We start from the raw sequence: 115,343 nt of genomic DNA, 5'->3' as shown, positions 1-115,343 counted from the left end.
GCCCGCGTCGGCGGGGCTCGCTAGCGTGGGGCGGGTGAGCCCTGCGCGCAAAGAGGAGATCCTCGAGATCGACGGGCACGACGTGCGGGTCTCGAGCCCCGACAAGGTCGTGTTCCCCGACCCGGGGCTCACCAAGCTCGACGTCGTGAGGTACTACCTCGCCGTCGCCGAAGGAGCGCTGCGCGGCGCCGGCGGCAGGCCGATGGTGCTCAAGCGCTTCGTGAAGGGCATCGACCAGGAGGCGTTCTTCCAGAAGCGCGTGCCCGAGAACCACCCGGACTTCATCGACACCGCGGTCCTGCAGTACGCCCGGGGCACGTCGGCCGAGGAGGCGGTGATCCGGGATGCCGCGGGCCTCGCGTGGGTCGTCAACCTCGGGTGTCTCGACCTCAACCCCCATCCGATCCGCGCCGAAGACCTCGACCACCCCGACGAGCTGCGGATCGACCTCGACCCGATGCCCGGCGTCGACTGGTCGCAGCTCGTCGACGTCGCGATGGTCGCGCGCGAGGTGCTCGACGACGTCGGGCTCGTCGGCTGGCCGAAGACGAGCGGATCGCGGGGCCTCCACATCCTCGTCCGCATCGCGCCGTCGTGGGACTACAAGCAGCTCCGGCTGGCCGCCGAGACGCTGGCCCGAGAGGTCGAGAACCGGGCACCCGGTCTCGCGACGGCTCGCTGGTGGAAGGAGGAGCGCGGAGAGAGCGTGTTCGTCGACTTCAACCAGAACGCGAAGGACCGGACCGTGGCATCCGCCTATTCGATCCGTCCGCTGCCCGACGCGCGGGTGTCGACCCCGATGGACTGGGACGAGGTCGCCGTGCGACGCCCCGAGGAGTTCACCGTGACGACGGTGCTCGAGCGCTTCGCCGCGATCGGCGATCCCCACCGGGGGATCGACGACGCCGTCGGTTCGCTCGAGGGACTCCTCGCCCTGGCGACCGAGCTCGGCCCGGCAGAGAAGCCGCCGCGGGCAGGAGGCGCCGACGGCCGACGTCAGTCGACGATGCCCCTCATCGAGATCGCCCGGACCAAGACCAAGCCCGAGGCGCTCGAAGCGCTCGAGGAGTGGAAGGCGAAGCATCCCGCCGTCGTTTCTCAGCTCCACCCCGCCGACGTGCTCGTCGACGGGATGCGCGGTTCGAGCTCGCTGTGGTACCGCGTGCGGGTGAACCTGCAGCACGTGGCCGACGGCGAGCGCCCGCCGCAGGAGGAGCTCATCGCCGACTACGACCCCTGGGCCGGAAAGGTGTGGCCCGGCGCCGCCCCCGGCTGATCGTCAGCGCCCCGGACTCGCCAGTGCGACCTCGAGGCGCTCGAGGCCGTACTCGAACGCCTCGTCGACGTCGCCCCCGAGCTGGAACGCGCCGGCGAGCTCCATGTTGACGAAGCCGGTCGCCCATGCCGTCAGCAAGCGTGCGGCGTCGAGCGCGTGCTCCGCGCCGACCGCGTCGCGTGCGGCGGTCAGCACCGGTTCGCTCGCCCGCCGGAGGGCATCGGCGCTCCCCGACATCGCGTACATCAGCCGGAAGCCCTCGGGGTGATCATGGGCGAACGACCGGTAGCCGCGGGCGAGCCCGACGAGCGAGCCATCGGATGCCGCGAGCCGGGCGCCGAGGTCGTCGACGGTCGCCTCGACCACGAGCTGCAGGAGAGCGTCGCGGTCGCGCACACGCTTGTAGAGCGAGGGGGCGCGCACCCCGACCCGATCGGCGACGGCCTGCATCGTGACCTTGGCCGCGCCGCCGAGTTCGAGCACATCGCGCCCGGCGTCGACGATGGCGGCGAGCGACGTGCGGTCGGGTGTCGGCATGACGTCCTCCTGCGATGGCTATTGACATAAGCTATCATAGCTACGTACCATAGCCAGCACAACCACTCTCTCCTCGGAGGCACCTATGCGACTCGGACCGAACCTGCACCGCATCGGCAACGACATCGTCGCCGCGTATCTGGTCGTGACGCCCGACGGCATCACGGTCGTCGACGCCGGCCTCCCCGGGCACTGGAACGACCTCACCGAGGAGCTCACGTCGATCGATCGATCGGTCGACGACATCCGCGGCGTCGTGCTCACGCACGGAGACAGCGACCACGTCGGCTTCGCGGAGCGGCTGCGACGCGACCACGGCGTGCCGGTCTATGTGCACGCCGCCGACGCCGACCGGGCGAAGGGCGGCGACAAGCCGAAGACGCCGATGGGCCCGATGCGCCTCGGCGCCACCCTTGGCTTCTTCACCTACGCGCTCCGCAAGAAGGGCTTCCGCACGGAGTACCTCACCGAGGTGGTCGAGGTCGCCGACGGCGATGTGCTCGATCTGCCCGGCGCACCGCGCGTCATCGGCCTTCCGGGCCACTCCCCCGGCAGCATCGCCGTCCACGTCCCGCTCGCCGAGGCGGTGTTCGTCGGCGACGCCCTCACGACGCGCCACGTGTTGACCGGTCACGCCGGCATGCAGCCGGCGCCGTTCACCGACGAGCCCGACCTCGCGCTCCAGTCGCTCGACCGGCTCGCCGCCGTCGACGCACTGTGGGTGCTGCCCGGCCACGGGACGCCGTGGCAGGGTTCGCCCGCCGACGTCGCGGCGGCCGTCCGCGCCGGCGCCCGAACCTGACCCCGCCGCGCGCGAGCGTGCCACAACTCCTCCCAACTCGGTGCGCCCCGCTGCGTGCGTGCACCTCGCGCCGCACGTGAGCGTGCACCTCGCCGCGCGTGAGCGTGCCACAACTCCCCCCTGCGTGCGTCCCCTCGCGCTTGCGCGCGCGCCTCGCCGCACGTGAGCGTGCCAGAACTCCTCTCCTCGGGTGCACTGTGCTCGCTGATCCCCGGATTCACGACGACGACCTCGCCCTCAGGCCCGAGCCGGGAGGAGTTGTGGCCGGGCCGGGCCGAGCCAGCCGGGAGGAGTTGTGGCCCGCCGGGCGGGGCCGGGCCGGGAGGAGTTGTGGCCCGCCGGGCCGGGCCGGGAGGAGTTGTGCACGGCCGCCAGGGCCAGGAGGATTTGTGGCCCGCCGAGCCGGCCCGGGCTGGGCTGGGCAGAGCCGGGCTGGGCAGGGCGGGGCTGGGCGGGGCTGGGCCGGGCCGGGCATCCCGCTCAGCGCTCGGCGAGCACCCGGTCCGCCAGGCCGTAGGCCACGGCATCCGATGCGGTGAACACACGATCGCGATCGGTGTCGGCTCGCAGCTGTGAGGCATCCTTCCCGGTGTGGCGGGCCAGGATCGCCTCGACGTCCCCGCGCACGCGCACGAGCTCATCGGCCTGCAGGATCAGGTCGGGGATCGCGCCTCTCCCCTGCCCGGCGGGCTGATGCAGCACGACGCGGGCGTGGGGCAGCACGGCGCGCTTGCCCGCGGCGCCGGCTGCCAGCATCACCGCGCCGACGCCGATGGCCTGCCCGACGACGGTGGTGGCGACATCCGGCCGCACGTGCTGCATCGTGTCGTAGACCGCCAGCATCGCCGCGGGGTCTCCGCCCTCGCAGTTGATGTAGAGCTGGATGTCGCGATCGGGGTTGTCGGCATCGAGGTGCAGCAGCTGCGCGATGAGCGCGTTCGCGACCCCGGCGTCGATGCCCGTCCCGAGGTAGACGACGCGTTCGGTGAGCAGGTGCGAGTAGACGTCCATCACGCGGTCGCCGCGCGGATGCTGCGCCACGACGTTCGGGATCGTGTACGAGGTCACGCCGCCACCGCCCCGGACCCGACGGGCGCACCCGGACCGAGACCGGCCGGCCGCCGTCGTCGCGGCACGACCTGCGCGAAGTCGTCGACGATGCCGTCGATGAATCCGTAGTCGAGCGCCTCGGCCGCGGTGTACCAGCGGTCGTGGAGCGAGTCCTCGAAGATCCGGTCGAGCGGCTGACCCGTGTCGGATGCGATGATCCCGAGCACGGTGTCGCGCATGTGCCGGAGATCGCCGGCCTGCACCTCGACCTCGACCGTCGAGCCGCCGATTCCCGCCGAGCCCTGGTGCATGAGGATCCGGGCATGCGGAAGCGCGCGGCGTTTGCCGGGCGTGCCTGCCGACAGGAGGAACTGGCCCGCGCTGCATGCGAGGCCGAGCGCCACCGTGGCGATGTCGTTGGGGATGAGGCGCATCACGTCGCGGATCGCGAGCATCGACGGCACCGAGCCGCCGGGCGAGTGGATCCAGAGGGAGATGTCGGATGCCTCGTCCTCCGCCGCGAGCGCGAGCAGCTGCGTCGCGAGGAGGGTGCCGTTGTCGTCGTCGAGCGGACCGTCGAGCACGAGCACGCGCTGATGGAACAGCTCGCGTCGGGCGTCAGCGCCGAACATCGGGATCTTGCCTTCTTCTGCCATGCCCTCAGCCTGCGCGCCTCGGAGGGCGGGGGCACCCGGATCCGCCGTCGGCGGCTCCGCCCACGGCAGAGCGGATCCGGGTGAAAGCGGCGGGATGGATCGCGGAGATCGGGGCCCGGCACGCGCCGACACGGCGATACGTCCCCGCCGCTTCACGCCGGGCCACGCCGGCCACGTCGCGCCGCGCCGCGCCGGGCCAGGCCGGCCACGCCGGGCCGAGCCACGCCGGGCAGGGCCACGCCGGTCCACGCCGACCGCGCCGCGCCGGTCCACGCCTGGCCTGCCACGCCGGGCCGGGCCACGCCTGGCCGGGCACGCCGGGCCGAGCCACGCCGGTCCACGCCGACCGCGCCACGCCTGGCCGGGCACGCCGGGCCGAGCCACGCCGGTCCACGCCGACCGCGCCGCGCCGCGCCGCGCCGCGCCGGCACCGGGCTATCCCGCGCGGCGGGAGGGGGTGTCGACCGCGGCGCGCAGTGCGGCGACGAGAGCGGGGAGCACAGCATCGGGCGCGAACGCCGCCGCCGCAGCCCGAGCGGCGACCGACAGGCGCTCGCGCCGCTCCTCGTCGAGGAGCAGTCCGATCACGGCGTCGGCAAGACCGTCGACGTCGCCCGGCGCGACGAGCACGCCGGCGTCGCCGATCGCCTCGCGCGGGCCGTAGCGGGCGTCGAACGACACCACCGGAAGTCCGCGCGCGAGGGCCTCGGCGATCGCCAGACCCTGCCCCTCGAACGCCGTGGACACAAGGAACATCGCCGCACGGTCGAACACCGCATCGCGCTCGTCGGTCGTGCCGCGCAGCCGCACCGCATGCGCAAGGCCCAGCTCCTCGATCAGGGCTCCGAGCTCGTCGCGCAGCGGCCCGTCGCCGTACACGTCGAGGCACGCGTCGGGCACGGCCGCCACGACGAGGGCCCAGGCGCGGATCGCGAGATCGACGCGTTTCTGAGGCGCGAGGCGGTTCACCATGACGACGGTGCGCGGGTCGCGGGATGCCGCAGCCGGCGGCTCTTCGCCGAGATCGATGGTGCTCGGCACGACGTGGAACGTGCCGGGGTCGCCGAAGCGCGCGGCGACGTCGTCGCGCTGCGCGCGCGTGGGCCACAGGATCGCGTCGTAGCGGTCGAGCGTCTCGAGCCAGCGCCGCCACATGCCTTCGACGGGGGCGTCGGGATCGTCGTGCGGCGCCGGCAGATGCGAGTTGTGCACCGTGTGCACGAGCCGGACCCGAGGATCGGCCCAGCCGACCAGGGTCTCGCCGACCTGCCGAGATTCGACGATCACGACGAGCAGGCGGCCGGGATCGCCGGATGCCGTGCGGCGCTCGTCGGCGATGTGCGTCAGCCAGGCGACGTACAGCCCACGGAATCCGCGCAGCCACCGATCGCCGTCGGGCCCGTGGACGATGATGGGAGCGTCCGTCAGGTGCCACTCGGGGTTGTCACGGAAGACCGGAAGAGACAGGAGCGGGCGGCCCGCGGCATCCGTCACCTCTCGCCGCTCTCCGGGGGGCGCCTCCGCACCCGCGGGCTCGGCCGCGGCCCAGAGCCAGGACGGGTCGGCGACGACGTCGTCGAAGAGGTTGCGCGCCGAAGTCGTCCGTTCGAGAAGTCCGGCGTCGACGAACTCCTGTCGCTGCGCCGCGTGCACGTCGGGCGGAGCGCCGTCGACGCTCAGCTGCAGAGGCTCGACGGCGCCTGCCGCAGCCAGGAGCTGCAGCCGGCGCGGCACGGCGACGGCGAAGCCGCCGTCGAGCCCGAGCGCGACCCGACTGCCGAGCAGGACGTAGTCCGCGTCGGGCAGTGTCGTGTCGGCGTCGCCGATCACTCCCACTCGATGGTCCCCGGCGGCTTCGACGTGACGTCGAGCACGACGCGGTTGACCTCGCGCACCTCATTGGTGATGCGGTTCGAGATGCGGGCGAGCACGTCGTACGGCAGCCGCGTCCAGTCGGCGGTCATCGCGTCTTCGCTCGAGACGGGGCGCAGCACGATCGGGTGGCCGTAGGTGCGGCCGTCGCCCTGCACGCCCACCGAGCGCACGTCGGCGAGCAGCACCACCGGGCACTGCCAGATCTCGCCGTCGAGACCGGCCTTCGTCAGCTCTTCCCGCGCGATGGCGTCGGCGTCACGCAGAATCTCGAGGCGGTCAGCGGTGACCTCACCGACGATCCGGATGCCGAGGCCGGGGCCCGGAAAGGGCTGGCGCGCGACGATCGCCTCGGGGAGGCCCAGTTCGCGGCCGATGGCGCGCACCTCGTCCTTGAAGAGCGTGCGCAGCGGCTCGACGAGCTCGAACTGCAGGTCTTCGGGGAGGCCGCCGACGTTGTGGTGCGACTTGATGTTCGCGGTGCCGGTGCCGCCGCCGGACTCGACGACGTCGGGGTAGAGCGTGCCCTGCACGAGGAAGCGGATCGGCTCGCCATCGGCCGCGGCCTCGGCGACGAGCTCGCGCTCGGCGGCCTCGAACGAGCGGATGAACTCGCGGCCGATGATCTTGCGCTTCTGCTCGGGGTCGCTGACGCCCTCGAGCGCGGTGAGGAACTGCTCGCGGGCGTCGATCGTGATGAGGCGCACGCCGGTCGATGCGACGTAGTCGTTCTCGACCTGCTCGCGCTCGCCCTTCCGCAGCAGCCCGTGGTCGACGAAGATCGCGGTCAGCTGGTCGCCGACGGCTTTGTGCACGAGCGCCGTCGACACGGCGGAGTCGACGCCGCCGGAGAGGGCGGAGATCACGCGACCGGAGCCGATCTGCGCCTGGATGCGCTCGACCTGCTCGGCGATGACATTGCCGCTGTTCCAGTCGGCCGGGAGCCCCGCGGCCTTGTGGAGGAAGTTCTCGATGACCTGCTGGCCGTGGTCGGAGTGCTTGACCTCGGGATGCCACTGCACACCGTAGAAGCGCTTCTCGTCGCTGCCGAACGCCGCCACGGGGGTCGCCGATGTCGACGCGAGCACGTCGAAGCCCTCGGGAGCGCGCGACACCTGGTCGCCGTGGCTCATCCACACGTTCTGGTCGACCGGCTGGCCGCCCAGCAGCACGCCGCCGTCACCGGTGACCGCGGCATCCGTCGCCCCGTACTCGCGCAGGCCGGTGTTGGCGACCTCTCCGCCGAGGGCCTGCGCCATCACCTGGAAGCCGTAGCAGATGCCGAGCGTCGGAACCCCGAGGTCGAACACGCCGGTGTCGAGGGCGGGGGCGCCCGGCTCGTAGACCGACGACGGACCGCCCGAGAGGATGATGCCGACCGGGTTCTTCTCCGCGATCTCGGCGGCCGATGCGGTGTGCGGCACGATCTCGCTGTACACGCCCGCCTCGCGCACGCGCCGGGCGATCAGCTGCGCGTACTGCGCACCGAAGTCGACGACCAGGACGGGACGCTGGGAGGTTTCGGTCTGCTCGGTCAACGCTTGTTCTCCGTGGGGATCGCGTGGGTGAGGGAGGAGTGCTCGGCGCGCGAGTGCAGCTCGGCGTCCTCGCGCTCCGTGAGGTACTGCTTGACCTCGCGGCCGACGCGCGCCTCCATGAAGAAGGACAGCAGCGGCACGATGCCGCCTGCGGCGAGCATGCCCAGGCGCAGCAGGTTCCAGCGCATGAGGCTCCACACGCGGAAGCACGAGACGAGGTAGACGACGTAGAACCAGCCGTGGGCGACGAGGATGCCGAGCGACAGGTTGAACCCGTCACCGGTCGACTCCGCGCCGTCGGGGCCTTCGACAACGGGAGCCCACCACAGGAAGCCGCCGGAACCGCCGAGGAAGAGCTCGAGGTGGAACGCGTACTTCATCACCATCTCGCCGACCAGCAGCAGCAGCATCGTGCCGGTGATGATCGAGCAGATCTGGTAGAACTTCAGGGCTCCGCGGATCGCCGGGAAGGAAGCGAGCTTCGGGGCGCGGGGCATGGCCCCCAGTCTACCCGCGGGATTCCGCGGCGCCGTCCGGCCCCGTTGCCTCGGCATCCTCGAAGTCCTCGAGCTCCTTCTCCCAGGCGTCGCGCGCGAGGCGGTACCAGAGGTAGAACGCGAAGCCGGCGAAGACCGCCCACTCGGCAGCGTAGAAGATGTTGAGCCAGTTGACGCCCGCCCCCTCCTCCGGCGCCGGCGAGGCGATGTCGGCGAGCGGCGGAGACGCCGCCTCCGAGGCCAGATACGGCCGGTACACCTCCAGCCCGTCGACGTCCTGCCAGCGCCCGAGCAGGGCGGCCGGCGACATGCGGGTCAGAGTCTGCGGGTCGGCGCCATCCGGCGGTGGAACGGGACCCTCGTCGGAGATGAGCCGGCCGGTCACGGTCGCAGGGGACTTCACCGGGGCCGATGCCCGGCGATCCAGCTGCTCGGCCGCGGCCTGGGCTTCGTCGAGAGTCGGCGCCCATCCGATCGCCACCGCGATCGACGTCGGCGCGTCGGTTCCCGACAGCCGCAGCTGGCCGGTCACCCAATAGCCCTCGACGTCGTCGTTGTACCTCGACTCGACGATCACGAAGTCACCGGGCATCCAGAAGCCTTCGGTGGTCACCCGCTGTCCGACGAGCGGCTCCGGCAGGTACTCCCCCGGTCCGGCGACATCCTCGAGCGGACGAACCTCCTCGGTCGCCCCGGCCGGCGGCGGATCGGTGTCGATCGCGCGCCCGAGCTGCCACTGGCCGAGCCAGGCGAACACGCCCGCGACGACGAGGCAGAGCAGCAGCATCCCGATCCACTGCGGGCGCAGCATGACCTCGCGCAGCGTCGGCGGGAAGACCTCGGGGTCGGCGGGGGTCGCTCCGCCCGGGGCGGGATCGGTCACGGCAGAGGTCATCCCGCGCTGTAGGGCGCCACGACGACCTCGACCCGCTGGAACTCCTTGAGGTCGGAGTACCCGGTCGTCGCCATCGACTTGCGCAGCGCACCGATCAGGTTGGCCGTGCCGTCTGCGACGGGCGCGGGGCCGTAGAGCACCTCTTCGAGCGAGGCGACCTGGTCGACCTTCACGCGGCGGCCGCGGGGAAGCTTGGAGTGGTGGGCCTCGGGGCCCCAGTGGAAGCCCTGCCCCGGGGCATCCGTCGCGCGCGCCAGCGCCACCCCGAGCATGACCGCGTCGGCGCCCATCGCGAGCGCCTTGACGATGTCGCCCGAGGTGCCCACGCCGCCGTCGGCGATGACGTGGACGTAGCGTCCGCCCGACTCGTCGAGGTAGTCGCGGCGGGCGCCGGCGACGTCGGCGACGGCGGTCGCCATCGGCGCGTGCAGGCCGAGGGTCGCGCGGGTGGTGGATGCCGCGCCCCCGCCGAAGCCGACGAGAACGCCCGCCGCACCGGTGCGCATCAGGTGCAGCGCCGCGGTGTAGGTGGCGGCGCCGCCGACGATGACGGGGACGTCGAGGTCGTAGATGAACTTCTTGAGGTTCAGCGGCTGATCGACCGACGACACGTGCTCGGCCGAGACGGTCGTGCCGCGGATGACGAAGAGGTCGACGCCGGCAGCCACGACGGTCTCGTACAGCTCCTGCGTGCGCTGCGGGGTGAGCGCGCCGGCGACGGTGACACCCGCCGCGCGGATCTCGGCAAGTCGTTCGCGCACGAGCTCGGGCTTGATCGGCTCGGAGTAGACCTCCTGCATGCGACGGGTCGCCGCGGCCTTCTCGAGGCCGGCGATCTCGGCGAGGAGCGGCGTCGGGTCGTCGTACCGCGTCCACAGGCCCTCGAGGTCGAGCACGCCGAGGCCGCCCAGCTGACCCAGCATGATCGCCGTCTGCGGGCTGACCACCGAGTCCATCGGCGCGCCGAGCACCGGGATGTCGAACTGGAACGCGTCGATCGTCCAGGCCGTGGAGACATCTTCGGGGTTGCGCGTGCGCCGCGAGGGCACGACCGCGATGTCGTCGAACGTGTACGCGCGGCGTGCGCGCTTGGCGCGACCGAGTTCGATGTCCATGCTCACTCCTCCAGCCTACCCGGGCGGCTCTGCACCACCCCATCCGGTCGTCTCGGCGGCTCAGCGCTCGCGCGCCACCCTCGTCTCGTCCCACACCGGGGCATCGGACTCGACCACCCGGCCGTCGGCGCCGAAGACGAGGAACCGGTCGAAGGAGCGCGCGAGCCAGCGATCGTGCGTCACGGCGAGCACGGTCCCCTCGAACCGCGCGAGCGCATCCTGCAGGGCTTCGGCCGAGACCAGGTCGAGGTTGTCGGTCGGCTCGTCGAGCAGCAGCAGGGTCGCGCCGGACAGCTCGAGCAGCAGGATCTGGAGCCGCGCCTGCTGCCCTCCAGACAGGCTGTCGAACGTCTGCTCCGCCTGCCCGACGAGCCCGTAGCGGTCCAGTGCCGAGCTCGCGGCATCCCGCGGCAGCCCCACGCGTGCGTCTTCACCGCGATGGAGGATGTCGAGGAGCGTCCGCCCGTCGAACTCCGGATGACGGTGGGTCTGCGCGAACCACCCCGGCACGATGCGCGCACCGAGGACGGCGCGTCCGGTGTGGCCCACGGGGTCGAGGCCGGCGCCGGTCGTCGTGACGTGCCCGAGCCGGCCGTCGGGGTCGGTGCCGCCCCGCGCCAGGAGACGCAGGAAGTGCGACTTGCCCGATCCGTTGGACCCGAGCACGGCGACGCGGTCGCCGAACCACACCTCCAGGTCGAACGGCTTCATGAGCCCGGTGAGCTCGAGCTGCTCGGCGACGACGGCGCGCTTGCCGGTGCGAGCTCCGCGCAGGCGCAGTGCGAGATCCTGCTCGGGCGGGCGCTCCTGTGGCGGACCGGCCTCCTCGAACTTGCGCAGGCGGGTCTGCGCCGCTCGGTAGCGCGAGGTGAAGCTGTCGTTCGCGGTGGCCTTCACCTTGAGGGTCGCCACGAGCTGCTTGAGCTTGGCGTGCTGCTCGTCCCATCGCCGGCGCAGTTCGTCGAGGCGCGACATCCGCTCGTCTCGCGCGCGGTGATAGGTGCGGAACCCGCCGCCGTGCACCCAGGCGGTGCTGCCCGCGCCGCCGGCTTCCAGGGTGACGATGCGGTCGGCGGCCCTGGCCAGCAGCTCACGGTCGTGCGAGACGAGCAGGACGGTCTTCGACGTCTCTCGCAGACGTTCCTCGAGCCATCGCTTGCCGGGCACGTCGAGGTAGTTGTCGGGCTCGTCGAGGAGCAGCACCTGGTCGGGCCCGCGCAGCAGCGCCTCGAGCGCGAGCCGCTTCTGCTCGCCGCCCGAGAGCGTCGTCAGCTCGCGGAACCGGGCGCGAGAGAACGGGATGCCGAGCGCCGCGGTCGTGCATGTGTCCCACACCGTCTCGTACTCGTAGCCACCCGCCTCGGCATAGTCGGCGAGCGCGCCGGCGTACCGCATCTGCGTGTCGAGGTCGTCGTGCTCGATGATCGCCGCCTCGGCGTCCTCGAGCTCGCGCGCCGCGCGGCGCACCCGGTCGGGGGCGACCGCGATCAGAAGGTCGTGCACCGTCTGCCCGGGTTCGCCGTGGCCGACGAACTGGTCCATGACGCCCAGCCCGCCCTCGATGGAGACGACGCCGGACAGCGCGGGCGTCTCACCTCGCACGATCCGCAGCAGGGTCGTCTTGCCTGCGCCGTTCTGGCCGATCAGGGCGGTGGTCGACCCCTCGCCCACCCGGAACGAGACCTCGTCGAGGAGCGGTCGCCCGTCCGGCAGCGCGTACGAGACGGCGGCGATGTCGATGTACCCCACGGTGTTCCCTGTCTGCTCCGAGCGGCATCGTTCGCCGTGAGGGGAGCCGACCAGACTATCCGGTGCGGCAGTCCGGCGCAGCATCGCGGAGGTTCGCGACGTTCGCGGAGGTTCGCGGCGAAGGACGCCGCGGTTCGCGCGAGTCTCCGCGACGAGGGATGCCCGCGTTCGCAGCCGCGCGTCACGCGGCCGCGTACCGCCCGGACTTGATCGCGCGGGCGCGGGCCTTCTCGGCCTCTTCCTCGCGGTTCTTCGGCGGCACGGTCGCGACGAGGTCGTCGAGCAGGTGCTGCGTGAGGTGCGCGATCTCGTGCACGGCGCGGTCGAAGGCCTCCTGGTTCGCCTTGGAGGGCTTCGTGGTTCCGGCGATCTTGCGCACGTACTGCAGAGCGGCGGCGTGGACCTCTTCGGACGAGGCTGCGGGCTCGAAGTTGTGGAGCGTGTGGATGTTCCGGCACATGCCGACGACGATACGCCGGGGGTCCGGCATCCGTCATCCCTCGCGGGGAGCGCTCACCACGGCTCGGCGCCGCGGGGCACCAGGTCGAGGATGTGCGGCAGCTCCGTCGGGAAGCACGAGCGGAACAGCTCGGTGATCTGCGGGTCGGAGCCGTAGTCGTCGACGAGGCGCAGGCCGATCATCGTGCTGATGAGCATGCCCTCGGCCATGAAGGCGCGGGCCTCGTCGGCTTCCAGCCCGAGCTCGTCGCGGAAGAATCGCCAGACGGCGGCGAACCCGCGGCGCGCGGCCGGGCCGATCACGGGGTGACTGCCCATGAGGTAGGCGTTCGCGAGGGTCTGGTGCAGCCCGCGGATCTCGAGCAGATCGACGTACGCCTGTCCGATGCGCTTGCCGGCGGGCAGTTCGGCGTCGTCTGCGGCGAGCGCCGCCCGGAAGCCCGCCAGCATGCGGGAGAGGGCGTCTTCGATCGTCGCGAGGAAGAGGTTCTCCTTCGATCCGAAGAGGCGCACGACGTACGGCTGGCTCACTCCGGCCGCACGCGCGACCTCATCGGTCGTCGCACCCTCGTATCCGCGGGCGCCGAACACGGCGAGCGCGGCGACCAGGATCTGACGCCGCCGCTCGTCCGACGACAGTCGCTTGACGGGATCGGCGACGGCCATGTCGGCGCGGGGAGTGGTCATGGTCGAAAGGTTATCAGCGAATGACTTGACTTTGTAATCAGTCGATTACTACATTGCCCTCGTAAGTAATCATCCAATTACTACCGGAGACCTCATGACCACCGAACCCCTCGCCTCGTCGGCATCCGTCGACGACATCGCCCCCGGGCGCTCGCCCCGGCGGACCCGGCCCTTCGCGCTCGTCGTGGCTGCGGCATCCCTCCCCATGTTCATGGCCACACTCGACAACCTCGTCATGACCAACGCACTCCCCGTGCTGCACGCGCAGATGGGCGCCTCGGTCGAGGAGCTGCAGTGGTTCGTCAACGCCTACACGCTGTCGTTCGCCGGAGCGATCCTCATCGCCTCTGCCCTCGGCGACCGGTTCGGGCGCCGCACGGTGTTCGCGATCGGCATCGCCGTGTTCGGCATCGGCTCGGTGCTCGCCGCCCTGAGCACCGACCCCGGCCAGCTCATCGCCGCCCGCGCCCTGCAGGGACTCGGCGGCGCCGGGGTGCTGCCGCTGTCACTCGCGCTGCTCAGCGGGGCCGTGACGCCGCAGCGGCGACCCCTCGCGATCGGAATCTGGGGCGGCATCTCCGGCCTCGGCGTCGCGGTCGGGCCGCTCATCGGCGGCGCGATCATGGAGGGCTGGGACTGGCAGGCGATCTTCTGGATCAACGTGCCGGTCGCGATCATCGCGATCCCGCTGGCGCTCGTCGTGCTGAGCAACGACTTCGGCGCCCGCGTGCGCATCGACGTGCCGGGCGCGATCCTCGCCGCAGCCGGCGTGCTCGCACTGGTCCACGCGATCGTGCGCGGCAACGACGACGGCTGGGACTCGCTCGGCGTGATCACCGAGATCGCGCTCGGCGCCGTGCTCCTCACGGCGTTCTTCTGGTGGCAGACGCGTACGAAGGCTCCGCTCGTGCCGCTGCGGCTCTTCCGCGACCGCTCGTTCTCGGTGACCAACATCATCGGCTTCGCGTTCAGCTTCGGCACGTTCGGCGCCGTGTTCATCCTCATCCAGTACCTGCAGGTGGTGCAGGGCTCGACGCCGTTCGAGGCGGCCGTGCAGACCACGCCGTGGACCCTCGCGCCGATGTTCGTCGCCCCGATCGCCGGCATGCTCGCCCCGCGCATCGGCACCCGCGTGCTCATGGTCGTCGGCCTCGCGCTCCAGGCCGCGGCCCTCACCTGGATCGCCGCGATCATGTCGCCCGACCTGGACTATCCCGCCCTGATCGTGCCGTTCGTGATGGCCGGCGTCGGCATGGCCCTCGTGTTCGCACCATCCGCCACCGCGCTCCTGGCGACCCTCGGCCTGATCGATCACGCGAAGGCGTCCGGCGTGAACTCGACGGTCCGCGAGCTCGGCGTCGCCCTCGGCACCGCCGTCATGACGGCGATCTTCGTCAGCGCCGGCGGCGCACTCACGCCCGACCTCTACGTCGACGCCGCCCGCCCTGCGGTGTTCACCGGAGCGGCCGTGCTCCTCGCGGCGACCGTCGCCGCGTTCTGGCTCCCCGCCGGCCGGTCGTCGCGGACAGCGGATGCCTCGGCCCCGGCAGCGGCCGACGACACGGCCGAGCTGCAGCCGATCGGCTGAGCACGGCGCGAGGGCGGCGGGCGCGGCATCCGGTCGCGTCAGCCGCCCTCTCCGCGCAGTGCGCGGGTCAGCAGCCCGTCGAAGAGGAACAGCAGGAACGCGGCCGACCCGATGAGCGGCGACAGCACCACGACGACAGCCGCGATGAGCAGGGCGCTGAGAGCGCCCCGGCCGTACGAGCGGGCCTGCGCGTCGGTGAGGCCGGGGAGCATCACCTCCCGCCGCCGCACCGCCCATCGCCATTGCAGCCAGCTGAACAGGATGGCGAAGAAGAACGCGACGGGCATGGCCACGCGGCCGGCGACGAAGTCCGAGTACTCGGTGGTGAGCCCGGTCGCGAACGGCACCAGCACGATGAACAGCAGCCGCAGGTTGTTGAGCCACACCATCGGACCGTCGACGCGGGCGACGAATTCGAACTGCTGCACGTGGGTCATCCACAGCAGACACAGCAGCAGGAAGCTGAGCGCGAAGTTGAGGAACAGCGGCCACATCCCGGCCAGCGCGTCCCACAGCGCCGCATCGGAGTCGACCTCGCCGAGGGAGTGCATCGTCAGGTCGAGCACGAGCAGCGTCGCGGCGATCGCGAACACGCCGTCGGTGAACGCCTCGAGCCGCACGGTCGCCATGGTCGCCGCGGGATGCCGTCTCTGCCGGATCATGGCCACAGCGTAACGACGGGCGGCGCGCGAGCGCTCCCCTGAGAGGATGTCGGGATGAGCCCCCGATCCCTGCACGTCGTCGTCGGAGCCGGTGCGATGGGGCTCGCGACGACCTGGCAGCTGGCCCGTGCAGGCAAAGACGTCATCGCCCTCGAGCGGTTCGAACGCGGCCACGTGCGGGGCGCCTCGCACGGCGCGACCCGCAATTTCAACAACGCCTATACCGAGGATCACTACCTCGACCTGCTCATCGCCGCCCGCGCGGACTGGGACGAGCTCACCCGGACCACGGGCGAGCCGCTCCTGCGGCTCCACGGGCTCGTGACCCACGGCGACGACGCCCGGGTCACGGCCACGCGTGACGCGCTGACGGCACGCGGCGAGCGTGCCGAGGTTCTGGAGCCCGCCGAAGCGTCGCGCCGCTGGAGGGGGATGCGGTTCGAGGACGACGTCCTGTTCACACCCGACGCGGGCGTGGTCCGTGCGGCGGCGGCGCTCGCGGCGCTGGAGCAGGGGGCCCGGGCTCTCGGCGCGGACGTGCGGTTCGGGCACCGCGTGGTCGGGATCGAGGAGACCCCGCACGGTGTGACCGTGTCGGTCGACGCCGACGGCACGCGGTATGACCTCGACGCCGAGACGGTGGTCGTCACCGCCGGTGCCTGGACCACGTCGGTGCTCCCCGCGGGGTTCGCCCTCCCGCGGCTCACGGTGACCGAGGAGAGCCCGGCGCACTTCACCCCCCGCGACGCGGCGGCGATCTGGCCGTCGTTCAACCACTTCGCGGGCGGTCGCGAGCACCACACCGGCAACATCTACGGCATGCCCGCTCCCGGCGAGGGCGTCAAGGTCGGTCTGCACCTCGTCGGTCCGGTCGTCGACCCGGACGCCCGGACCTTCGAGCCGGTCCCCGAACGGGCCGCGGAGCTGCGCGCCTACGTGCGCGACTGGTTCCCGGGCCTCGACCCCGACACCGCGGCGCCCGTCAGCTGCACCTACACGTCCACCGACACGGAGGACTTCGTGCTCGACCGTCGCGGACGCATCGTCGTCGGAGCGGGCTTCTCAGGGCACGGATTCAAGTTCACGCCCGCCGTCGGCGCCGTTCTCGCCGCGCTCGCGACGGACGATGCGGCGAGGGCCGCCGCGCCGTTCCGCCTCGACGATCAGCGCTTGTAGTTGGGCGCCTCGACGACGATCTGCACGTCGTGCGGGTGGGACTCCTTGAGCCCGGCCGCCGTGATCCGCACGAACTTGCCCTTGCCCTTGAGCTCGTCGATCGTGCGTGCGCCGACGTAGAACATCGACTGACGGAGGCCTCCGACGAGCTGGTACGCCACGGCCGAGACCGGCCCGCGGTATGCGACCTGGCCCTCGATGCCCTCGGGGATCAGCTTGTCGTCGCTGGGGACGTCGGCCTGGAAGTAGCGGTCCTTCGAGTACGACGTCTTCTTGCCTCGGGTCTGCAGCGCGCCGAGAGAGCCCATGCCCCGGTACTGCTTGAACTGCTTGCCGCCGACGAAGACGACCTCACCCGGGCTCTCGTCGGTGCCGGCGAACAGCGAGCCGATCATGACGCTGTCGGCCCCGGCGACGAGCGCCTTCGCGATGTCGCCCGAGTACTGCAGGCCGCCGTCGGCGATCACGGGGATCCCCGCTTCGCGGGCGGCGAGGGATGCCTCGTACACGGCCGTCACCTGCGGCACGCCGACCCCGGCGACGACGCGGGTCGTGCAGATGGAGCCGGGCCCGACGCCGACCTTGACGGCGTCGACACCTGCGTCGATGAGCGCCTGCGCGCCTTCGCGCGTGGCGACGTTGCCGCCGATGACGTCGATGTGCTCGAAGCTCGCGTCGGCCTTGATGCGGCGGACGATGTCGATGACGCCGGCCGACTGGCCGTTCGCCGTGTCGACGACGAGGACGTCGACACCGGCGTCGCGCAGCGCCTCGGCGCGCTGCCAGGCGTCGCCGAAGAAGCCGATCGCGGCGCCCACGCGGAGGCGGCCCTGCTCGTCCTTCGTCGCGAGCGGATACTTCTCGCTCTTGTCGAAGTCCTTGATGGTGATGAGGCCGGCGAGCTTGCCGTCGTCGTCGATGAGCGGGAGCTTCTCGACGCGGTGCTTGGCGAAGGTCGCGATGACGTCGTTGGCGCCGATGCCGACGGGCCCGGTGATCAGGCCCTCGGTGGTCATGACGTCCTTGACGAGGGTGGTCTGGCGCTCGAAGCCCGAGACGAACCGCATGTCGCGGTTGGTGACGATCCCGACCAGGCGACCCTCGCCGTCGACGACGGGGAGGCCCGAGATGCGGTAGGTCGCGCAGAGGTCGTCGACCTCTTCGATCGTCGCTTCGGGGGTCGTCGTGATCGGGTCGGTGATCATGCCGGACTCGCTGCGCTTGACACGGTCGACCATCGACGCCTGGTCCTCGACGGAGAGGTTGCGATGGATGATCCCGATGCCGCCCTCGCGTGCGATCGCGATCGCCATCCGGGCCTCGGTCACGGTGTCCATGGCGCTCGAGACGAGCGGGGTCGCCACCGTGATGCGGCGGGTCACGCGCGACGACGTATCGGCCTCGCTGGGGATGACGTCGGTGTGCCCGGGCAGCAGCAGCACGTCGTCGTACGTCAATCCGACGAAGCCGAAGGGGTCGTTGTGCTCCATGGGTTCTCCTGCGCTCGCGGCGCGTTTCTCAGAGTGGTCGACGGCGGCCGGTGCGCAGAACGCTCCGTACTCGATTCTAAGCGGCGGCGCACGTGTTTTGTTCCCGCGCGCGAGGGCGAGGACGCTCCTGCGCCGTATCAGACGCGCTCGCACGGCGGAGCATTCCAATTCGGTCACCGTGGTCTGTGGATAAGTAGGCGAAACACTTCGGACACATTAGATTCGTACTGTCGTCTCACGGCCGATGCGACCCGAGCTTCGGTGACGCGTGGTGCCGCTACTGGAGGTTCTGTGGGTCCTACGACTGTGACCGCGAGGAGTTACACCCGATGGGTGATCGTCCTCGTCGGCGTGCTGATGGCCGCGGCGATGGTGCTGCTGGCTTCCCCGTCCGGCGCACACGCCGCCGCGACGGCACCGGACACTCCTGGCGGTGACCAGGAGGAGACCGACTTCTACTTCGGAGGATTGATCACGTTCGACGGCGAGCCCGTCCCCGACGTGGTCATCATGGTCGAGGGCGGCGGATTCGAAGCCGAGACGATCACCGATGACGAGGGCAAGTGGCGCCTCTACGTCCCCGAGAAGGACGAGTACGTCCTGACCGTCGACGAGGAGACGCTGCCGGAGGGCGTGATCGTCGATCCCGCCCAGCTTCCCGAGGGGATCCAGCCCAAGTCGGGGACGACCGCGTCGTTCGACGTCGCCTTCGGCGCCACCGGCACGAAGATCGTGAACCTGTTCCTCGGCGAGGGCGAGCGCGTCACGACGTCCTTCTGGGATCAGTTCAGCGAACGCCTCATCAACGGCATCAACTTCGGTCTTCTCCTCGCGCTCGCCGCGGTCGGCGTCTCGCTGATCTTCGGCACGACGGGCCTCACGAACTTCGCCCACGCCGAGATGCTCACCTTCGGCGCCGTGGTGGCGCTGGTGTTCGGCGTGAACTTCGCGCTTCCCATGTGGATCGTGATCCCGATCGTGATCCTCTTCGGCGCAGCGTTCGGCTGGTCGCTCGACGCCGGGCTCTGGAAGCCCTTGAGGCGAAGGGGCCTCGGCCTCGTCCAGCTCATGATCGTGAGCATCGGCCTGTCGCTCGCGATCCGCTACACCTACCAGTTCTTCCTCGGCGGCGGCACGTACCAGCTGCCGGGCGCAGGCGCACCCCGAGACATCCACATCGGACCGATCTCGCTGTCGTGGATCGACCTGCTGTCGATGGGCATCTCCATCGTGCTGCTGCTCGCCGTGGCCTACTGGCTGCTGCGCACCCGCATCGGCAAGGCCACCCGCGCCATCTCCGACAACCCCGGCCTCGCCGCGGCATCGGGCATCAACGTCGACCGTGTCATCCGCATCGTGTGGGTGCTCTCGGCGGCGCTGGCCGCGGTGGCCGGCGTGCTCTGGGCCTACTTCCGCCCCGGCGTGAAGTGGGACATGGGCGTGCAGGTCCTCCTGCTGATCTTCGCCGCCGTCACGCTCGGCGGCCTGGGCACCGCGTTCGGAGCTCTGATCGGCTCTCTGATCGTCGGCATCCTGGTCGAGCTCTCGACGCTTCTCGGCATCCCGCCGGACATGAAGTACGTGGGCGCCCTCGCGGTCCTGATCATCATTCTCCTGGTGAGGCCGCAAGGCCTGCTGGGCCGTAAAGAGAGGCTGGGCTAGGCCATGGATTGGGGACAGATTCTCAACAACACGGCTTACTGGGTGTTCAGCCCGGAGACGATCGCGTACGCCCTCGCGGCAACCGGTCTCGCGGTGCACTTCGGCTACGCCGGCCTGCTCAACTTCGGTATGGCCGGGTTCATGGCGCTCGGCGCCTACGGGTACGCCATCTCCATCCTCACCTTCGGGTGGCCGTGGTGGGTCGGCATCATCGTCGGCTGTCTCGCATCGGTGGTCTTCGCGATCATCCTCGGTATCCCGACGCTGCGTCTTCGAGCCGACTATCTCGCCATCGTGACCATCGCGGCGGCCGAGATCGTCAGGCTCGCTCTGACGACGCAGCTGTTCGACGAGTGGACCAACTCGGCGGACGGACTCGGCGGGTACCACGCCGGCTTCCGCGCGGCCAACCCGTTCCCGGAGGGGACGTACGGGTTCGGACCGTGGACGTGGACGGCCGATCAGCTGTGGGTGCGCGTGTTCGGCATCATCCTGCTCGCGATCGCGGTCTACCTCGTGTGGGCGCTCATGCGCAGCCCGTGGGGCCGTGTACTCAAGGGCATCCGCGAGGATGAGGACGCCGTGCGCTCGCTCGGCAAGAACGTCTTCGCCTACAAGATGCAGGCGCTCATCATCGGTGGTGTGTTCGGTGCGCTGGGCGGCGTGGTCTTCGCGCTCCCCTCCGCAGTCGTCCCCGCCACCTACACGACCTCGCTCACGTTCTTCATCTGGACGATCCTGCTGCTCGGCGGTGCGGCGACCGTGTTCGGTCCCGTCGTCGGCTCGGTGATCTTCTGGGTGATCATGGGCTTCCTCGGAAACGTGCTCCCCGCCCTGGCGAACGCCGGCATCCTGCCGCTGTCGTCGGTGCAGGCCGGCACGCTCCGCTTCATCCTCGTCGGTGTGGCGCTCATGCTGATCGTGATCTTCCGCCCGCAGGGCATCTTCGGCAACAAGAGGGAGCTGACCTTTGTCAAGTAACAGCACGCCTCCGGAGCCCGTGACCCCGGGCGGCGCCACGCCGCCCGCGGCCGGGTCCGCGCCCGCCACCGGAGCGGTCTCGACCGCGACCGGCAGCATCCGTCGCCCCAAGACGACCGGGCTCGCCAAGGGCGAAGCCGTCCCGGGCGTCGCGAAGACGGATCCGATCATGGTGATCGACAACATCACCCGCCGCTTCGGCGGTCTGACCGCCGTCGACGTCGACCACCTCGAGATCCCACGAGGCGCCATCACGGCCCTGATCGGCCCGAACGGCGCCGGAAAGACGACGCTGTTCAACCTGCTGTGCGGGTTCGACAAGCCCAACTCGGGCACGTGGTCGTTCGAGGGCAAGAACCTGTCGGGCATCCCGTCGTTCAAGGTCGCCCGTATGGGACAGGTCCGCACCTTCCAGCTCACCAAGGCGCTCTCGCTGCTGACGGTGCTCGAGAACATGAAGCTCGGCGCGACGTCGCAGAAGGGCGAGAAGCTGTGGGCCAGCATCATCCCGGCGGTGTGGCGCAAGCAGGATGACGCGAACGAGGAGAAGGCGATGGAGCTCCTCGCCCGGTTCAAGCTCGACGCGAAGGCCGACGACTACGCCGCATCGCTCTCGGGTGGTCAGCGCAAGCTCCTCGAGATGGCGCGGGCGCTCATGAGCGACCCGACGCTGGTGATGCTCGACGAGCCCATGGCCGGTGTCAACCCGGCGCTGACCGAGTCGCTCCTCGACCACATCCTCGACCTCAAGGATCTCGGCATGACCGTGCTCTTCGTCGAGCACGACATGCACATGGTCCGCCACATCGCGGACTGGGTCGTCGTCATGGCCGAGGGTCGCATCGTCGCCGAGGGTCCGCCCGAGTCGGTCATGCAGGACGCCGCAGTCATCGACGCCTACCTCGGCAGCCACCAGGACGTCGACCTCGGCGTCGTGACCGGCCGCGTCGCGGGCGAACTCGACACAGCCGCGGTCGAGCTGCTCGAGGAGATCAAAGAGGCCGAAGAGGCTGCGATCGCCGAGGCCGAGGAGGAGAACAAGTGAGCAGCGCTGCACCGAGTGCGGGAGCTCCCTCGAGCAACGCACGCACGCCAGGATCCGTCGTCCCCGCCGCCGATGCGGCGCGGGTCGAGGGGATGCGGACCGACGAGGTCGTCGTCGAGGTCAACGACCTCTACGCCGGCTACCTTCCCGGCATCAACATCATCAACGGCGCCAACCTGATCGCGCGCAAGGGCGAGCTGATCGGCATCATCGGCCCGAACGGCGCCGGCAAGTCGACGCTCCTCAAGTCGATCTTCGGCATGGTCAAGGTCCGCTCGGGCGAGGTCAACGTCAACGGTGCGAGCGTCATCGGGCTCAAGTCCGACAAGCTCGTGACCCAGGGCGTCGGCTTCGTGCCGCAGACGAACAACGTCTTCCCCTCGCTCACGATCGAGGAGAACCTGCAGATGGGCCTCTACCAGGCCCCGAAGCAGTACGCCGAGCGTCTCGACTTCGTGACCGGGATCTTCGCCGAACTGGGCAAGCGCCTCAAGCAGCGCGCGGGCTCGCTCTCCGGCGGCGAGCGCCAGATGGTCGCGATGTCGCGCGCGCTGATGATGGACCCCGCGGTGCTCCTCCTCGACGAGCCCTCGGCCGGCCTGTCTCCGGTCCGCCAGGACGACGCCTTCATCCGCGTCTCCGACATCAACAAGGCCGGCGTCACGATCATCATGGTCGAGCAGAATGCCCGCCGCTGCCTGCAGATCTGCGACCGCGGCTACGTCCTCGACCAGGGCCGTGACGCCTACGAGGGCACCGGCCGCGACCTGCTGAACGACCCGAAGGTCATCGGCCTCTACCTCGGCACCCTCGGATCCGACGGGGTCTGACACTCCACCTGCGAGCGAGAAGAGCGGATGCCTCGGCATCCGCTCTTCTCGTCTGTCCGGGGCTCGTGCCCCTGGGTCGTCGATCCCCGTCGATGGGTGTGGTGGTCCGCTGGGCGGCAGCGTCTCCGACGCCGGAGTGGGGGTCAGCGGATGCGACTGTCGCCGGCGTCGCGCACCCGCCTGGCACGCCCTCTGCGCACGCGCCTGGCACACACTCGGGGGCTCCGGCCCTCTCCCGTGCGATCGCGTCAGCGGAGCGGTGGGTGGGGGTCCGCGAGCTGGCATCGGGTGTGGCGGGAGCGCGACCGAAGGCCGTGCGGGGGAAAGTCTCGCGGACCCCCACCCGCCGCGCAGCGGCCCCCACCCACTGCAGCCACCCCCACGCCCCGCGGCAGTCCCCCACACTCCCCCAGACAACGGGAAAGGGCCCCGGATCGCTCCGGGGCCCTTCCGCGTGGTCATTCGATCAGACGTCGATGCGCACGAAGGAGTTGTCGTCCTGGTACTGGAAGACACCCACCGTGGCCTCGGTCGGGTCGCCGTTCTCGTCGAACGTGATCGGGCCCGAGTATCCGTCGTAGTCGGCGACGCCGCCACCGAGGATGATGTCGGCGCAGTCGGCGTACGTGGTGCACTTCTCACCGTCGCCGCTGCCGCCCGAGACCTCGACGAGCTTGCCCGCGATGTCGGCCGGGTCGGTCGAGTTCGCGGCGAGCGAGGCGAGCGCGAGCAGGATGACCGCGTCGTACGACTCGTTGGCGTACGAGAAGTCGGTCAGCTCGGTGTTGCCCTCGCCGGTCCACCACTCGTTGAGCTCGGTCTGGAAGTCCTCCGGCGTCGCGGGGCCGGCAGGCGTGGTGCCCTTGGCGCCCTCGAGGCTCAGCTCGGCCGGCCACTTGTCGTCGGCGCCGAAGTTCTTCAGGTTGCCGTCGACGAAGTAGAGGTCTTCCGCCGGGTAGCCGGCCGAAAGGAGCGCCGGGCCGATGGTGAAGATCTCGTCGAACGTGATCAGGACGATGGCGTCGGGGTTCGAGGCCAGCAGTGCGCTGATCTGCGCGTCGAAGGAGGTGTCGCCCGTGTTGTAGGACTGCTCCTCGACGATCGTGCCGCCGGCGCCGGTGAAGGTCTCCTGGAAGACCTCGTTCAGGCCGGTGCCGTACGAGTCGTTGAGGTACAGGACCGCGACGTTCTCGTGGCCGTCTTCGGCGACGAGGTTGCCGAGGACCTCACCCTGCAGGACGTCGGAAGGAGCGGTGCGCCAGTAGAGGCCGTCGTCGTCCCACGACGTGAAGTCGAGCGACGTGTTGGCCGGCGAGAAGACGATCATGCCCGCGGCGACGGCGTCGTCGAGGAACAGCTTCGTGACACCCGACGACGCGGCGCCGATGGCGGCGGACACGCCCTCCGAGATGAGGGTCTGGATGGTCGTCGAGTACGCCTTGTTGTCGGTGTCGCCCGAGTCGCCCCAGACGATGTCGTCGATCGTCAGGCCCGTGTCTGCGGCCGACTCGTTGACGTGCGCGGCGGCGAGACCGACACCGGCCTCCTCGGGCGGGCCGAGGAAGGACAGGCTGCCCGTCTGGGGCAGGATCGTGCCGATCTTGAGGGTGAGGTCGCGCTCCTCGGTGGGGGGCGCGCTGGTCTCGCCTCCGGTTCCGCCACCGGCGCAGCCGGCGAGGACGAGGGCGCTGGCGCCGGCGAGCGCAATGACGCCGACGAGGGCGGACTTGCGCGAGCGGGTGAAGACGCTCATGTTGCTCCTTGCTGTGGATGAACGACGGGAACGGCTCGGGGGCCGACCCAGTGTCCCTAACCTAACCATCAGGAGCGCTCCGCAATGTTGCCATTCGTTAACGATGTGTAACGCATGGGAATCGCTTGCCGCGGCCGTCGTCGCACGGAAATGGCGCTCACCGAGCACTCGGGTCCCGGGAATACCCCAGCCGGGTATAAAGTTGATGCATTCGTACCCCTTGGGGGTATCCAGGTTGCTCATCCAGACAGAAGGCGTGAACCATGACTCAGACGACCGAATACAAGGTGACCGGCATGAGCTGCGGGCACTGCGAGGCCTCCGTGCGCGGCGAGGTGTCCAAGATCGCCGGCGTCGAAGCGGTCACGGTCGACGCCACGTCCGGCGCTCTCGTCGTCGGTTCGACCGCCCCCCTCGCCGACGCCGACGTGATCGCCGCCGTCGAAGAGGCCGGTTACGAAGCCGTGCGGGTCTGATGGACGCCGCGGCGCTCCCGCCGAACGGCGCGCGCATCGAACTCGAGATCGGCGGCATGACGTGCGCGTCGTGCGCCATGCGGATCGAGAAGCGGCTGAACCGCATCGACGGGGTCGAGGCATCCGTCAACTACGCCACCGAGAAGGCGACCGTCACCGCGCCCGCCGGCGTCGACGCGCAGACCCTCATCGACGAGGTGGAGAAGACCGGCTACACCGCCGCGCTTCCCGCACCGCCCGCCGCGCGCGGCGGCGAGCACGACCACGACGTCCCCGACAGCGAACTGGTCGGGCTCCGCCAGCGGCTCATCGGCTCGATCGTGCTGTCGGTGCCGGTCATCCTGCTCGCGATGATCCCCGCGCTGCAGTTCACCTATTGGCAGTGGGCGTCACTCGCACTCGCCGCCCCCGTCGTGGTGTGGGGCGCCTGGCCGTTCCACCGCGCCGCGTGGATCAACCTCCGCCACGGCGCGGCGACGATGGACACGCTGATCTCGCTCGGCGTCTCCGCCGCGTTCCTGTGGTCCCTGTACGCCCTGTTCTTCGGGCACGCCGGCATGCCCGGCATGACGCACGCGTTCGAGTGGTCCGTCCAGCCCGGCGACGGTGCGGGCGACATCTACCTCGAGGTGGCCGCGGGCGTGACGACATTCGTCCTCGCCGGCAGGTACTTCGAGGTCCGCTCCAAGCGCCGCGCCGGCGCAGCCCTCCGGGCCCTGCTCGAGATCGGGGCGAAGGATGTCGCGGTCCTGCGTCCGGGACCGAACGGAAGTCCGGTCGAGACCCGCGTCCCGATCGCGGAGCTGCGGGTCGGCGACGAGTTCGTCGTGCGCCCGGGCGAGAAGATCGGCACCGACGGCGTCGTCGTATCGGGTACGTCGGCCGTCGACGCGTCGATGGTCACCGGAGAGTCGGTCCCCGTGGAGGTCGGCCCCGACGACGCCGTCATCGGGGCGACGGTGAATGCCGGCGGCCGGCTCGTCGTCCGCGCCACCCGCGTCGGCGACGACACCCAGCTCGCGCAGATGGCTCGGCTCGTCGAACAGGCGCAGTCCGGCAAGGCCGACGTGCAGCGCCTCGCCGACCGCATCTCGGGCATCTTCGTCCCGATCGTGCTGCTGATCTCGCTCGGAACGCTGATCGCCTGGCTCGCTCTCGGGTTCGATCCCGCGATGGCGTTCACAGCGGCTGTCGCGGTGCTGATCATCGCGTGCCCGTGCGCGCTCGGGCTCGCGACGCCGACGGCGCTGCTGGTCGGCACGGGGCGCGGCGCACAGCTCGGCATCCTGATCAAGGGTCCCGAGGTTCTGGAGTCGACCCGCACCGTCGACACCATCGTCCTCGACAAGACGGGCACGGTCACCACCGGCCGCATGGCGCTCATCGATGTCGCCGTCGCGGCCGGCACCGCCCGGGCCGATGTCCTGCGTCTCGCCGGCGCTCTCGAGCATGCGTCCGAGCACCCGATCGCCCAGGCGGTCGCGCGCGGAGCCGCTGCGGAAGTGCGCGTTCTCGCCCCCGTCGAGTCGTTCCAGAACGTGCCTGGCAAGGGCGTCTCGGGCGTCGTCGACGGGCACGCCGTGCTCGTCGGACGCGAGGCGCTGCTCGCCGACTGGGCGCTGCACCTGGGCCCCGAGCTCGCCGCCGCGAAGCGACTGGCCGAGACCGAGGGGCGCACCGCCGTGCTCGTGGCGTGGGACGGAGAAGCGCGCGGCGTCCTCGTCGTCGCCGACCAGGTCAAGCCGACAAGCCCGGAGGCGGTGGCGCAGCTGCGCACCCTCGGGCTCAAGACGGTCCTGCTCACGGGCGACAACGCCGCGGTCGCTCGCACCGTCGCCGACGAGGTCGGCATCGACCGGGTGATCGCCGAGGTGCTGCCGCAGGACAAGGTGGCCGTGATCACGGAGCTCCAGGCCGAAGGCCGTGTGGTCGCGATGGTGGGCGACGGCGTCAACGACGCGGCCGCACTCGCACAGGCCGACCTGGGCCTCGCGATGGGCACGGGGACGGATGCCGCGATCGAGGCGTCCGACATCACCCTCGTCCGTGGCGACCTGCGCAGCGCCGCCGACGCCATCCGGCTCTCGCGGGCGACTCTCGGCACGATCAAGGTCAACCTGTTCTGGGCCTTCGCGTACAACGTCGCGGCCATCCCGCTCGCGGCGCTGGGCCTTCTCAACCCGATGATCGCCGGCGCCGCGATGGCGCTGTCGAGCGTCTTCGTCGTCGGCAACAGCCTGCGGCTGCGGTCGTTCCGCAGTCACGCCGGCGGAGCCGCGGCCGCCGCAATCCCGTCCGCCGCCGCGCAGCCGGCCCCGCACCCGGAGGTGCACAATGAACACCATGCACGATGAGGACCTCGCGTCGACCGTCGCGGTCGTCGACGACCACAGTCACCATGGCTACATCACCGACAAGGACAAGTACCTCAACCGCCTCAAGCGGATCGAGGGGCAGGCCCGCGGCATCCACAAGATGGTCGAGGACGAGAAGTACTGCATCGACATCCTCACGCAGATCAGCGCGCTGACGAGCGCCCTGGAGGCTGTCGCGGTGGGACTGCTCGACGATCACCTGAGGCACTGCGTGGTGGATGCCGCGCGCCTCGGCGGCCCCGAGGCGGACGCCAAGATCACCGAGGCCACGCAGGCCATCGCCCGCCTGGTGCGCTGAGGCCGCGCTCGCACGATCGCCCCCCGTCGGTTCGACGTCCGGCTCACCCGGGTCGTCTTCCCGGCGGGGGCGCTGCGCTCAGACGGACGCGGTCGCCGCGGCCACCGCCGCCACGCGGGTGCGGCGGGCGTGGACGACGGAATCGACCGTGAGCACGATGAGCGCAAGCCACACCAGGCCGAAGCCGATCCAGCGCTCGACCGGCATCGGCTCCTGCAGGAGCCATGCGCCGATCGTGAACTGCAAGATCGGCGCGACGAACTGCAGCAGTCCGATGAGGGTGAGCGACGCGCGGCGGGCGCCGGCCGCGAAGAACAGCAGCGGGATCGCCGTGACCACGCCGACGAGACTGAGCAGAACGGTGTGGAGCGTCCCTTCCGACCCGAACACGAGGCCGGTCGTCGCGTTCACGACGATGAGGATCACGCCGGCGATCGGGACGAGCCACAGGGACTCCAGCGTCAGTCCGCTCACCGCATCCACCGACGGGCCGACGCGCTTCTTGACCAGCCCGTAGAGGCTGAAGCTCGCCGCGAGGGTCAGGGCGATCCACGGGAACGAGCCGTACCCGACGATGATGACGAGCACCGCGAGGGTGGCGATGCCGATCGCGACCCACTGGGTGGCTCGCAGCCGCTCGCGCAGCACGAGCACGGCGAGGAGCACGGTCGCGATCGGATTGATGAAGTAGCCGAGGCTCGTCTCGATCACATGCCCGGTGAGGGCGCCCAGGATGAAGACCTGCCAGTTGATGTAGATCAGCCCGCCGGCGACGGCCGTCAGCCCGAGAAGGCGCGGCTGCCGGAAGATCGCGGCGATGCGCGACCACCCGCGCGTCACCGTCAGCAGCAGCGCGCAGAACACCAGCGACAGGAGGATGCGCCACGCGACCAGCTCGAACGGCCCGATCGGCATCAGGAGCAGGAAGTACAGCGGGAGGAAGCCCCAGAGGAGGTACGCGGTGAACGCGTACACGCCGCCGAGGGTGTGCTCGCGGGCGAGCTGCGCGCGGTGGGCCGCCGCCGGATCCACCGCGATCCCCGCGGTGTTCGTCGCGGCCGTGCCGAGGTCGGTCGCCCCGTCGGACTCGTGTCCGGCGGGGGAGGAATCGTCGCGGCTCACCGTCCCAGCCTAGGACGGGGACCGGCACCCTCCGGCCGTCGGACGGGGCCGGAGCATCCGCCGACTGCCGACCTTCGCGCGATCTCTGCCACCGCAGACGACGAGAGGGTCGGATGCCGAAGCATCCGACCCTCTCGGTACGCGATGTGCGCCGCGTCAGCGGACGACGACCGCCAGGACGTCGCGAGCGGACAGGACGAGGAACTCGTCGGCGCCGAACTTGACCTCGGTCCCGCCGTACTTGCTGTAGAGCACGCGGTCGCCGACGGCGACGTCGAGCGGGACGCGGTTGCCGTTGTCGTCGATGCGGCCGGGGCCGACGGCGACGACTTCACCCTCCTGGGGCTTCTCCTTGGCGGTGTCGGGGATGACGAGGCCACTCGCGGTGGTCTGCTCGGCCTCGACCTGCTTGATGACGATGCGGTCCTCGAGCGGCTTGATGGAAACCGACACGGTCTACCTCTTCTTTCCTTGAGACTGAAGACTCGTTAGCACCCGCATGCTGAGAGTGCTAACGACAAGTCTAGGGATGCGCTGGCACTCTCGCAACGTGAGTGCCAGCCGCATGACGCCGTGTGGCGCAGTCGCGCGAGCGGCGGGAAATCTCGCGGGCAGAGGTATCAGGACCTGAGCCCGCGCCTCCTCTCAGGCGTGCCCACCCCTCTCGCCAAGCGCGGCGCGAGGTGGTAGACCTGACCTGAGCCGTCGGGCTCAGGTCCGAACCCTGGGGGCAGGACATCCATGACAGCGCCGTACTGTGTTGCCGTCGACGTGGGAACGAGTCGCACCGCCGCAGCAACTGCTCATCTGTCGCCGAACGGCGATGCTCTCATGATGCCGTTCCGTCTCGGCCGAGTCGCCGATACCGCCCCGAGCGCTGCCTTCGTGGCGGAGGGGGAGGTGATGTTCGGCGACGCCGCCGAGCGGCGTGGCCCGGGCAATCCCGGACGGCTCGTCCGCGACTTCTCCCGCCGAGTCGGCGACGACGTCCCGATCATCGCGGGAGATCGCCGACTCGCGGCCGAAGACCTCTTCGCGCGGATGATCGCCTGGGTCGTCGACTCCGTCACCGCGCAGAAGGGGGCATCGCCCTCGGCTCTGGCCGTCACCGTTCCGGTGGCATGGGGCGAGTACAGACGCGACCTCATCCGTGCGGCCCTCGCCCGCGAGGGCTGGCCGGACGTCGACGTGCTCTCGGTTCCCGAGGCGGCTGCGCACCAGTACGAGGACTCGACACCCCTCCCCGCTCATCACGCGCTCGCCGTCTACGATCTCGGCGGGGGAACGTTCGACGCCGTCGTCATGCGCAAGTCGGCGACAGGTCGGCTCGAGACAGCGGGCGATCCGACCGGAATGAACGACTTCGGCGGCGCCGACTTCGACGACGCGGTGTTCCGGCATGTCGTGGCGGCGGCGGGCATCGACATACGTGACAGCGACCCGAGCGCCTACCTCGGTCTCGCCGCGCTGCGCCGGGAATGCGTGGATGCGAAGGAGGCGCTCTCGTACGACGGCGAAGCGGTCATCCCGGTCCTCGTGCAGGGCAGTCACGGCTCCGTCCGTCTCACTCGGGGAGAGTTCGAGGCGATGATCGAAAAGGACATCGAACGGACCATCGACCGATTCGCCCAGGCCCTGGAGAGCACCGGCCTCGACGGCGAGGAGATCGATGCGATTCTCCTGATCGGCGGTTCGTCCCGGATCCCCCGCGTGGCGCAGCTTCTGTCCGAGCGCTTCGATCGTCCGATCGCCGTCGATGCCGATCCGAAGGCGATCGCGGCGCTCGGCGCAGCCCGCATCGCCGCGGAGCGCCGGCTTGTCGGCGAACCCGCCGTCGACGAGGTCGTCGCCGTCGCGGCCGTCGAGGAGACTGCGCCCGCCGACACCGGTGCGTCACGTCGGAGATGGTTCCGACGCGTGCCCGCATCCGCGTACACCACGGGCACCGCACTCGCCCTCGCAGGCGGGCTGGTCGTGACGACCGCGACCGCACTGGGGATACCGGCGCTTCCGACCCGGGCTGATCTGGCGTCGGCGTCAGATGCTTCGACCGGCCCGCCCGGGGCGAGCGCCGGGCTCGGCATTGCGGACCGCTCGGAACTCGGCGAGTACGAGACGGGCGCCCTGGACGCGCCGCCCGATGCATCACCCGGTGCGCTGCCGTACCCGGCGCCCGGGCGGAGCCGGGTCGCCGATGATCTCACGGAACGACCTCCCGCCACAGGGCGGACCAGCGGTGGCGCGACGCCGTCGGCAGGACGTCGGACGGTCGCCGCGACGCCCGCCCGGGAGCAGACTCCGCCGCCGACGGCGAGCGCTCCCCGGCCCGCGCCGAAGCCGGCCACAGGCGGCGAAATCGCCGAACCTCGGGGGCCGAGCGACCCCGCCCCCGAGCCGGCGCCGGCCGTGCTCGATCCGGAACCGGCGTCGACAGAGCCCGCGGCCGAACCGTCGCTCCCCGAGCCCGCGCCTACTCCGGCGGCGACGTCTCCGGACGCGCCGCCTGACCCGGCCGCCGCCGACCCGACGCCGGACGACACGCCGGATCCTCCACCCGCCGACCCCACTCCCGACGCGCCTCCGGACGACACGCAGGCGTCTCCCGCAGACACCGGGCCCGCGCACGAAACCGAGCCCCCGCCCGACGTTCTGCCGGGTGACGCGACCGCTACCGCCCTCTGACGCCGATCACCGCGAACACTCATGTCGACGACGCACCCGCAGTCCGATCTGCCGCTCGCCAACCCCGTGAGGTGGACACGACTCGCCCTCGCCCACGTCGAGAGGATGATCGCCACCGCCGACCAGCCGACCCGAGGGCTTGTCGTCGGACCGGCCGGATCAGGCAAGACGTCGTTGCTCAGGCGCATCCGGCGATCGCTCGCCGACAGTGGACGAGAGACGCTGCTCCTGAGTCCGCGATCTCCGCTCGTCGATGTGCCGGCGACCACGGTGGTCCTCATCGACGATGCCCAGCTCCTCGACCAGGCGGCGGTGTCGCGGATCACCGACCGGGTCGCCGACCCCGACTCGAGCATCGTCCTCGCTCGTCGGCCGTGGCCGGAAACGGATCCGCTGCACGAACTGGCCCTCTCACTCGAGCATTCGCAGCCCACGATCGTCCTGGGTCACGTCACCGCCGGCGACCTCGACCACGAGAACCACGACTCGCTCGACGCCGCGTGCAGCGAAGGCATCCTCGCAATGACGGGCGGCACGACGTGGCTTGCCTGCGAGGCGTTCGCCATCCACGACGGGCAGCCGTGCGCGGCAGACCCCGATCACCACGCGATAGAGGACGCGCTCGGCGACGTCATCGCGCATCGGATGCTGAGCCTCGATCCCGAGGTCCGTGCCGCGATCGAGACGCTCAGCCTCCGACCGACCGGATTCACGACGCCGCTCGCACCGGAGTTGCGCGACCACCTCCTGGCCGGGCACGCGGAGGGACTGCTCCTCCGCAACGGCGAGGTGGTCCCCGTCGTGCGCCAGGCCGTACGCGCGACGACGCCACTCGACCGCCTCGTCGACGCCGGGGTCATCGACGAGGCGTCCGGAAGCCGCTCGTGGACTCCGGACTTCTCACGGGCGCCGGACCCACGACGCGCCGAGGCGCTCCTGCGCGAAGGCGACGCCATCGCGGACTCGGCACCGTCGCGGGCGCGCGAGCTGTTCCGGCGCGCCGGCGAATGCGGGGCGGATGCCGCCACCGTCGCCGTGCGACGTGCCGGGGCGTCCTGGGCGCTGGGGGAGATAGACCATGCGGCCCGACTGCTGGACAGCGGTCCGGCGCCGGAGGGAGACGAGGATCGCGAACATGCGATCGACACCGCTGCCGCCATCTGGGCCGCCCGGGGTGCGATGGAGACGGCGAACGCGATCTACGCTGCGGCGACTCCCCCGCTGACCGCCGCCCAGCAGGCGAGAGCCGCCATAGCCGCCCTCGGCGCGGCCGATCCGCTCCGGTGCCTGCCCGACCCGGCACCGGCTCCGGCCCGACCGGGAGCAATCGGCATCCCCACCACGCTGGATGTCTCGTTGGAGCTCGTCGTCCGAGGTCTGCGGTCGACGCTGACGGACCCCGCGAATCCCCGGCTCGCCGATCTCGTTCGCGCCAGCGAGATGTACACAGCCTCGGCGACAGGCGCACCGATCCCCGAGCTCCCGGCCGTCATCGCCGCTCTGACCGCGATCAACCTCGGTGAGCTCGACGTCAGCCACGCGATTCTCCAGGACGCCGTCGAGGGCGGGCACGGCGGTCCGTGGGCACGCGATCGGCTCGTGCTCTGGCGATCCTGGGTGGCCCTGCAGCGCGAGCGGCCGCACGAGGTCATGAGCGGTCTCGACGCCGTGCGCACATCCGGTCGTCCCCTCAGCCCTCGGGACCGCCTGGTGTACGACGCGATAGACGTCGCGCTGGCAAGACGGTACGAGGACAAGGCGACGATGGTCGCCACCTGGCGTCGAGCGCGCGAAGGCATCCTCCACGCGCAGTTCGACATGTTCACCCTGCTCCCGCTCGCCGAGTTCGTCACCGCCGCCGCCAGAGCAGGCGACAGCACGCGCGTGGCGGCTCACTTCGACCGAGCCGTCACGCTGCTCGACGGGCTCGGCGCGCCGCCGCTGTGGTCGGCTCACCTGCACTGGGCAGGCATCCAGCGGGGGATCCTCGCCAACAGCCCCGATGCGCTCAGACCCCACGCCAGGGCTCTCGTCGCCGTCGCGCCGCAGAGCCGGCTCGCGTCGCGCATGGCGCAGGCGGGCCGGGTCTGGACGTCGGTCCTCGCGGGCACCGTCGACCCCGACGCAGTGGAGGAGGCGGCTCTCGGCCTCGCGGATGTCGGCCTGGCCTGGGACGGGGCACGTCTGGCCGGCCACGGAGCGGGACGCTCGGACGATCGGAGAGACATCACGCGCCTGCTGGCGTGCGCACGCCGGCTCCATCCGCGCGACGACACCGCGGACGCTCGCGACGATCTGTCGACCGCTTCCACCCCTCAGGGACACGGCGGCGACGCGGTCCTCAGCGCACGTGAGCGCGAGGTCGCGCTCCTCGTCCTGCAGGGGAAGACGTACAGCGAGATCGGAATGTCGATCTTCATCTCCCCCCGGACCGCAGAGCACCACATCGCCCGCATCCGTCGCCGACTCGGCGCGACGTCACGCTCGGATCTCATCGCGAAGCTCCGCCTCGTCTTCGAGGATGCCTCCGCCCCTCAAGAACCGATCCACGCCGGCAGGGATATCGCATGAGCGCGCCGGCGGCCACTTCCCCTACAGGGGAGCAAGGACGAAGACGTGGGGGCCCCCTAGTCGCCCCCCGGTTGACGGGGGACAATCCCCGACGCGGACACCCCGCCGATCGCCATACGGTCGAGACAGATTTGTAGCATGAGGAGACGACTATGAGCGTGACTCTCGCGACCATCGCCGAGGCGTTGATCGAATTCATCCTGAGCCTCCTGCGAGATCCGGACGCGGCCGCCGAATTCGAGGACGATCCGCACGGTGCACTCAGTGCACGCGGCTTGTCACACGTCAGCGCCGCCGATGTCGCCGCAGTGACGCCCGTCATCGTCGAGCGCACCACCGTCGTTCCGCATTCGAACCCGCACGGCGGTTCGAACCAGGCACAGCCGTCGTCGGATCCCGTCGTTCGCGAGATCAACAACGTGGTCCAGAACTTCGCTTGGATCGACGACAGCGACACGATCGTCGACCAGTCGGTGAACCAGAACATCTGGGCAGACGGTGACGTGACGCAGGTCTTCGACCAGGAGGCCGTCGTGGCGTCCGGCGACGAGGCCATCGCCGCCGGCGAGGACGTGTCTATCGAGCAGACCGAGGACAACTCCACCACCATCACGGCAGGGAACGACGCGGTCGTCGGCAACGAGACGACCGAGACCGTCGTCGAAGACTCGTACAACGAGACGACCGACACGTCGACCACGACGGATGCCTCGACCGATGTCGTCGTCGAAGAGTCGTTCACAGACGAATCGACGACGGTCGCCGTCGAGGACTCGTTCACCGACACATCCACCGCCGAGCCGGCAGAGCCCGCGGAGACCGCCGAAGACGTGTCGTACGACTCGTCGGCGACGACGTACACCGAGACCGCCGCAGAGGCCGACGCGAACGCCGCGTTCGAGACCACGGAGACGGCGATCGTCGTCGAACCGACCTCCGATGACGAGTTCTGAACTCGCACCCGCAGGCGGGGGCCGCCGCCGCCAAACGGTGCCGACTCCACAGGCGCGGCCGCCGTCGGATCCGCGGAGCGAACCTCCCCCACGCCCTGCGCTGACCGACAAGGCGGCCGCGCCTGTGCTCGTCAAGCTGCCTCCGCCGCTCGTCGTGCGGATCAGCCAGGTGCTCTGGGTCCTCAGCCTGATCGCGGGCGGCGCCGCGGTGGTCTATCTGTTCGTCATCCGTCAGGCGCAGCATCCCGACATCGTCGATCGGATCAAGGCGGTCGACGGATCGCGAGCCGCAGCCACCTACACCCTGACAGCGGACATCCTCTTCTGGTCGGCGTTCGGTCTGACCGTGTCGCTCATCGCGCTGCAGATCATGTTCCTCGTCTCGTTCGCCAACCGTCGGCCGAACGTGCGCTGGTGGCTCTTCGGGTCGCTCATCGTGCAGACCGTCGTCTACCTCGTGGCACAGGAGCTCATTGCGATGGGCGAGCGCGGTGCGCCGCTGCAGCAGCTGCTGCGGGTGGAGCTCGCTCTGGGACTGCTGGGACTGCTCTTCAGCCTGCTACCGCCGGCGCTGCGCTGGACCGCCCGTCGTCACGACGTCCGCAACGGCAGCGGCGGCGGCAGCAGCACGGCGAGTGGGGAGCTCTGACGCGACTCCCTCCACGCTGCGTGTGACCGTGCGGCATATCTCGATGGTCGCCCGCTCGCTGAGGGGCGATTCCGCGATCCCCCGCCATCGCGTGAGCAGCTGGTCGATGCGCTCGCGGACGGCGCGCCGATCCGCGCCCTCGGTCAAGCCGAGGCGCTCGACTGTGGATGTTCCCGCGCCTCCGACGATGCGCTCGGCCTCGAGAATGTCATCGGCGGACAGATCCGGAGTGCCCGTGCGCAGGTCTGCCAGAAGCGCGAGTTCGCGCAGGTCGTGCGTGCCGAGGGCGAGCCTCTCGATCTCGGGCAGGAGTCCGGCCGCGTCGGGACGCCTCCGCTCGCGGACGAGCGTCTCCAGGGTGTGCGCGACGCCACGGGTCTTCAATGAGCTCGCGCGAGCGCGGAACTGCTCGGTCACGAAGTTCTGCACCTCGATGAGCCCGCTCTGCTGAACCAGCCGTTCAGCGAGTTCGGTCGACGTGCGCGCTCCCGCACGCACGAGCGCCGTCGCGAGCCGCACGCCGAAGACACCGAACCGTGCGAGAAGGTCACGGCGCTGCGCGACGCTCAGAGGGATCTCGGCGGTGCCGCCCAGGAAGCGATCGACGGAGATCAGCGCCCGAGTCCGGAGGGCGCGGTCCAGTCCGGCGAGCGTCTGGAACGCTGCGAACTCGCTCTGGCGGAGGGTGCGCGCGCCCTCCGCCAGAAGCCCGGCCACGGGGATCACGCCGAGGGCGAGCGACCGCAGCTCCCCGTCGCGGCGATAACGTTCGGCGATCTTCGCAGCGGAGAGGAGGGAGTCGATCCGGCCCGACCCGATCTCGTCGGCGCGGGACAGCACCGCCAGGGCGTTGACGGTCTGGGACGCACCCGCCGCGGTGTCGTGGAACTCCTCGAGGAACTTCACGTCCGATGCGTGCACGTGGCGCAGGAGGTAGATGATCGCGTCGGCCGCGGACGGCGCGCGGGATGGCGTGAGGAACGAGATCGTCCGAGCCGACACGTCAGCCGAGAGCGATGCGATTCCCGGAGTGTCGATGAGGACGATCGATCGCAGGCTCTCGGACGGCCACTCGACGTCGATCCACTCGACCTCGTCGGCCCGGAGGTCACCCAAGTCGAGCGCGAGGTGGCCCTGCGAGCGTCGTACGGGCATGCGCTCGGTCGATCCGTCCCGCAGATGGACGGTGACGCGCGCCGTCGGACCGTGACGGTACCAGGTCACGGTGCGCGTGCACTCACCCGCGTCCGTCGGTGCGATCCGCTCGCCGATCAGCGCGTTGAGCAGCGTCGACTTCCCTGCCTTGACCATCCCGGCGATCCCGATCCGCAAGGGCTCGCGCAGTCTGCGCTCACACGCGTCCAGCACCTCCAGCGCGGCGCGGTCGTCGGCGTACGTCTCACGGAGCCGAGCGACGATCGTGGACATGTCGCCGAGGGCTGCGTGCTTCACCGCTGACCCGCCCCCGCGTGCTCCGGCCGCTCGAGCTGCGGGATCTCCGCGCGCAGGGCCTCGATCCTCGCCTGCTGCGCCTGGAGCTGTCGCACCCGCGTGTCACGCTCGGCCGTGTACGTCACGGCCGACTGCTTCGCCGCTGCGACCGAATCCGCCAGCGAGCGATGGAGCTCGTCGGCGATCGCGCCGAAATGATCTCGGGCGGCGCGCTGCACGAAACGGAGCCGGTCCTTGAGCTGCTTGCCGACCTGGAACACCACGTCCTCGATGTGCCGGCGCACGAGGTTCTTCGCCTCCGCCTGCCGGCGGGTGAGCCGAGCGGACCGATCCTCGCGGTACGCGCGTCTTCCCACGACCACGCCCACGAGAAGGGACAGCGGGTTTATCAGCGACAGGCCGACGAGGCTGGTGGCCAGTCCCATCATCAGCACGCCGCCATACGATCCGCGCACGCCGATGTAGATCTTCTCGGCTGCGCCCAGCCGGCCCTCCTCGAGCGTCTGGAGCGCCTCGACCGGTTCGAGCACGCTCTCGGTGCTCGCGACATCGATGTAGGGGAGGGATGACTCCGCCGCCGCGAACTCCACGGCGACCTGCTCGCACAGCCACTGAGCCCGCTCGTTCGTCCAGACGAACGTCTCGGATACCGCCGCCGAGACACGCCGATCCAGCCAGGCGGCGATCTGGTCCCAGATCGGGCCGGGGTCCCCCTCGTCGATGGCGGTCTCGGCTTCGCGCTGCACCTTTCGCAGGCGATCGCGCAAGTCGTGCTCGGTGTCGGCGATGAGATCCGCGACCCCGTCGCTCAGGGTGACCTGCCATCGCGAACTGCGGCTGCGGAACTCGTCCGCGCGCGACTTCGCGTCCTCGAGCTTGGCGATCATCCGCGGTGTGTCCTCGGGGTTGAGGAGCGCGTTGAGCGCGGTCCGCACCGCCAGCAGAAGCTGTTCGGACACCGACGACACGTCGTGGACCGCGGCGCGCCGATGGAGGAGCTCTGCGCGCCCCATCACGTCCCGCCGCAGGTGCGCGACCAGAGACGGGAATCCCGACTCCTCGTTCAACTCGCGGTCCTGCTCTTCGGCGGCGAGGATGCGCAGGTCGCTCGAGATCGGGAAGATGGGCACGTCACCGACCTCGCTGAGGTGCGATCGGTCGATCTCCTCGATCTGCCGCCATTCGGGATAGATGTCCGTCTTGGACAGCACGGCGCCGACGTTCGGCGACATGCGCATCGCGTGGCGGAGGAACTGCACCTCGGGCTCGGTGTACTCCTGAGACGCATCGGAGACGAGGAGCACGGCGTGCGCGGTCGACATCGCCGCGAGCGTGCTCAGCGAACGGGTTGACTCGAGGCCGCCGACGCCGGGCGAGTCGACGAGTCGGAGCCCGCCTTTGAGGAGCTCTCGGGGCAGGAAGACTTCAGCCCCCACGATGTCGGCGTCGCTGCGGTCGCCTCCCTCCGAGACGTAGCGTGCGACGTCGTCGATCGGAATCGGCAACCGCTCGATGACCGGTCCCGAGGGGCCTTCCCTGCGCAGCAGGACGACCGCCGAAGGGGTCTCCGCATAGCCCACCGACGTGGGGACGCTGGTGGCCAGGTCGTCGTCGACGGGACAGGCAGGGGCATTGATCAGCGCGTTGACGAGCTTGCTCTTGCCCTGCTTGAACTGGCCGATGACGATCACCCGGACGTGCGGATCCTCGAGCCTGGCGCGCGTGTCGTCGAGGCGCCGCGTCAGATCGGCGCGCCCGGCGGAGTCGGCGAGAGCCCGTGCCTTGCGCACGAGCTCCAGCAGGGGCTTCGCATCGGCCGCGGCGAGCGATCGGGCGCGATCGGACTCTGCCGGGACGGATATGTCACGGCCAGGCTTCCCGGGGAGGCTCTGAGTCACCGGCGACTCCTTCGGCGGCGGTTTCGCCCTGTACGAGCACACGCTAGCGCGTTCCGGGCGCCCGCGGTCCGAAAGTCCCGATGCGACGGCTCTGGGCCGGCATCGCCGGCCCAGAGCTGTCTCCCCAGATGTGAATCCGAGTGCGCAGGGTGCCCCATCACCCCGGCAGGTCGAGGTCGACGTCGACATCGTCGACGACGACCGAATCCTCGCTGTCCCAGATCACGTTGGCATCGACATCCCAGTCGCTCTCGTTGATCGATGTGAGCTCTTCGTTGAACGAGTTCGTCGCCGTGTAGGAGTCGGAGTCGTCGTTGAACGAGCCGTCGATGTCCACGTCCCACGAGTTGTCGGTGCTCGTCGAGTTGTCCGTCGCGGAGTTGTGGGAGTGAAGGACGTTGGAGATCGAGGTGGTGTTGCCCACGTTCACATCGTCCCCGCCGAGGATCGTCGTCGACTCGTCCAGGCTCTGGTGGATGTCGATGTCGTCCCCTGCCGCCATCGCGCCGTCACCGGACGCGACGACCGCGTCGCTCTTGGACACCAGCCCCACCCCGCCGAACGCGGCGACGTTGCCGTTGACGGACTGGTCGACGACCGTGTTGTGGCTGCTGACGTGGAGCGCGCCGCCCCCGCCGCCCGCGGCGCCGGCGAGGGATACGTCGCCCATGCCCGCGTTGTAGGTGCGCGCACCCGCATTCGTCGAATGGTCGTCCGTCGATGCATCCGTCCAGCTGTTGTACGAGTCGTCCACCGAGTTGTCGGAGTTGTCGTTGTACGAGTCGTCGGTCGAGTTGTCGGTGTGGTCATCGGTCGAGTTGTCGGATTCATCGTTGAACGAGTCCTCCACGTCGACGTCGGTGTCGAGGTCCATGTCGTGGGAGTCCTCGTTGAAGGATCCGTCGAGATCGACCGCGGTGTTGCCGCTGTCGTTCGTCGAATCGTCCGTGTTGCCGACGTTCTGCAGGTCGGCGGTGATATTGGCTGTGTTCGCCGAGGTGGAGTTGAACGAGTCGCGCACACGCACGTTGAACGATTCGTCGATGTCGTCGATTGCCATGTCATAGTCCTTCTCTTCGGGCCGACGCGCCGCGCCGGCTCTGGGTGCGGGTTCCCGGCTCGACGGCATCGCCGAGCCGGGTGAGGCGGATCAGAGCCCGACGTCGAGGTCGTCCACGATTGCGGAGTCGCTGCTGTCGACGATCGCGTTGACATCGACGTCGACGTCGAACGCCGCCGAGAGGTCGTTCGTCTCGTTGAACGAGTCCGTCGCCGTGTAGGTGTCGGAGTAGTCGTTCCACGAGTCGTCGATGTCAACGTCGACGGAGTTGTCCTCGTCGGTCGAGTTGTCCTCCCACGAGTTGTACGAGCCGACGACGTTGGAGATCGTCGTCTCGTTGCCGACGTTCACGTCCCCTCCTCCGGCGATCACGGTCGAGTTGTCGACCCGCGTCTCGATGTCCACGTCGTCACCCGCTGCGATGGAGTCGTCCCCCGATGCGACCACGGCGTCGCTGGCGGAGTACGCATGCACGCCGCCGCCGAGGATGTTCGCGTTGACGGACTGGTCGACGATCGTGTTGTGGCTCTCGATCGACGTGCCGCCGGCCGCACCTGCGCCGGCTCGGGCCGCCGCAGCGGCTCCGCCCGCACCGCCCAGCGAGACGTCGCCCATCCCGACGTTGTACGTGCGTCCGCCGGCATTCATCGAGTGGTCGTCGACGGACCTGTCCGTGAACGTGTTGTAGGAGTCCTTGACCCAGTTCTCGGAGTTGTCGTTGTGGGAGTCATCGGTCGAGTTGTCGGTGTGATCGTCGGTGGAATTGTCGGACTTGTCATTGAAGGAGTCGTCGATGTCGACGTCGGTGTCCATGTCGACGTCATGCGAGTCCTCATTGAACGAGTCGGCCACACCGACATCGACGTTCCCGCTGTCGTTCACCGAGCTGTCGGAGTTCCCCACGTTGTCGAGGTCCACCCCGAGGTTGGCCGTGTTGGTGCTCGACGAGTTGAACGAGTCCCTGACCCGCGTGTTGAACGAATCGTCGAAGTCGTTGATCTCGATAGGCATGAGCCCTTCCCAATCCCGGGGCATGCCCCGATATCTGCTGATGGCTACACCGTAGGAGCGCGTCGCGCACGGCACATCGGGGATCCATCCCTGGAACGCCGGGCAGGCGGCGGGGGTTTCCGTCGGGCCCCGCCTCTAGGGGTAGGGGGTACACGGGGGCCGTCGGCCCCATCCCGGGCACCGCCGTAGGCTGGGCCGGTGGAGATGGCCGAACTGACAGCGCTGCTGACCCCTGACGGTCTGCGCCTGCTCGATGCGCTTCCCGTGATGGATTCGGCCGCCGAGGTCGCGCGAACCGTGACCCGCCTGCGCAAGGAGGGCCACTCCCCCGACCTCGTATCTGCCGTCGTGACCCAGGCGCGGCTGCGCGAGCGGGCCGCCTCGAAGTTCGGCCCGTTCGCCGAGCGGATGCTGTTCACGCGCGCCGGTCTCGAGCAGGCGACGCGGCTGCCGATCGCCGCGCGGCACGCCGGCCGGCTCCGAGATGCCGGGCTCTCTCGGGTCGCCGACCTCGGATGCGGGATCGGCGGGGACGCGCTCGGGATGGCCGGACTCGGTCTGCAGGTCGAGGCAGTCGACGCCGACGAGGTGACGGCCGCCCTTGCGGCGTTCAACCTCGCGCCGTTCGGCGACGCCGTGACCGTGAGCCACGGCATGGCCGAGTCGACGAGCCTCGACGGGATCGACGGCGTCTGGCTCGATCCGGCCCGGCGCACCGCGGGCCACTCCGAGACGAAGCGCACGAAGCCCGAAGACTGGTCGCCCTCGCTGGGCTGGGCCTTCGACGTCGCGACGCGGCTCCCGACGGGGATCAAGCTCGGTCCCGGGCTCGACCGCGACCTGATCCCGGATGCCCTGGAGGCGCAGTGGGTGAGCGCCGACGGATCGACGGTGGAGCTCGTGCTGTGGTCGGGCGCGCTCGCGCGCGATGGCGTGCGGCGCGCGGCGCTCGTCATGCGCGGCGACGACGCGCACGAGCTGACGGCACCTGCGGATGCCCTGGACGAGCCGGTGCGCGAGCTCGGCGCCTTCGTGCACGAGCCCGACGGTGCCGTGATCCGCGCCCGGCTCATCGGCGACGTGGCGAGGTCGCTCCAGGCCGGCATGCTCGACGAGCACGTCGCCTACCTCACCTCGGACGCCGCACTGACGAGCCCGTTCGTCACGTCGTTCCGGGTGCAGGAGGCGCTGCCCCTCAAGGTCCCCACGATCAACGCCGCGCTGCGCGCCCGCGGCATCGGACGGATCGAGATCAAGAAGCGGGGGGTCGATGTCGATCCGGCGCAGTTCCGACGCAAGCTCGTGCTCCGCGGCGACGAGGAGGCGACGCTCATCCTTGCGCGGATCGGCGCGCGCCGCGTCGCGATCCTCGCGGACCGGGTCAGCCGATGATCGACGCGCGGGCGGCGGCGTAGAAGAGCCAGCCCGCGCTGTAGAGGATCGAGATCACGCCGACCACGATCGCCCAGACGGCGACGGCCCGGCTCTCGAGGGGTCGCCTCACGGCGAAGATGCCCGACACGACGCCGACCAGGCCGATCGGGAAGCCCCAGCCGACGAACAGCGAGACGACGAGTCCCGTGATCGAGAACGCCAGCGCCCAGGCCGCCAGGCCCCGGTGAGGCCCGTCGGCCGCGGGCATGAGCCACTGCGCCGTCGGCGCGGGCTCGTCGTCGGTGCCCGGCTCGACGGGAGCCGACTGCGACGTCACCGCGATGGGGGCGGTGGGCAGCCGGAGGAATCCGCCGCGATGCACGCCCGGGAGCGGAGAAGCCTCGTCTGCGAGCGCGACGTCGGGCGAGGGCGGCTCGACGGCGGCCGGGCGCCCGGGGGCGGCCGGAGTGGATCCTGCAGACCGCGCCGGGGCCGCAGGTGCCGAGGCGGGCGCCGCGGGCTCGGGCGAGGGCGGCTCATGACCCGGCTCCGCGGGGACCTGGCCGGGCTGCGGCATCCGATCGTCTCCGCTCACGCGGCGTCCTCGGCGACCTGGATCTCGCTCACCGGCAGCGTCGAGTCCGCCCCGAACCCGAGCGTCGACGGCGGCCTGCCCGACATGACGAGCTCGGACGCGAGCGCGGCGATCATCGCCCCGTTGTCGGTGCACAGCGACAGCGGGGGGATCCGCACCGTGACCCCCTCGGCCGCGGCGCGCTCGATCGCGACGTCGCGCAGGCGCCGATTGGCGATGACGCCGCCGCCGAGCAGCAGGCGGGGAACGCCGTGATCGCGGCACGCGGCGAGCGCCTTGGTCACGAGGACGTCGACGACGGCCTCGCGGAAGCTCGCCGCGACATCCGCCACGGGCACGGACTCGCCCGCCGCCTCGCGCTGCTCGACCCACCGTGCGACAGCGGTCTTCAGCCCCGAGAAGGAGAAGTCGTAGCGGTGGGCCGCCATGTCGCTCGCCCGTGAGAGGCCCCGCGGGAACGGGATCGCCTTCGGGTCTCCGGATGCCGCGGCCCGGTCGATCTCGGGACCGCCCGGGTACGGCAGCCCGAGCAGCCGGGCGACCTTGTCGAAGGCCTCGCCCGCCGCGTCGTCCATCGTCTCGCCGAGCAGCTCGACGTCGGTCGTGAGGTCGCGCACCAGCAGCAGGGACGTATGGCCGCCCGAGACCAGCAGCGCGACCGTGGGGTACTCGAGGGGCGGAGCGTCGGCATCCAGGATGTCGGCCGCGATGTGGCCGACGAGGTGGTTCACCGCGTAGAGCGGCTTCTGCAGGGAGACGGCGAGGGCCTTGGCGGCACCCACGCCGACCATCAGGGCGCCGGCGAGCCCCGGACCCGACGTCACCGCGACGGCGTCGATGTCGGACAGCGCGACGCCGGACTCGGCCAGCGCCGCGCGGATCGCGGGCTCGAGGGCCTCGAGATGGGCGCGGGCCGCCACCTCGGGCACCACCCCGCCGTAGCGGGCGTGCTCGTCCATCGAGCTTGCGATCGTGTTCGACAGCAGCGTGCGACCGCGCACGATGCCGATGCCCGTCTCGTCGCAGCTCGTCTCGATCCCCAGCACGAGGGGCTCGAACCGGTTCATGTGCACACCCCCGCATCATCGGCCGACGCGAGGCGCCGGGCGCCCCAGCCCGGCACGTCGAGCTTCATGACTACGGCGTCCACGTCGTCCGGCTGGTAGTACCGCGGGCGCCGGCCGACCTCGAGGAAGCCCTCCGAGGCGTAGAGCGCCTGCGCAACGGGGTTGTCGGCACGGACCTCGAGGAACACCTCGTGCACGCCGCGATCGGCCGCCTGCTCGAGCAGCGCTCGCAGGAGTGCACGGCCACGGCCGCGGCCACGGGATGCCTCGGCGATCGCGATGGTCTGGACGTCGGCATCCTTCGCCCCGCGCACCGTGCGGAGCCCCGCGTACCCGAGGACGCGGCCGGCCTCCTCGTCGACGACGTACCAGCCGTGCGGCGACGAGAGCTCCTCGCGCATCATCGCATCGGACCATGCGTCGGTCGGAAACGACGCCCGCTCGAGGGACATGATCGCCGCGAGGTCGCCGGGAACGGCGGCGCGCAGCGTCATGAGCCCACCTTCTTCGGAGCGCCGGGCATCGTCACGTCGGGCGACCGCAGGTAGAGCGCGTCGGCCGGGCCGACATCGCGGTGCGCCTCGAGGGCGCGCACGGCGACGAGTCCGAGCAGGCCGGCCGGGATGCGGTCCGCGTCCTGGCGGAGGATCGCGCCGCGCTCGAGCAGAGCGTCGAGGTCGTCGCGCGGTATCAGCGAGGGCTCGCGCTCGCGGATCGGCAGCCCGTCGTCGTCGAAGCTGCGGTACACCGTGAACGCGAACTCCCGCCGTCGGGCGTCGGTCACGACGGCGAACGGACGGTCGGCGGTCTCGTCGACGCCTCCTGTGAGCGCGTCGTGCAGCATCAGTTCGATCGCGACGGCGTCGTGGCTCACGACCGGCACCACCGGAATGCCGCGGGCGAGCGCGAACGCGCGCGCGGCGGCGATGCCGACCCGGAGACCCGTGAACGGCCCGGGGCCCATTCCGGCGGCGACATGCGAGATGTCGGCTGGGGTGACGGATGCCTCGGCGAGCGCCTGCTCGATCAGGACGCCGATCACCTCCGCGTGCCCGCGGGGGTCGGTGCTCTCGACCTGCGACCGCACGATCCCGTCGAGCTCGACGACGGCCACCGCGGAGCCGAGGGAGGTGTCGATGCCGAGGATCACCCCTCCAGGGTAGTCGGCGCTCCGCCGCGGTGCCCCGGCTACGGGCGGCGACTGATCGCCACGACCCTCGGGGTGTCGGCGTCGAGCTCCTCGATCGCGCGGGAGGGCGTGCCGCACGCGGTGTCCACTCCACTCCCGTCCGTCCCCACGCCTTCTCCACGCGCCGCCGGCGCGTCGCGCGGGGCCTCCAGGCGCGTGGGCGCATCACGGTCGAGCTCGATCTCCCACCAGTGGTCGCGGAGACCGTCGACCATCCCGCGGCCCCATTCGACGACGACCGCCGAGGCCTCGAAGTCGATGTCGAGGTCGTCGAGCTCGGCCGGTGAGCCGAGCCGATAGGCGTCGACGTGCACGAGGGGGGTGCCGCCGACGAGCGAAGGGTGGGTTCGGGCGATGACGAACGTCGGGCTCTGGACAGGACCCCGCACGCCGAGGCCCGCTGCGATCCCGCGTGCGAGAGTCGTCTTGCCCGCACCGAGCGGTCCGGTCAGCACGACCAGGTCGCCAGGGCGCAGCATCCCGCCGATCTGCTCGCCGAGCTGCTCCATGTCGTGCGGCGATGCGATCTCGCGCGTGCCGACGAGCGCATCGAGTCCCGGCCGGGTGCCGATCTCGCCGTCCTCGGAGTCGGGGCGCACGCCGGGTTCGCCGGTCACGCCGACACCTGCCTGCGGGGCACCCTGGGGCCGATTCGCGTGACGACCTCGTAATTGATCGTGTGCGCGGCGGCGGCCCACTCGTCGGCCGCCGGAGCGCCCAGGGTCGGGTCGCCGAACAGCACGACCTCGTCGCCGACGGCGACCGGGGCGTCGCCGACGTCGACCATGAACTGGTCCATCGCGATACGGCCGGCGACGGTGAAGCGGCGACCGCCGATCGCGACCGGACCCGCGCCCGACGCCTGCCGCGGCACGCCGTCGGCGTAGCCCAGCGGCACGAGCGCGAGGGTCGTCTCGCGCTCCGCTCGGAAGTCGTACCCGTACGACACCCCCTGTCCCGCCGGCACCCGCCGGACGGCCGCGACCGCCCCGCGGAGCGTCATGGCCGGGCGGAGGCCCAGGTCGGCCGAGCTGCGGTCGCCGAACGGCGACAGGCCGTACATGCCGATGCCGATGCGCACGCACCCGAGCCGCGTCTCCGGCAGCTCGATGGCGGCGTGCGTCGCCGCGAGATGACGCAGCGGGGGCGCGAGGCCGAGGGTCGCGGCGAGGCCCACTGCGTCCTCGAACGCCCGCAGCGCCGCACGGTCGTCGTCGGAGGACGCGTTGGAGAGGTGGCTGAAGAGAGCGACCACTCGCAGCCGCCCGATCCGCTCGAGGCGCGCGGCCTCGGCGAACACGACGCGCTGATCGGCCGGCGCGATGCCGTTGCGGGACAGGCCCGTCTCGAGTTTGAGATGGACCACGACGGGACGGTCGGCCGATGCCGCGGCCGCGGCGGCCAGGAGCTGCTCGAAGCTCGAGATGCCGAGCTCGATCCCGTGCGAAGCCGCCTCGGCGAACGACGTGCCCGGGGCGTGCAGCCACGCTACGATCGGAGCGTCGATGCCGGCGCGCCGGAGGGCGATCGCCTCGCCGATGTCGGCGACGCCCAGACGCGACGCCCCGCCGGCGAGCGCGGCGACGGCCGACCGCACGGCTCCGTGTCCGTAGCCGTCGGCCTTGACGACCGCGATCACCTCGGACCCTGTCAGGCGGCGGAGGTGGCGCACGTTGTCCTCGATGGCGCCGACGTCGATCGTCGCCTCGCGCATCACACCGGCGGGCATCCGGGTCATCGCGCGACCTCCGTCGCAGCCGGATCGGATTCGGCCACGACGTACGCGGTCGCGAAGCCCGCGTCGTGCGACATCGACAGGTGGATCGTCGTGATCCCCCGCGCTGCGACGACGGCTTCGGTCGACCCGCTCAACGTGAACCACGGACGACCGGATGCCTCGGGCGTGATCTCGATCTCCGTCCAGTGCACGCCGTCCGACCCGCCGAGCGCCTTGATGAGGGCTTCCTTGGCGGCGTAGCGCGCCGCCAGCGAGCGCGGCTTGAGCTCGCGCTCCCTCGGTGAGAACAGCCTCTGGAGCAGGCGGGGCGTCCGCTCGAGCGTGCGCTCGAAGCGGGCGATGTCGACCAGGTCGACGCCGATCCCGACGATCACGAAACTCTCCTGTCACGCCGCCCGGTGTGAAAGCCCGACGAAGGGCGCGGCATCCGCCACCCTACCGGCGGGCCTCCGCCTACTCGACCGTGACGGACTTCGCGAGGTTGCGCGGCTGGTCGACGTCGAGGCCCTTCGCTGTCGCGAGGCCCATCGCGAAGATGTGCAGGGGCACGACGGCCAGGAGCGGCTCGAAGAAGGGCCCGGCGAGCGGGATGCGCAGCACCTCGTCGGCGACGGGCAGCACGGCGGCGTCGCCCTCTTCGGCGATCGCGATCACGCGGGCGCCCCGAGCGCGGATCTCCTCGATGCTCGACACGACCTTCTTGTGCATCTCCACCGACTTGCGCGGCGACGGGACGATCACGAACACCGGCTGACCGGGCTCGATGAGCGCGATCGGGCCGTGCTTGAGCTCGCCCGCGGCGAAGCCCTCGGCGTGGATGTAGGCGAGCTCCTTGAGCTTGAGCGCGCCCTCCAGGGCGATCGGGTAGCCGACGTGGCGGCCGAGGAACAGTACCGATCGGGTGTCGGCCATCCAGTGGGCGAGCTGCTCGATGCGCGGCTGCTCGCGCTCGAGGATCTGCGAGATCTTGGCGGGGATGGCCTCGAGCTCACGGACGTGGGCGGCGGCATCCGCTGCGGAGACGACTCCGCGGACACGACCGACGTGCAGACCCATCAGGTAGAGCGCGGTGATCTGGGCGACGAACGCCTTCGTCGAGGCGACAGCCACCTCGGGGCCGGCGTGCGTGTAGACGATCGCGTCGGACTCGCGCGGGATGGTCGCGCCCTGCGTATTGCAGATCGACAGCGTCTTCGCCCCGCGGTCGCGCGCGTACTTGACGGCCATCAACGTGTCCATCGTCTCGCCGGACTGGCTGATCGAGACCACAAGGGTGTCGGGACCGATGACCGGGTCGCGGTAGCGAAACTCGTGCGCGAGCTCGACGTCGACGGGCACGCGCGTCCACTGCTCGATCGCGTACTTGCCGACCTGGCCGGCGTACGCCGCCGTGCCGCACGCGATGATGATGATGCGCGAGATCCCGGCGAACAGCTCGTCGAGGCCGTCCAGCTCGGGGATGACGACCTCGCCGTCGCGCAGGCGGCCGCGCAGGGTGTTGGCCACGGCCTCGGGCTCCTCCGAGACCTCCTTGGCCATGAAGGACGACCAGCCGCCCTTGTCTGCGGCAGAGGCGTCCCAGGTCACCTCGAACGGCTCGACCTCGACGGTGTTGCCGTCGAAGTCGGTCACCTCGACGCCGGCGGGCGTGATCGCGACGATCTGGTCCTGGCCGATCGCGAGGGCGCTGCGGGTGTGTTCGACGAACGCCGCGACGTCGGAGCCGAGGAAGTTCTCGCCCTCGCCGAGGCCGATGACCAACGGCGAGTTGCGGCGGGCGCCGACGACGAGTCCGGGCTGCTCCTCGTGCATCGCGAGGAGCGTGAAGGCGCCCTCGAGACGCGAGACGACGGCGCGGAACGCCGACACCAGGTCGCCCGATGCGCGGTACTCGCGGCCGAGGAGCACGGCGGCGACCTCGGTGTCGGTCTGGCTGCGGAAGGTGTAGCCGTCCGAGACGAGCTCGTCCTTGAGCTCGGCGAAGTTCTCGATGATGCCGTTGTGGATGACGGCGAGCTTGTCGTCGTCGGCGAGGTGCGGGTGGGCGTTGTCGTCGGTGGGCCCGCCGTGCGTTGCCCAGCGGGTGTGGCCGATGCCCGTCGTGCCGTCGGCGAGAGGCGCGGACTTCAGGTCGTCGCGGAGGACGCCCAGCTTGCCGGCGCGCTTGCGCATGCCGAGATCGCCGCCGGCGTCGATGACCGCGATGCCGGCCGAGTCGTAGCCGCGGTACTCGAGCCGCGCGAGGCCGGCGATGAGGATGGCCTGACTCTGCCGCGGGCCCACGTATCCGACGATTCCACACATGGTGTCAATGGTAGGCGGACCGTTATGCGAGGAGCCTGAACGAATAGGGAATCCCTGATCAGCACCAAAACGCGAAATGGGCCGGCGCGAGCCGGTCGTCAGAGCTTGCGGAGGAGGACGCGCTCGACGGTGTGGTTCGCCGCCTTCTGCAGGACGAGGCTCGCCCGACCGCGGGTCGGAAGCACGTTCTCCATGAGGTTCGGAAGGTTGATGTCGTTCCAGTAGCCGAGCGCCGTCGTCACCGCCTCCTCGTCGCTGAGGTGCGAGAAGACGTTGAAGAACGAGCTCGGATTGGCGAAGGCGCCGGTCTTGAGCGCCATGAACCGCTCGACGTACCACTGCGCGATGTGCCCCGGGTCGGCGTCGACGTAGATCGAGAAGTCGAACAAGTCGCTGACCGCCACGTCGTGCGGCGCGGCGGGCGGCTGGAGCACGTTCAGCCCCTCGACGATCACCACGTCCGGACGGCGGACGGTGGTGTGGGCGTCGGGCACGATGTCGTAGCGCATGTGCGAGTAGAACGGCGCCCGCACCTCGGGCGCCCCGCTCTTGACCTCGGTGAGGAACGAGACGAGCGCGCGCCGATCGTACGACTCGGGGAACCCCTTGCGCGCCATGATGCCGCGGCGCTCGAGCTCGGCGTTCGGATAGAGGAAGCCGTCGGTGGTGACGAGCTCGACGCGGGGCGTGTCGGGCCAGCGGCTCATCAGCTCGCGCAGCAGTCGGGCGATCGTGGACTTGCCGACGGCGACCGAGCCGGCGACGGCCACGACGAACGGCGTCGTCGTGTCGGCGTCGCCGAGGAACGCGCTGGTCTCGGCGCCGAGCTGCTTCGTCGCCTTGGCGTACAGCGACAGGAGGCGCGAGAGCGGCAGATAGACCTGAGAGACCTCGGCGATGTCGAGACGGTCGCCGAGCCCCCGGATCTGGACGATCTCGGTCTCGGACAGCGGCTGCGACATCCCGGCCGCGAGGCGCGCCCAATCGCCGCGGTCTATCTCGCGGTAGAGCGAGGGCGCCGGGGCGAGAATGGCTGCGTCGTCTGCGGACATCCCGCTCATCGTAGCCGCTGGAGGATGCCGCGGCCGTCGCGGCAGGGGCACGGTGACTCACCGGGCGCCTGAGCACGCGCGGCCGCGGGCACGACGCCGAACCCCGCGCACCGGTACTGTCGAGCCGTGCGCCTGGGAGTCCTCGACATCGGATCGAACACCGTCCACCTGCTCGTCGCCGATGTGAGGCCGGGGGGTCGGCCGCTCGCCGCCACGAGCCAGCGGACCGTACTGCGGCTCATGCGCTACCTCGGACCGGACGGCGAGATCATCCCCGAGGGCGTGAAGGCGCTCGTCGCCGCCGTCACGCAGGCGCGCAAGGTCGCGGCGAAGGAGAAGGTCGACGAGCTGCTGGCCACCGCGACCTCGGCCGTCCGCGAGGCTGCCAACGGCCCCGAGGTCATCGCCCTCATCGAAGAGGCCCTCGGCCAGCCGCTCCAGGTGCTGGGCGGCGAGACCGAGGCCCGCTACACGTTCCTCGCCGTCCGCCGATGGTTCGGCTGGGCCGCCGGCCAGATCCTGCTGTTCGACATCGGCGGCGGCTCGCTCGAGATCGCGGCCGGAGCGGACGAGCTGCCGGAGGCCGCGGCATCCCTCCCGCTCGGAGCGGGCCGCATGACCGTGCGGTTCCTCCCCGACGATCCGCCCGGCGAACCCGCCGTCGAGCTGCTGCGCGAGCACGCGCGAGCCACGCTCGCGCCCGTGGCCGCGCAGTTCGGCGCCCTCGCGCGCCCGGATCACGTCGTGGGGTCGTCCAAGGCGATCCGCTCGCTCGCGAAGCTCGTCGGCTACCCGGTCCCCGGCTGGTCGGGGATCGAGCGGATGCTGCTCCCCCGCGCCTCCCTCGGCTCGTGGATCCCGCGGCTGGCGAAGATCCCGGCGTCCGCCCGCCAGGAGCTGCCGGGCATCACCCCCGATCGGACGTTCCAGATCGTCGCGGGAGCCGTCGTGCTGCACGAGGCGATGCTCGCGCTCGATGTCGACGAGCTCGAGGTCTCGCCGTGGGCGCTGCGCGAGGGCGTGCTGCTGCGATACATCGAGTCGCTCTCGTGGAGCGCCCCCTCCGCCTGACCCCGCTCACGCGCGACGCCCCGGGCCGGAGCCCAGGGCGTCGTCTGCGTTATGGCGTCGAGGTGCCGACGTGCCGTTACAGCGCCAGGCGCTCCCGCACGACGTCGGCGAGTGCCTCCGCGTGCCGCTGGGCGTCTTCGGCCGATGCGGCCTCCACCATGACGCGCACGAGCTGCTCCGTGCCCGACGGGCGCAGCAGGACGCGGCCGGACTCACCGAGCTCTGCGACGACGGCGGCCACAGCATCCGACACGCCCTCGTCGCTGTTCGCGCGCGAGCGGTCGACACCCTTGACGTTGATCAGCACCTGCGGGTACACGGTCATGATCGACGCGAGCTCGGCGAGCGTCTTGTTCTGCCGAGCCATCTCCGCGAGAAGGTGCAGGCCGGTCAGCAGACCGTCCCCGGTCGTGGCGAACTCGCTCATGATCACGTGGCCGGACTGCTCGCCGCCGAGTGAGAAGCCGCCCTCGTCCATGCGCTCGAGCACATAGCGGTCGCCGACGGCGGTCTGCTCGACCACGATGCCGTGATCGGCCATCGCGCGATGGAGGCCGAGGTTGCTCATGACGGTCGCGACGAGCGTGTCGTCGACGAGCCTCCCGCGCTGCTTCATCGCGACCGCGAGGATCGCCATGATCTGGTCGCCGTCGACGATGCGCCCGTCGGCGTCGACCGCCAGGCATCGGTCGGCGTCGCCGTCGTGGGCGATCCCGACGTCGGCGCCGTGGGCGAGGACGGCCTCCGACAGCTTGTCGAGGTGCGTCGACCCGACGCCGTCGTTGATGTTGAGCCCGTCCGGATCGGCACCGATGACGGTGACCCGGGCGCCCGCGTCGCGGAACGTCTCGGGAGAGACGCCGGATGCCGCGCCGTGCGCGCAGTCGAGCACCACGTGGATGCCGTCCAGGCGGTGGGGCAGCGACGCCAGGAGGTGCACGACGTAGCGGTCCTCGGCGTCCGCGAACCGACGGATGCGGCCCACCGCCGCGCCCGTGGGCTGCAGCTTGGGGCCGGCCATGGCGTGCTCGATGCGCTCTTCGACGACGTCGGGGAGCTTCACGCCGCCGCGGGCGAAGATCTTGATGCCGTTGTCGGGCGCCGGATTGTGCGACGCCGAGACCATGACGCCGAAGTCGGCGTCCATGTCGGCGATGAGGAACGCGGTCGCCGGCGTGGGCAGCACTCCCGCGTCGAGGACGTCGACGCCGGAGGACGCCAGGCCCGCTTCGACGGCGGCCGACAGGAACTCGCCGGATACGCGCGGATCGCGGGCGACGACGGCGGTGATGCGCTTGCCGGACGCGCGTCGCGCGTCGGCAGAGCGGCCCTGGCCCAGGACGACAGCAGTCGCCTGGGCCAGGGAGAGAGCGAGATCGGCGGTGAGGGGGCCGTTGGCCAGCCCCCTCACCCCGTCCGTGCCAAAAAGCGGCATACGGAGAGGAGAGCCGATCAGCGCTTCGAGTACTGAGGCGCCTTGCGGGCCTTCTTGAGACCGGCCTTCTTGCGCTCGATGACGCGTGCGTCGCGCGAGAGGAAGCCGGCCTTCTTGAGGGTCGGGCGGTTGTTCTCGGCGTCGATCTCGTTGAGCGCGCGGGCGATGCCGAGGCGCAGAGCACCGGCCTGGCCCGAGGGGCCGCCGCCCGAGATGCGGACGATGACGTCGTACGCGCCGGTGAGGTTGAGCACCGTGAACGGGTCGGTGATCAGCTGCTGGTGCAGCTTGTTCGGGAAGTAGTCCTCGAACTCGCGTCCGTTGACGGTGATGACGCCCGAGCCGGGGACCAGGCGCACGCGGGCGATGGCCTGCTTGCGACGGCCGACGGCTGCGCCGGGCACCGAGAGCACGGGGCGCTCGGCGGGGGCGGCCTCGGCCTGGTCGACGGGGGTCTCGGTCGAGTAGTTGGTGGGGTCTTCGATGTTCGCCACGAGTGTGTCCTTAGTCTGTACGGCGCTTACTGGGCGACCTGGTCGAGGGTGTACGTCTTGGGCAGCTGCGCACCGTGGGGGTGCTCGGCGCCGCGGTAGACCTTCAGCTTGCGCAGCTGCGCCGCGCCCAGGCTGTTCTTGGGGAGCATGCCGCGGACGGCCTTCTCGACGGCGCGCTCGGGGTTCTTGGTGAGGAGCTCGTCGTAGGTGACCGACGACAGGCCGCCCGGGTAGCCCGAGTGGCGGTACGCCTTCTTCTTCTGGAGCTTCTGGCCGGTGAGGGCGACCTTGTCGGCGTTGATGATGATGACGAAGTCACCGGTGTCGACGTGGTTCGCGAACGTGGCCTTGTGCTTGCCGCGGAGGAGGATGGCGGCCTGCGAGGCGAGGCGGCCGAGGACGACGTCAGTCGCGTCGATGACCAGCCAGTCGCGCTGGATCTCGCCAGTCTTGGGGGTGTAAGTGCGCGTCACAATAGTGCTGCTTTCTTGATTCGAACGGAGAAGTTCGTGAATCCCGCTCCGGGGTGGTTCTGCGGCCGAGGGCCTGGGAACACGCCAGTGGAGGGCTCACGTTCGCGGTGCCGGGTCAGCTGAGCCGAACACCAAAGGTCGAGTCTACGGCATCCGATTCCCCTGACCAAACGCAGGTTCCCGGGCGAGGCCGATTCCGCTCGCTATCCTCGTCGCCATGGCCGCATCGACGACGACCGCCGACCGTGCCGCCGCGGTCTCCACCTCGGTGCAGCGCACGTACCGGTACCTGCGCATCGCGATAGCGGGCACCGTGGTCGTGATCTTCGTCGCCGTCGCCGTGGCCGCGACCACGGTCGGATGGCTCGCCTCGGTCAGCGACTACTTCTACACGCCGGCGCGCAACGCGTTCGTGGGCGCGCTGATCGCGGCGAGCCTCGCGCTCGTGGCGCTCTCGGGGCGCGGCGCCGAGCGAGCGCTGCTCGACGCCGCGGCCCTCTTCGCGCCGCTCATCGCCCTCGTGCCGACGACCCTGGCGCCGGGCACCGTGCCCGGAGTGCTGGTGCCGTGCGCGACGCGCTGCTTCCCACCGGAGTTCGAAGCGGATGCCGCGAACGGCGTGGTCACCTATCTCGTCGTCGGCGGGCTCACGGTCGTGGTCGCGCTGCTCCTGACGGCGCTCGGGCAGGTGTCGCTCTCTGCGGTGGGCTTCTCGCTCGTCGTGACCGCCACGGTCCTCGTGGGCGTCGGCTCCTTCTGGCTCTTCGCGCGAGACGCATTCCTCGCGCAGGGCCACTTCGTGGCCACGATCGCGTTCTTCGGCCTGTTCGCCGCGGTCGCGGTCCTCAACGCCTTCCCCCGCCGGGGTGCCCCGCCCGCACCGGTGTTCCGGGTTCTCTACATCGCGATCGCGGTGGCGCTGGCGGGGGTCCTCGTCGTCTACATCGCGCTCCTCCCGCAAGCCGGCACGCACGGGCTGCCGATCGTGCTGCTCGCCGAGGCGGCGGCGCTCACGCTGTTCTTCTGCTTCTGGGTCGTTCAGGGGATCGAGAAGTGGGACGAGTCCGACCCGAGCATCGTGGCGGCGTCCGGTGCACCCGCCTGAGGGCGCGGCATGGCACGCGCACCGTCGCCTCACGCGGCATCCGCCGGCGATGGCGTCGGGTCAGGACGCCTCGGCCTGCGGGGTCTCGACAGTGCGGCGGATGTCCGCCGCGAGACGCGCCGTCACAAGGATCGGCAGGTGGTCGCTCAGGCCCTGCGGGAGCGTCCGGACGCGGTCGATCTCGAAGCCGATCGACGTCGCGAAGTCGTAGTGCCCGCGGAAGAAGCGGTACCGGGTGTATGTGCGCGCGTCGCTCAGGTTGAGCTCGTACCCCTGCTCGCGGACGTGCTGTCCGAGGTGCTCCTTGAAGACGGGGTAGTTGTAGTCGCCGACCATGAGCGCCGGCAGCCCCTCTCCGAGGCTCTGCAGCTCGGTGAGGGCGGTGCGGATCTGGTGCCGGCGCAGCGAGTTCAGCGCCGTGAGCGGCGCCGCGTGGAAAGACGCGACGATGAGCTCGCGGCCCTCGTCGATGTCGTGCAGCCGCACCCCGAGGAGGCGTTCCTCGGCGGGTTTGAGCACCCGGTCGTGGAGCGACTTCTTGAGCGCCAGCGCCCGCACGTCGATCGCGCGATAGGTGTTCTCGCGGTAGTAGACCGCGAGGCCGAGCCGGTTGCGCTGCGTCGAGTCCGCGAGACGCAGGCCCGAGATCGACTCCGGGATGTCGGAGGTGTCGGCCTCCTGGAGGCACAGGACATCGGCGCCGTGGCGCTCGACGAGGTGGGCGAGCTCGCCGGCGGCGCGGTGCTTGCGCAGGTTGTACGAGATGACCTTCATGTGGGGACCACGATACGAGGGTTCGGCGTCCGCGTCGCGACCCCTCGGCAACGCTCAGCAGACTCATGGCCGAACGAGAGGTGACCGCCGCCTTCGGGGATCGCGGAGGGAGGCCCGCTAGAGTCCCCTCGTGACCACACCCGTGCCCCCACGACCCCCGCGCCGCCGGCGCCGCGTCGTGCTCCTGGCGGCCGGGGTCGTCGCGGCGATCGCCCTGGTCGCGGCCGTCGTCATCGCGGTGTGGCCGCAGGCCGACGCCACCGCGCAGCCGCCCGGGCCCGGCACGGTCGTCGTGGCTTCCGATCTCTCCAAGGCCTCCCACGCCGCCGGCACGGCGTCGGCGGGGTCCGAGCCGCAGGCGGCGGCCGAGTACCTGAGCGAGCAGCCGACCGCGTTCTGGCTCACCCCCGAGGCCGATCCCGCCGATGAGGTCGCTGAGCGCGTCGAGCATCTCGCCGCAGAGGCCCGCGACCAGTCCGCGACACTCGCGATCGTCGTCTACGGCCTCCCCGGGCGCGACTGCGGCAACCACTCGGCGGGCGGACTCGAGCCGGACGCGTACAGGGAGTGGACCGCGGAGATCGGCGCGGCGCTCCGCGCAGCCTCGGACGTACGCACTGTCGTCGTGCTCGAGCCCGACAGTCTCGCGCTCGCTCCCGAGTGCGGCAACGTCGACGAGCGAGTCGACCAGCTGCGCGGCGCCATCGATGCGCTGAGCGCGGACGGCGTCTGGATCTACCTGGACGCGGGCCACTCGAGCTGGCTCGCGGTCGACGACATGGCCGCGCTCATCGCTCGCGTCGCGGACGGCGCACCGGTGCGCGGATTCGCGACCAACGTCTCGAACTACAACGACACGGCCGATGAGACGCGCTACGCCCACCAACTGGCCGAGCGCCTCGACGGGCTGCACGCGATCATCGACACGTCCCGCAACGGCGCAGGATCGGACGGCGAATGGTGCAACCCGCAGGGCCGCCGGGTCGGCGACCCCGGCGGGAGCACCGGCGACGACGTCGTCGACACGAACCTGTGGATCAAGCCGCCGGGCGAGAGCGACGGCCCGTGCAACGGCGGACCCGCCGCCGGGGCGTGGTGGTCCGAGAGCGCCGTCGAGCTCACGCGGGACGTGCGGTCCGGCTGATCTCCGCGCCCGCAAACCGGGGTGTGTAGCATCGGGAGCACCTCGCCAGCGTGCGTGGACGGCCGCTCGCGGCCGCTGGGGCGCAAGATCACTTCCATTCGTGAGAGAGGCCTACGCCGAATGAGCAGTACCGTCGATGACCTGAAGACCGCGGTCATCATCGAGGACGACCCCGAGATCAGGCACATCCTGTCAGAGGTGCTCGAGTCGGCGGGCTTCTCGACGGTGTCCGTCGGGAACGGCATCGACGGCGTGCGCGCCGTCCTGACATACCGTCCGCTCCTCACGACGCTCGACGTGAACATGCCGGGCATCGACGGGTTCGAGGCCGCACGCCGCATCCGCGCCCAGTCCGACACGTACATCATCATGCTCACCGGCCTTCAGGACGAGGCGGATGTCGTGGCCGGCCTCGGCGCCGGCGCCGACGACTATCTGCTCAAGCCGTTCCGCCCGCGCGAGCTGCGTGCCCGTGTCGATGCGCTCCTGAGGCGGGCTCGAGCCGGTGGAGCGCCCGAGCCGGCCGGGCTGACCCAGGAGAGCGCCGGTCCGACGTTCCCCGGCGCCCGCCCCGCGACCACGCCGCTGCCGATCAATCGGGCGCAGCCGCTGGACGCCCCCGGGATCGTCGCCGTGCCGGCCGACAGCGCCGGCGAGCGCGAGCCGGTCGTGATGGCGCCGCTCGAGACGACCGGCGGCGACGACTGGCTGGTCCACCGCGACCTGCGCCTCCACCCCGAGAATCGTGTCGTTCTGATCGGCGGAGACGACCTCGAGCTGACCCGCACCGAGTTCGACCTGCTCGCCACGCTGCTCGAGTCGAAGCGCCGTGTGCGGAGCAAGGCCGACCTCACGCTCGTGCTCCGTGGCGAGTCCTACGTCACGAGCTACTTCGTGGGTGATGCCGACAAGCGGGCGATCGAGGCCCACATGACCAACCTGCGCCGCAAGCTCGGCGACAGCCCCACCAACCCGCGCTACATCGAGACCGTACGCGGCGTGGGCTACCGGCTCACCTCGGACCAGGTCTGACCCGCCGCCCGACAGGACGGCGATGAGGGCATCCCTCCCCAGAAGGATGCCCTCATCACTCCCCCGTCGGGTCCCCAGAACCCGATCTCCGACGCGTTCGGGTCGCGTCAGACCTTGTATCCGTGCTGTCGACGGATGAGCTTGAAGAACATGCCGAGCGTCTGGACGATCGTCACGACGCCCACGATCGGCCAGCCGATCCACAGGACGGTCGACTGCGCGACCGGTCCGAGCATCGACCAGGCGGCGACCATTGCGACGACGACGGCGATGATGACGATGAGCGGCGTCCAGTGCCCGAGCCCGGCACCGCGCTCGGCCTTGGCCTGCATCGCCCAGTTGTCGACCTTCTTGCGCGAGAGGAACCGCGTCCACGACCGGGCGAAGTGCGCGAGACGCACCCACATGTAGACCTCGGCAGGGAAGAACGTGACGGCGAAGAGGATGTCGCGGACGTTGCGGTTCCCCATCGACATCGCCATGCGCAGGTTCAGCATGATCGCGATCGCCACGGGCACGAGCCACCAGGCGGAGAAGACGAAGGCGCCGATCGAGAGCGACCCCGCGAGCAGTGCCAGGAAGGCGACGCGGACGAAGAGGTTCGTCAGCATGGCGAAGTTCTCGAGCCAGCGCACGCGCAGGTTCGGGTGGAACGGCTGGCCCTTGGTGTCGCCGCGCTGGCCGGGCCACATGAGCTCGATCGCGCCGTACGTCCATTTGACCTGCTGGGCGTCGAGCGCGCGCAGCGTCGTCATGCCGCCCACGTCGGCGCGGGCGAACGGGCTGATCTTCGTCAGGTAGCCGGCGCTCTTGATCTGCAGCGAGAGGAGCGAGTCCTCGACCTCGCTGTCCTTGACCCAGGGCGTCGACTGGTGGTTCTGCGCCATGACCTCGCGCAGCGCCTGAGTCGAGAAGATCGAGAACTGACCGCCGAGGACCGCCATGTTGCGGCCTCGCAGCAGGTTGTGCATGTTGAAGGCGGCGAACTGCGACCGCTGTCCGGTGGTGAGGAACTTGCCGACGAGACCCTTCACCGGCTTGTCGTCGATCGAGTAGATCGCCGAGATACCGCCGATGCGGGTGTCCGACATGGCCTCCGACTCGAGATACTCGACGGCCTTCTGGTCGGCCACGGTGTCGCCGTCGACGCCGAGCAGGTAGTCGTAGCCCTCGACCAGCGTGTAGCCGTAGTTCAGCGCGCCGACCTTCTTGTCGGGGTTCTTGCCGATGTCATGGACGAACACCTCGGTGAACTGCTCGCCGAGGTCGGTGGCGACCTCGTGCGGGCCTGCGTACCGCGACGCGATCCGGACGGTCGCGTCGGACGTGTTGTTGACGACGACGTGGATCACGTCGGGCACGCGGGTCTGCCCGAGGAGCGACTCGATCACACCGGCGATCGACTCCTCCTCGTTGTACGCGGGGATGACGCAGCCGATCGTCGACCGGTTCACCGAGGCGCCGTCGAGCACGGCCTCGAAGTCGTCCGGGAATCCGGCGACGGTGGGCGCGACCACGAGGTCGGTGCTGCGTGCGGGGGTGGTGATGGTGGTCATCTCGAGTCTTTCGGGTCTTGTCTGGCTGACGGGTTCCACGGTGCCAGGCGGATCGCAAGCGAAGCCGTGTGCTGGCCGGACGTCGGCTCGCTTCTTGCGCAAGGTTCCCGCAAGGCAAGCGCAAGCCCGCACCGCCGTGCCGCCCGCGCCCGGGCGACGGGGCTCAGTAGACTCGCTGCATGGCTACCGGGGGGCTAGCGGAGACGAGGGTGCTCGGCGCACCCGACTCCCGCACGCGCTCGATCTGGCTGACTCAGCTCGTCCTCGCCGCGAGCGTCGTGATCATCAGCGTCCTCGTGGCCGCGCTCCAGCCCGAGCTGTTCGCGTCGTGGAAGTTCATCGTCGGAAGCCTCGCGATCATCGCCCTGACCATCGCGACCCTCGCGGTGCCCTGGTCCCGGCTGCCCAAGAACGCCGTGCTCGCGGTGCCGTTCCTCGACGCGATCGCGATCGGATTCGTCGCGAGCCAGACAGAGCTGCGCTTCGGGTATCTGTGGGTCTTCCCGGTGATGTGGGTCGCGATGTACTTCCGGGCCGTCGTGCTCGGCGGCCTGCTCGCCACCATCGGCATCATCCTGCTCGTCGACTCGGCGATGACCACCTCCAGCACGTCGGCGCTCCGCATCTTCATCGTCCTGCTCTCGCTGACGTTCATCGGCATCACCGCGCACCTCGCCATGCGCCAGATGGGCGCCCTCCGCCGCGTGCTCCAGCGTCAGGCCCGGCGACTCGCCGAGACGCTCGACCGCCGTTCAGCGCAGGAGCGGCGCACCACCGAGATCCTCAACGGCGTCGATGCCGGGGTCGCACGGGTCTCGCCCGCGGGCACGATGCTCATGGTAAACGATGCCTACGCGCGCCTCTACGGACTCGATCCGCTCGACGTGAACCTGCCGGCCAAGTCGGTCGAGTACACCGGGCTGCGCGGGATGCCGGTGCCGCTCTCGGAGCGCCCCCTGGCGCGTGCGGCCCGCGGCGAGGTCTTCACCGACGCCCGTGTGTGGCTGTTCACCGGTGAGGGTGAATGGCGCGTGCTCTCGGTCAGCTCCAAGAGACTGAGCGGGTCCGACCGGGACGATGCGAGCGTGCTGCTCCTCGCCCACGACGTCACGGCCATCACCCATGCGCAGCGCGAGCGCGAACGGCTCTCGGCGATCGCATCGCACGAGCTGAAGCATCCGCTCACCGTCATGATCGGAAACGCCGACCTCGCCCTCGAGGACGAGGACGTCAGCCCGCGCACCCGCGAACGGCTCGAGACCATCCTCCGGGCGAGCGAACGCGTGCTCGAGATGACGTCGAGCATGCTCAAGACCTCGCGCACCGCGTTCGAGGGCCGCGAGTCGTACGACGACATCGACGTGCGGCAGATCGTGATCGACTCGGTCGACTCGTTCCGGCCGACGGCGACGGCGCACGACGTCGCGATCGACCTCGAGGTCCACCAGGCGCTCCCCGCGACGGCGGACGGGTTCCGCATGCGCCAGGTCGTCGACAACCTCGTGAGCAACGCCATCAAGTACACCCCGCGCGAGGGCGACGTCCGAATCGTCGGCTCGCTCGACGACGACACCGTCTCGCTGACCGTCTCCGATACGGGGATCGGGATCGCGCCGGAGGACCTGCCGAACATCATGACCCCCTACTTCCGCACGTCCACGGCCAAGGAGACCGCGAGCGGGACCGGCCTGGGCCTCGGCATCGCTCGCGAGATCGTCGCCGCCCACGGCGGGACCCTCACCATCGAGAGCGAGCCCGGCGCGGGCACCTCCGTCACCGTGCAGCTGCCGAGATTCGCGCCCGACCCGGCGGACAGGAGCGCAGGATCATGAACGAGATCGTCGCCATCACGGCCGGCATGGGCCTCGGGATCGCGCAGGCCGCGATCGCGACGCTCGCGACGATGCTCACCATCGGGGTCGCGTTCCTTTCGAAGCCGTCCCGCGCGACCTTGTACTGGTCATTCGCCTTCGCCCTCGCCATGGTGTCGACCTTCGGCGTGCTGGCGGGCGAGCTCAACGGGTCCGAGACCGCGCGGCGGATCTTCCTCGGCCTGCTGATGGGAGCGCCGGCCCTGCTGTGGTCGGGCTTCCGCGCACTGTGGGGTGTGCGCGCGCTGCCGTGGATCGGTCCCGTCGTCAGCGTGGTCTCGGCGGCCCTGCTGGTCGCCGCCGGCGAGACGGTGTGGTTCAGCCCCGCCTACCGCGCCGTGTTCTTCGCGGCGTCGGCGTTCGCGGGTCTGTACTTCCTCGATTGGATCCGTGTTCCGGCGCGCCGAGACCGCGTGACGCTCCCGTTCGCCATCGTCTCGCTCGTGTTCTTCATCGTCGGTGCCGCGAATGCGATCGCCGGCTTCCTCTTCCCGCCCACCACGGGCGACGACCTCGCGCTGGTACGGCTCGTGACGTCGATCGGGATGCTCGTCTACATGGCGTGCGCCCTCGTCGCGGTCGTCGGGATCTCGACCCGCGATACCGCGCTGGCGCGTTCGTCAGGTGCCCCCGAGGGATGGCGTCGGTTCGAGCTCACCGCCACGGAGCGGCTCGCGCGCGCGAAGATGTCCGCCGAACCGTGGTCGATCGTGTACCTGCGTCTGGACGACGCCAAGGAGATCCGCCAGATGGCGGGCTCCGTGGCCCTGTCCGCGCTCTCGACGCGCTTCCTCGACGAAGTCCGAGCGGTGTTCCCGGCGGAGGCGGATGTCGGGACCCCCACGCCGGGCACTGCTGTCGTCCTGGTGCCGCGCACCGACGCGGTCGTCCGCGACCACCTGCGCATGGTGCTGGACCGCATCTCGTCTCTCGAGGTCGACATCCGCCTCCCGATCCGTCCCTCGGCGAGCGCCGGGTGGGCACCGGTGTCGGTCGTGGGCTACGACCTCGATGCGCTGCTCTACATGGCGCGCGAGGCCGCGAGCCTGGCGAGCGAGAACGGCGGCGACAGGTGGGAGCGTGTGGGCGTGACGGTCACCGATCGTCTGCTCAATCCACTACAGCGATCGTGAGGGAGTCGGTCGCCGTCTGCTTGGCGTACTCCTTCGACGTCGGTGTCGTCTGCACCAGGAAGTCGTACGCGAACTGAAGGGTGACGGAGACGGTCTCCTCGGGCAGCGGTCCGACGTTGAACGTCTGCGAGTAGCTGTACGGGGAGAGCACGAGATAGCCCGGGCTCACCGTAGACGAGTCGACCTGCGGTTCGAGTGCCGGAAGCGTCCCGGTCGCCGAGGACGGCACGGCGGTCATCGTCGCCTTCTGCAGGTAGACCTTCTGTCCGTCGGCCGGCGAGACGACGGTCGTCATGTTGAGGCTCACGGGCTTGACGGCATCCGCTGTCCACTTGTCCATCGACAGGGTCGACCAGTAGTCGACGGTGGCCGTCACGGCGCCGGCGACGAGCTCGCGCTGCGTGGCACCGCTCGAGAGGTCGTTGGGGACGGGCGTCGGCACCGCGGTGCCCGATGTGCTCGGCGAGCCCGACGGTTCCGCGGTCCACGGCGCGGGACCGCACCCGACGAGGGCGACGGTGACGGCAGCGCCGAGGGCGAGCAGACGCGTGCGGTGAGCGGACTTCATCCATCCCCCTGTGTGGTCGAGGCTCGAGGCCTCTCGCGGTGGTCCGGTCAGTCTAGCCACGGCGGGATCGCGGCCGTCGGAGCCGGTGAGCACGTCATTCGCGGTCGCGGCGGGCGCGCGTCTGCTCGGCGCGCCGGGCGAGCAGCTCATCGGCGGGATAGCCGACAGCGGTGAGCGTGAGCCCCCGCGCAGCGAGGACCTTCACCTCGGGGACCCGCTCGCGCTCGTCTCGGATGTCGACGACGTCATCGACCCCGAGCCGCCCTTCACCCACCGCGACCGACCCGCCGACGAGCGCACGCACCATGCTGTGGCAGAACGCATCCGCCTTGACGTTCGCGATGAGGACCCCGTCGTGGTCGCGATGCCAGTCGAACTCGAGGAGCGTCCGGATCGTCGTCGCCTCCTCGCGCGGCCTGCAGTAGGCCGCGAAGTCGTGGAGCCCGGTGAGGGCGCGGGCCGCGGCATCCATCGCCTCCACGTCGAGTGCGGCGCGCACGGTGGTGGTGCGATGGCGCTCGAGCGGATCGTAGCCGGACACCGCGTCGGCGATGCGGTACTCGTACCGCCGCCACACCGCCGAGAACCGGGCGTCGAAGCCCGCCGGCGCGGCCGACGTGGCCGTCACGACGACGTCGGAGTAGGCGCCGACGACGCCCGTCAGGCGCGCGGCGAGCGTGCCGACGGGATCGACCTCGGGCGACCCCGCGCGCGGCCGGCGCGCGAGCAGGCGTTCGCGCTGCGCGTCATCGAGGTCGACGTGGGCGACCTGGCCGGTGGCATGCACTCCGGCATCGGTGCGGCCGGCCACGACGAGGCGGGGTTCGCCGCCGAGCACGCGCCCGAGCGCCCCCTCGAGGGTCTCCTGCACGGTGCGCAGTCCGGGCTGGCGGGCCCAGCCGCGGAAGTGCGTGCCGTCGTAGGCGATGTCGAGGCGGATCCGCACCGCCCCAGCTTAGGGCGCGCGTCAGCAAGCCGGGGGTCTGGGGCGGAGCCCCGGAAAGGTCCGCGCGTCAGCAAGCCGGGGGTCTGGGGCGGAGCCCCGGAAAGGTCCCCGCGTCAGCAAGCCGGGGGTCTGGGGCGGAGCCCCGGAAAGGTCCCCGCGTCAGCAGGCCGCGGGTCTGGGGCGGAGCCTCGGAAAGGTCCGCGCGTCAGCAAGCCGGGGGTCTGGGGCGGAGCCCCGGAAAGGTCCCGCGTCAGCCGAGCACGCTGCGGCCGTGCGGGAGGTACTCCCCCGCAGCGTGGAGTGCCATGCGGGCGAGCCTCGTGCGGTTCTCGCTCTCGCGGACGATCTCGCGGGCGACGACCGGATGCATGCGCACGATCTCGTCGAGCACGGCGACGGGAAGGACGACGACGTCGACCTCGCTCAGCGCGACGGCGCGTGAGATCGTCTGCGAGCGCGACAGGGCGGTCAGGCCCACGGCGTCGTCGGGTCCGAGCCTGGTGACCTGCACGAACCCGTCGTCGTCCGTGGGAATGCCGAGCATGACCTCGCCTGCAAGGATGAAGCGCGTCTCGGCGGGCACCGTCCCCGGGCGCAGGATGGACTCGCCCGCGCAGTACCGCTCCAGCCGGGCATGCGCGGCGAGCGCGTCGGTCTCGCCCGCCTTGAGGCTGAGCGTGGGCGAGATCTGTCGGAGCGCGTCCTGCAGTCGCGCCGGTGTGCGCCAGTCGTCGGTCATGTCGCCGTCCAGGTGCAGCTCGGCTCGCCGTGCCGCGTACCAGACCCGTGTGGCGAACGTGTCGAGCACGGCGGCGCGGTCGCCGGGGCTGCGCAGCGGGATGGCGACCGCATACCTGCTGGCCGACAGCGTCGCGGCGCTCGCGTCCCGGTCGGGAGCGAGGAGCGGGATGTCGCGCGCGACGGTCACGAGGAGCTCGCGCACCCGGCCCGGGGGGTCGTCACTGCCGAACTCGAGCTCGAGCACCGCGGCGTAGGGATCAGGGCTCCGCGACAGGTTGACGAACGAGCCGTCGGCGAGCTCGGCCGTCGGCATCACGACGATGCCGTTGCCGGTGTCGAGATGGACGGCCCGCCAGTTCACCTCGACGATCTGCCCCCGGGTGCCGCCGGTCTCGATCCAATCGCCGAGTTCGAACGGCGCCTCGAACACGAGGAACAGCCCGGAGACGATCGACCCGACGGCGTTCTGCAGCGCGAGGCCGACGACGATGGAAGTGATGCCGAGCGCGGCGAAGACGCCGGCGACGTCGGCGTCCCAGACCCACCAGAACACCGCGGCGATGCCGAGGATGATGAAGACGAACCGGATGAGGTCGCTGAAGATCGTCGGGAACCGATCGCGCCACGACCCCTTCTCCGCGCGGTGGAAGACGAGGTGGTTGACCGCGTTGATCGTGATGACGATCACGAGCAGGCCGAAGATCGTCCAGACGACGCGCGGCCAGGTGCCCTCGCCCTGCCACGCGCCGGGAGAGCTGATCAGCACGAGGATCCCCGCGACCGGCACGAGGTAGTTGCGGATCATCAGGATGATCGGCGCGGCGCGGCTCCCCCGCCGGGCCAGCGCGTTGTGGAACTCCGTCAGGCCGATCAGCGCGAGGGGCAGCCCCACCGAGACGATGACGGCGGGCCAGAACCACGGCTGCGAGACGATGTCGGCCATCGGATGCCTCATCCCTCCACGATGATCGCGGGGGCCTCGACCTTCCAGACCCGCTGGACGCCGCTCTGCGTGTCGACGTCTCCGGCCGGCATGACGGGGATCGAATCGGGAAGCCGGTCGGCGACGCGCTGGGTGACGTAGATGCCCGGCTCATCGGAGTCGCCCTGCACGCGGAAGGCGAGGTTCACGGCATCCCCCCACATGTCGTACACGACCCGCGCACGACCGATGAGTCCGCTGGTGACCTTGCCCGAGTCGAGCCCGGCCCGCAGGTCGAGCTTGACACCCTGCTGGGCGGAGTAGCGCTCGAGGATCGCGTCGAGCTCGAGCGCGAACTCGACGGCGCGACGGGCGTTGTCGACGCGCGGCGTGGCCAGTCCGCAGCTGGCGAGGTAACTCTGCCTCGTCGTGCGCACGCGCTCGACCCCGTGACGCTCCGCGGCCTCGTCGAACGTCCGGATCAGGTCGTTGAGCCGGGCGATCGCCTCGTCGGACGACAGCGACAGCGCGAGCTCCTCGAACCCGACGATGTCGGCGAACACGACCGTGACGTCGTCGCTGTCCTGCGTGATCGACTCATCACCGTGCTTGTACCGGCTGGCCATGCCCTCGGGCATGAACGAGAGGATCAGCTGCTCGTTGGCCTTCTCCTGCTGCTCGATGAGGTGCGACTTTACCTGGAGGCTGCGGCTCATGTCGTTGAAGGCGTTCGCGACGTCGGCCAGCTCGTCGCTCGAGCCGGCTTCGACCTGCACGCCCTCGTCGCCCGCGGCGATGCGCTGCGCCGCGGCCTTGAGGCGCCGCAGCGGACGCACGAACACCTGCGCCAGCACCAGCGAGAGCAGGCAGACGAAGATGATCATGCCGGCGGTCGAGAGGATCAGGTTGCGTGTGAAGTCCTCGACCGGCACGAGCGCCTCCGCAGAGGTCTCCTGCGCGACGATGACCCAGTTGAGCCCGTCCACATTGAGCGGCGCGTAGGCGATCAGGCTGTCGCGTCCGAGATAGTCGCGCTCGAGCAGCGTGCCGTCCTCGCCCGACAGTGCGCGTGTGACGGCCTCGCCCGAGATCGCCTGCTGCATCAGCGTGTTGCCGTTCTGCACGCTGAGCGCCGCCGTCTCCGGAGGCAGTCCCGCTGCGACCGCCGCGACCGCGTAGGACGCGGGGTCGTCGACGAGCTCCCTCGAGATCGACCGCATCAGGAGATCCCGCCCGACGAGGTACGTCTCCCCCGTGGCGCCCAGCCCGTTCATCGCCCACTCGCCGCCGACCGTCATCACGTCGTTGATGCGATCGATGGGCAGCTCGATGGCGAGCGCCCCGATCACCTCGCCGTCGTCGGCGATCGGCGTGACGGCCCACCCTGCGGGGTTTCCGAGGCTCGGACTGTACGGTGCGAAGTCGGCGATCACGACGTCGTCGACGATGTTGCGGTCCATCGCCTCGCGGTACGCCACGGCGAGGTTCGACAGCCGGTAGGGGCCGTCGAAGAGGTTCGTGCCGAGGTCGACGCCCTTGAAGGCCGTGTAGATGACGTTCCCCTCGGTGTCGAGCATGAGGACGTCCTCGAAGTCCTGAAGCTCGGTCATCGCCCGGTAGTACGGGTGGTAGAGCGCGTGCGCCTCCGACCAGGCGCTGCCGTCGCCGGCATCGCTCGAGAGGATCGCGTCCTCCCAGTCCTCGTACGGGATCACGTAGTGGTACTGCAGGTAGCTCTCGGCGCCGCCCTTCGGCGCGAAGGTCGAGCCGTCGACGGACTCCCCGGTGGCCTCTGCGAGGTCGGCGGCGAAGACGTCTCGGTAGTATGCCTCGACCTGAGCGGATGCCGCGGCATCCGTCTCCTGCTCCTCGAGCTCCGCGAAGCCTTCGGCGAAGGCGCGCGCCGCCTGCTTGCTCGTCTCGTTGAGGGCGCTGAGCCTCACCGCGTTCTCGATCGAGCCGAACAGCTGCGCGACCTCGCGAGTGCGGTTCTCACGGATCTCGACGAGCTTCTCGTAGGCGATGGCGCGCAGCGCCTCGGTGCCGTTGACGTAGCCGATGATGCCGACGACGATGCTCGAAAGGACGCTGACCGACAGCAGCATGATGAGCAGGATCGAGTAGATCGACAGGCCGGCGCGCTGACGAGCACGCGGTGTGCCCACCCACTGAGTGGGTGCCGCGGTAGGCTGCGCCTGCTCGGACACGTCGTCTCCCTCGTGCGCCGCCCCGGCGCAGGAAACATCCCCATGGCCCCGCTGCCGCGAGGTTGCGCCAAGACTAGCGTCCGCGCTCGCTCGGGGGGTAGAGAGAGAGGCCGTCGACTCGCGGGAGCCCACACCGGTGCTCGGCGCGAGGAGCCGTACAATGGCCGTCTTCCCCCCCACACGAAACTCATGACGTCGACCGCGCCCGCAGCACCCTCCCCCCGCTACGCGGGACTCGACGGCCTGCGCGCGATAGCCGTGACCCTCGTAGTCCTCTACCATCTGTTCCCGCCCGCGCTCTTCCCGGGCGGGTACGTGGGAGTCGACGTCTTCTTCGTGATCAGCGGGTTCCTCATCACGAGCCTGCTGCTTCGCGAGCACGACACCACCGGACGGATCAGCCTCGGCGGATTCTGGAAGCGCCGCGCGCGACGCCTGATCCCGGCGCTCGCCCTCGTGGTGACGGTGTGCTCCACCCTCGCCTGGATCGTCGGCGGCGACGTGCTACTGCGCCTGGGCGAGCAGGTGCTCGGAGCGCTGACGTTCAGCTACAACTGGCTCTCGATCGCGGGCGAGGGCGGCTACTTCGGCGCGGCCGCGCCCGAGCTCTTCCGCAACTTCTGGTCGCTCGCGGTCGAGGAGCAGTTCTACGTGATCTGGCCGCTCGTCCTTCCGCTCTTCCTCCTTCTGCCCCGCGGCGGCGCGCGGGCGGTGGCAGCGGTCGCCCTTGCCGCGGCATCCGCGGTGTCGATGGGGGTGCTGGTGGCGAGCGGCGGCGACGTGACCCGCGCGTACTTCGGAACCGACACCCACTCCTTCGGCATCCTGCTCGGTGTCGCCGTCGCCTTCGTGCTCATGCCGCTGCTGTCGCGCCCCGCCCGCGAGACTGCGGATGCCGCGCTTCTCCGGCCGGCCGTCACGCCGCCGCCGGGCTGGACGATCGTGCTCCCCGCGTCGGCATCGCCCGGGCGGCCGAAGACACGGCCGGAGTGGATCGATCGTCGCAGCTCCAGGACCGCGATGGGATGCCTCGGCATCGCCTCACTCGTCGGCATCGCGGTTGTCGCGTCCCTGCCGCCGGTCGACGGCGTGGGCTCGTTCCCGGGCACCCTGCTGGCGGCGAGCATCCTCACCGCCGTCGCGATCGTCGCAGGAGTGTGGCCGGGGTCCTGGTTCGGACCGGCGATCGACGCGCGCCCGCTCCGCTGGGTGGGTGATCGCTCCTACGGCATCTACCTGTGGCACTGGCCGCTCCTCGTCCTCGCGATGGCGGCCGCGCCCACGGCCGGGGCGAACGCACCCGTCTGGATAGGCATCGGCGTGCTCGCGGTCACCCTCTTGGCCGCCGAGCTGTCCTACCGGCTCCTCGAGACGCCGGTACGGCGCATCGGCTTCCGCGCGTCGTTGCGTCGGCTGCGCGACCAGGTGCGCCGCGACTCCCGCGGCCGCCTTCGTGTGCTCGGGGTCGCCGCCGCCGGGCTGCTGGTCTTGGGCGGCACCTCTGCTGCGATCGCCGCAGCGCCGTCGCAGTCGTCCGGAGAGGCTGTCGTGACAGCCGGCCAGGAGGCGCTGGATCGCGCCGCCCGCAGCCCCAGCCCGGTGCCGACACCTGAGGCGACGACGCCTGCCGCGCCGGCGACCCCGCCGCCGCCGCCCGGGGGGCCTCTGACCTCGCGACCGTCGCCGACGCCGATGCCCACTCCCGTGACGGGCGCCGAGGTCAGCGCGGTCGGCGACTCCGTGATGCTCGCCTCTGCTCCCGCGCTGCTCGAGCGCCTCCCCGGCATCCACGTGGATGCCGAGGTGTCACGCTCGGCGTGGGCCGGCCCCGGCATCCTCGAGCAGCTGGAGGCCTCTGGCCTGCTGCGGCCCTACGTGGTCGTCGCGCTGGGCACGAACGGCCCCGTCGACCTGGGGTCACTCGAGCGCATGGCGGCGATCGCAGGGCCGGACCGCCACCTCGTGCTCGTGAACGCGTACGCCCCGCGGGACTGGATTCCGGGAGTGAACGCCGCGCTCGACGACTTCGCATCCTCGCACCCAGGCGTCGTCGTCGCGGACTGGTCGTCGGCGATCGCCGATCGCACCGACCTCCTCGCCGGCGACTCGATCCATCCGGGTGCCGACGGGGGGCGCGTCTTCGCCGAGACCATCGCCCGCGCCGTCGAATCGGTCGAGCAGGATCGCGCGCGGCGCCAGTACGAGCGCGAACTCCGACTCCACGAGAACCTCAGCCACCGGCCGCCGCCCGTCGCCGAATAGGGAAGAGCGGATGCCGCGGCATCCGCTCTTCGCTGCCCGCTCTGCGCTGCGATCCTGCCCGCAGACGCAGCGAGACCCGCGGCCCCGAAGGGCACGCGGGTCTCGCGGTGCAAGGGTGGTCGCGGCGGTGACGCCGTGACCGGCCGGGCGTTGAGCCCGACGGACCGATTACTCGGACTTCTCCTCGGCGGGGGCCTCGACGGCCTCCTCGGCAGCGGCCTCGGCGGCAGCGCCCTCGGCCTGCGACTCGGCGCCGGCCTCGGTGGCGTCGGCGGCGGGGGTCTCGTCGACCTCGGCCTCGGCCGGAGCCTCTTCGGCGACCGGAGCGGCCTGGGCCGCGGCGGTCTTCTTGGCCGACTTCGCCTTCGGCGTCACGGGCTCGAGGACGAGCTCGATGACGGCCATGGGGGCGTTGTCGCCCTTGCGGTTGCCGACCTTCGTGATGCGGGTGTAGCCACCCTCGCGCTCGGCGACGAGCGGCGCGATCTCGGTGAAGAGAACGTGCACGACTTCCTTGTCACCGATGACCGACAGCACCCGGCGACGGGCGTGCAGGTCGCCGCGCTTGGCGAAGGTGATCAGGCGCTCGGCCAGCGGACGCAGGCGCTTGGCCTTGGTCTCGGTCGTGCGGATCGACTTGTGCGTGAACAGGGCCGCGGCGAGGTTCGCAAGCAGCAGGCGCTCGTGGGCGGGGCCGCCTCCGAGGCGGGGTCCCTTCGTGGGCTTAGGCATTCTTTGTTACTCCAGGATCAGTTTCGGGGGGACCGGAACTCAGACGGTCTCGTCGTCGTAGCCGCCGTAGAAGTGCGCGCCGTCGAACCCGGGGACCGAGTCCTTCAGCGACAGGCCGAGCGAGACGAGCTTGTCGCGCACCTCGTCGACCGACTTCTGACCGAAGTTGCGGATGTTCATGAGCTGCGTCTCCGAGAGGGCGACGAGCTCCGAAACGGTGTTGATGCCTTCGCGCTTGAGGCAGTTGTACGAGCGGACCGACAGATCGAGGTCCTCGATCGGCATCGACAGCTCGTTGGAGAGGACGGTCTCGACCGGCGCGGGGCCGATCTCGATGCCCTCGGCCTCGACGTTGAGCTCACGGGCCAGGCCGAAGAGCTCCGTCAGGGTGCGCCCGGCCGAGGCGACGGCGTCGCGGGGAGCGATCGAGGACTTGCTCTCGACGTCCAGCACGAGCTTGTCGAAGTCGGTGCGCTCACCGGCACGGGTGGCCTCGACGCGGTAGCTGACCTTGAGCACGGGCGAGTAGATCGAGTCGATCGGGATCTGACCGGCCTCGGCGTACTCGTTGCGGTTCTGGGTCGCCGAGACGTAGCCGCGGCCGCGCTCGATGGTGAGCTCCAGCTCGAACTTCGCGGTGTCGTTGAGGGTCGCGATGACGAGCTCGGGGTTGTGCACCTCGACACCGGCCGGAGCCGAGATGTCGGCGGCGGTGACCTCACCGGAGCCGGTCTTGCGCAGGTACGCCGTGATGGGCTCGTCGCGCTCGCTGGAGACGACCAGCTGCTTGATGTTGAGGATGATCTCGGTGACATCCTCCTTGACACCGGGGATGGTGCTGAACTCGTGGAGGACGCCGTCGATGCGGATCGACGTCACGGCTGCGCCGGGGATGGACGACAGGAGGCTGCGACGCAGCGCGTTGCCGATCGTGTAGCCGAAGCCGGGCTCCAGCGGCTCGATGACGAAGCGGCTGCGGAACTCCCCGACCTTCTCCTCGGTCAGAGTGGGACGCTGTGCGATGAGCACTATGTGTTCCTTTCGATCACGTGCCCGCTATATGACACGTGCGGTGGGTGAGGTGTTGAGTTTTTCTCAGGGCGTCCGGTGATCGAGTGCCGCGGGGCGGTCATCGAGAACCCGGACGCCGAAGCGTGCGGTAGCCGGGGCACCGCACGGGTGCCCCGGCTCCGGGAAATCAGACGCGGCGGCGCTTCGGGGGACGGCAGCCGTTGTGAGCCTGCGGCGTCACATCCTGGATCTGGCCGACCTCGAGGCCTGCGGCCTGGAGCGAGCGGATCGCGGTCTCGCGGCCCGAGCCCGGGCCCTTCACGAAGACGTCGACCTTCTTGACACCGTGCTCCTGCGCCTGGCGGGCGGCCGACTCGGCGGCCATGCCTGCGGCATAGGGGGTCGACTTGCGCGAGCCCTTGAAGCCCACGCCACCCGACGAGGCCCAGCTGATGACAGCGCCCGAGGGGTCGGTGATCGAGACGATCGTGTTGTTGAACGTCGACTTGATGTGGGCCTGGCCCAGCGCGATGTTCTTCTTCTCCTTGCGGCGCGGCTTGCGCGCAGCGGTCTTGGCCTGTGCCATGTGCGTTACTCCCTAAATCCTTGGGGCGCCGGCGGAGGCCTAGCGCGCCTTCTTCTTGCCGGCGACGGTGCGCTTGGGACCCTTGCGGGTACGCGCGTTCGTCTTCGTGCGCTGACCGCGCACCGGGAGGCCGCGGCGGTGGCGCAGGCCCTCGTAGGAGCCGATCTCGACCTTGCGGCGGATGTCGGCGGCCACCTCACGGCGGAGGTCACCCTCGACCTTGTAGTTGGCCTCGATGTTGTCGCGGAGCGCGATGAGCTGGTCGTCGCTGAGGTCCTTGACGCGGATGTTCTCGTCGATCTCCGTCGCCTTGAGGATCTCGACGGAGCGGGTACGGCCGACGCCGTAGATGTAGGTAAGGGCGATCACCACGCGCTTGTCGCGCGGGATGTCAACGCCGGCAAGACGTGCCATGCGGTTTCTCCTATGGAGTGAGTGGAGGTGTGGAGCAGGGTCGGTGCCCGGGCCTCCGCCCGAGGTGTCCCCTCCGGAGAGGTTCTGATCCTGCCTGTGATGTGTTCAGTTGTGAGTCGTCGGGCTGCGCCGGGGCGCAGCATCCGATCAGCCCTGGCGCTGCTTGTGACGCGGGTTCGACTTGCAGATGACCATGACGCGACCGTGGCGACGGATGACCTTGCAGTGGTCGCAGATGGGCTTGACGGAGGGATTGACCTTCATGATTTCCTGTTTCGCTGTCTTCGCCGGCGGGCACGTCGTGCCCGGGGCGTTACTTCTCGACCGGTCTAGCGGTAGCGGTAGACGATGCGCCCGCGGGTGAGGTCGTAGGGGCTGAGCTCCACGACAACTCGGTCCTCGGGGATGATGCGGATGTAGTTCTGCCGCATCTTGCCGGAGATCGTCGCGAGGACCTTGTGCCCGTTGCTCAGCTCAACGCGGAACATCGCGTTGGGCAGCGCCTCGGAGATCACGCCCTCGATCTCGATGACACCGTCTTTCTTCGCCATACGCTCGCTATCACTTTTGCAGACCGGTCGGTCTGCGGTGGATGGGTTGTGGTGCTCGGACACGCCGATGGAGGCGCAACGCACCAAAGATCAAGCATACGTGATATCGGATGCCTCGGCAAACCCGCGTCGCAGGCGGCCTCGATCGTCGACTCAGCCGCGCGTGCGGACGCGGTCCCGGGCGATGATCGCCGCCGCGCCGGCCACGATCAGGCCCGCACCGAGCGCCATCGCCCACCACGGCACCGTCGAGCCGGTCGCCGGGAGCTCGCCGCCGGCTTCGTCATCGCCGCCGTCGTCGCGCCCGCCGGTCCGGGTGAACGCGTTCGTCACCACGACCTGAGCCGGTCCGGCGGCGGTGCCCGCGGCGATCTCCACGGGAGAACCGGTGATCACCGGCGGAGCCCAGAGTCCGGCATCCGTCCCTGCGGGCTCGTCCTCGACCACCTCGCAGACGGCGCCCGCAGGTGCCTCGATCGGCGCGGTCTGCTCGCCGGCAGCCAGCGTCCACGACCCGTCGGCGACGATCGTGCCGGACGGCAGCTCGCACGACCAGGCCCCCGTGAACGTCGCCGAGGGCGCACCGTCGCCGGTCACGGCCTTCCGGATGGTGAAGGCACCGGGCAGGAGGGCGAAGGAGTTCGTCACCGTGAACGAGAGCGGCGTCTCGATGGACTCCGCAGTGAGCACGACCGACGCGGGCGAGATCGCCGGAGCGCCCCAGGCTCCGTCCGCCGGGTCGTCCGGTGAGGCCTCGGTCACCGAGCAGGTCGCGCCGACGGGCCCCGCGAAGGGCAGGGAGGTCTCACCGGCGCCGAGCGACCAGCTGCCGGCGGCGACCTCGACGCCGACGGGGAGCTCGCAGGACCAGTCCCCCGTGAAGGCGACATCGGGTGCGCCCTCACCCGCCACGGTCTTCGTCACCGTGAACGCGCCGAGATCCTCGGCGAGCGTGTTCGTGACCACGATCTCGATCGGCGTCTGCGCGGACGCGACCGTGATCAGCACGGCACCCGGGGTGACCACCGGGTCGCCCCACGAGCCGCCGACGGGATCCGCCGGGGAGGTCTCCGACGCCGAGCACCACGCACCCACCGGCGCCCCGATCGCGGCCGAGGTCTCCCCTGCGGCCAGCGTCCAGGTGCCCGAGCCGAGCACGTCCGCATCGGGATCTGCCGACACGGCGCACTGCCACGCCCCTGTGAAGTCGCCCGCCCACCCGACGCCATCGGGGTCCTCGACCACCTTCGTGATCGTGAAGAGGCCCGTCGCGAGCGCGTTCGCGACGGCGATCGCAACCTGCGCCTCGTCCTCCGGCGCCGGCACGACGAACTCGACGGGAGCCGGTGTCACCGTCCCATCGACCGTCCACACCGGCGTCTCCCATGCGCTCAGCCGCGTCGCATCGAACCTGAGGCCGGCGGGCGGCAGCCGGACCCGCCCGAGCGGGCCGAGGCTCTCGGTGATCTCGCACGTCGCGCCGACGGGCAGCCCGCCGACGGTCGTCATCTCGCCCGCGACGACCTCCCACTCGACGATGAGCTCGCCTCCGCCATCGACGGGGCACGTGACGATGCCGTGGAAGGTGAGCCCGTCGGGAAGCAGTGCGGCGACCTCGGGCGACAGGACCTTCTCCACCGTGATCGATCCGACGGGGTCGGGTCCGATGGGGATGCACTCGAACGGGCTTGCGAGCCACGGGTAGTTGTGGTGCTCATTGCCCACACCGTCCATCAGCACGGTCCCATTCGTGAAGAGGCGGCCGTTCGTGCTCGCCGTCACGCGGAGCGTGGGCAGCGCCGTGTCCGGGTTCACGCCGGGGACGAGGATCGAACCGAGCACCTGCGACGAGCCCGCGAGATGGACCGACGTCGCGTCGGCGAAGTTCCACAGCGTGCGGGCAGAGAGCTCGCCGAACAGCGGCGAGGCGAAGTCGTCGGCCCGCACACCCTCGTCGGCGAAGTAGTTCGGCGCCCACACCACCGGACCGCCGGTGACGTTGACCACGACCGTCGCGCCGTCGGGAATGCCGGTGAAGTTCAGCGCGGGATTGGCGTTGAGGGTCGCCGCTGCGATGGTGAAGACCTGCTGCGCGGACGCGCCGTCGCCCGCGAAGGTCAGCAGCGCTCCCGGAGTGACGGACCCGGTCGGTGCGAGTGCGGCGAGGTCGGCGGACTGCTGGTCGATGAGGGCGTCCCAGTCCGACCACTCCTCGATGGCGGCCGGCCCGATCGCCTGCGTGAGGGTGCCGTTGTTCAGTTCATAGTGCGAGCCGTCGACCTCGTAGTCGGGGATGGTGGCGCCGCCCACCTGCATGGCACCGCCGAGAAGCTGTCCGTCGAAGAAGGCGTTGGCTCCGACATCCAGGACAGTCACCGTGCCGACGCTCACATCGCCGCCGACGGCCAGCATCGTGGTGCCCGGGAAGGGCGCGACACCCGACCCGACGCCGACCCATCCGACGTTGAACCGCCCCAGGGTCGCCTTGTCGAACGAGGCGTCGCCTCCGACGACGACGAGGCCCTCCGCTTCGGCGGCCTGCTGGCGCACCTGGAAGTCACCTCCCGCGTAGATCGCGACGTTCTGATCGGTCCAGATCGGGTTGGTGTTTCCGGGACCGGGGAGCGTCCCCTCCGGGCATTCGCCGACGTCCGCCGCAGCCGGCGGGGCCGTCGGCATCGACGTGAGCGCGGTGGCGCCGAGTCCGGCGAGGACGCCGAGCACCGCGAGCATGGCGATGCCGCGTCGGCGGCCGTGGGCGGGTGTGTTCACGGGCTCCCCTTCTGAGAAGCCCAGGCTACCGCCCGGATCGCCGCCCCGTCGCAGGCGCGATGTCAGCTCGTGCGCGCGAGCGGCGGCCTCACTCGAAGAGCGTCGCGAGCTGCCCCGGCTCGGGCAGCGTCGAGTTCGCGATGACCTCGCCGTTGACCGCGATCGTGGGGGTTCCGACACCCGCCGCGCCGGGCTGCACCGGAGTCTCCTCCGTCATGGCGGTGACGTAGTCGGCGTAGATGCCGTCGTTCACGCAGGCGTCGATCCCGGTGACGCCGACGGTCGCGGCGATCTCGAGGATCTGCTCGTCGGTGAGACCGGACGTGCCCTCCGACGGCTGGTTCGCGAACATCGCGTTCATGAAGGGGACGGATGCCTCGGCATCCGCGACCGCGACGCAGTACATCGCGTTGGCCGCACGCGTCGAGTACTCGGTGCCGCGGGACTGACGATCGAGGATCGAGATCGGGTGGATGCCGAGCGTGATGGTCCCGTCGTCGACCAGACCCTGGATCTCCTCGCCGTAGACCTGTTCGAACTGGTTGCAGACCGGGCACATGAAGTCGATGTAGGTGTCGAGGCGGTTCTCACCGTCGCCGACGAGGACGGCTCCGGTGTCGGCGTCGATGTTGGATGCGGACGGCGTCTGTCCGGGCTGAGGGGTCGATCCCTGGTTGTTGAGCGACACCACGAGCACCGCGACCAGCACGAGCGCCACGACGACCCCCGCGCTCACCCAGATCGCGAACCAGTTGACCTTGCGCGGACCCTCAGCCATGACCTTCTCCTATGCGATCTCTGCCGGCGTGATGCCGAAGGGCGCGAGCCCGGCCGCGCCGCCGTCGGGCGCCGTCAGCACCCAGATGCCGCCATCGTGCACGGCGACGCTGTGTTCCCAGTGCGAGCCCGCGGTTCCGTCGAGCGTGGAGACGGTCCAGTCGTCGTCCTCGACGAACGTCGCCTGATCCCCGATCACCACCATCGGCTCGATCGCCAGCACCAGGCCGGGACGGACCTCAGGCCCGGGATCGGACACCCGGTAGTTGAACACCGACGGCGCTTCGTGCATCTTGCGCCCGATGCCGTGCCCGACGTACTCGCGGAGGATGCCGTACCCCGGCTCGGGGGCGTTCGCCTCGATGTGCGACTGAATCGCGGCGCCGACCTCGCCGAGGTGCTTCGCGGTCGCGAGCGAGGCGATGCCTGCCCACAGCGATCCCTCGGTCACATCGGACAGTCTCTGCCGAGCCGCGACGACCTCCGGTCGGGACGGATCGTCGAGGACCACGGTGAATGCCGAGTCGCCGTTCCAGCCCTTGAACTCGGCGCCGGCGTCGACCGAGAGGATGTCGCCCGGCTCCAGGACGCGATCACCCGGGATGCCGTGCACGACCTGCTCGTTCACGGAGGCGCAGATCGTGTGGCGGTACCCGCGCACCATCTGGAAGTTGGACTTCGCGCCGCGGGCGGTGATGACGGCGGATGCCGCGGCATCGAGCTGACCCGTCGTGACGCCCGGCGCGATCAGCGCGCGCGCCGCGTCGAGCGCGGCGGCGGTGATCAGTCCGGGCTCCACCATCGCCCGCATCTGGGCGGGCGTCTTGTAGATCGAGCGTCGCAGCGACACGGGTTCAGGCTGCGGCAGGGCGGGCGAGCCCGCGCGCCTCGAGCGACGCCACGATGCGGTCGGTGATCTCGTCGAGACTGCCGACCCCATCGACCGCGTCGACGATGCCGCGCGTGCCGTACACGCCGAGGATCGGCGCCGTCTCACGCTCGTAGATCGCCAGCCGGTTCGCGATGACCTCTTCGGTGTCATCGGTGCGCCCCTGCTCCTGCGCCCGCAGCGACAGGCGTGCGATGCTCTCGTCGCGCGGGACGCTGAGCTCGATGACCGCGTCGAGGCTCTCGTCGCGGCCCTCGAGGAACTCTTCGAGGTGCATGACCTGCGTCAGGTTCCGGGGGTAGCCGTCGAGGAGGAACCCGCCCTGGGCGTCGGCGTGCGACAGGCGGTCGCGCACGACCGCGCTCGTCAGCTCGTCCGACACCAGGTCGCCGGCCTCGATGATCGCCTTGACCTGCTCGCCCAGTTCGGTGCCGGCGGCGACCGCGGCGCGGAACACGTCGCCGGTCGAGATCGCCGGGATGCCGAACGCCTGCGCGATGCGAACGCCCTGCGTCCCCTTGCCCGAACCCTGCGGACCCACGATGAGCAGCCGCGTCATCGCAGAAGGCCCTCGTAGTGACGCTGCTGGAGCTGCGCATCGATCTGCTTCACGGTCTCGAGACCGACACCGACGATGATCAGGATCGATGCGCCGCCGAACGGGAAGTTCTGGTTGGCGCCGACCGTGGCCAGGGCGATGAGCGGAAGCAGGGCGATGCAGCCCAGGTACAGCGAGCCGGGCAGCGTGATGCGCGTCAGCACGTAGTCGAGGTACTCGGCGGTGGGACGACCGGCACGGATGCCGGGGATGAACCCGCCGTACTTCTTCATGTTGTCGGCGACCTCGACGGGGTTGAACGTGATCGCGACGTAGAAGTAGGTGAACCCGACGATGAGCAGGAAGTACACCAGCATGTAGATCGGGTGATCGCCGTTGGTGAAGTACTGCTGGATCCACGACACCCACGGCGGGATCTCGTTGTCGGCGTTCGGCTGCATGTTGAACTGCGCGATGAGCGCCGGGATGTACAGCAGCGACGAGGCGAAGATGACGGGCACGACGCCGGCCATGTTGACCTTGATCGGGATGTACGTGTTCGTGCCGCCGTAGGTGCGGCGTCCGACCATGCGCTTCGCGTACTGCACGGGAATGCGGCGCTGGGACTGCTCGACGAACACCACCAACGCGACGACCACGATGCCCACCGCGAGCACGAGCAGGAACACCTCGAAGCCGCGCGACTGCCAGATCGCCATCATCGACGCGGGGAACGCCGCCGCGATCGAGGTGAAGATGAGGAGCGACATGCCGTTGCCGATGCCGCGCTCGGTGACGAGCTCGGCGAACCACATGATGAGGCCGGTGCCGGCGGTCATCGTGATGATCATGAGCAGCTGCGCCCACCACGCGTCGTTGGTGAGCAGCTGCTCGCACTCGGGGATGCCCGTGGTGCCGAACAGCTGGCCGCTGCGGGCCACCGTCACGAGGGTCGTCGACTGCAGCAGTGCAAGTGCGATCGTGAGGTAGCGCGTGTACTGGGTGAGGCGCGCCTGGCCCGACTGGCCCTCCTTGTAGAGGGTCTCGAAGTGCGGGATGACGACGCGCAGCAGCTGGACGATGATCGTCGCGGTGATGTACGGCATGACGCCGAGCGCGAAGATCGACAGCTGAAGGAGCGCGCCGCCCGAGAACAGGTTGACGAGCGACAGCAGCCCCTGCGTGCCGGCCGACTGCTCGAGGCAGGACTGCACGTTGGGGAAGTCCACGAACGGTGCCGGAATATGGGCGCCGAAGCGGTACAGGGCGATGATCGCCAGGGTGAATGCGATCTTCCGCCGAAGGTCGGGAGTGCGGAAGACCCGCGCGATGGCGCTGAACAAGAGGATGCCTCCAGAGGGGATGCCGGCCCGCACGGCGACGTGCCGACGTCCAGGGTAACCCAGCGGGGGTCGGAGCAAGCTCCGACCCCCGACTGTGTGTACTACTTGACGGTGCCGCCCGCGGCGACGATCTTCTGCTCGGCGGAACCCGAGACCTTGTCGACCGACACGTTGAGCTTCACCGAGATGTCGCCGGTGCCGAGCACCTTGACCTTCTCGTTCTTGCGAACCGCACCCTTGGCGACCAGGTCGACGACGGTCACGTCGCCACCGGCCGGGTACAGCTCGGCGAGCTTGTCCAGGTTCACGACCTGGTACTCGACGCGGAACGGGTTCTTGAACCCGCGCAGCTTGGGGGTGCGCATGTGCAGCGGCATCTGCCCACCCTCGAAGCCGACCTTGACCTGGTAGCGGGCCTTCTGGCCCTTGGTGCCACGGCCGGCGGTCTTGCCCTTGGAGCCCTCACCACGACCGACACGGGTCTTGGCGGTGTTCGAGCCCGGGACGGGACGCAGGTGGTGCACCTTGAGCACGCCGGGACGCGATGCCGGAGCATCCGCCTTCGGAGCGGCCTTCTTCGCCGGAGCCTTCTTGGCGGCGGGCGCCTTCTCGGCCTTGTCCGCGGCGTCGGCCTTGTCGGCCTTCGCAGCAGGAGCCTTGGCGGGTGCCTTCTTCGCGGCAGCCGGCTTGTCGGCGGCGGCCTTTGCAGGCGCCTTCGCAGCGGCAGGCTTCTTGGCGGGAGCCTTCTTGGCAGGAGCCTTCGCCTCTGCCTCGACGGCCTCGTTCTTCTCGGCCTTCTCAGCCATTAGTCGATCTCCTCAACCTTCACGAGGTGTGCGACGGTCTTGACGTAGCCGCGCGTCTGCGCGTCGTCGGGACGGACGACCGAGTCGCCGATCCGCTTGAGACCGAGCGAACGCAGCGTGTCACGCTGGTTCTGCTTCTCACTCACCTTGGACTTGACCTGGGTAACCTTCAGGCGCGCAGCCATCAGACACCTGCCTTCGCAGCAGCCGCGGCCTCGGCCTCGGCACGGACGAGACGGGCGGGGGCGACCTGGTCGAACTCGAGGCCGCGACGCGCGGCGACCGCACGGGGCTCCTCGAGCTGCTTCAGGGCCTCCACCGTCGCGTGGACGATGTTGATCGTGTTCGACGAGCCGAGCGACTTCGAGAGGACATCATGGATGCCTGCGCACTCGAGGACGGCGCGGACCGGGCCACCGGCGATGACACCGGTACCTGCACCGGCGGGGCGCAGGAGCACCACACCGGCAGCGGCCTCACCCTGCACGGGGTGCGGGATGGTCGAGCCGACGCGGGGCACGCGGAAGAAGTTGCGCTTGGCCTCTTCGACACCCTTCGAGATGGCCAGGGGCACCTCACGGGCCTTGCCGTAGCCGACACCCACGACGCCGTTTCCGTCGCCGACGACGACGAGCGCGGTGAAGCTGAAGCGACGACCGCCCTTGACGACCTTCGACACGCGGTTGATCGTGACGACGCGCTCCAGGAACTGGCTCTTGTCGGCATCGCGCGAACCGCGGTCACGCTGGTTCTGGTTGCGCTCGCGACCGCCGCGACGCGGCTCGCGCTCACGCTCGGCGGGCGCCTCAGTGGTCGTGGCGGCAGCAGCCTGCTCGGTCACTTCGGTCTCCACGGGGTTGTTGGTTGTTTCGCTCACAGGTTCAGACCTCCTTCGCGAGCGCCGTCGGCGATCGCCGCGACACGGCCCGCGTAGCGGTTGCCACCGCGGTCGAACACGACGTCCGAGACGCCGGCGGCCTTCGCACGCTCAGCGACGAGCTCGCCGACCTTGCGGGCCTTGGCGGTCTTGTCACCGTCGAACGTGCGCAGATCGGTCTCGAGGGTCGAGGCCGAGGCCACGGTGCGGCCCTTGCTGTCGTCCACGACCTGCACGAAGACGTGGCGGGCCGAACGGGTGACGACGAGGCGCGGACGCTGCTCGGTGCCGACGACCTTCTTGCGAAGGCGGGCGTGACGACGCGAACGCGCGTCGGTCTTCGACTTCACAGCCATGGTTACTTACCAGCCTTTCCGGCCTTGCGCCGAACGACCTCGCCGGCGTAGCGCACACCCTTGCCCTTGTACGGCTCGGGCTTGCGGATCTTGCGGATGTTGGCAGCCGCCTCACCGACGGCCTGCTTGTCGATGCCGCTCACGGTGAGCTTGTTGTTGCCCTCGACCGTGAAGGTGATGCCCGCGGGCGGGTCGACGAGGACGGGGTGCGAGAAGCCGAGGGCGAACTCGACCGAGCTGCCCTTCTGGGCGACGCGGTAACCCGTACCGACGACCTCGAGGCCCTTGGTGTAGCCCTCGGTGACACCGATGATGTTGTTGTTGATGAGCGTGCGGGTCAGGCCGTGCAGCGAGCGCGAAGCGCGCTCGTCGTCGGGACGGGTCACGACGACCTGGCCCTCTTCGACCTTGACCTCGATGGGGCGCGCCACGGTGAGCGAGAGCTCGCCCTTGGGGCCCTTGACCGCGACAGCCTGGCCGTCGACCGTGATGGTCACACCGGCGGGGATGTCGATCGGGAGACGTCCGATTCGCGACATGTCAGATCACCACACGTAGGCGAGGACTTCCCCACCCACGCCCTTCTGCTCGGCCTGACGGTCGGTGAGAAGACCGGAGGAGGTGGAAAGGATGGCGACGCCGAGGCCACCGAGGACGGTGGGGATCTCGGTCGACTTCGCGTAGACGCGAAGACCGGGCTTCGAGACGCGCTTGATGCCGGCGATCGACCGCTCGCGGTTCGGGCCGTACTTGAGGGTCAGCGTGAGGGTCTGGCCGACGCGTGCATCGGTGACCTCCCAAGCCGAGATGTAGCCCTCCTGCTTGAGGATGGCGGCAATGTGCGTCTTGAGCTTCGAGCTCGGCAGCGACACGGTGTCGTGGTGTGCCGAGTTGGCGTTGCGCAGACGGGTCAGCATGTCTGCGACCGGGTCTGTCATTGTCATTTCTTGATTCCTTTGTTCATGAGGTTTCGGCTGCCGTTACACGACAGACGACCTTCTATGAGTGCCCCGGGAGCCGGCGGCTCCCGGGGACTTCATCGGCTCAGGCCTGAGCATCCTCGTTGCGGAACGGGAAGCCGAGGTGACGCAGGAGCGCCCGGCCCTCGGCATCCGTCTTCGCCGACGTCACCACGGTGATGTCGAACCCGCGGACGCGGTCGATCTTGTCCTGGTTGATCTCGTGGAACACGGACTGCTCCTGGAGACCGAACGTGTAGTTGCCGTTCCCGTCGAACTGAGCGCCCGAGAGACCACGGAAGTCGCGGATGCGGGGCAGCGCGAGGTTCACGAGGCGGTCCACGAACTCCCACGCGCGGTCGCCGCGGAGGGTGACGTGCGCGCCGATGGCCTGGCCCTCGCGCAGCTTGAACTGCGCGATGGACTTGCGGGCCTTGGTGACGATCGGCTTCTGGCCGGTGATCTTGGTGAGGTCGTCGACCGCGCCATCGATCACCTTGCTGTCGCGAGCTGCCTCGCCGACACCGGTGTTCACCACGACCTTGACGAGACCGGGGATCTGCATGACGTTCGGGTAGCCGAACTCCTCCTGCAGGGCCTTCTTGATCTCGGCGTTGTACTTCTGCTTCAGGCGGGGCTGGATCTTGCCAGCCGCCGCGGCAGTGGCGGTGCTCATATTCAGAGGTCCTTGCCTGACTTCTTGGCGAAGCGCACGCGGACGGTGCGCTTCACGCCGTCCTTCGTCTGCTCCTCGACCCGGTGGCCGACCTTGGTCGGCTTCTTGGTCGAGGGGTCGACGACGGCGACGTTGGAGATGTGGATGGGGGCTTCGAAGGTCTCGATGCCGCCCGTCTTGGTGCCGCGCTGGGTCTGGCCCACACGCGTGTGCTTGGTGACGTAGTTCACGCCCTCGACGATGACGCGGTTCTGCTCGACGAGGACCTCGAGGACCTTGCCCTGCTTGCCGCGATCGCCGCCGCGCTCGGGCTTGGCGCCCGAGATGACCTGAACCAGGTCGCCCTTCTTGATCTTCGCCATGACTAAATGACCTCCGGCGCGAGCGAGACGATCTTCATGAACTTCTTGTCGCGAAGCTCACGACCGACCGGTCCGAAGATGCGGGTGCCGCGGGGCTCCCCGTCGCTCTTCAGGATCACGGCGGCGTTCTCGTCGAACTTGATGTACGAGCCGTCGGGACGACGGGTCTCCTTCTTGGTGCGGACGACGACGGCCTTGACCACGTCGCCCTTCTTCACGTTGCCGCCGGGGATCGCATCCTTCACCGTGGCCACGATGATGTCGCCCAGACCGGCGTACCGGCGGTGCGAGCCACCGAGCACGCGGATCGTGAGCAGCTCCTTGGCGCCGGTGTTGTCGGCGACCTTCAGGCGGGACTCCTGCTGAATCACTTGTTACTCCTTGGGTTCCAAGCCAGCCCGAGGGCTTACTTGGCCTTCTCGAGGATCTCGACCAGGCGCCAGCGCTTGGTGGCGCTCAGCGGGCGGGTCTCGTTGATGAGGACGAGGTCGCCGATGCCGGCGGTGTTGCCCTCGTCGTGCGCCTTGACCTTCGACGTACGACGGATGACCTTGCCGTAGAGGGGGTGCTTAACGCGGTCCTCGACCTCGACGACGATCGTCTTGTCCATCTTGTCGCTCACGACGTAGCCGCGGCGCGACTTGCGGTAGCCACGCGCGTCGGCGTCGCGCACATCGTGCGCGGACGACTCGTGACCCGCAGCCTGGACGGGCGCGACCTCGGCGGCAGCCGCCTTGGCGGGAGCCTTCTTGGCGGGCGCCTTCTTTTCGGTGGTCTCAGCCATCACTCGGCCTCTTCCTTCACGGCCTCGTCAGCGGCATCCGCCTTCTTGGCCTTCGTCTTCTTCGCCTTCGTCGTGGTCTCCAGCGGCGCGGGCGTGGCACGGATGCCGAGCTCGCGCTCACGGATCACGGTGTAGAGCCGCGCGATGTCGCGCTTGACCGCACGGATGCGGCCGTGGCTCTCGAGCTGGCCGGTGGCCGACTGGAAGCGCAGGTTGAACAGCTCTTCCTTGGCCTTGCGCAGCTCCTCGACGAGGCGCTGGTCTTCGAACGTGTCGAGCTCGCTCGGAGCGAGCGTCTTGGTGCCGATCGCCATTACGCGTCGCCCTCCTCGCGCTTGATGATGCGTGCCTTGAGAGGCAGCTTGTGGATTGCACGGGTCAGGGCCTCACGAGCGAGTTCCTCGTTGACGCCGGCGACCTCGAAGAGGACGCGACCCGGCTTGACGTTCGCGACCCACCACTCCGGCGAACCCTTACCGGAACCCATGCGGGTTTCGGCCGGCTTCTTCGTGAGCGGACGGTCGGGGTAGATGTTGATCCACACCTTTCCGCCACGCTTGATGTGACGCGTCATCGCGATACGAGCGGACTCGATCTGACGGTTCGTCACGTAAGCGGGGGTGAGGGCCTGGATGCCGAACTCACCGAACGACACCTTGGTGCCACCGGTGGCCTGGCCCGAGCGACCCGGGTGGTGCTGCTTGCGGTACTTGACCTTGCGGGGGATAAGCATTACGCCGATGCTCCTTCTGCGACGGGGGCCTCGTTGCGGGGGCCACGACGCGGACGGTCGTTGCGGTCACGCGACGACTTCGGCGCGTTGGCCTGCTCGCGCGCGAGTTCCTTGTTGGTGAGGTCGCCCTTGTAGATCCAGACCTTCACGCCGATGCGGCCGAAGGTGGTCTTCGCCTCGTAGAAGCCGTAGTCGATGTTCGCGCGCAGCGTGTGCAGCGGCACACGACCCTCGCGGTAGAACTCCGAACGGCTCATCTCAGCGCCGCCGAGGCGGCCGGAGACCTGGATGCGGACGCCCTTGGCGCCGGCACGCTGAGCACCCTGCAGGCCCTTGCGCATCGCGCGGCGGAAAGCCACGCGGGCGCTGAGCTGCTCGGCGATGCCCTGTGCGACGAGCTGAGCATCGGCCTCGGGGTTCTTGACCTCGAGGATGTTCAGCTGGATCTGCTTGCCGGTGAGCTTCTCGAGGTCGGCGCGGATGCGCTCGGCCTCGGCGCCGCGGCGGCCGATCACGATGCCCGGGCGGGCGGTGTGGATGTCGACGCGGACGCGGTCACGCGTGCGCTCGATCTCGATGTTGCTGACGCCGGCGCGGTCGAGCGACGTCGTCAGCAGGCGACGGATCTTGATGTCCTCGGCCACGTAGTCGGCGTAGCGCTGTCCGGGCTTCGTCGAGTCCGAGAACCAACGCGACACGTGGTCCGTGGTGATGCCGAGGCGGAAGCCGTACGGGTTGACCTTCTGGCCCATTACTTGCTCGCCTTCTTCGTCGTGGCAGCCGGTGCCGCCTCAGCGACCTCGGGCGTCGAGAGCACGACCGTGATGTGGCTCGTGCGCTTCTTGATCTGGAACGCGCGACCCTGTGCACGGGGCTGGAAACGCTTGAGCGTCGTGCCCTCGTCGACGTACGCGTTGGCCACGTACAGGTCCTGCTCGTCCAGGTACTCGCCGTCCTTGTCGGCCTTCACGCGAGCGTTCGCGATCGCCGAGGCGACGAGCTTGTAGATCGGCTCGCTCGCGCTCTGCGGCGCGAACTTGAGGATGGCCAGGGCCTCCTCGGCCTGCTTGCCCTTGATGAGGGCGACGACACGACGAGCCTTCTGAGGGGTCACGCGGATGTGTCGCACACGTGCGATGGACTCCACCATTTCTCTCTCCTCTTTCGTCCCCGCCTTAGCGGCGACGGCCCTTCTTGTCGTCCTTCACGTGGCCGCGGAAGGTGCGGGTGGGCGCGAATTCGCCCAGTTTGTGGCCGACCATGCTCTCGGTCACGAACACGGGGATGTGCTTGCGACCGTCGTGGACGGCGATGGTGTGACCGAGCATGACCGGAACGATCATGGAACGGCGCGACCAGGTCTTGATGACGTTCTTGGAACCGGCTTCGTTCTGGACGACGACCTTGCGAAGCAGGTGCTCGTCGACGAAGGGGCCCTTCTTAAGACTGCGTGGCATCTTCCTCTACTCCTACTTGCGCTTCTTGCCGGCGTTGCGACGGCGAACGATGTACTTGTCGCTTTCCTTGTTCGCGTGACGGGTGCGGCCTTCGGCCTGGCCCCACGGCGAAACAGGGTGACGACCACCAGAGGTCTTGCCCTCGCCACCACCGTGCGGGTGGTCGACGGGGTTCATCGCGACACCGCGGACGGTCGGGCGGATGCCCTTCCAGCGGTTGCGGCCGGCCTTGCCCCAGTTGATGTTCGACTGCTCGGCGTTGCCGACCTCGCCGATCGTCGCGCGGCAGCGGGCATCCACGTTGCGGATCTCGCCCGAGGGGAGACGCAGCTGCGCGTACGGGCCGTCCTTCGCGACGAGGCGCACCGACACACCCGCGGAGCGGGCCATCTTCGCGCCGCCGCCGGGACGGAGCTCGATCGCGTGGATCACGGTACCGGTGGGGATGTTGCGCAGCGGCAGGTTGTTGCCGGGCTTGATGTCGGCGCCCGGACCGGACTCGACCACGTCGCCCTGCGACAGCTTGTTCGGCGCGATGATGTAGCGCTTCTCGCCGTCCGCGTAGTGCAGGAGCGCGATGCGCGCCGTGCGGTTGGGGTCGTACTCGATGTGAGCGACCTTGGCGTTGATGCCGTCCTTGTCGTTGCGACGGAAGTCGATGACGCGGTACTGGCGCTTGTGGCCACCGCCGATGTGGCGGGTGGTGATGCGGCCCTGGTTGTTGCGGCCACCGGTCTTGCTCAGCGGGCGGAGGAGCGACTTCTCAGGCGTCGATCGGGTGATCTCGGCGAAGTCGGCCACCGACGAGCCGCGGCGACCCGGGGTCGTGGGCTTGTACTTGCGAATAGCCATATCTCTAGTCCTCTATCCCGACCGTCAGCCGACTGCCGTGAAGATGTCGATGGTGCCCGACTTCAGGGTCACGATGGCGCGCTTGGTGTCCTTGCGCTTGCCGGTGCCGAAGCGGGTGCGGCGGGCCTTGCCGACGCGGTTGAGCGTGTTGACCGCTGCGACCTTGACGCCGAAGATCTTCTCGATGGCGAGCTTGATCTCGGTCTTCGAAGCGCGGGGGTCCACGAGGAACGTGTACTTGCCCTCGTCGATGAGCCCGTAGCTCTTCTCGGAGACGACCGGCTTCAGGATGATGTCGCGCGGGTCCTTGTTCACGGCGGTCATGCCGAGACCTCCTCGGTGGAGCCGGCCTTCGACGCGACGAATCCGTCGTAGGCGGCCTTGGTGAAGACGATGTCGTCCGAGACGAGCACGTCGTAGGCGTTCAGCTGGTCGAAGTACAGCACGTGGACGTACGCGAGGTTGCGGACGCTCAGGATGCTGAGCTCGTCATCACGGGTGATGACGACCATGACGTTCTTGGTCGGGGCGAGCGCCGCGAGAACCGCAGCGGCGGCCTTCGTGGACGGAGCACCCTCGATGCCGAAGGAGTCGACGATGTGCAGACGGCCACCACGAGCACGGTCGCTGAGCGAGCCCAGGAGGGCAGCCGCGATCATCTTCTTGGGGGTGCGCTGCGAGTAGTCGCGCGGCTTCGGTCCGTGGACGATGCCACCACCGGTCATGTGCGGCGCACGGATCGAGCCCTGACGGGCGTTACCCGTGCCCTTCTGCTTGAAGGGCTTGCGGCCGGCGCCCGAGACCTCACCGCGACGCTTGGTCGAGTGGGTGCCCTGGCGAGCCGCCGCGCGCTGCGCGACGACGACCTGGTGGATCAGCGGGATGTTCGTCTTGACGTCGAAGATCGCGGCGGGCAGCTCAACGGAGCCGGCCTTCTTGCCATCGGCCTTGTGGACGTCGAGCGCGAGAGTCGAGTCAGCCATATGCTCAGGCCCCCTTCACTGCGTTGCGGACGTAGACGATGCGGCCACGAGCACCGGGGACGGCGCCCTTGACGAGCAGCAGACCCTTCTCGGCGTCGATGGCGTGCACCTTCAGGTTGAGGACGGTCACGCGCTCGCCACCCATACGGCCGGCCATGCGCATGCCCTTGAAGACGCGGCTCGGGGTCGACGATGCGCCGATCGAACCGGGCTTGCGGTGGTTGCGGTGTGCACCGTGCGAGGCGCCCATGCCCTTGAAGTTGTGACGCTTCATGACACCGGCGAAGCCCTTGCCCTTGCTCGTGCCGACGACGTCGACCAGCTGGCCGGCCTCGAAGGTGGCGTCGACCGTGAGCTCCTGACCGAGCGAGTAGTCGCCGGCGTCAGCGGTGCGCACCTCGGTGAGGTGGCGACGCGGCGTCACGCCTGCGGCCTCGAAGTGAGCCGTCAGCGGCTGGTTGACCTTACGGGGGTCGATCTGGCCGTAGGCGATCTGGACGGCCTTGTAGCCGTCCTTCTCGGGGGTGCGAACCTGGGTGACCACGTTCGGGGCAACCTCGATGACGGTGACGGGAACGAGCTTGCCGTTCTCATCCCAAACCTGGGTCATGCCGAGCTTGGTGCCCAGCAGGCCCTTCGAAATCTTGTTGTTGATGTCAGCCATGTCGAACCTCAGAGCTTGATCTCGATGTTGACATCGGCCGGCAGGTCAAGGCGCATCAGCGAGTCGACGGCCTTGGGCGTCGGGTCGATGATGTCGATCAGACGCTTGTGGGTGCGCATCTCGAAGTGCTCGCGGCTGTCCTTGTACTTGTGGGGCGACCGGATGACGCACACGACGTTCTTCTCGGTCGGAAGGGGCACGGGGCCCACGACGGTCGCGCCCGCACGGGTCACGGTGTCGACGATCTTGCGCGCCGACGAGTCAAGCCCGGCGTGGTCGTACGACTTCAGGCGAATGCGGATCTTCTGTCCCGCCATTGTCTGCTCTCTCTCTTTACGCGTCATACCGGCTCGAATTCCCCGAGGGCATTGGACGCACGGTGGCGCTCGCGCGCCAGGGCACTTCTGCACTGCTGTCGCAGTGCGTTGCTGCACCGCTGTTCTGATGTCAATCCGGATGCCTCGCCGAAACGCTGCTCCCGGCATCCGCCACCCGCTCGCACGCGAGAGGGACACTCTCGTGATGGAGGGGGTTTGAGATGTGGTGGTTCTTGCTGCCCGCGGCCTAGGACCCTGCGCTTTCGCGCCGCCTATGCACTGCCCTGGCAGTGATCCGGTGCACGCCAAAAGAGGCGCCGGAATGTGGAACCTCACTAGTCTACGTGTCGCCCGGGCGTGTCGCAAACTCGGGCGTGTCGCGCGATGGGTATCCTCGGCTGCTTCTCAGGCGAGAGCATGCCCGGCCCAGGCGACGGCATGGAGAAGGGCGGCCGCGCTCGGCGCGACCGCCCTTCTTTGCGAGTCCCGGCCCAGTTCAGGGCTGCGGGTCCGCTTCTCGACGAGGAGGTGGGGGGAACCTCGTCATCGAGAGTCTTCGACCACCACCCAGGCGGGAGGAGTAGTAAGAGGGGCGCGGCCCACATAGAGCCCCGCGGAAACCACCGTCGCGGCGGCGTGATGCATCCGCTGACGACGTGTGCGCAGGATCGGCACAGTGATCTCCTTCCCCAGTGGCGCGCACGCGCGCCGAATGCGGTGTCGATCGCTCGGCACCGATGGCAGGCGCTGCGCACCTGTCACCCCAGTTGAAACGTCTCCACGCATTCGGGTGCGTGGAGTTCGACGGCGAACCGTCCCCAAGGGGGAGGGTACCTGACGAAGGGCCACACCGCGAAATCAACGGGGCCCCGGCGCGCCGGACGTCCGATCGCGGATCGTCTATGCCCTCCACGCACGACGGAGCGGTCCGGGAAGACTCCCGGACCGCTCCGTGATCCCGCGTCGAGAACTACTCGTTCCCGACCGCCTTGTCGACGCTGTCGCGCACGCCGTCGACGTGCTGGTCGACACTGTCGGGCGCGACCTTCTTCACGAAGTCCGCCGCGGCATCGAGGATGTTGTCGCTCACGCCCTCCGCCTGCTCCGACTTGATCACGTCGTCGATCTTGTCCTTGTTCTGGTCGAGGAATCCCTTGCCCTGATTGACCAGGTCATCGATGCCCATCACAACTCCTTCGGCGCCCCCATGGGCGTACACGACCATTCAAGGGGCGGGCAGCGGCATCCGTCAACAACTCGGCAGAGAGTTCAGGCGGCCGCAGCCGCGGCCGAGCGTCTGATCGCCTCGTGGCGCTCGATCACCTTCTGGTCGCGCGCCTCGACCACAGCGCGGATGATCACCGCGAGGAGCACGCCGATGGTCGCCCCGATCGAGTTGGCGACAACGTCTTCGACGGTGGCGTATCGCGCTTCGAGCAGCTCCCGCTGTGCCAGCTCGATGACGCCCGACAAGGCCGGGCCGAGCAGGAGGGCAATCGGCCACCACCGCCGGGGCACCATCATGCCGAAGAGGAACCCGACGGGCACGAAGAGCAGGACATTCGCGAACGACTCGATGAACGCGTAGTCCACGAACCCCGGAACACCGCGCTCGTGAAGCTCCGAGATCGCGCGATCGAGCAGTGCTTCGACGGGCTGGTCGATCGGACTCGGCCAGAACACCACGAATGCGAGGAACGCCCCATATCCGAGGACCAGCGCCGCGACGATCGCCCTACGGGGACCACTCGTAGAGGGCAGGCGGGACGCGGTCATCCGACCGGCGGGGACGGCTGGATCGGTTCGTCGGCATCCATGGTGGTCTCCACTCTGGTGCGGCGCGGGCTGCCAGGCCCCCCGTTGCGAGCGCAGCGCCCCGCGTTCAGGGGGTCGGCGTCGGGGTGGGGGTGGCCTTCGGAGCCGGGATCTGCAGCGATTCGAGCAGCGACGGCTCGGACGCGGGGAAGAGCGAACTGCACGAGTCGGCGATCGTCACAGGAGTCTTCGTCACCGTCGGGGAGTAGCGCACCGCGAGCGGGCCCAGTTCACCGTCGGGGAGGGTGCTCGTGAACGACACCGACTTCGTCTCCCCCATGCCGAGCAGCATCGTGATGCTCCGCCCGTCCCGGCCGGCCTCCGATCCCGTCCGCGTCCAGTCCGCGAGATCGCCGTACTCGGGGTCCGAACTCAGCGTGCCTCCGGGCACCGCGTACGACAGCACGTCGAGGATCATCGTGGTGCGGTCGAGCCCGAGGCTCGGGTTGCGCCACGCGAGCGTGTACTCGCTGAGGTCCCACCCGGGCACGGCGCTCGTCATCGTGAGAGTGGATGTGACCGTCCGGGCCGTCGCGTCGCACGTGACGTCGAGCTTCGTCGTGAGGTAGTACTCGAGCTTGCTGTACGACGCGTTGTTCAGCCAGACGCCGACCTGCGTCTCCTCGACGTTGTCGGTGGCGAGAGACCCGTCCAGGTCGAACTCCTTGACGAACGCCTGCTCCGCCTCGCGGGGGAACCACATGTAGACGCGATCGTCGAGGATCGACTTCTGGAGCTGCACGAGCATCTTCTTCAGGTCCCATTTGCCGGCCGCCACGGTGTCGAACACCTTGCCCGCGACATCCCCGAAGTATTCGTCGGCGGCGTCGCCATCCGACCCGAACCGCTCGTACGTGTCGCTGAGGAGCACCTGCACGACGTTCTTGGACGTCAGCTCCGTCCCGTCCTCCAACGTGATCGGCCCGGTCGCGACCATCAGGTACGACAGGACGACCGGGTCGATGGAGATCACGCCGTCGATGTCACCGCCGTTGGTCGTCTGCCAGAGCGAGCGGTACATGGCGGCGGTCGTCGGAAAGTCGGGGGTTCGCGTGTAGTTCTGCGAGTACGCGTCGAACTCCCACTCGTACATCGAGAGGGTCGACTCGGGCATCTCGTACTGAAGCAGCCCGTCATAGCCCGCGTTGTGGAACGCGTCCGTCGTCTCGTCCTTGCGCATCTCGATCTTGCCGGAATCGACGGTGACGATGGTGCCGTTCGCGGCGTTGCCGCCGGTGGCGCGGATCTCGGCGTTGTTCTGGAAGAGCACGACGTAGGTGCGCGGTTCGTCCGCGCCCGCCAGGGCGAGCAGCGTCGGCACGTACTTCTCGACCATGTCGAGGGCCGGTCCGGCCTGATCCAGAACGTCGAGCAGCTGGCCGACGGCGTCGTCGACGACCGGCAGCAGTTCCTCGCGGTCGACGTGGGCGACCTGCGCCTGCGCGTCGGCGAGCGCACTGCGCACCGCGGGGACGATCTCCACCGCGCCGGTCAAAGGCTCAAGATTGAGCCCTCCGCCTTCCACTTTGAGCTCGTCGAGCTGAATGGTCTCCAGCAGCTGCAGAGCAGGCGGCATCGCATCGGCGACCATGATGTCCGTCGCCTGGGTCGCAGCACGCACCGCCTGGATGTTCACACCCACGATGGGGATGTTCACCGCCGCGTCCCACAGCGGCTCCTCGACGATGCTCGCTGCCTCGGCGGTCAGCCGGCTCACATCGGCGGCGGCCGCCTCGATCCCCGCTTGGTCGCCCTCCTGAACGAGGTCGACGATCGACGTCAGCTTGCCCTTGGCGAGCAAGAGGTTGTCACGCACCTCGAGCGCCTGCGACGCGAAGATGCCGCCGACGACCCCGACGGGGGCCAGAATCACGACGGATACGCCCAGCAGGACCCACGGCCACCGCCGACGACGCGGCGCAGGCGCCGGCGCGTGATTGCCGGCGCGACCTTGGCGGTGGCGTCCGGCCGGGGATTTGGGGGGCACCAGCAAATAGTACTGACGACCTCCTGGGATCAAGCCGAGAGGCGCGCCTCAGTGGGCCGTCTCACCGGGAGCGATGACGGCCTTCACCGTGCGGAACAGGATCTGGATGTCCTGGGTGAACGACCAGTTCTCCACGTAGTACAGGTCGAGACGGATCGAGTCCTCCCACGACAGCTTGGAGCGTCCGCTCACCTGCCACAGCCCGCTCATCCCCGGCTTGACGAGCAGTCGCCGCTCGTGCACCTCGTCGTAGAGGGCGACCTCGGCGGGCCGCTGCGGGCGCGGACCGATGAGGCTCATCTGCCCGGCGAACACATTGAGCAGCTGCGGCAGTTCGTCGATGGAGTGGCGTCGGATGAAGCGTCCCACACGCGTGATGCGCGCGTCGTCGGTCACCTTGAAGAACGGACGGTCGGTGGTCCCTTGGAGGTCGAGGAGACTCGCGAGCTGGTCGTCGGCGCCCTGGATCATCGAGCGGAACTTGATCATCGCGAACGTCGTGCCCCGCCGGCCCACGCGCTGCTGCGTGTAGAAGACCGACCCCGGCCCTTCGACGCGGACCGCGATGGCCGTGCCGAGCATGATCGGCGACGCGAGCACGAGCAGGATGGTCGAGGCGACGATGTCGAAGGTGCGCTTGACGACGCGGCGATAGCCCTCCAACTGCGGGAAGTCGACGTGAACGAGCGGCAGGCCGGCGACGGGGCGCGCGTGGATCCGGGGACCGGCGATATCAGTCAGGGCCGGCGCCACGACCCAGTTGACGTCGCGATCTGCCATCGCCCAGCCCAGGCGCCGCATGGTCGCGGGGTCGAGCTCGTCCGCGCCGCCGACGATCAGCGTGTCGGCGCCGGAATCGTCGATCGCATGCTCGGCGTCGGCGAGGGCGCCGAGCACCGGCACGTCGCTGATGCCGATGGGGGTGCCGCGCGGCGTGATCGCGCCGATGATCACGTAGCCGGTGCCGTGGGTGCCGCGGATCTGCGTGATGATGTGCTCGAGCTTCGCCCCGTCTCCGAGTACGACGGCCCGATAGACGAATGCGCCCGCCTTCTGCCGCTGCCGCAGCCATTGACGCCATCCCCAGCGACCCGCGAGCAGCCCTGCGAGCCCGACCGGCAGCGCGACGAGGAAGAGTGCGCGCGCCACCTCGATGCGAAGGAAGAAGGCGATGATGACGATCGTCGCGAACACGAAGAACGTGGCGTTGATGATCCGGCGGTACTCGACGACCCCGTGGCCCACGATGTGGCGGTCGCGCGTGTCGAAGGCGTCGAGGCACAGCAGCCAGAGCACGCCGACCACGCTGAGGGGCACCACGTAGGGCAGGTTCGGTCCGCCCGGCCAGGACAGCGTCGTGTTCACGTTCGGCAGCACGAAGACACCGAATCCCGCAAGGGTGAGACCCATGATGAGCGCGTCGGTGTAGATCAGCCGGCTGGCGTACCGGCGCACCCACGTCGGCTCGCGCCGCTGCAGTGGCATGGCCGCGGTCGAGGCGCGCAGGGCGGGCTCGGCGAAGGCGTCGGGGCGGACGGTGGAGGGATTCGCGTCCGGCACGTGCTCCGCAGCGGTCCCCGGAGTCTGTGTGCGCCTTGTGAGCTCAGTAGCCCGTTCGCCCGGCATAGCCGTCACAGCACCCGCTCCGTAGCCTGCATATCGTTCCCCGCGGCGCACTCGAAGGCGCCGGGGGTTGTCATCCAGGCTACTACGAAGGCGCGCCGCGACCCGGCAGTCGGCGTGGCGTTCAGTCGCGGCCGTAGATGTCGCGGGTGTAGATCTTGTGCGCGACGTCGGCGAGCACGTCAGTCGACCTGTTGGCGATGATGACGTCTGCACGGGACTTGAAGTCCTCGAGGTCGCGTACGACCTCGGAGTGGTAGAACTCGTCGTCTTCGAGGAAGGGCTCGTAGACGATCACGTTCACGCCCTTGGCCTTGACGCGCTTCATGATCCCCTGGATCGACGACTCCCGGAAGTTGTCGGACCCCGACTTCATCACGAGCCGGTAGACGCCCACCGTCTGGGGGTTGCGCGAGAGGATGTCGGAGGCGACGAAGTCCTTGCGGGTGGTGTTGGCGTCGACGATCGCCGCGATGAGGTTCTGCGGCACCTCGGAGTAGTTCGCGAGCAGCTGCTTGGTGTCCTTCGGCAGGCAGTAGCCGCCGTAGCCGAACGACGGGTTGTTGTAGTGCGAGCCGATACGCGGGTCCAGACCCACGCCCTCGATGATCTGTCGGGCGTCGAGCCCGTGGACAGCCGCGTAGGTGTCGAGTTCGTTGAAGTAGGCGACTCTCAACGCGAGGTAGGTGTTGGCGAAGAGCTTGATCGCCTCGGCCTCGGTCGAGCCGGTGAGCAGGACCGGCACGTCGGCATCCAGGGCGCCCTCGACGAGCAGCGCCGCGAACCGCTGACCCGCGGGGCCCGGATCGCCCACAACGATGCGTGAGGGGTGCAGGTTGTCGTGGAGCGCCTGCCCTTCGCGGAGGAACTCGGGAGAGAAGATGATCGTCGCGCTCGGGTGCTCGTCGACCATGCGAGCCGTGAAGCCGACCGGGACGGTCGACTTGATGACGATCGCGGCATCGGAGTTGACCGCGAGCACGGAGTCGATCACGGACTCCACCGACGACGTGTCGAAGAAGTTGTTCTCCTCGTCGTAGTTCGTCGGCGTCGCCACGATGACGAACTCGGCGTCCCGGTAGGCCGCCTCGTTGTCGAGCGTGGCCGTCAGGCTCAGCTCGCGCGTGGCGAGGTAGTCCTCGAGCTCCGCATCGACGATGGGCGAGAGCCGTTTGCGCAGCAGGTCGACCTTGTGCGGATCGATGTCGACGGCGACCACGTCGTGATTCTGAGCGAGGACGACGGCGTTCGACAGGCCCACATAGCCCGTGCCGGCGATGGCGATCTTCATGGCGCAAGGGTAATCGCGCGTGCTCCCGGTTCCCAATCGGCGGCCGCGTCGCCAACCCATAGACTTGGCCCCGATGAATCCGGCACCGCTTGTCTCGATCGTCATGCCGGTCTTCAACGACCAGACGACGGTCGCTGCCTCGCTGGAGAGCGCCCTTGCCCAGACGCTCCACGACATCGAGGTCATCTGCATCGATGACGCCTCGACCGACGGCACCGCCGCGGAGATCGAACGACTCGCCGCCCGCGACCCGCGTGTGCGACTCGTCCGGCAGGAACGCAATCTGTCGGCGTTCCAGTCACGGCGCACGGGCATCATCGCCGCCCGGGCCGACTACGTGCTCTTCCTCGACGGGGATGACGAGCTGGTGGCGGATGCCGCGCAGAGCGCGTTGGCGCAGGCCCATGCCTCCGGGGCCGACCTCGTGGGGTTCGGCGTCACGGTCGTCGAACGGGACGGCCGCACCGGTGGCGCGTACGAGCAGAGGCTGCAGCCGAGTCTTCGCGCTTCCGAGGGGGCGGATGTGCTCCGCACGCTCTTCCCCGTCGGCAGGCAGGCTCAGGGCCAGCTGTGGAGATACCTGTTCCGCACGACGCTCCTGCGCGACGCCTACGCCCTGCTTCCGGATGACCTCACCCTCGCCCGTGTCAACGATCTCCCCGTGATGTTCCTCGCTGCCGCGCTTGCGACGACCTACGCGGCGATCCCCGACAAGCTCTACCGCTACCACTTCGGGCGCGGCGGCAGCGGTCATCGCGTCGACAGCGTCGAGCGGGCGGAGTTCTATTCCTCGGCGGTCCGCTCGATCAGCAGCATCCGTCCGGCTGTCGAGGAGCTGTCGGCCACGCACGCCGACGCAGCACTGCTGTTCGAGTCGTACGAGTCGACCAGGCTTTCGATCATCGGATACGTGTGCTTCCAGCTGATAGAGCGGAGCGACAGCGAGGTGCTCGACGCCGCGCTCGCGCATCTCCACACACTGGCATCCGGTCACGACATCGTGCATGCGGCGGCCCGGTTCTACCCGGCGACGCTGACGACGCTCAAGTTCCACTCCGCGTGGCTCGGCGCTGCGGATCGCCCGGTGCGCAGCATCCTGCTCGCAACCTCGACGCTGCGCACCGGGGGCGTGTCCGCCGTGCTCGCGTCGCAGGCTCGCTACCTGCGCGAAGCGGGTTACCGCGTCACGGTCGTTGCGCGCAAGGGCGGCAGCGATACGAGCGTGCTTCCCGAAGGCACGCCGTTCGTCGAACTGACCGCAGGCGGCTTCGTCGAGCGGCTCGAGGAGTGGGCCGAGATCTGCCGGACCCACGAAGTGGACGTCGTGATCGACCACCAGGTGCTCTACACGCCGCTCTGGCCCGAGTTCGCGCTCATGGCACGCGCTGAGGGAGCAGCGACCGTCGGCTGGTTGCACAACTTCGTCGCCCGCCCGATCTACGACGGCAACGACCGTCTCACCCTCATCGAGCGGTGCAGCAACGCGCTCGCCGCACTCGTCGTGCTCTCGCCGCTGGATGTCGCGTACTTCAAACTTCGCGGCGTGGGGCACACCTTCTTCGTGCCGAATCCACCCTCGCCGCTGCTGCTCGAGTCGACCTCGCAGACGATCACCAAGTCACCGCCGAATGACCGGATAGAACTGGTCTGGATCGGTCGCCTCGAACAGCGCACGAAGCAAGTGCGAGAACTGATCGAAATCGGCGTGCAGCTGCGGGGGCTGGCAATCGACTTCCGCCTGACGGTGATCGGTCCCGATTGGGACGACCTGACAGCGAAGAAGTTCAATGCGGCGTCACGTCGCCGCGGTGTCGGCGATCGCGTCGTGGCAGTCGGCCCGCTGCGCGACGGTCGCCTGATCGAGGCCATCGACGCCGCAGACGCCTTCGTCTCCACGAGCATCATCGAGGGCTACCAGCTGACCATCGCGGAGGCTCAGGCTCGCGGGCTGCCGGTCTTCATGTACGAGCTGCCGTGGCTCACCCTGGTGCAGGACAACGAAGGAATCGTGGCCGTGCCTCAGGGCGATGCGCGCGGCCTCGCCCGACAGATCGCTGATCTGATCGGCGACCCGGAGCGTTACGCCGCGCTTTCCCGGGCTTCGGTGGAGGCGGCCAAGCGGGCGAGTTCGTTCGACTTCGCGGAGCTGTACCGCGGGGTGGTCACCGGCACGCTGCCGCCGGACTCCTCCCCCGAGCCGACGCTCGCCGATGCGCGAGAGCTGCTCGGCTTGATGGTCTTCTTCGCCGAGCGGTCGCGGGGGCGGGGTCATACGGGAGCAGCGTCGGACTCGTCAGTGGGTGCTCGGCTGTGGAAGTCGGCCGCGCCTGTGGGCAGGGCGACGCTGAAGCGTCTGCCCGGCCTGCGGCCCCTCGCGCAACGCGCGAAGAAATGGCTGCGCGCTCGCTAGGTCGCTGGCTGGCTGAGCTGGCTGAGCTGGCTGAGCTGGCTGAGCTGGCTGAGCTGGCTAGGGCAGAATCGCGACGAGTGCGAGCGCCGCTCCCGCGCCGATGGCGACGAGAATCGCGCCGCCGGTGACAGCGATTGCGGTGATCTCGCGACGGCTGCGCTCTCGCACGGACTGGTAGAACCGCCGGCGTCGGACGGTGTCGCGGCCTGTCAGTTGAGTGGCAGGTCCGGTCGACTGAATGACAGGTCCCGCCGGCGTCCTCGGGGCCACGGGCACGGCGATCGCCGGAGCCGGTGCAGCAGCCGCGGCCTGTGCCGCACGGTATTCGACCCTCGCCTGCATGCGCCGGGCCGCCGCTGCCGTAGTCGCCTTCGGTGCAGTTTTCGCGGTCGATGCCGCACCGACCGCGCTGGTCCCCTGCTTGGTCCATTTGACGTAGTCGTTGATGACGTCTCTGGCCGGACCGTCGGCGCGCAGCTCGCCCTTGTGCACCCAGAGCACCCGCTCGCACGTGTCACGGAGCGAACTGGCCGAATGACTCACGATCATGACGAGGCCGGCGCTGTCGCGAAGCTCGCGGATGCGCTCCTCGCTCTTGAGCTTGAATCGTCGGTCGCCCACGGACAACGCCTCATCGATCAGCAGGATCGAGTGGGCTTTCGCCGAAGCGATGGCGAAGCGCAGCCGCGCTCCCATGCCCGACGAGTAGGTGCGCATGGGGTGGTGGATGAACTCGTTGAGCTCGGCGAAATCGGCGATCTCGTCCACATGCGCCGATGCCTCTTCGGGAGTGAAGCCCATCGCGAGAAGGCCGAGCTTGATGTTGTTCTCCCCCGACAGGTCGGGAACGAGCGCGGCGTTGACGCCGAGCAGCACCGGACGGTCGGCGGCCCAGATCGTCCCCTGCGAGGTGGGGATGAGTCCGCTCATCGCGCGGAACAGCGTCGACTTGCCGGACCCGTTGTGGCCGATGACGCCGATGGTCTCGCCCTCCGAGGCCGCGAATGTGACGCCCCTCAAGGCGGGAACGGTCTTGAGGCCCCGGCCGCCCCGCAGCGCCTGCATGCTGAACAGGGTGTCGCGAGCGCTCATCCGCTTGCCCGACGCGTAGACGCGATAGGTGACGTGCGCGTCGTCCACCACCATCATCGGCCGCGCCGACTCACTCACTGAGGCCATACCTCGCCTCCGCTTTCCAGAAGTAGACGACGCCGACCACGAGGGCCAGCACGGCCCACACGGGCGCCAGGATCGCGGCGAGCATGGGCGTCGGATGATCGACGAGCATCACGCCTCGCACGAGCGCGATGAAGTCGTACGTGGGGATGCTGTGGGCGATGGTGAGCAGCACCGGGTTGTCGGCGAACACGAGATCGACCTGGAAGAACACGCTGCTCGCATAGAACAGCACACGGTTGATGGTCGGGATGAACTGCTGGACGTCACGGGTCCAGACGGACATGCGGGCGACGATCAGCGCGACACCGAAGTTGAACACCGCCATGAGCGCGAGAATCGGGATCACCAGCAGCCATGACCAGGTGATCGGCACACCGAAGATCACCAGGAGGATGCCCAGCAGCACGGTTGTCGGCACCATCCGCATCGCCTGCTCGATCACGACGGAGACGGGGAGCAGGATGCGCGGGAACCCCAGGCTCTGGACGAGACGGGCGTTGCCGGTGATGGAGCGCGACCCTCCAGAGAAGCAGCCGGTGAAGAACTCGAAGACGAAGACGCCCGTCAGGACGTAGGGCACGAAGTCGGCGGGGCGCGCGGAGTGGGAGAGGATGAAGCCGAAGATGGTGCCGTAGATGATGGCGGTCAGCACGGGCTTGAGCACGATCCAGAGGATGCCGAGCCGGTTCTGGAGCAGCCCACCGATCAACCGATATCCGGCCAGCGTGAACGCGAAGCTGCGGCGCCGCCACGTCTCCTGGAGATACGCGCCGAACGGCGGACGTCGGCCTACTTCGAAGAGGCCGTCGGCAGGGGCGCGAAGGTGTGCTTCCACCAAGGAACTCGCTACCTCTCTGACCGCCACGTACTTCGTGGGACCGTCCCGCGCGCACAGCTCATGCGATGATACCTCGGCTCACCAGCGGAGCCCGGGAGGGAGCTGTGACGGGTGCCGCGTGGGCACCGCGTCCGCACCCGAGTCCTGGCGTGGTCGGCCGGTCAGGCGACCGCGTCCATCGCGGCGCGGATGCGGGCGGTCAGGTCGGCGACGTCGGCACGGGCCGCATCGATGGCCGGCGCGAGAGTAGGCAGGTGCGTCTCGAAGCGGTCGGCGAACTCCGGCAGCTCGTCATAGCGGCCGATCAGCCCGCCCAGGCCCACCGCCGCGAGCAGGCGGGAGATCTTCTGCGGATCACTGCCTGATCCGATCGGATACGCGCCCTCGGTCGCCCCCATGATCAGCCCGTGCGCACGGTCGCTGACAACCGCGAGCGAGCGGCTGTACACGCTGCGCACATGGGCATCGAGGTCGTCGTGCCGCATGCTCGGCGCGGGGAGGTACTCGCCGCCGAGGGCTTCAGCCAGATGCACGGCGCGGGGCGCATCGCGCGCGACCTGCGCGACCGTGACGATGCGAGTCGACGTCTTAGCCGCGAACGCGCGCGTCGCAGCGATCCACTCCTCTCCCGGCCACGGGCGGTCGAATCGCAGCGTCACCGCGAGCAGCGAGCGCTCCCCCGCATCCGCCCACGCCGACGTCGGCGGCCCCTCCGAGTACGCCCAGTCCGGTGCGAAGTCGCCGAACCCGGCTGCGTCGCGCGATCCCTGGTCCCGCCAGGAGACCACCGACGCGTTGCGGAACGCGGGGTCGAAAGTGACGTGAGCCGCGCTCTCGACACTGCGGAGACCGATCCCGGCGACGATCACGGCTCCCCCGGCGGCGACGACGCGCGCGCACTCCGCCGCGCGTCTGGGCCCGGGGAATACTCCGGCGCCGGGGTTGATCTCTCCGGCGTTGATCGCGTGCACGGGCCGCGTGGACTCGTTCTGCGCGCGGATCCATGGCGTCCGCTGCTCGTAGAACGTCACATCCGGAGCCTTGGCGAAGCCGGACGTGTAATCCGTCGTCGGGGTCATCAGATACACGTGGACGTGCCGGCCTGGTCCGCGAAGCGCATCGAGGTAGGCGATGCGGAGAGCCGAGTCTCCGAGATTGTCGTCCTGCCCGCTCAACTGCGCGAAGACGTTCTGAGTCATTTTCTCATTCACCGCGCGCCAGTCTATTCTTGGCGCGTGTCTTCGCCGTCTCCCTCCCCGTCTTCCGGCGTGCGCGGTAACGCCGGCGCCGGCGCTGAGGGGGGCACGGAAGTCCCGTCGCTGCGGGTCGTCGTGGCCTCGCGTGCACCGTCGCACCGTGTGGCATACGTGGACCAGCTGATCGGCGACAACTCGGCGGGCAAGGGACCGACGGGTGTCGTGTACCAGTTCCGCGCCAGTCCGCGTGCGACCGATGGCGTCGACGTGATCCACGTCGTATCGCCCAGCGCCGTGATCGGCGAGCGCGGCACCCCGGAGGCGGAGCAGGTGAGGCGCGCCACGAAGTTCTCGAAGTCGCTGAAGCGTCGCGGCATCGCACTCGTGCGGACAGTGGGAAACGACGACGCCGCGGTCGCACGGAAGGCGTCGCGGGCCGAGGCCATCCTCGACGAGGCGACCACGTCGTTCATCGCTCTCAACCCGACGATCCCCGCTCCCGCCGCGAGGGACGCGATCGTGATCCGGCACAGCCATCTGCGAAATCGCTTCCTCGGCTATCCGCGTAAGGAGGCGGTCCCCGGGCGCCTCCTCTTCGTCTCCCCCCACACCGTCCCGGCTGTTTACGAGGCACCCCTTAAGGTGTTCGCCTACGCCGACCTCGGCGACAGCACGCTCCGGATCGTCGGTCAGCTGCCTGACGCGCTCCGCGCGTCCTTCGACCGCACCCTGACTCGTAATCCGAGCCGCATCACCCTCCGGGACGAACCCCTCTCCGACAGTGCCCGCGTCGAGGAGGTCTCGCTTGCCGAGCTCGTCGTCGTGGCTGCGCCAGACGACCATGACAGCCTCGGCATCATCATGCTCGCGCTCTCGCTCGACCGCCCTGTGCTGGTCGAGGAAACTCCTGCCACCCGACTGCTCGCCGACGAGGTCGGCCACGACTGGGTGCGACTCCACCGCGGACGCCTCACGGCCGTGACGCTGGAAGCAGCGGTTCAGGCGCTCAGAGATCAGCCCCCCGCGGGCCGACCCGATCTCGACGCCCGCGACCCCAACGCGATCGCGGCCGAGTACGCGGCGGTCTTCCGGGCCGCTGCGGCATCGAGCTAGCCGCCCTATCCCACGGAATCCAGATGTCCACGTCGCCCCTCGTCTCCCTCATCGTCCTGGTCGTTCACGACGACCAGCGGATCGGAGTCACGCTGCAGTCGTGCATCGACCAGTCGATGCACGACGTCGAGATCATCTGCGTCGGTGGGAGCATGCCCGCGGACCCTGCCTTCGCAGAGCGGAGGGCGGCGAAGGATCCCCGCGTTCGCATCGTGCGCAGCGAGGATTCCTCGGCACCGGGGCTGCGACGGACGGGTGTATCGGCGGCGACGGCGCCGTACGTCCTGTTCCTCGAGCCCGGCGACGAACTTATCGGCGGGGCGGCCGGGGACGCGCACCAGCAGGCGGTCGCGGCGAACGCGGACATCGTCGGCTTTGCTGACGCGACCGGCGCGCAGGACGGCGACGCCGTCTCGGAGCGCGTGCAGAAAGCCCGCAACACCGTCCTGCACGAAGAGAACATCGTGCGAAGCCTGTTCCCCGCAAACGCCGGCTCGCACGGTCGCGTCACCGGATTCCTCTTCCGCACAGAGCTGCTCCGCACTGTATACGCAGCACTGCCGGCCACGTCGTCCGACGACGCGGTCGAGGTGTTCCTCGCGTGCGCGGCGGCGCAGGCATTTGCGCCCCTCGGGGAGCCCGCGCACCTGCGGCTGTCCGGCCGCGGCTCGGCAGAAGTCGCGGATGCGAGCGCCGCGCTGTCGCCAGACTTGGGTTCCCTCGATGCCGTCACGGCGATCCAGTCGATCGTGCGGGAGTGGGCACGGCACAGTCCCAATCCGGAACCGCTGCTGGACGGCTACGAGGCGCTTCGCCTGTCGGGGGTCGCCCGGGTAATCGCGCGCGTGCATCGCGCGCCCGAGGCCCGCCAGACGCAGGAGATCGAACCGCTGAGCGAGCGTGTCGATGAAATCGACATCATCGCGGCCGCGTCGACGTTCGCGCCCGAGACGCTGCCGACCCTCACGCGCCTCGGGACGCGAATCGAGCTGGGCCGAAAGCCCGTGCGCAACGTGCTGTTGAGGACGAACATCCTCACCACCGGGGGCGTGTCCAACGTCCTGCGGACGCAGGCGCGGGTGTTCCTCGACGCGGGGTACGGCGTCACGATCGCGACGCACCTCCACGGCAGCGACGAGTCCCTCGTGCCCCAGGGCGCGACGCTCGTCGAGGTCTCCGGCTCGAGCCGACGGGATCGCCTGGCCCGCTGGGCCGAGGTGTGCCGGGAGCACGAGGTCGACGTCGTGATCGACCACCGAGTGCTGTACTCGCGCGACTGGCCGGGCTACGCCCTGGCAGCACGGGCATCCGGGGCCGCCACCATCGGCTGGCTCCACAACTTCGCTGGGCGCCCGACCTACAACGGCACCGATCTGCACACGCTGCTGCACGACAACCTATCGGCTCTGGCACAGCTCATCGTGCTCTCGCCCCTGGACGTCGCGTTCTGGAAGCTGCGCGGCATCCCCCGCACCGCGTTCCTGCCGAATCCGCCGTCCCCGATGCTGCTCGGGTCTGAGGGCGACGTCGCGCCGAAGCCCGCGCCGGTCGGACGTCGGCTCGAAGTCGTGTGGTGGGGCCGGCTCGAGGAACACACCAAGAAGGTGACGCACCTCGTCGAGGTGGCGCGGTCGCTCACGAGGCTCGGCGTCGACTTCCGGCTGCGGATCATCGGACCGGACTGGACGGACATGAGCGCTGCCCAGTTGTCGACGTTGGTGACGCGGCGCGGACTGGACGATGTCGTCGACGTCACGGGCCCCCGCCACGGTGACGACCTGCTCGAAGCAATCGACTCCTCCGACATCTTCATCAACACGAGCATCATCGAGGGGTACCTCCTCACGATTCCCGAGGCGCAGTCCCGCGGTCTGCCCGTGGTCATGTACGACCTGCCCTGGCTGCTCCCCGTCCAGGACAACCCCGGCGTCATCGCCGTCCGTCAGGGCGACGCGAACGCTCTTGCCGCCGCCGTCGCTGCGCTCGCGGCCGATCCAGACCGGTACAGCGCGCTCTCGCGCGCATCGATCGCGGCGGCGGAGCGCGCCACCTCCTACGACTTCGCGGAGCTCTACCAGCAGCTCGTGTCCGGCACCCTCCCGGCCGAGTACTCACCGGAGCCGACGCTCGAAGACGCCCGCGCCTCGCTCGAGTTACTGGTCTTCTACGCCGAGCGGAATGCGGAGCAGAGCGCCGAGGCGGCGAAGTCGTCCGCGAGCGGACCGCTGCGCGCCACCTCAGCCCCTCGCTCGATCGGTCAGCGGGTGGAAGGCAAGCTGACCGGGATCGGCCATCGCGTGCTGGCTCTCGCCCCCGGGCTGCGTCCGCTCGCCCGCCGCGTGAAGCACGCACTTCTGCGCAGCTGACCGCGCCGCGCGACGGAATCGCGCTGCCGCGCCCCACGAGTTTCCTGCAGTAACGACGGAGATCACATGGACATCATCCCGCTCGTCTCGATCGTCATCCCGGTCTACAACGACGAGGAGGTGATCGCGGGAGCGCTCGACAGTTGCCTTCGCCAGACTCTTTCCGCGATCGAGGTCATCGTCGTCGACGACGCGTCGTCTGACGGCACCACCGAAGTGGTGCAGCAGTACGCCGAGCGCGATCCGCGCGTGCGGATCATCCGCCAGGAGCAGAACATGTCGGCCTACCAGGCCCGTGCGGTGGGAATTCGAGCGGCGCGAAGCACCTATCTGCTCTTCCTCGACGGCGACGACGAGCTCGCCGACAACGCGGCAGAGGCGGCGCTGGCGAAAGCGAAGGACGCGAACGCAGATCTCGTGCAGTTCGGCATCGAGGTCGTCGGACGCGACGGGAGCACGGGCGGCGGATTCGAGCTCCGGCTCCAGCCGCGCAACGGCTCACTCCGGGGCGTAGACGTCCTGCGCGGGCTCTTCCCCATCGATGAGCCGGCACAGGGTCAGCTATGGCGGTTCCTCTTCCGCACGCAAATCCTCGTCGACGCGTACGCGCTGATGCCCGACGACCTTGTACTCCCCCGTGTGAATGATCTGCCCATCACGTTCCTCGCGGCGGCGCTGGCGAAGAGCTACGAATCACTGCCAGATCGCCTCTATCGTTATCACTTCGGTCGCGGCGGCAGCGGGCAGAAGGTGCACGACCTCGGGTGGGCCGTGTTCTACTCCGGGGCGATCAACTCGATCGACACGATTGCACCCGCGGTAGAGGTGATCGCGGAGCGCAGCGCCGATCCGGCGTTCGTTCTGGCCACGTACGAGTCCGCCCGCCTCTCGATCGTCGCGTACACCACGTACTACCTCGCCGAGCACACCAGCGAGGATCTGCTCGCCGAGACCTTCGCCCATCTGTACACCTGCGCTCCCGCGCGCGAGATCGTGCACGCGACGGCGAAGTTCCGGCCGGGCGCGCTCGAGAAGCTCGCGGCGCACACGAGCCGGATCGACCTGAGCGAGCGTCCTGCTCGCAGCATCCTGCTCACCACGAACATCCTTCAGAGGGGTGGCGTGACCGGCGTCCTGCTGTCGCAGGCCCGCCTGCTGCTCGCCGCGGGGTTCCGGGTGACGATCGCGGCACGGGAGGCGGGGAGCGACGAGTCGCTCGTCCCTCGGGGGGCTGCCTTCGTCCAGATCGACGACTCGACGTCCCTGGCGGACCAGCTGGCACAGTGGGCGGACGCATGTCGCGAGAACGGCGTCGACCTTGTGATCGACCACCACTGGCTCTACGCGAACCGGTGGCCCGCATTCGCCCTCGCGGCGCGCGCGGAGGGCGCCGCGACGATCGGCTGGGCGCACAACTTCGCCGGCCGGTCGGTCCTCCTCGGAATCACACGGCTCGACTTCCAGACCCGCAACATGGGTGCACTCGCGCAGCTGATCGTGCTCTCGCCGACCGACGTGGCGTTCTGGAAGCTGCGCGGGATGCCGCGCGTGGCCTATCTGCCGAATCCGCCCTCTCCGCTGCTGGCTGAGGCTTCGCGCGTCACCGCTCCCCGGAAGGCGCCCACCGGGCGACCGCTCGAGCTGGTGTGGTGGGGGCGCCTCGAGCAGCGCACGAAGCGGGTGTCCGAGCTCGTCCAGGTCGCGGCGGAGCTGCAGCGACTCGGTGTCGACTTCCGGCTGCGCATCATCGGCCCGGACTGGAACGAGACGACGGCCGCTCAGTTGAACGAGCTCGCCGAGAGGCTCGCGGTCGGAGATCGCGTGCAGGCGGTGGGACCGCTCTACGGAGAGGATCTCCTCGCCGCGATCGACTCGTCCGACATCTTCCTCAACACGAGCATCATCGAGGGTTATCCACTCACGATTCCGGAGGCGCAGTCCCGCGGCCTGCCGGTCGCCATGTATGAAATGCCCTGGCTGGCTCTCGCGGAGGGCAATGAGGGAATCGTCACCGCCCCGCAGCGCGACGCCGCCGGCCTGGCCGCGGAGATCGCCGCCATCGCCGCCGATCCCGAGTTGTACCGCAGGCTGTCCGCGGCATCGGTTTCGGCCGCCGAGCGAGAGCTGTCCTACGATTTCGCGACGCTCTATCAGCAGTTGGTCTCCGGCACGCTCCCGGCGAGCCACTCCCCCGAGCCGACGATCGACGATGCCAAGCGCCTCATCGATCTGACGATCCTCTTCGCCGAGGAGAGCGCCAAGGCTCGAAAGCCGCCAGAGCGCCGGGGAGACCGCCACAAGTCGCCCCGCCGAGCCGCCGAGAGCGTCGATCGGTCGCTCAGCTCGCGGCTTGTCCGGAAAGCGACGCCGGCGGCCCGGACGGTGATCGACATCGCGCCGTGGCTCCGCCCCGCGGCGCTCAGGCTGAGGCACGCTCTCCTGCGTCGCTGAACCAGATCACCTGGTCGGTATCGGCCGCACCGCTCGGCGAGACTACCAGCGAGCAGCGCCGGGCTGTAGGGATCGAGGTCGCTCGCCGGAAGGCATAATGTTCCGGTGACCACCGATATCGCCGAAGGCTGCGAGATCTCTCCGAGTGCCCGATTCGTCGGCGATGAGCTTGTGCGAATCGGGGCACGGACGAAGATCCTGCGCGGCGGCGAGTTCCTTGGACCCATCGACATCGGCGTAGGTGTTTACATCAACCGGGACGCATATGTCCGCCCGAACACGACGATCGGCAACCGCGTCAACATCGGACCATTCGTTCGTCTGGTCACCGACACCCACGAGATCGGACCGGCGTCGCGTCGTGCCGGCAAGGGCCGGTTCGACCCGATCACAATCGGAGACGGCGCGTGGATCGGGGCTGCGGTCACGGTCGTCGGCGGTGTCTCGATCGGCGCTGGCGCCGTCGTCGCCGCCGGGGCGGTCGTTGTTTCGGACGTGCCCCCCAACACGCTGGTGGGCGGAGTCCCGGCGCGTGTGATCCGTTCCCTCGACGAGCCGGAACCCGCAGTGAAGCCGTCGAAGCCGCGCAGAACCCGCCTGCGGCGGTTGCTCGACCGATCGCGCTGACTCTGCCCCGGCGCGCTGCCTGCGCCGCCGCGGAGTGCGGCCGTTAGGAACGATTCCACCCCGGCGACCGCGCGCTTCATCCTGCAGCCCTTGCGCAGAGCGCTGGGCGCCGACGACCGGCGCATACTTGGCCAACCAGCGCCCGCCCCGACCCCGACGCCGGTGTCGGGTCATCCACGACGCACCGGGGCGGTCGCGTCGCAACCGGTACTTTGCCCCAACCCGCCCCTCACACGGCTGCATCATTGCTGCTGGGTCGGCCGGTCGAGTCCGCGTCCGGCCCGAACCCCAGCCTCGATTGAGCCCCAGTTGCGCTGAAGAGCTGCGAAAGCGGCCCACCGCAGTCAAGGTGAGGCATTCACTACTCCGGCGCTGAATCCAGTCGACGGAAGTGCGTACTCCTGTCTCCGATGCAAGAGCTCACTGCCCCCATCCTCGTCGAGCGGGCGGGCCTCGCGTCGTTCGCATGAGTGTAGCCTTGCCACGATGAGCGACGCAGGAGACGCCGACGAGCCGGACACCGGACACCAGCCGACGGGCAAGCCGGCATCGCGACCGTCGAGTGCGTCTTGGCGCGCTCGGCTCCCCTGGGAGGCTCGACTGCGCGAGGCACGTGCCGAGCGAGATGCAGCGCGCAGGGCTCTGAAGAGCGCACGCGCGAAACGCGACGACGCCAGCAGCGCACTCGTGTTAGCGAGAGCCGAACGCGACGCGGCGCGCCGAGCGCTTGCCGAGATGCGAGCCGAGCGCGACGTTGCGCGCGAAGAACTCAGGTCGATGCAGGCTGACGGAGATCGCACCCGAAAGGATCGCGACGTGCGACTCCAAGCGAGTTTGGACGCACTCATCGGAGAATCGCGGGCGATCCACTCGTTGGAGAAAACCATGGATCGACGCCTGCGATTCCTTCACCGCGAGCTCCTCACCGATATTCAGGCGCTCGACCAGTTGCTGAGCAAATACTCGCCACACGCGAGGCTTCCCGCAGTCGCCGGTTGGGCATTGAGTCCGGCGGGGCTGCTCACACTCGTCGATCTCATCGAAACAAGCGGGGCCCACACCATCGTCGAGTGCGGCAGTGGCACGTCCACCCTCTGGATCGGCTACGCCTTGAAGAAACTTGGGCGCGGGCGACTGATTGCGCTCGAACACCTGCCCGAATACGCAGAGAAGACACGTGCGCTCATCTCGGTCCATGGCTTGACGGACTTCGTCGATGTGCGCCTCGCACCTCTCACGCCGCTCCAGACGCCGCGAGGCGAGTTCTCCTGGTACTCGTTCGACACGGCTGAACTCGCCGAACCCATCGATGTGCTTCTCGTCGACGGTCCGCCAGGGACTACCGGGCCACACGCTAGGTACCCGGCGTTGCCGCTACTTATCGACCGCCTCGCTCCGAGTGCACTCATTGTGGCGGACGACGTTGACCGGCGCGACGAGAGCGAGATACTCGAGTACTGGCTGGAGGAAGTCCCCCGCCTGCGGCGCGTGGAGTCACCGGGGCAGGGAATCGAAGTCCTCGAGCTCACCGTCGTCTAGTTGGGGGTTCTCCCCGCCCGGGACCTCACTCGACACGTTCGGTCCATCCCGAGTCGCAAGGTCGACCCGGGATGCATTTCCACTGTTCTCACCCGTTGCAACAAGACTGCAAGGGACCGATCAGCGTGAGGCCTGGACAGCGTCGCCCGTCAACGTGCGGTTCTCAGCGCCTGAAGGGTTGATCGGCTCCTGTGCGGTCACCGGTTCGCGAGTGCTAACCAGCAGGCGGAAGGCCACCTGCCCTTCAGGACTGAGATCGAGCGTCTTCAACTCAGCACCTATGGATGGGGGCAGTTGAACGAACTGGCCGCGAGCGCTCACGAAGACGTCGTAGACGACATTGCTCAGGACGCTCGCAACTTCGGGCGAAAGGTCACGGCTGGACACTTCCCGAAGCATTGATACGTAGCTGAGGTAGTAGCCTTTAGCCGAATTCAGAGCCTTCAGCGTCGTGATGGTGGACCCGGGACGCACGCGCCGGGCGTAGAGATCTACCATGGCGTGCGCAACGCGGCCAGCGTTCAACAAGAGCGCGAAGGTGTACGGATTGTCCTGATGGACGATCCCCGGAATGAATCGTGCACCGCTGGCGCGGATGTAACTCGTGCGGGTCAGGTAGAGGCCCACGTGCGCCTTATAGTCGCGTCCGCGCCTCATGTCGACGATCATGTCGACACCAGCCCGCGTCTCGCGGTACTCCTGATGCCGCGGGTAGTACTTGCCGTAGCGGTTCCACACTTCGTCGCTCACGTTGCCATCGAGAACTGAGTGACCTTCCAAGAACAGAACATCCAACTCGTCGGCGTCGGCGCGCTGTACGAGCACCGACAGTGCGTCCTGCGCCCAGTAGTCGTCGCTGTCGAGAAAGATCACGTACCGGCCGTTGGCCGCATTCAAGCCGGCATTTCGCCCGACGGACTGCCCACTGTTGGGCTGATCGATAATGCGAACTCGCGAATCCTGGTGCGCGAAATGGCTCAGGATGCTCCGTGAATCGTCAGTCGAACCGTCGTTGACGCAGATCACTTCCAACCCGACATCGCGCTGGGCGAGCACACTCGACAGGCACTGGTCAAGCCAGGGCCCTGCGTTGTAGACGGGAATCACGACCGAGACATCCGGCTGCGCGGCGGAGATCACTCCCCTAGCCGTCGCCTCGGCGCGGTCCCGAAGCGCGGCACCATCAGTGCGGAGGCCGTCGTCACCGGGCACAGCGACGGTATCGCGACCGGCGACCTCTACTGCTGCGTCCACGGTCGGCACACTCAAGGCCATGTCGTGTGCGGCAGTAGACCCCTCGTGAGAACTGGCTTTGACGGAATCTCGTCTCGGCAATACCGACTGCGCCTTGCGGGCCACCCTCGCGACTAGTCGCTTCGCGCGTCGATCGAACCGAGGCGCACTCGGTGCGGCCGCCAGCTTGCGCCGCAGATCTGCCGTCGCTTGTCGTTGCGCCACGAACTTGGCGTGAACATCCGCGCCTTGCTTTCGCAACGCGACGATCTGCTTACGCAGACTGATGACCTCAGCGCTCTGCGCCATGCGCTGCCGCGAGTTGAGTTCTGTGTAGAAGGTCGTCCACTCGAGCAGGAGGCGCGCGTGCGCAACTGTCGGCTCCGGCGAGCGGCTCGCGGGAAGAGTTCCCGTCAGCAGTTGCCCGTACAGCTCGGGGAAATCGAAGTCAGTCGCGCGTCTAGCGGCCTCGAGTGACGCCTGAGAGACAGCGACGTATCGGCCAGGATCATTGACCAGCAGTTCGATCTCTCGCGCCAGCCCGCGCACGTCACCTTGCCTGACAGTGATCACACCTTCGTTTCCATCCAGGTTCGCCAGCCAGGGCAGCTCGTACATGGCTACGGGAAGCCCGAGAAACTGCGCCTCGACGAGGGCGAGTGGCGACCCTTCGATCACACTGGTGAACAGCGAGATGTCCGCATCGGACAGTGCCTCGATCAGGGCTGGTCCGTGCAGAGCGCCGACGATCTTGACATGATCAGCGACGCCCTGGGAAACGGCGTCAGCCAGCATCCGCGCCGCGGTGAGGTCGTTGCTGTCCGGTCCGATGACGGTGAGTTCGGCATCCACTCCTCGGGACCTCAGCGCGGCAGTGATCGGTATGAGATCCCGGGCCTGTTTCGTCGACTGCTGAAGGCGACCCCACCAGATGAGTTTCACGGGTCCGGCGGGCGGAGACTTCGGCACCGTGCGTGTCGACATCTGCTGCAGCATGGGCGACGGAGGATTCGGCAGATGGACGACTCGCTCCAGGCCACGCAGCTTCCAGTTCGCCACATCTGTGGCAGACAGAGTCACAACCGTCTCGAGGAGCGGCAGATTCTCTACCAGGAACGACATGTTTGCGTTGTCGTCGCGGACCGGGCGCAACGCAAAGCTCTGAAGGAATCCGATAGTGGGGATGCCGAGCGTCTGAGCAGCGAGAGCGAAGAACGGCCATACCTGGTTGTAGAGCACGTAGTGGTCGAGGATGACATCAGCCTCTGAGTCACGGCAGATCTCAACCCACGCGCGGAGACGCTCGGCCACCGTCGTCGCCTGCAGGTGGATTACGTCGACACCGTCGGGGAGGTCGTAAACGGAGTCGTCGTGTCGATGAACCGCGATCGTCACCCTCATCCCGGCGTCGACGAGGTGGCGAGCCTGTGATGCGATGACCCCCTGGATACCACCGGTGCCCAGCACCGCCGTCGTGATGAGGACGCTTCGAACCGGCTCCGCTCGATTCGAAGGACCCGGGCTGGTGCGATCGAACAAGCGCAGCGCGTCCGGGCAGAAGCCTGCGGCGGCCCGGATCACGTCAACGTCGCTGATCCGCGCGCGTATCAGGGCGAAGCAGGCGCTTTGAAGCTCCTCGTCAGCCGCATTGAGGCAGTACCGCAGAACGGTACCGATGACGGAGAGGCGTGTCGATTCGTAGCACGCCAACACCTCCACAGCATCGTCCGACCCCGCCGCGATTTCGTGAACTTTGTGCTCGATGACTTCAATCGAACTGACGGCGCCGAGATAGAACTCGAACTCGTCGGTGTTCGTGACCCGTTGGCCACTGGTGCCGCGCCGGAAGTGGTAGCGATACGCCCGCTCGGGCGTTGACACGTACTTGGTTGCTCTGGCCAACGCGAGGAACGCGATGGGCAGGTCGTTGGCTCGCGGGAGGTGCAGATCCAGAGGAAGTCCAGCGTACGCAGATCTCAGGAGCTCGATAGCAAAGAGGTAGCCCCACACGTGTCCGTGAGCGGACTTACCTGCGGGGAAGAGGCCCGGGAGGATCGCCGAGCCAGACAGCTCAACGTCCTTCGGCTGCACTTCCTTCTCGAAAGCCGGTTTGCGCACGCCCTTCGACATGACGAAGTCGACGCCGAAGCCGACGACATCAGCGCCCTCGGACCGCGCTCGCTCGAGCACCACCTGTGCCGCATTTCGCGTCAGCTCATCATCGCCATCGAGAAAAAGCACGTAGGGCGCCAGGGCTTCCTCAACACCGACTCGTCGCGCCTGAAAGGCTGAAGCGTTCGCCGGCTGCTCGATCAGGCGAATGCGCGAGTCCCGCGCTCGATAGGTATCGATGATCGCCCGGGTTCCGTCGGTCGATGCGTCGTCGACACAGATGACCTCGATGTCGGAGAGCGACTGCCTCATGCAACTCTCGAGGGCTGCGGCGATCCACGTCTCGTCGTTATGTACAGGAATGATGATGGAGACAGCGGGGCTCGTCGACATGCGTAACTCTCGGAGGATCGGATTCTCGCCGGTGCACGCCAATTAGACGATTCGAGCGCAAAGATAACCTGTGTATCCTACCCGGCAATCCGTTTGCTCGAGCGCGGGGTCTGAGCAGCTACCGTCCGTTGCGTCATCGCCCGGCGGCTCAGGCGGGATTACGCTCTCCCACTGGGATCTCGCAGCCCCCACGCGCGGGTCGGCAGCACACGCGGGGCGATTCCAAACCTACGCACCAGGGCTGTGTTGTCGCACCAGTTCCTGCTGTCCTCGCCGTCCACCTCCACCCATGCCCCGTCCGGGATGTCGAGCGAACGCAGCAGACTCCGGGTCGGGATCGGCTGACCTGCGCCTACGTTCAGCAGGTGGTAGCCCGGTTCGGGGTCATCCATCGCCGCTAGGATGACGTTCACCAGGTCCTCCTGGTGGATGTAGTCCCGCACGTAGGAGTCTGGGCGAATGAGCGTCGCCGGACGCGCAGAATCTGCCGCCAGAAGGCGTTGGACGAGAGACGTCGGAAAGTCGGGCCCCGCGACGTTGAAAATGCGGAGCGTGGTTACCGAAAGCCCCGGGATCCCGAAGGTCATAGCGCGTAGAGCATCCTCGGACGACAACTTCGACAGGGCGTATGGCGACGTACCCAGCGCCGGCGACTCTTCAGTCAGGGCATCCGCGGAACGATCCCCGTACACCGCACCCGTAGATGCGAAAATGACGGCGTGAGGAAGCTTGGTGCGAATCAGTCGGTCGAGTGACCCATCCATTCGCGCGCCGCTCTCAAGAGCGTCGTCGCGATGGACTGCGGCGGCAAGGTGAACAATGACGTCGACTTCACCGTCTCCAACCGCGGCGATGACACCATCGGCGTCAGTCAGGTCGGCCAACAGATCATCCGGATGTTCGATTGCGCGCCGCGAAAGGGAGAGCGTACGAATGCCGCGCGCCCGCAAGGCCGCGACGACGAGTCGACCTAGCCGCCCCGCGCCGCCGGTCACCAGCACGGTCGACGCGGGGAGCGAGTTCAAGGGTGCAGCTCCGTCTTCGGGGGTGCGACGGCGAAACCCATCGCGATGAGGGCGCGACGGGCACCATCGTCATCGAGCGCGCCGTCACGTGCCGCAGTCACGACTTCACGGATCTCGGCGACGGGGACATCCAACTCATCCTCGGCTTTGATGATGAAGACCTTGCTGTTAGCTGTGCTGGTCGCGAGGTCAGGGTTGTAGGTCAGCTCCTCGTATAGCTTTTCGCCCGGGCGGAGCTGCGTCACCTCGATCTTCACGTGCGGAGCCGTGGCCTTGACCAGGCTCTCGGCCAGTTCCATGATGCGCACCGGATCGCCCATGTCCAGAACGCAGATGTCGCCGTTCTCACCCAAGTGCGTCGACTGGATGATCAGCTGGGCAGCCTCGTCGATCGTCATGAAGTACCGGGTCACATCGCGATGAGTGACAGTGAGCGGTCCACCCGCCTCGATTTGACGCCTGAACGTTTCCATCACCGACCCGTTGCTCTGCAACACGTTCCCGAACCGCACAGCAGTCAACTTCGTCTGCCCTGAAGCCCCGGCGAGATCGCGGAGAAGGAGCTCGCCGAGACGTTTGGACGCGCCCATGACGTTGGCGGGTCGCACGGCCTTGTCCGTTGACACGTAGACGGCGTGACTCGCTCCGACGGCGATCGCCTGAGCTAGGACGATCTCGGCGCCGAGCGCGTTGTTCGCGAGGGCCTCCGTCGGGTTGTCCTCATTCATCGGGACGTGTTTGTAGGCGGCCGCGTGGAAGACCAAATCGGGGCGGTGTTCGGCGAAG

109 protein-coding genes (1 of these 109 cut by a window edge) are annotated in these 115,343 nt (G+C 69.2%); 29 read left to right on the top strand and 80 right to left on the bottom strand.

Features of this window, described 5'->3' with window-relative positions:
• Positions 1-34 precede the first annotated feature (34 nt).
• Entirely contained in the window at positions 35-1,276 is a 1,242-nt protein-coding gene (gene ligD, locus EER34_RS09300; RefSeq protein ID WP_127474179.1) for a non-homologous end-joining DNA ligase, read from the top strand.
• Between the two features lie 3 nt (positions 1,277-1,279).
• On the opposite strand, the gene EER34_RS09295 is transcribed toward ligD, so the two are convergent.
• A complete protein-coding gene (locus tag EER34_RS09295) occupies positions 1,280-1,813 on the bottom strand; it encodes a TetR/AcrR family transcriptional regulator (RefSeq protein ID WP_127474178.1) in 534 nt (177 codons plus the stop codon).
• Between the two features lie 85 nt (positions 1,814-1,898).
• On the opposite strand from EER34_RS09295, the gene EER34_RS09290 reads away from it, so the two are divergent.
• The gene (locus tag EER34_RS09290) at positions 1,899-2,615 is read left to right on the top strand and encodes an MBL fold metallo-hydrolase (protein WP_127474177.1); all 717 of its coding nucleotides are present in this window, start codon (positions 1,899-1,901) and stop codon (positions 2,613-2,615) included.
• Between the two features lie 480 nt (positions 2,616-3,095).
• On the opposite strand, the gene EER34_RS09285 is transcribed toward EER34_RS09290, so the two are convergent.
• From EER34_RS09285 to EER34_RS09240, 10 genes are all read right to left on the bottom strand, one after another.
• On the bottom strand, positions 3,096-3,683 hold the full coding sequence (locus EER34_RS09285) for a ClpP family protease (protein WP_127474176.1): 588 nt from the start codon (positions 3,681-3,683) through the stop codon (positions 3,096-3,098).
• On the bottom strand, positions 3,680-4,321 hold the full coding sequence (locus EER34_RS09280; protein ID WP_127474175.1) for a ClpP family protease: 642 nt from the start codon (positions 4,319-4,321) through the stop codon (positions 3,680-3,682). Before EER34_RS09280 ends, EER34_RS09285 begins: the two co-directional genes overlap by 4 nt.
• 435 nt (positions 4,322-4,756) lie before the next feature.
• Positions 4,757-6,151, bottom strand: a complete 1,395-nt coding sequence (locus EER34_RS09275) for a glycosyltransferase (protein WP_164743514.1) — start codon at positions 6,149-6,151, stop codon at positions 4,757-4,759.
• The gene (gene guaA / locus EER34_RS09270; protein WP_127474173.1) at positions 6,148-7,731 is read right to left on the bottom strand and encodes a glutamine-hydrolyzing GMP synthase; all 1,584 of its coding nucleotides are present in this window, start codon (positions 7,729-7,731) and stop codon (positions 6,148-6,150) included. Before guaA ends, EER34_RS09275 begins: the two co-directional genes overlap by 4 nt.
• Positions 7,728-8,228 (bottom strand): DUF3817 domain-containing protein, encoded by a 501-nt coding sequence (locus tag EER34_RS09265; RefSeq protein WP_127474172.1) that lies wholly within the window; start codon positions 8,226-8,228, stop codon positions 7,728-7,730. The genes guaA and EER34_RS09265 overlap by 4 nt, the downstream gene beginning before the upstream one ends.
• Before the next feature lie 10 nt (positions 8,229-8,238).
• A complete protein-coding gene (locus EER34_RS09260; protein ID WP_127474365.1) occupies positions 8,239-9,039 on the bottom strand; it encodes an SURF1 family protein in 801 nt (266 codons plus the stop codon).
• Between the two features lie 80 nt (positions 9,040-9,119).
• Complete coding sequence (locus EER34_RS09255; protein ID WP_127474364.1) at positions 9,120-10,238, bottom strand: GuaB3 family IMP dehydrogenase-related protein; 1,119 nt, start codon at positions 10,236-10,238, stop codon at positions 9,120-9,122.
• Positions 10,239-10,298: 60 nt separating this feature from the next.
• Positions 10,299-11,987, bottom strand: coding sequence for an ABC-F family ATP-binding cassette domain-containing protein (locus EER34_RS09250; protein ID WP_127474171.1), 1,689 nt, complete (start codon positions 11,985-11,987; stop codon positions 10,299-10,301).
• A 181-nt stretch (positions 11,988-12,168) separates the two neighbouring features.
• Positions 12,169-12,447: a DUF2277 domain-containing protein gene (locus EER34_RS09245; RefSeq protein WP_127474170.1), complete on the bottom strand. Its 279-nt coding sequence runs from the start codon at positions 12,445-12,447 to the stop codon at positions 12,169-12,171.
• A 53-nt stretch (positions 12,448-12,500) separates the two neighbouring features.
• Positions 12,501-13,133, bottom strand: coding sequence for a TetR/AcrR family transcriptional regulator (locus tag EER34_RS09240; protein WP_127474169.1), 633 nt, complete (start codon positions 13,131-13,133; stop codon positions 12,501-12,503).
• Between the two features lie 94 nt (positions 13,134-13,227).
• Here EER34_RS09240 and EER34_RS09235 point away from each other — a divergent pair, with 94 nt between their 5' ends.
• Positions 13,228-14,721, top strand: a complete 1,494-nt coding sequence (locus EER34_RS09235) for a DHA2 family efflux MFS transporter permease subunit (RefSeq protein ID WP_127474168.1) — start codon at positions 13,228-13,230, stop codon at positions 14,719-14,721.
• 38 nt (positions 14,722-14,759) lie between these two features.
• On the opposite strand, the gene EER34_RS09230 is transcribed toward EER34_RS09235, so the two are convergent.
• Positions 14,760-15,383, bottom strand: a complete 624-nt coding sequence (locus EER34_RS09230; RefSeq protein WP_127474167.1) for a TMEM175 family protein — start codon at positions 15,381-15,383, stop codon at positions 14,760-14,762.
• 54 nt (positions 15,384-15,437) lie between these two features.
• Between EER34_RS09230 and EER34_RS09225 the strand changes: the two genes are divergently transcribed.
• Positions 15,438-16,559 (top strand): FAD-dependent oxidoreductase, encoded by a 1,122-nt coding sequence (locus EER34_RS09225; protein WP_127474166.1) that lies wholly within the window; start codon positions 15,438-15,440, stop codon positions 16,557-16,559.
• On the opposite strand, the gene guaB is transcribed toward EER34_RS09225, so the two are convergent.
• Positions 16,547-18,049, bottom strand: coding sequence for an IMP dehydrogenase (gene guaB, locus EER34_RS09220; protein ID WP_127474165.1), 1,503 nt, complete (start codon positions 18,047-18,049; stop codon positions 16,547-16,549). The two genes, EER34_RS09225 and guaB, sit on opposite strands and share 13 nt — an antisense overlap.
• Positions 18,050-18,382: 333 nt before the next feature.
• On the opposite strand from guaB, the gene EER34_RS09215 reads away from it, so the two are divergent.
• The 4 genes from EER34_RS09215 (at position 18,383) to EER34_RS09200 (ending at position 22,567) form a co-directional block, all read left to right on the top strand.
• Positions 18,383-19,711: a branched-chain amino acid ABC transporter permease gene (locus tag EER34_RS09215; RefSeq protein WP_127474164.1), complete on the top strand. Its 1,329-nt coding sequence runs from the start codon at positions 18,383-18,385 to the stop codon at positions 19,709-19,711.
• 3 nt (positions 19,712-19,714) lie between these two features.
• Positions 19,715-20,692 (top strand): branched-chain amino acid ABC transporter permease, encoded by a 978-nt coding sequence (locus tag EER34_RS09210; RefSeq protein ID WP_127474163.1) that lies wholly within the window; start codon positions 19,715-19,717, stop codon positions 20,690-20,692.
• Between the two features lie 169 nt (positions 20,693-20,861).
• Entirely contained in the window at positions 20,862-21,737 is an 876-nt protein-coding gene (locus tag EER34_RS09205; protein ID WP_240642252.1) for an ABC transporter ATP-binding protein, read from the top strand.
• A 92-nt stretch (positions 21,738-21,829) separates the two neighbouring features.
• On the top strand, positions 21,830-22,567 hold the full coding sequence (locus EER34_RS09200) for an ABC transporter ATP-binding protein (protein ID WP_127474362.1): 738 nt from the start codon (positions 21,830-21,832) through the stop codon (positions 22,565-22,567).
• A 466-nt stretch (positions 22,568-23,033) separates the two neighbouring features.
• Here the strand turns inward: EER34_RS09200 and EER34_RS09195 are convergent, their stop codons facing one another.
• Positions 23,034-24,320 carry an ABC transporter substrate-binding protein gene (locus tag EER34_RS09195; RefSeq protein WP_127474162.1) on the bottom strand — a complete coding sequence of 429 codons (1,287 nt, stop codon included), beginning with the start codon at positions 24,318-24,320 and terminating at the stop codon, positions 23,034-23,036.
• Positions 24,321-24,583: 263 nt separating this feature from the next.
• Between EER34_RS09195 and EER34_RS09190 the strand changes: the two genes are divergently transcribed.
• From EER34_RS09190 to EER34_RS09180, 3 genes are read left to right on the top strand one after another with little or no spacing between them, the layout of a single operon-like run.
• Positions 24,584-24,796: a heavy-metal-associated domain-containing protein gene (locus tag EER34_RS09190; protein WP_127474161.1), complete on the top strand. Its 213-nt coding sequence runs from the start codon at positions 24,584-24,586 to the stop codon at positions 24,794-24,796.
• Positions 24,796-27,150: a heavy metal translocating P-type ATPase gene (locus tag EER34_RS09185; protein WP_127474160.1), complete on the top strand. Its 2,355-nt coding sequence runs from the start codon at positions 24,796-24,798 to the stop codon at positions 27,148-27,150. The genes EER34_RS09190 and EER34_RS09185 overlap by 1 nt, the downstream gene beginning before the upstream one ends.
• Positions 27,140-27,469, top strand: a complete 330-nt coding sequence (locus EER34_RS09180) for a metal-sensitive transcriptional regulator (protein WP_127474159.1) — start codon at positions 27,140-27,142, stop codon at positions 27,467-27,469. The genes EER34_RS09185 and EER34_RS09180 overlap by 11 nt, the downstream gene beginning before the upstream one ends.
• A gap of 78 nt (positions 27,470-27,547) precedes the next feature.
• On the opposite strand, the gene rarD is transcribed toward EER34_RS09180, so the two are convergent.
• Together rarD and groES are read right to left on the bottom strand one after the other, a co-directional pair.
• On the bottom strand, positions 27,548-28,501 hold the full coding sequence (gene rarD, locus EER34_RS09175; RefSeq protein WP_240642250.1) for an EamA family transporter RarD: 954 nt from the start codon (positions 28,499-28,501) through the stop codon (positions 27,548-27,550).
• 246 nt (positions 28,502-28,747) lie between these two features.
• Positions 28,748-29,044 (bottom strand): co-chaperone GroES, encoded by a 297-nt coding sequence (gene groES / locus EER34_RS09170; protein WP_017203655.1) that lies wholly within the window; start codon positions 29,042-29,044, stop codon positions 28,748-28,750.
• Between the two features lie 381 nt (positions 29,045-29,425).
• Between groES and EER34_RS09165 the strand changes: the two genes are divergently transcribed.
• From EER34_RS09165 to EER34_RS09150, 4 genes are all read left to right on the top strand, one after another.
• Positions 29,426-31,273: an Hsp70 family protein gene (locus EER34_RS09165; RefSeq protein ID WP_164743513.1), complete on the top strand. Its 1,848-nt coding sequence runs from the start codon at positions 29,426-29,428 to the stop codon at positions 31,271-31,273.
• Positions 31,274-31,294: 21 nt separating this feature from the next.
• Positions 31,295-33,844 carry a helix-turn-helix transcriptional regulator gene (locus tag EER34_RS09160; protein WP_127474156.1) on the top strand — a complete coding sequence of 850 codons (2,550 nt, stop codon included), beginning with the start codon at positions 31,295-31,297 and terminating at the stop codon, positions 33,842-33,844.
• A gap of 152 nt (positions 33,845-33,996) precedes the next feature.
• A complete protein-coding gene (locus tag EER34_RS09155; protein WP_127474155.1) occupies positions 33,997-34,797 on the top strand; it encodes an IniB N-terminal domain-containing protein in 801 nt (266 codons plus the stop codon).
• Positions 34,798-34,921: 124 nt separating this feature from the next.
• On the top strand, positions 34,922-35,446 hold the full coding sequence (locus EER34_RS09150; RefSeq protein ID WP_127474154.1) for a hypothetical protein: 525 nt from the start codon (positions 34,922-34,924) through the stop codon (positions 35,444-35,446).
• Here the strand turns inward: EER34_RS09150 and EER34_RS09145 are convergent.
• From EER34_RS09145 to EER34_RS09130, 4 genes are all read right to left on the bottom strand, one after another.
• On the bottom strand, positions 35,357-36,898 hold the full coding sequence (locus tag EER34_RS09145) for a dynamin family protein (protein ID WP_240642203.1): 1,542 nt from the start codon (positions 36,896-36,898) through the stop codon (positions 35,357-35,359). The genes EER34_RS09150 and EER34_RS09145 overlap by 90 nt on opposite strands.
• Positions 36,895-38,796, bottom strand: a complete 1,902-nt coding sequence (locus tag EER34_RS09140) for a dynamin family protein (RefSeq protein WP_240642202.1) — start codon at positions 38,794-38,796, stop codon at positions 36,895-36,897. The genes EER34_RS09145 and EER34_RS09140 overlap by 4 nt, the downstream gene beginning before the upstream one ends.
• A 157-nt stretch (positions 38,797-38,953) precedes the next feature.
• The gene (locus tag EER34_RS09135) at positions 38,954-39,856 is read right to left on the bottom strand and encodes a hypothetical protein (RefSeq protein ID WP_127474152.1); all 903 of its coding nucleotides are present in this window, start codon (positions 39,854-39,856) and stop codon (positions 38,954-38,956) included.
• A 90-nt stretch (positions 39,857-39,946) separates the two neighbouring features.
• Positions 39,947-40,867 carry a hypothetical protein gene (locus tag EER34_RS09130; protein ID WP_127474151.1) on the bottom strand — a complete coding sequence of 307 codons (921 nt, stop codon included), beginning with the start codon at positions 40,865-40,867 and terminating at the stop codon, positions 39,947-39,949.
• A 198-nt stretch (positions 40,868-41,065) separates the two neighbouring features.
• On the opposite strand from EER34_RS09130, the gene EER34_RS09125 reads away from it, so the two are divergent.
• A complete protein-coding gene (locus EER34_RS09125) occupies positions 41,066-42,259 on the top strand; it encodes a THUMP-like domain-containing protein (RefSeq protein WP_127474150.1) in 1,194 nt (397 codons plus the stop codon).
• On the opposite strand, the gene EER34_RS09120 is transcribed toward EER34_RS09125, so the two are convergent.
• The 9 genes from EER34_RS09120 to coaA form a co-directional block, all read right to left on the bottom strand.
• On the bottom strand, positions 42,249-42,836 hold the full coding sequence (locus EER34_RS09120; RefSeq protein ID WP_205791443.1) for a hypothetical protein: 588 nt from the start codon (positions 42,834-42,836) through the stop codon (positions 42,249-42,251). The genes EER34_RS09125 and EER34_RS09120 overlap by 11 nt on opposite strands.
• Entirely contained in the window at positions 42,833-43,903 is a 1,071-nt protein-coding gene (tsaD, locus tag EER34_RS09115) for a tRNA (adenosine(37)-N6)-threonylcarbamoyltransferase complex transferase subunit TsaD (protein WP_127474149.1), read from the bottom strand. The genes EER34_RS09120 and tsaD overlap by 4 nt, the downstream gene beginning before the upstream one ends.
• Complete coding sequence (rimI, locus tag EER34_RS09110) at positions 43,900-44,397, bottom strand: ribosomal protein S18-alanine N-acetyltransferase (protein ID WP_127474148.1); 498 nt, start codon at positions 44,395-44,397, stop codon at positions 43,900-43,902. The genes tsaD and rimI overlap by 4 nt, the downstream gene beginning before the upstream one ends.
• Positions 44,394-45,053: a tRNA (adenosine(37)-N6)-threonylcarbamoyltransferase complex dimerization subunit type 1 TsaB gene (tsaB, locus tag EER34_RS09105; protein WP_127474147.1), complete on the bottom strand. Its 660-nt coding sequence runs from the start codon at positions 45,051-45,053 to the stop codon at positions 44,394-44,396. Before tsaB ends, rimI begins: the two co-directional genes overlap by 4 nt.
• 38 nt (positions 45,054-45,091) lie before the next feature.
• Positions 45,092-45,601, bottom strand: a complete 510-nt coding sequence (tsaE, locus tag EER34_RS09100) for a tRNA (adenosine(37)-N6)-threonylcarbamoyltransferase complex ATPase subunit type 1 TsaE (RefSeq protein WP_127474360.1) — start codon at positions 45,599-45,601, stop codon at positions 45,092-45,094.
• Between the two features lie 104 nt (positions 45,602-45,705).
• Positions 45,706-46,830, bottom strand: a complete 1,125-nt coding sequence (gene alr, locus EER34_RS09095; protein WP_205791441.1) for an alanine racemase — start codon at positions 46,828-46,830, stop codon at positions 45,706-45,708.
• Positions 46,827-47,204, bottom strand: a complete 378-nt coding sequence (locus tag EER34_RS09090; RefSeq protein WP_127474146.1) for a holo-ACP synthase — start codon at positions 47,202-47,204, stop codon at positions 46,827-46,829. The genes alr and EER34_RS09090 overlap by 4 nt, the downstream gene beginning before the upstream one ends.
• 79 nt (positions 47,205-47,283) lie before the next feature.
• Positions 47,284-49,134, bottom strand: a complete 1,851-nt coding sequence (gene glmS / locus EER34_RS09085) for a glutamine--fructose-6-phosphate transaminase (isomerizing) (RefSeq protein WP_127474145.1) — start codon at positions 49,132-49,134, stop codon at positions 47,284-47,286.
• Positions 49,135-49,232: 98 nt separating this feature from the next.
• On the bottom strand, positions 49,233-50,186 hold the full coding sequence (coaA, locus tag EER34_RS09080; RefSeq protein WP_127474144.1) for a type I pantothenate kinase: 954 nt from the start codon (positions 50,184-50,186) through the stop codon (positions 49,233-49,235).
• Between the two features lie 126 nt (positions 50,187-50,312).
• On the opposite strand from coaA, the gene EER34_RS09075 reads away from it, so the two are divergent.
• Positions 50,313-51,257, top strand: coding sequence for a Ppx/GppA phosphatase family protein (locus tag EER34_RS09075; protein WP_127474143.1), 945 nt, complete (start codon positions 50,313-50,315; stop codon positions 51,255-51,257).
• Between the two features lie 76 nt (positions 51,258-51,333).
• Here the strand turns inward: EER34_RS09075 and glmM are convergent, their stop codons facing one another.
• The 3 genes from glmM to rplM are packed head-to-tail and all read right to left on the bottom strand — an operon-like array spanning position 51,334 to position 53,659.
• Positions 51,334-52,692, bottom strand: coding sequence for a phosphoglucosamine mutase (gene glmM / locus EER34_RS09070; RefSeq protein WP_127474142.1), 1,359 nt, complete (start codon positions 52,690-52,692; stop codon positions 51,334-51,336).
• A 17-nt stretch (positions 52,693-52,709) separates the two neighbouring features.
• Positions 52,710-53,186: a 30S ribosomal protein S9 gene (rpsI, locus tag EER34_RS09065; RefSeq protein ID WP_127474141.1), complete on the bottom strand. Its 477-nt coding sequence runs from the start codon at positions 53,184-53,186 to the stop codon at positions 52,710-52,712.
• A gap of 26 nt (positions 53,187-53,212) precedes the next feature.
• On the bottom strand, positions 53,213-53,659 hold the full coding sequence (gene rplM, locus EER34_RS09060; protein ID WP_127474140.1) for a 50S ribosomal protein L13: 447 nt from the start codon (positions 53,657-53,659) through the stop codon (positions 53,213-53,215).
• Positions 53,660-53,876: 217 nt separating this feature from the next.
• On the opposite strand from rplM, the gene EER34_RS09055 reads away from it, so the two are divergent.
• A complete protein-coding gene (locus EER34_RS09055; RefSeq protein WP_127474139.1) occupies positions 53,877-54,764 on the top strand; it encodes a hypothetical protein in 888 nt (295 codons plus the stop codon).
• Between the two features lie 60 nt (positions 54,765-54,824).
• Here the strand turns inward: EER34_RS09055 and EER34_RS09050 are convergent, their stop codons facing one another.
• Positions 54,825-55,538 (bottom strand): endonuclease/exonuclease/phosphatase family protein, encoded by a 714-nt coding sequence (locus EER34_RS09050; protein WP_127474138.1) that lies wholly within the window; start codon positions 55,536-55,538, stop codon positions 54,825-54,827.
• Positions 55,539-55,668: 130 nt separating this feature from the next.
• Here EER34_RS09050 and EER34_RS09045 point away from each other — a divergent pair, with 130 nt between their 5' ends.
• A complete protein-coding gene (locus EER34_RS09045) occupies positions 55,669-56,682 on the top strand; it encodes a glycoside hydrolase family 6 protein (protein WP_240642201.1) in 1,014 nt (337 codons plus the stop codon).
• A gap of 120 nt (positions 56,683-56,802) precedes the next feature.
• Positions 56,803-57,714, top strand: a complete 912-nt coding sequence (locus tag EER34_RS09040) for a response regulator transcription factor (protein WP_127474137.1) — start codon at positions 56,803-56,805, stop codon at positions 57,712-57,714.
• Positions 57,715-57,821: 107 nt separating this feature from the next.
• Here EER34_RS09040 and EER34_RS09035 read toward each other — a convergent pair whose 3' ends face one another.
• A complete protein-coding gene (locus EER34_RS09035; RefSeq protein ID WP_127474136.1) occupies positions 57,822-59,270 on the bottom strand; it encodes a glycosyltransferase family 2 protein in 1,449 nt (482 codons plus the stop codon).
• Between the two features lie 179 nt (positions 59,271-59,449).
• Here EER34_RS09035 and EER34_RS09030 point away from each other — a divergent pair, with 179 nt between their 5' ends.
• A complete protein-coding gene (locus EER34_RS09030; protein ID WP_127474135.1) occupies positions 59,450-61,102 on the top strand; it encodes an ATP-binding protein in 1,653 nt (550 codons plus the stop codon).
• The gene (locus EER34_RS09025) at positions 61,099-62,274 is read left to right on the top strand and encodes a nucleotidyl cyclase domain-containing protein (protein WP_127474134.1); all 1,176 of its coding nucleotides are present in this window, start codon (positions 61,099-61,101) and stop codon (positions 62,272-62,274) included. Before EER34_RS09030 ends, EER34_RS09025 begins: the two co-directional genes overlap by 4 nt.
• Here the strand turns inward: EER34_RS09025 and EER34_RS09020 are convergent.
• The 4 genes from EER34_RS09020 to EER34_RS09005 form a co-directional block, all read right to left on the bottom strand.
• Positions 62,252-62,842 (bottom strand): hypothetical protein, encoded by a 591-nt coding sequence (locus EER34_RS09020; RefSeq protein WP_127474133.1) that lies wholly within the window; start codon positions 62,840-62,842, stop codon positions 62,252-62,254. The genes EER34_RS09025 and EER34_RS09020 overlap by 23 nt on opposite strands.
• Positions 62,843-62,936: 94 nt before the next feature.
• A complete protein-coding gene (locus EER34_RS09015; protein ID WP_127474132.1) occupies positions 62,937-63,788 on the bottom strand; it encodes a tRNA pseudouridine synthase A in 852 nt (283 codons plus the stop codon).
• Positions 63,789-64,038: 250 nt separating this feature from the next.
• Positions 64,039-65,472: a mechanosensitive ion channel domain-containing protein gene (locus EER34_RS09010; RefSeq protein WP_127474131.1), complete on the bottom strand. Its 1,434-nt coding sequence runs from the start codon at positions 65,470-65,472 to the stop codon at positions 64,039-64,041.
• Between the two features lie 8 nt (positions 65,473-65,480).
• The gene (locus tag EER34_RS09005) at positions 65,481-67,616 is read right to left on the bottom strand and encodes an adenylate/guanylate cyclase domain-containing protein (protein WP_127474130.1); all 2,136 of its coding nucleotides are present in this window, start codon (positions 67,614-67,616) and stop codon (positions 65,481-65,483) included.
• Between the two features lie 231 nt (positions 67,617-67,847).
• Between EER34_RS09005 and EER34_RS09000 the strand changes: the two genes are divergently transcribed.
• Positions 67,848-69,920 carry an acyltransferase family protein gene (locus EER34_RS09000; RefSeq protein WP_127474129.1) on the top strand — a complete coding sequence of 691 codons (2,073 nt, stop codon included), beginning with the start codon at positions 67,848-67,850 and terminating at the stop codon, positions 69,918-69,920.
• A gap of 168 nt (positions 69,921-70,088) precedes the next feature.
• On the opposite strand, the gene rplQ is transcribed toward EER34_RS09000, so the two are convergent.
• From rplQ to EER34_RS08820, 36 genes are all read right to left on the bottom strand, one after another.
• Positions 70,089-70,652 carry a 50S ribosomal protein L17 gene (gene rplQ / locus EER34_RS08995; RefSeq protein ID WP_127474128.1) on the bottom strand — a complete coding sequence of 188 codons (564 nt, stop codon included), beginning with the start codon at positions 70,650-70,652 and terminating at the stop codon, positions 70,089-70,091.
• A 39-nt stretch (positions 70,653-70,691) separates the two neighbouring features.
• Entirely contained in the window at positions 70,692-71,681 is a 990-nt protein-coding gene (locus EER34_RS08990) for a DNA-directed RNA polymerase subunit alpha (RefSeq protein WP_127474127.1), read from the bottom strand.
• 169 nt (positions 71,682-71,850) lie between these two features.
• A complete protein-coding gene (rpsK, locus tag EER34_RS08985; protein WP_055962912.1) occupies positions 71,851-72,249 on the bottom strand; it encodes a 30S ribosomal protein S11 in 399 nt (132 codons plus the stop codon).
• A gap of 39 nt (positions 72,250-72,288) precedes the next feature.
• Positions 72,289-72,663, bottom strand: a complete 375-nt coding sequence (gene rpsM / locus EER34_RS08980; protein WP_127474126.1) for a 30S ribosomal protein S13 — start codon at positions 72,661-72,663, stop codon at positions 72,289-72,291.
• A gap of 147 nt (positions 72,664-72,810) precedes the next feature.
• On the bottom strand, positions 72,811-72,927 hold the full coding sequence (rpmJ, locus tag EER34_RS08975) for a 50S ribosomal protein L36 (RefSeq protein WP_005050492.1): 117 nt from the start codon (positions 72,925-72,927) through the stop codon (positions 72,811-72,813).
• 65 nt (positions 72,928-72,992) lie between these two features.
• A complete protein-coding gene (gene infA / locus EER34_RS08970; protein WP_017201569.1) occupies positions 72,993-73,214 on the bottom strand; it encodes a translation initiation factor IF-1 in 222 nt (73 codons plus the stop codon).
• Positions 73,215-73,367: 153 nt separating this feature from the next.
• Positions 73,368-75,986, bottom strand: a complete 2,619-nt coding sequence (locus tag EER34_RS08965; protein ID WP_127474125.1) for a DUF5979 domain-containing protein — start codon at positions 75,984-75,986, stop codon at positions 73,368-73,370.
• 88 nt (positions 75,987-76,074) lie between these two features.
• Positions 76,075-76,764, bottom strand: a complete 690-nt coding sequence (locus EER34_RS08960; RefSeq protein ID WP_127474124.1) for a DsbA family protein — start codon at positions 76,762-76,764, stop codon at positions 76,075-76,077.
• A gap of 9 nt (positions 76,765-76,773) precedes the next feature.
• Complete coding sequence (gene map, locus EER34_RS08955; protein ID WP_205791437.1) at positions 76,774-77,613, bottom strand: type I methionyl aminopeptidase; 840 nt, start codon at positions 77,611-77,613, stop codon at positions 76,774-76,776.
• A gap of 4 nt (positions 77,614-77,617) precedes the next feature.
• The gene (locus EER34_RS08950; protein WP_127474122.1) at positions 77,618-78,211 is read right to left on the bottom strand and encodes an adenylate kinase; all 594 of its coding nucleotides are present in this window, start codon (positions 78,209-78,211) and stop codon (positions 77,618-77,620) included.
• Positions 78,208-79,533: a preprotein translocase subunit SecY gene (secY, locus tag EER34_RS08945; protein WP_127474121.1), complete on the bottom strand. Its 1,326-nt coding sequence runs from the start codon at positions 79,531-79,533 to the stop codon at positions 78,208-78,210. Before secY ends, EER34_RS08950 begins: the two co-directional genes overlap by 4 nt.
• Before the next feature lie 101 nt (positions 79,534-79,634).
• The gene (gene rplO / locus EER34_RS08940; protein WP_127474120.1) at positions 79,635-80,339 is read right to left on the bottom strand and encodes a 50S ribosomal protein L15; all 705 of its coding nucleotides are present in this window, start codon (positions 80,337-80,339) and stop codon (positions 79,635-79,637) included.
• Complete coding sequence (gene rpmD / locus EER34_RS08935; RefSeq protein WP_023954062.1) at positions 80,339-80,524, bottom strand: 50S ribosomal protein L30; 186 nt, start codon at positions 80,522-80,524, stop codon at positions 80,339-80,341. The genes rplO and rpmD overlap by 1 nt, the downstream gene beginning before the upstream one ends.
• Positions 80,524-81,192: a 30S ribosomal protein S5 gene (gene rpsE, locus EER34_RS08930; RefSeq protein WP_420845971.1), complete on the bottom strand. Its 669-nt coding sequence runs from the start codon at positions 81,190-81,192 to the stop codon at positions 80,524-80,526. The genes rpmD and rpsE overlap by 1 nt, the downstream gene beginning before the upstream one ends.
• Positions 81,193-81,212: 20 nt before the next feature.
• Positions 81,213-81,572, bottom strand: a complete 360-nt coding sequence (gene rplR, locus EER34_RS08925) for a 50S ribosomal protein L18 (RefSeq protein ID WP_127474118.1) — start codon at positions 81,570-81,572, stop codon at positions 81,213-81,215.
• Between the two features lie 2 nt (positions 81,573-81,574).
• Complete coding sequence (gene rplF / locus EER34_RS08920; RefSeq protein WP_127474117.1) at positions 81,575-82,111, bottom strand: 50S ribosomal protein L6; 537 nt, start codon at positions 82,109-82,111, stop codon at positions 81,575-81,577.
• Positions 82,112-82,117: 6 nt separating this feature from the next.
• Positions 82,118-82,516 (bottom strand): 30S ribosomal protein S8, encoded by a 399-nt coding sequence (rpsH, locus tag EER34_RS08915; protein ID WP_127474116.1) that lies wholly within the window; start codon positions 82,514-82,516, stop codon positions 82,118-82,120.
• A gap of 100 nt (positions 82,517-82,616) precedes the next feature.
• The gene (gene rplE, locus EER34_RS08910; protein WP_127474115.1) at positions 82,617-83,207 is read right to left on the bottom strand and encodes a 50S ribosomal protein L5; all 591 of its coding nucleotides are present in this window, start codon (positions 83,205-83,207) and stop codon (positions 82,617-82,619) included.
• A 2-nt stretch (positions 83,208-83,209) separates the two neighbouring features.
• Positions 83,210-83,569, bottom strand: coding sequence for a 50S ribosomal protein L24 (gene rplX, locus EER34_RS08905; protein ID WP_127474114.1), 360 nt, complete (start codon positions 83,567-83,569; stop codon positions 83,210-83,212).
• 2 nt (positions 83,570-83,571) lie between these two features.
• Positions 83,572-83,940 carry a 50S ribosomal protein L14 gene (gene rplN, locus EER34_RS08900; protein WP_127474113.1) on the bottom strand — a complete coding sequence of 123 codons (369 nt, stop codon included), beginning with the start codon at positions 83,938-83,940 and terminating at the stop codon, positions 83,572-83,574.
• 35 nt (positions 83,941-83,975) lie between these two features.
• Positions 83,976-84,353, bottom strand: a complete 378-nt coding sequence (rpsQ, locus tag EER34_RS17845; RefSeq protein WP_276317246.1) for a 30S ribosomal protein S17 — start codon at positions 84,351-84,353, stop codon at positions 83,976-83,978.
• Positions 84,353-84,667: a 50S ribosomal protein L29 gene (gene rpmC, locus EER34_RS08890; protein ID WP_127474112.1), complete on the bottom strand. Its 315-nt coding sequence runs from the start codon at positions 84,665-84,667 to the stop codon at positions 84,353-84,355. The genes rpsQ and rpmC overlap by 1 nt, the downstream gene beginning before the upstream one ends.
• Positions 84,667-85,086: a 50S ribosomal protein L16 gene (gene rplP / locus EER34_RS08885; protein ID WP_018171451.1), complete on the bottom strand. Its 420-nt coding sequence runs from the start codon at positions 85,084-85,086 to the stop codon at positions 84,667-84,669. Before rplP ends, rpmC begins: the two co-directional genes overlap by 1 nt.
• Positions 85,086-85,838 (bottom strand): 30S ribosomal protein S3, encoded by a 753-nt coding sequence (rpsC, locus tag EER34_RS08880; protein WP_127474111.1) that lies wholly within the window; start codon positions 85,836-85,838, stop codon positions 85,086-85,088. The genes rplP and rpsC overlap by 1 nt, the downstream gene beginning before the upstream one ends.
• The gene (rplV, locus tag EER34_RS08875; protein WP_127474110.1) at positions 85,838-86,236 is read right to left on the bottom strand and encodes a 50S ribosomal protein L22; all 399 of its coding nucleotides are present in this window, start codon (positions 86,234-86,236) and stop codon (positions 85,838-85,840) included. Before rplV ends, rpsC begins: the two co-directional genes overlap by 1 nt.
• Positions 86,237-86,261: 25 nt before the next feature.
• On the bottom strand, positions 86,262-86,543 hold the full coding sequence (gene rpsS / locus EER34_RS08870; protein ID WP_127474109.1) for a 30S ribosomal protein S19: 282 nt from the start codon (positions 86,541-86,543) through the stop codon (positions 86,262-86,264).
• Between the two features lie 12 nt (positions 86,544-86,555).
• Positions 86,556-87,395 carry a 50S ribosomal protein L2 gene (rplB, locus tag EER34_RS08865; protein ID WP_127474108.1) on the bottom strand — a complete coding sequence of 280 codons (840 nt, stop codon included), beginning with the start codon at positions 87,393-87,395 and terminating at the stop codon, positions 86,556-86,558.
• 24 nt (positions 87,396-87,419) lie between these two features.
• Positions 87,420-87,719 (bottom strand): 50S ribosomal protein L23, encoded by a 300-nt coding sequence (gene rplW, locus EER34_RS08860; protein ID WP_127474107.1) that lies wholly within the window; start codon positions 87,717-87,719, stop codon positions 87,420-87,422.
• Entirely contained in the window at positions 87,716-88,378 is a 663-nt protein-coding gene (gene rplD / locus EER34_RS08855; protein WP_127474106.1) for a 50S ribosomal protein L4, read from the bottom strand. Before rplD ends, rplW begins: the two co-directional genes overlap by 4 nt.
• A gap of 4 nt (positions 88,379-88,382) precedes the next feature.
• Complete coding sequence (gene rplC / locus EER34_RS08850) at positions 88,383-89,042, bottom strand: 50S ribosomal protein L3 (protein WP_127474105.1); 660 nt, start codon at positions 89,040-89,042, stop codon at positions 88,383-88,385.
• A gap of 8 nt (positions 89,043-89,050) precedes the next feature.
• Positions 89,051-89,359: a 30S ribosomal protein S10 gene (gene rpsJ, locus EER34_RS08845; RefSeq protein WP_013584016.1), complete on the bottom strand. Its 309-nt coding sequence runs from the start codon at positions 89,357-89,359 to the stop codon at positions 89,051-89,053.
• A 970-nt stretch (positions 89,360-90,329) separates the two neighbouring features.
• Positions 90,330-90,545, bottom strand: coding sequence for an Rv0909 family putative TA system antitoxin (locus tag EER34_RS08840; RefSeq protein ID WP_127474104.1), 216 nt, complete (start codon positions 90,543-90,545; stop codon positions 90,330-90,332).
• 83 nt (positions 90,546-90,628) lie between these two features.
• On the bottom strand, positions 90,629-91,135 hold the full coding sequence (locus tag EER34_RS08835) for a VanZ family protein (protein ID WP_127474103.1): 507 nt from the start codon (positions 91,133-91,135) through the stop codon (positions 90,629-90,631).
• 106 nt (positions 91,136-91,241) lie between these two features.
• Positions 91,242-93,161 (bottom strand): DUF4012 domain-containing protein, encoded by a 1,920-nt coding sequence (locus EER34_RS08830; RefSeq protein ID WP_127474102.1) that lies wholly within the window; start codon positions 93,159-93,161, stop codon positions 91,242-91,244.
• A gap of 48 nt (positions 93,162-93,209) precedes the next feature.
• A complete protein-coding gene (locus EER34_RS08825; RefSeq protein WP_240642199.1) occupies positions 93,210-94,721 on the bottom strand; it encodes a sugar transferase in 1,512 nt (503 codons plus the stop codon).
• A gap of 187 nt (positions 94,722-94,908) precedes the next feature.
• Entirely contained in the window at positions 94,909-96,075 is a 1,167-nt protein-coding gene (locus tag EER34_RS08820; protein ID WP_127474101.1) for a nucleotide sugar dehydrogenase, read from the bottom strand.
• 73 nt (positions 96,076-96,148) lie between these two features.
• Between EER34_RS08820 and EER34_RS08815 the strand changes: the two genes are divergently transcribed.
• Positions 96,149-98,485, top strand: a complete 2,337-nt coding sequence (locus EER34_RS08815; protein ID WP_127474100.1) for a glycosyltransferase — start codon at positions 96,149-96,151, stop codon at positions 98,483-98,485.
• A gap of 57 nt (positions 98,486-98,542) precedes the next feature.
• Here the strand turns inward: EER34_RS08815 and EER34_RS08810 are convergent, their stop codons facing one another.
• The 3 genes from EER34_RS08810 to EER34_RS08800 form a co-directional block, all read right to left on the bottom strand.
• Positions 98,543-99,664 (bottom strand): ABC transporter ATP-binding protein, encoded by a 1,122-nt coding sequence (locus tag EER34_RS08810; RefSeq protein ID WP_127474099.1) that lies wholly within the window; start codon positions 99,662-99,664, stop codon positions 98,543-98,545.
• Positions 99,648-100,499 (bottom strand): ABC transporter permease, encoded by an 852-nt coding sequence (locus EER34_RS08805; RefSeq protein ID WP_164743512.1) that lies wholly within the window; start codon positions 100,497-100,499, stop codon positions 99,648-99,650. Before EER34_RS08805 ends, EER34_RS08810 begins: the two co-directional genes overlap by 17 nt.
• Before the next feature lie 164 nt (positions 100,500-100,663).
• Entirely contained in the window at positions 100,664-101,713 is a 1,050-nt protein-coding gene (locus EER34_RS08800) for a polysaccharide pyruvyl transferase family protein (RefSeq protein ID WP_127474097.1), read from the bottom strand.
• A gap of 147 nt (positions 101,714-101,860) precedes the next feature.
• Here EER34_RS08800 and EER34_RS08795 point away from each other — a divergent pair, with 147 nt between their 5' ends.
• The 5 genes from EER34_RS08795 to EER34_RS08775 all read left to right on the top strand — a co-directional run bounded on the left by EER34_RS08795 (position 101,861) and on the right by EER34_RS08775 (position 109,794).
• A complete protein-coding gene (locus EER34_RS08795; protein WP_127474096.1) occupies positions 101,861-102,811 on the top strand; it encodes a hypothetical protein in 951 nt (316 codons plus the stop codon).
• Positions 102,812-102,834: 23 nt separating this feature from the next.
• Entirely contained in the window at positions 102,835-105,177 is a 2,343-nt protein-coding gene (locus EER34_RS08790) for a glycosyltransferase (protein WP_127474095.1), read from the top strand.
• A 66-nt stretch (positions 105,178-105,243) separates the two neighbouring features.
• Complete coding sequence (locus EER34_RS08785) at positions 105,244-107,628, top strand: glycosyltransferase (protein ID WP_127474094.1); 2,385 nt, start codon at positions 105,244-105,246, stop codon at positions 107,626-107,628.
• A gap of 105 nt (positions 107,629-107,733) precedes the next feature.
• Complete coding sequence (locus EER34_RS08780) at positions 107,734-108,255, top strand: acyltransferase (RefSeq protein ID WP_205791428.1); 522 nt, start codon at positions 107,734-107,736, stop codon at positions 108,253-108,255.
• Between the two features lie 486 nt (positions 108,256-108,741).
• Complete coding sequence (locus tag EER34_RS08775) at positions 108,742-109,794, top strand: O-methyltransferase (RefSeq protein WP_127474093.1); 1,053 nt, start codon at positions 108,742-108,744, stop codon at positions 109,792-109,794.
• A 120-nt stretch (positions 109,795-109,914) separates the two neighbouring features.
• Here the strand turns inward: EER34_RS08775 and EER34_RS08770 are convergent, their stop codons facing one another.
• The 3 genes from EER34_RS08770 to EER34_RS08760 form a co-directional block, all read right to left on the bottom strand.
• Complete coding sequence (locus tag EER34_RS08770) at positions 109,915-113,532, bottom strand: glycosyltransferase (protein ID WP_127474092.1); 3,618 nt, start codon at positions 113,530-113,532, stop codon at positions 109,915-109,917.
• Positions 113,533-113,690: 158 nt separating this feature from the next.
• Positions 113,691-114,557 carry an NAD-dependent epimerase/dehydratase family protein gene (locus EER34_RS08765; protein WP_127474091.1) on the bottom strand — a complete coding sequence of 289 codons (867 nt, stop codon included), beginning with the start codon at positions 114,555-114,557 and terminating at the stop codon, positions 113,691-113,693.
• Positions 114,554-115,343, bottom strand: the 3' portion of a protein-coding gene (locus EER34_RS08760) for a polysaccharide biosynthesis protein (protein WP_127474090.1). It continues 620 nt past the right edge of the window; the window shows 790 of its 1,410 coding nt (coding positions 621-1,410); its start codon lies beyond the right edge, outside the window; its stop codon occupies positions 114,554-114,556. The genes EER34_RS08765 and EER34_RS08760 overlap by 4 nt, the downstream gene beginning before the upstream one ends.

The organism is Microbacterium sulfonylureivorans (genome assembly GCF_003999995.1).
In the GTDB taxonomy this organism is placed as follows: domain Bacteria; phylum Actinomycetota; class Actinomycetes; order Actinomycetales; family Microbacteriaceae; genus Microbacterium; species Microbacterium sulfonylureivorans.
Note: the sequence above shows the minus strand (reverse complement) of the source record. Positions and strands in the feature narration are given on the sequence as shown.

Coding starts and splice junctions, on each gene's coding strand:
- EER34_RS09295 (WP_127474178.1), bottom strand. CDS start 1,813: ATGCCGACACCCGACCGCACGTCGCTCGCCGCCATCGTCGACGCCGGG.
- EER34_RS09290 (WP_127474177.1), top strand. CDS start 1,899: ATGCGACTCGGACCGAACCTGCACCGCATCGGCAACGACATCGTCGCC.
- EER34_RS09280 (WP_127474175.1), bottom strand. CDS start 4,321: ATGGCAGAAGAAGGCAAGATCCCGATGTTCGGCGCTGACGCCCGACGC.
- EER34_RS09265 (WP_127474172.1), bottom strand. CDS start 8,228: ATGCCCCGCGCCCCGAAGCTCGCTTCCTTCCCGGCGATCCGCGGAGCC.
- EER34_RS09260 (WP_127474365.1), bottom strand. CDS start 9,039: ATGCTGCGCCCGCAGTGGATCGGGATGCTGCTGCTCTGCCTCGTCGTC.
- EER34_RS09255 (WP_127474364.1), bottom strand. CDS start 10,238: ATGGACATCGAACTCGGTCGCGCCAAGCGCGCACGCCGCGCGTACACG.
- EER34_RS09245 (WP_127474170.1), bottom strand. CDS start 12,447: ATGTGCCGGAACATCCACACGCTCCACAACTTCGAGCCCGCAGCCTCG.
- EER34_RS09240 (WP_127474169.1), bottom strand. CDS start 13,133: ATGACCACTCCCCGCGCCGACATGGCCGTCGCCGATCCCGTCAAGCGA.
- EER34_RS09235 (WP_127474168.1), top strand. CDS start 13,228: ATGACCACCGAACCCCTCGCCTCGTCGGCATCCGTCGACGACATCGCC.
- EER34_RS09230 (WP_127474167.1), bottom strand. CDS start 15,383: ATGATCCGGCAGAGACGGCATCCCGCGGCGACCATGGCGACCGTGCGG.
- EER34_RS09225 (WP_127474166.1), top strand. CDS start 15,438: ATGAGCCCCCGATCCCTGCACGTCGTCGTCGGAGCCGGTGCGATGGGG.
- guaB (WP_127474165.1), bottom strand. CDS start 18,049: ATGGAGCACAACGACCCCTTCGGCTTCGTCGGATTGACGTACGACGAC.
- EER34_RS09210 (WP_127474163.1), top strand. CDS start 19,715: ATGGATTGGGGACAGATTCTCAACAACACGGCTTACTGGGTGTTCAGC.
- EER34_RS09205 (WP_240642252.1), top strand. CDS start 20,862: ATGGTGATCGACAACATCACCCGCCGCTTCGGCGGTCTGACCGCCGTC.
- EER34_RS09200 (WP_127474362.1), top strand. CDS start 21,830: ATGCGGACCGACGAGGTCGTCGTCGAGGTCAACGACCTCTACGCCGGC.
- EER34_RS09195 (WP_127474162.1), bottom strand. CDS start 24,320: ATGAGCGTCTTCACCCGCTCGCGCAAGTCCGCCCTCGTCGGCGTCATT.
- EER34_RS09190 (WP_127474161.1), top strand. CDS start 24,584: ATGACTCAGACGACCGAATACAAGGTGACCGGCATGAGCTGCGGGCAC.
- EER34_RS09185 (WP_127474160.1), top strand. CDS start 24,796: ATGGACGCCGCGGCGCTCCCGCCGAACGGCGCGCGCATCGAACTCGAG.
- EER34_RS09180 (WP_127474159.1), top strand. CDS start 27,140: ATGCACGATGAGGACCTCGCGTCGACCGTCGCGGTCGTCGACGACCAC.
- EER34_RS09165 (WP_164743513.1), top strand. CDS start 29,426: ATGCCGTTCCGTCTCGGCCGAGTCGCCGATACCGCCCCGAGCGCTGCC.
- EER34_RS09160 (WP_127474156.1), top strand. CDS start 31,295: ATGTCGACGACGCACCCGCAGTCCGATCTGCCGCTCGCCAACCCCGTG.
- EER34_RS09155 (WP_127474155.1), top strand. CDS start 33,997: ATGAGCGTGACTCTCGCGACCATCGCCGAGGCGTTGATCGAATTCATC.
- EER34_RS09135 (WP_127474152.1), bottom strand. CDS start 39,856: ATGGCAATCGACGACATCGACGAATCGTTCAACGTGCGTGTGCGCGAC.
- EER34_RS09130 (WP_127474151.1), bottom strand. CDS start 40,867: ATGCCTATCGAGATCAACGACTTCGACGATTCGTTCAACACGCGGGTC.
- tsaD (WP_127474149.1), bottom strand. CDS start 43,903: ATGAACCGGTTCGAGCCCCTCGTGCTGGGGATCGAGACGAGCTGCGAC.
- rimI (WP_127474148.1), bottom strand. CDS start 44,397: ATGACGCTGCGCGCCGCCGTTCCCGGCGACCTCGCGGCGATCATGTCC.
- tsaE (WP_127474360.1), bottom strand. CDS start 45,601: ATGGAGCAGCTCGGCGAGCAGATCGGCGGGATGCTGCGCCCTGGCGAC.
- alr (WP_205791441.1), bottom strand. CDS start 46,830: ATGACCCGGATGCCCGCCGGTGTGATGCGCGAGGCGACGATCGACGTC.
- glmS (WP_127474145.1), bottom strand. CDS start 49,134: ATGTGTGGAATCGTCGGATACGTGGGCCCGCGGCAGAGTCAGGCCATC.
- coaA (WP_127474144.1), bottom strand. CDS start 50,186: ATGTCCGCAGACGACGCAGCCATTCTCGCCCCGGCGCCCTCGCTCTAC.
- glmM (WP_127474142.1), bottom strand. CDS start 52,692: ATGCCGCTTTTTGGCACGGACGGGGTGAGGGGGCTGGCCAACGGCCCC.
- EER34_RS09055 (WP_127474139.1), top strand. CDS start 53,877: ATGGCCGCATCGACGACGACCGCCGACCGTGCCGCCGCGGTCTCCACC.
- EER34_RS09050 (WP_127474138.1), bottom strand. CDS start 55,538: ATGAAGGTCATCTCGTACAACCTGCGCAAGCACCGCGCCGCCGGCGAG.
- EER34_RS09040 (WP_127474137.1), top strand. CDS start 56,803: ATGAGCAGTACCGTCGATGACCTGAAGACCGCGGTCATCATCGAGGAC.
- EER34_RS09035 (WP_127474136.1), bottom strand. CDS start 59,270: ATGACCACCATCACCACCCCCGCACGCAGCACCGACCTCGTGGTCGCG.
- EER34_RS09030 (WP_127474135.1), top strand. CDS start 59,450: ATGGCTACCGGGGGGCTAGCGGAGACGAGGGTGCTCGGCGCACCCGAC.
- EER34_RS09025 (WP_127474134.1), top strand. CDS start 61,099: ATGAACGAGATCGTCGCCATCACGGCCGGCATGGGCCTCGGGATCGCG.
- EER34_RS09020 (WP_127474133.1), bottom strand. CDS start 62,842: ATGAAGTCCGCTCACCGCACGCGTCTGCTCGCCCTCGGCGCTGCCGTC.
- EER34_RS09010 (WP_127474131.1), bottom strand. CDS start 65,472: ATGGCCGACATCGTCTCGCAGCCGTGGTTCTGGCCCGCCGTCATCGTC.
- EER34_RS09000 (WP_127474129.1), top strand. CDS start 67,848: ATGACGTCGACCGCGCCCGCAGCACCCTCCCCCCGCTACGCGGGACTC.
- rplQ (WP_127474128.1), bottom strand. CDS start 70,652: ATGCCTAAGCCCACGAAGGGACCCCGCCTCGGAGGCGGCCCCGCCCAC.
- rpsK (WP_055962912.1), bottom strand. CDS start 72,249: ATGGCACAGGCCAAGACCGCTGCGCGCAAGCCGCGCCGCAAGGAGAAG.
- rpsM (WP_127474126.1), bottom strand. CDS start 72,663: ATGGCACGTCTTGCCGGCGTTGACATCCCGCGCGACAAGCGCGTGGTG.
- rpmJ (WP_005050492.1), bottom strand. CDS start 72,927: ATGAAGGTCAATCCCTCCGTCAAGCCCATCTGCGACCACTGCAAGGTC.
- infA (WP_017201569.1), bottom strand. CDS start 73,214: ATGGCGAAGAAAGACGGTGTCATCGAGATCGAGGGCGTGATCTCCGAG.
- EER34_RS08960 (WP_127474124.1), bottom strand. CDS start 76,764: ATGGCTGAGGGTCCGCGCAAGGTCAACTGGTTCGCGATCTGGGTGAGC.
- EER34_RS08950 (WP_127474122.1), bottom strand. CDS start 78,211: ATGACGCGGCTGCTCATCGTGGGTCCGCAGGGTTCGGGCAAGGGGACG.
- rplO (WP_127474120.1), bottom strand. CDS start 80,339: ATGGCTGAGAAGGCCGAGAAGAACGAGGCCGTCGAGGCAGAGGCGAAG.
- rpmD (WP_023954062.1), bottom strand. CDS start 80,524: ATGGCTGCGCGCCTGAAGGTTACCCAGGTCAAGTCCAAGGTGAGTGAG.
- rplR (WP_127474118.1), bottom strand. CDS start 81,572: ATGGCTGTGAAGTCGAAGACCGACGCGCGTTCGCGTCGTCACGCCCGC.
- rplF (WP_127474117.1), bottom strand. CDS start 82,111: ATGTCGCGAATCGGACGTCTCCCGATCGACATCCCCGCCGGTGTGACC.
- rpsH (WP_127474116.1), bottom strand. CDS start 82,516: ATGACAATGACAGACCCGGTCGCAGACATGCTGACCCGTCTGCGCAAC.
- rplE (WP_127474115.1), bottom strand. CDS start 83,207: ATGAGCACCGCCACTGCCGCGGCGGCTGGCAAGATCCAGCCCCGCCTG.
- rplX (WP_127474114.1), bottom strand. CDS start 83,569: ATGGCGAAGATCAAGAAGGGCGACCTGGTTCAGGTCATCTCGGGCGCC.
- rpsQ (WP_276317246.1), bottom strand. CDS start 84,353: ATGGCTGAGACCACCGAAAAGAAGGCGCCCGCCAAGAAGGCTCCCGCC.
- rpmC (WP_127474112.1), bottom strand. CDS start 84,667: ATGGCGATCGGCACCAAGACGCTCGCTCCGAGCGAGCTCGACACGTTC.
- rplP (WP_018171451.1), bottom strand. CDS start 85,086: ATGCTTATCCCCCGCAAGGTCAAGTACCGCAAGCAGCACCACCCGGGT.
- rpsC (WP_127474111.1), bottom strand. CDS start 85,838: ATGGGCCAGAAGGTCAACCCGTACGGCTTCCGCCTCGGCATCACCACG.
- rplV (WP_127474110.1), bottom strand. CDS start 86,236: ATGGTGGAGTCCATCGCACGTGTGCGACACATCCGCGTGACCCCTCAG.
- rpsS (WP_127474109.1), bottom strand. CDS start 86,543: ATGCCACGCAGTCTTAAGAAGGGCCCCTTCGTCGACGAGCACCTGCTT.
- rplB (WP_127474108.1), bottom strand. CDS start 87,395: ATGGCTATTCGCAAGTACAAGCCCACGACCCCGGGTCGCCGCGGCTCG.
- rplW (WP_127474107.1), bottom strand. CDS start 87,719: ATGACCGCCGTGAACAAGGACCCGCGCGACATCATCCTGAAGCCGGTC.
- rplD (WP_127474106.1), bottom strand. CDS start 88,378: ATGGCTGACTCGACTCTCGCGCTCGACGTCCACAAGGCCGATGGCAAG.
- rplC (WP_127474105.1), bottom strand. CDS start 89,042: ATGGCTGACATCAACAACAAGATTTCGAAGGGCCTGCTGGGCACCAAG.
- rpsJ (WP_013584016.1), bottom strand. CDS start 89,359: ATGGCGGGACAGAAGATCCGCATTCGCCTGAAGTCGTACGACCACGCC.
- EER34_RS08840 (WP_127474104.1), bottom strand. CDS start 90,545: ATGGGCATCGATGACCTGGTCAATCAGGGCAAGGGATTCCTCGACCAG.
- EER34_RS08835 (WP_127474103.1), bottom strand. CDS start 91,135: ATGACCGCGTCCCGCCTGCCCTCTACGAGTGGTCCCCGTAGGGCGATC.
- EER34_RS08820 (WP_127474101.1), bottom strand. CDS start 96,075: ATGAAGATCGCCATCGCCGGCACGGGCTATGTGGGCCTGTCGAACGCC.
- EER34_RS08815 (WP_127474100.1), top strand. CDS start 96,149: ATGAATCCGGCACCGCTTGTCTCGATCGTCATGCCGGTCTTCAACGAC.
- EER34_RS08810 (WP_127474099.1), bottom strand. CDS start 99,664: ATGGCCTCAGTGAGTGAGTCGGCGCGGCCGATGATGGTGGTGGACGAC.
- EER34_RS08790 (WP_127474095.1), top strand. CDS start 102,835: ATGTCCACGTCGCCCCTCGTCTCCCTCATCGTCCTGGTCGTTCACGAC.
- EER34_RS08785 (WP_127474094.1), top strand. CDS start 105,244: ATGGACATCATCCCGCTCGTCTCGATCGTCATCCCGGTCTACAACGAC.
- EER34_RS08775 (WP_127474093.1), top strand. CDS start 108,742: ATGAGCGACGCAGGAGACGCCGACGAGCCGGACACCGGACACCAGCCG.
- EER34_RS08770 (WP_127474092.1), bottom strand. CDS start 113,532: ATGTCGACGAGCCCCGCTGTCTCCATCATCATTCCTGTACATAACGAC.